Origin of the sequence: Streptomyces argenteolus (assembly GCF_042902585.1) — a bacterium.
GTDB classification, from domain to species: domain Bacteria; phylum Actinomycetota; class Actinomycetes; order Streptomycetales; family Streptomycetaceae; genus Streptomyces; species Streptomyces argenteolus.
Window position 1 is genome coordinate 312271 of the sequence record NZ_JBIBEG010000003.1, and the last position, 113037, is coordinate 425307.

General features: G+C 69.7%; 104 protein-coding genes and 7 pseudogenes (2 of these 111 cut by a window edge). 55 read left to right on the top strand and 56 right to left on the bottom strand.

All coding sequences use genetic code 11. The features are described from left to right. On the top strand, positions 1 to 334 hold the 3' portion of the coding sequence (gndA, locus tag ACFY8O_RS13940; protein WP_387901680.1) for an NADP-dependent phosphogluconate dehydrogenase. It extends 1106 nt beyond the left edge of the window; 334 of the gene's 1440 nt are visible here — the last part of the coding sequence; its start codon lies beyond the left edge, outside the window; the stop codon is at positions 332 to 334. A 357-nt stretch (positions 335 to 691) separates the two neighbouring features. On the opposite strand, the gene ACFY8O_RS13945 is transcribed toward gndA, so the two are convergent. The 3 genes and pseudogenes from ACFY8O_RS13945 to ACFY8O_RS13955 form a co-directional block, all read right to left on the bottom strand. Beyond that, complete coding sequence (locus ACFY8O_RS13945) at positions 692 to 1102, bottom strand: restriction endonuclease (RefSeq protein ID WP_387901682.1); 411 nt, start codon at positions 1100 to 1102, stop codon at positions 692 to 694. Then, complete coding sequence (locus tag ACFY8O_RS13950) at positions 1099 to 1287, bottom strand: hypothetical protein (RefSeq protein ID WP_145805351.1); 189 nt, start codon at positions 1285 to 1287, stop codon at positions 1099 to 1101. The genes ACFY8O_RS13945 and ACFY8O_RS13950 overlap by 4 nt, the downstream gene beginning before the upstream one ends. A 97-nt stretch (positions 1288 to 1384) precedes the next feature. After that, positions 1385 to 1696, bottom strand: a pseudogene (locus ACFY8O_RS13955) (transcriptional regulator); the annotation flags it as partial. 310 nt (positions 1697 to 2006) lie between these two features. Here ACFY8O_RS13955 and ACFY8O_RS13960 point away from each other — a divergent pair. Further along, positions 2007 to 3155: an FUSC family protein gene (locus ACFY8O_RS13960; protein WP_387901685.1), complete on the top strand. Its 1149-nt coding sequence runs from the start codon at positions 2007 to 2009 to the stop codon at positions 3153 to 3155. 96 nt (positions 3156 to 3251) lie between these two features. Here the strand turns inward: ACFY8O_RS13960 and ACFY8O_RS13965 are convergent, their stop codons facing one another. Further along, positions 3252 to 4268, bottom strand: coding sequence for a YihY/virulence factor BrkB family protein (locus ACFY8O_RS13965; protein WP_387901688.1), 1017 nt, complete (start codon positions 4266 to 4268; stop codon positions 3252 to 3254). Between the two features lie 135 nt (positions 4269 to 4403). Next, entirely contained in the window at positions 4404 to 5135 is a 732-nt protein-coding gene (locus tag ACFY8O_RS13970) for a hypothetical protein (RefSeq protein WP_387901690.1), read from the bottom strand. A 250-nt stretch (positions 5136 to 5385) separates the two neighbouring features. Between ACFY8O_RS13970 and ACFY8O_RS13975 the strand changes: the two genes are divergently transcribed. Further along, the gene (locus ACFY8O_RS13975; RefSeq protein ID WP_387901693.1) at positions 5386 to 5949 is read left to right on the top strand and encodes a phosphatase PAP2 family protein; all 564 of its coding nucleotides are present in this window, start codon (positions 5386 to 5388) and stop codon (positions 5947 to 5949) included. Between the two features lie 307 nt (positions 5950 to 6256). Here the strand turns inward: ACFY8O_RS13975 and ACFY8O_RS13980 are convergent, their stop codons facing one another. Continuing rightward, entirely contained in the window at positions 6257 to 7150 is an 894-nt protein-coding gene (locus tag ACFY8O_RS13980; RefSeq protein ID WP_387901695.1) for an AAA family ATPase, read from the bottom strand. A 452-nt stretch (positions 7151 to 7602) separates the two neighbouring features. Further along, positions 7603 to 8817, bottom strand: a complete 1215-nt coding sequence (locus ACFY8O_RS13985) for an amidohydrolase family protein (RefSeq protein WP_387901698.1) — start codon at positions 8815 to 8817, stop codon at positions 7603 to 7605. Positions 8818 to 8920: 103 nt separating this feature from the next. Here ACFY8O_RS13985 and ACFY8O_RS13990 point away from each other — a divergent pair, with 103 nt between their 5' ends. The 10 genes and pseudogenes from ACFY8O_RS13990 (at position 8921) to ACFY8O_RS14035 (ending at position 19753) form a co-directional block, all read left to right on the top strand. Continuing rightward, positions 8921 to 9388 carry a MarR family winged helix-turn-helix transcriptional regulator gene (locus ACFY8O_RS13990; protein WP_387901701.1) on the top strand — a complete coding sequence of 156 codons (468 nt, stop codon included), beginning with the start codon at positions 8921 to 8923 and terminating at the stop codon, positions 9386 to 9388. Positions 9389 to 9434: 46 nt separating this feature from the next. Further along, positions 9435 to 9605, top strand: a pseudogene (locus ACFY8O_RS13995) (NADP-dependent phosphogluconate dehydrogenase); the annotation flags it as partial. Positions 9606 to 10113: 508 nt separating this feature from the next. Next, positions 10114 to 10515 (top strand): effector-associated constant component EACC1, encoded by a 402-nt coding sequence (locus tag ACFY8O_RS14000; RefSeq protein WP_387901703.1) that lies wholly within the window; start codon positions 10114 to 10116, stop codon positions 10513 to 10515. A gap of 15 nt (positions 10516 to 10530) precedes the next feature. Beyond that, complete coding sequence (locus tag ACFY8O_RS14005; protein ID WP_387901706.1) at positions 10531 to 12768, top strand: caspase, EACC1-associated type; 2238 nt, start codon at positions 10531 to 10533, stop codon at positions 12766 to 12768. 144 nt (positions 12769 to 12912) lie between these two features. Then, positions 12913 to 14079 (top strand): HEAT repeat domain-containing protein, encoded by a 1167-nt coding sequence (locus ACFY8O_RS14010; RefSeq protein ID WP_387901708.1) that lies wholly within the window; start codon positions 12913 to 12915, stop codon positions 14077 to 14079. A gap of 118 nt (positions 14080 to 14197) precedes the next feature. Beyond that, the gene (locus ACFY8O_RS14015; RefSeq protein WP_387901711.1) at positions 14198 to 15253 is read left to right on the top strand and encodes a hypothetical protein; all 1056 of its coding nucleotides are present in this window, start codon (positions 14198 to 14200) and stop codon (positions 15251 to 15253) included. Between the two features lie 107 nt (positions 15254 to 15360). Then, on the top strand, positions 15361 to 16221 hold the full coding sequence (locus tag ACFY8O_RS14020; protein WP_387901714.1) for an HAD-IIA family hydrolase: 861 nt from the start codon (positions 15361 to 15363) through the stop codon (positions 16219 to 16221). A 204-nt stretch (positions 16222 to 16425) separates the two neighbouring features. Beyond that, complete coding sequence (locus ACFY8O_RS14025) at positions 16426 to 17487, top strand: Dyp-type peroxidase (protein WP_145805368.1); 1062 nt, start codon at positions 16426 to 16428, stop codon at positions 17485 to 17487. Next, positions 17484 to 18281, top strand: coding sequence for a family 1 encapsulin nanocompartment shell protein (locus ACFY8O_RS14030; RefSeq protein ID WP_145805370.1), 798 nt, complete (start codon positions 17484 to 17486; stop codon positions 18279 to 18281). Before ACFY8O_RS14025 ends, ACFY8O_RS14030 begins: the two co-directional genes overlap by 4 nt. A gap of 86 nt (positions 18282 to 18367) precedes the next feature. Next, positions 18368 to 19753, top strand: a complete 1386-nt coding sequence (locus ACFY8O_RS14035; protein WP_387901717.1) for a diaminopimelate decarboxylase — start codon at positions 18368 to 18370, stop codon at positions 19751 to 19753. 435 nt (positions 19754 to 20188) lie between these two features. Here ACFY8O_RS14035 and ACFY8O_RS14040 read toward each other — a convergent pair whose 3' ends face one another. Both ACFY8O_RS14040 and panD read right to left on the bottom strand, forming a co-directional pair. Then, positions 20189 to 20545 (bottom strand): GNAT family N-acetyltransferase, encoded by a 357-nt coding sequence (locus tag ACFY8O_RS14040; protein ID WP_387901720.1) that lies wholly within the window; start codon positions 20543 to 20545, stop codon positions 20189 to 20191. Between the two features lie 37 nt (positions 20546 to 20582). Then, positions 20583 to 21008 (bottom strand): aspartate 1-decarboxylase, encoded by a 426-nt coding sequence (panD, locus tag ACFY8O_RS14045; RefSeq protein ID WP_387901723.1) that lies wholly within the window; start codon positions 21006 to 21008, stop codon positions 20583 to 20585. A gap of 356 nt (positions 21009 to 21364) precedes the next feature. Here panD and ACFY8O_RS14050 point away from each other — a divergent pair, with 356 nt between their 5' ends. Both ACFY8O_RS14050 and ACFY8O_RS14055 read left to right on the top strand, forming a co-directional pair. Continuing rightward, positions 21365 to 21724: a helix-turn-helix domain-containing protein gene (locus ACFY8O_RS14050; protein WP_387901725.1), complete on the top strand. Its 360-nt coding sequence runs from the start codon at positions 21365 to 21367 to the stop codon at positions 21722 to 21724. A gap of 193 nt (positions 21725 to 21917) precedes the next feature. After that, a pseudogene (locus ACFY8O_RS14055) lies at positions 21918 to 22226 on the top strand (solute carrier family 23 protein); the annotation flags it as partial. A 997-nt stretch (positions 22227 to 23223) separates the two neighbouring features. Here the strand turns inward: ACFY8O_RS14055 and ACFY8O_RS14060 are convergent. Beyond that, positions 23224 to 24735, bottom strand: coding sequence for an alpha/beta hydrolase (locus tag ACFY8O_RS14060; protein ID WP_387901728.1), 1512 nt, complete (start codon positions 24733 to 24735; stop codon positions 23224 to 23226). A gap of 166 nt (positions 24736 to 24901) precedes the next feature. On the opposite strand from ACFY8O_RS14060, the gene ACFY8O_RS14065 reads away from it, so the two are divergent. Continuing rightward, on the top strand, positions 24902 to 25654 hold the full coding sequence (locus ACFY8O_RS14065) for a helix-turn-helix domain-containing protein (protein WP_387901731.1): 753 nt from the start codon (positions 24902 to 24904) through the stop codon (positions 25652 to 25654). Positions 25655 to 25873: 219 nt separating this feature from the next. On the opposite strand, the gene ACFY8O_RS14070 is transcribed toward ACFY8O_RS14065, so the two are convergent. Together ACFY8O_RS14070 and ACFY8O_RS14075 are read right to left on the bottom strand one after the other, a co-directional pair. Next, the gene (locus tag ACFY8O_RS14070; RefSeq protein ID WP_387901734.1) at positions 25874 to 26614 is read right to left on the bottom strand and encodes a MerR family transcriptional regulator; all 741 of its coding nucleotides are present in this window, start codon (positions 26612 to 26614) and stop codon (positions 25874 to 25876) included. Between the two features lie 180 nt (positions 26615 to 26794). Beyond that, positions 26795 to 27406 (bottom strand): TetR/AcrR family transcriptional regulator, encoded by a 612-nt coding sequence (locus ACFY8O_RS14075; protein WP_387901736.1) that lies wholly within the window; start codon positions 27404 to 27406, stop codon positions 26795 to 26797. A gap of 153 nt (positions 27407 to 27559) precedes the next feature. On the opposite strand from ACFY8O_RS14075, the pseudogene ACFY8O_RS14080 reads away from it, so the two are divergent. Next, positions 27560 to 28173 (top strand): annotated as a pseudogene (locus ACFY8O_RS14080) (transposase); the annotation flags it as partial. 103 nt (positions 28174 to 28276) lie between these two features. On the opposite strand, the gene ACFY8O_RS14085 reads toward ACFY8O_RS14080, so the two are convergent. Further along, complete coding sequence (locus tag ACFY8O_RS14085) at positions 28277 to 28690, bottom strand: MarR family winged helix-turn-helix transcriptional regulator (RefSeq protein WP_387901739.1); 414 nt, start codon at positions 28688 to 28690, stop codon at positions 28277 to 28279. Positions 28691 to 28798: 108 nt separating this feature from the next. On the opposite strand from ACFY8O_RS14085, the gene ACFY8O_RS14090 reads away from it, so the two are divergent. Beyond that, positions 28799 to 29713, top strand: coding sequence for an alpha/beta hydrolase (locus ACFY8O_RS14090; RefSeq protein ID WP_387901741.1), 915 nt, complete (start codon positions 28799 to 28801; stop codon positions 29711 to 29713). Between the two features lie 244 nt (positions 29714 to 29957). On the opposite strand, the gene ACFY8O_RS14095 is transcribed toward ACFY8O_RS14090, so the two are convergent. Then, on the bottom strand, positions 29958 to 30536 hold the full coding sequence (locus tag ACFY8O_RS14095) for an SbtR family transcriptional regulator (protein WP_164296086.1): 579 nt from the start codon (positions 30534 to 30536) through the stop codon (positions 29958 to 29960). Positions 30537 to 30617: 81 nt separating this feature from the next. On the opposite strand from ACFY8O_RS14095, the gene ACFY8O_RS14100 reads away from it, so the two are divergent. Both ACFY8O_RS14100 and ACFY8O_RS14105 read left to right on the top strand, forming a co-directional pair. Continuing rightward, positions 30618 to 31391, top strand: a complete 774-nt coding sequence (locus ACFY8O_RS14100; protein ID WP_387901743.1) for an SDR family oxidoreductase — start codon at positions 30618 to 30620, stop codon at positions 31389 to 31391. 32 nt (positions 31392 to 31423) lie between these two features. Beyond that, positions 31424 to 31792 (top strand): VOC family protein, encoded by a 369-nt coding sequence (locus tag ACFY8O_RS14105; RefSeq protein WP_387901746.1) that lies wholly within the window; start codon positions 31424 to 31426, stop codon positions 31790 to 31792. Positions 31793 to 31873: 81 nt separating this feature from the next. Here ACFY8O_RS14105 and ACFY8O_RS14110 read toward each other — a convergent pair whose 3' ends face one another. Beyond that, a complete protein-coding gene (locus ACFY8O_RS14110) occupies positions 31874 to 32548 on the bottom strand; it encodes a TetR/AcrR family transcriptional regulator (protein ID WP_387901748.1) in 675 nt (224 codons plus the stop codon). A gap of 146 nt (positions 32549 to 32694) precedes the next feature. Between ACFY8O_RS14110 and ACFY8O_RS14115 the strand changes: the two genes are divergently transcribed. From ACFY8O_RS14115 to ACFY8O_RS14145, 7 genes are all read left to right on the top strand, one after another. After that, a complete protein-coding gene (locus ACFY8O_RS14115; protein ID WP_117349790.1) occupies positions 32695 to 33453 on the top strand; it encodes an SDR family NAD(P)-dependent oxidoreductase in 759 nt (252 codons plus the stop codon). A 493-nt stretch (positions 33454 to 33946) separates the two neighbouring features. Further along, positions 33947 to 34594 carry a hypothetical protein gene (locus tag ACFY8O_RS14120; protein ID WP_387901752.1) on the top strand — a complete coding sequence of 216 codons (648 nt, stop codon included), beginning with the start codon at positions 33947 to 33949 and terminating at the stop codon, positions 34592 to 34594. Between the two features lie 109 nt (positions 34595 to 34703). Continuing rightward, positions 34704 to 36317 (top strand): alpha/beta hydrolase, encoded by a 1614-nt coding sequence (locus tag ACFY8O_RS14125; protein WP_387901754.1) that lies wholly within the window; start codon positions 34704 to 34706, stop codon positions 36315 to 36317. Positions 36318 to 37384: 1067 nt separating this feature from the next. After that, entirely contained in the window at positions 37385 to 38035 is a 651-nt protein-coding gene (locus tag ACFY8O_RS14130; RefSeq protein WP_387901757.1) for a GOLPH3/VPS74 family protein, read from the top strand. 169 nt (positions 38036 to 38204) lie between these two features. Continuing rightward, on the top strand, positions 38205 to 38840 hold the full coding sequence (locus ACFY8O_RS14135) for a DUF3159 domain-containing protein (protein ID WP_387901760.1): 636 nt from the start codon (positions 38205 to 38207) through the stop codon (positions 38838 to 38840). 31 nt (positions 38841 to 38871) lie between these two features. Continuing rightward, a complete protein-coding gene (locus tag ACFY8O_RS14140) occupies positions 38872 to 40122 on the top strand; it encodes a phthiocerol/phthiodiolone dimycocerosyl transferase family protein (RefSeq protein WP_387901762.1) in 1251 nt (416 codons plus the stop codon). Positions 40123 to 40292: 170 nt separating this feature from the next. Beyond that, a complete protein-coding gene (locus ACFY8O_RS14145) occupies positions 40293 to 41714 on the top strand; it encodes an FAD-binding oxidoreductase (RefSeq protein WP_387901765.1) in 1422 nt (473 codons plus the stop codon). 1164 nt (positions 41715 to 42878) lie between these two features. Here ACFY8O_RS14145 and ACFY8O_RS14150 read toward each other — a convergent pair. Further along, positions 42879 to 43289, bottom strand: a complete 411-nt coding sequence (locus ACFY8O_RS14150; RefSeq protein WP_387901767.1) for a transposase — start codon at positions 43287 to 43289, stop codon at positions 42879 to 42881. A gap of 338 nt (positions 43290 to 43627) precedes the next feature. Next, positions 43628 to 43828: a hypothetical protein gene (locus ACFY8O_RS14155; RefSeq protein WP_387901769.1), complete on the bottom strand. Its 201-nt coding sequence runs from the start codon at positions 43826 to 43828 to the stop codon at positions 43628 to 43630. 274 nt (positions 43829 to 44102) lie between these two features. On the opposite strand from ACFY8O_RS14155, the gene ACFY8O_RS14160 reads away from it, so the two are divergent. Further along, complete coding sequence (locus ACFY8O_RS14160) at positions 44103 to 45329, top strand: cysteine desulfurase-like protein (protein WP_387901772.1); 1227 nt, start codon at positions 44103 to 44105, stop codon at positions 45327 to 45329. A gap of 239 nt (positions 45330 to 45568) precedes the next feature. On the opposite strand, the gene ACFY8O_RS14165 is transcribed toward ACFY8O_RS14160, so the two are convergent. After that, positions 45569 to 46036, bottom strand: coding sequence for an ArsI/CadI family heavy metal resistance metalloenzyme (locus tag ACFY8O_RS14165; RefSeq protein ID WP_387901775.1), 468 nt, complete (start codon positions 46034 to 46036; stop codon positions 45569 to 45571). 45 nt (positions 46037 to 46081) lie between these two features. Then, positions 46082 to 47449, bottom strand: a complete 1368-nt coding sequence (locus ACFY8O_RS14170; RefSeq protein ID WP_387901777.1) for an NAD(P)-binding domain-containing protein — start codon at positions 47447 to 47449, stop codon at positions 46082 to 46084. 141 nt (positions 47450 to 47590) lie between these two features. On the opposite strand from ACFY8O_RS14170, the gene ACFY8O_RS14175 reads away from it, so the two are divergent. Continuing rightward, positions 47591 to 47953 (top strand): ArsR/SmtB family transcription factor, encoded by a 363-nt coding sequence (locus tag ACFY8O_RS14175; protein WP_145805383.1) that lies wholly within the window; start codon positions 47591 to 47593, stop codon positions 47951 to 47953. 560 nt (positions 47954 to 48513) lie between these two features. Here the strand turns inward: ACFY8O_RS14175 and ACFY8O_RS14180 are convergent. After that, positions 48514 to 48909, bottom strand: a pseudogene (locus tag ACFY8O_RS14180) (ArsR/SmtB family transcription factor). 11 nt (positions 48910 to 48920) lie between these two features. Beyond that, a complete protein-coding gene (locus tag ACFY8O_RS14185) occupies positions 48921 to 49250 on the bottom strand; it encodes an ArsR/SmtB family transcription factor (RefSeq protein WP_387901780.1) in 330 nt (109 codons plus the stop codon). 396 nt (positions 49251 to 49646) lie between these two features. On the opposite strand from ACFY8O_RS14185, the gene ACFY8O_RS14190 reads away from it, so the two are divergent. Next, complete coding sequence (locus ACFY8O_RS14190) at positions 49647 to 50756, top strand: permease (RefSeq protein ID WP_387901783.1); 1110 nt, start codon at positions 49647 to 49649, stop codon at positions 50754 to 50756. 274 nt (positions 50757 to 51030) lie between these two features. Here the strand turns inward: ACFY8O_RS14190 and ACFY8O_RS14195 are convergent. The 3 genes and pseudogenes from ACFY8O_RS14195 to ACFY8O_RS14205 all read right to left on the bottom strand — a co-directional run. Further along, positions 51031 to 51666 (bottom strand): annotated as a pseudogene (locus ACFY8O_RS14195) (FAD-dependent oxidoreductase); the annotation flags it as partial. Between the two features lie 68 nt (positions 51667 to 51734). After that, positions 51735 to 52817, bottom strand: coding sequence for an ACR3 family arsenite efflux transporter (arsB, locus tag ACFY8O_RS14200; protein WP_387901785.1), 1083 nt, complete (start codon positions 52815 to 52817; stop codon positions 51735 to 51737). Further along, complete coding sequence (locus ACFY8O_RS14205; protein WP_145805405.1) at positions 52814 to 53122, bottom strand: ArsR/SmtB family transcription factor; 309 nt, start codon at positions 53120 to 53122, stop codon at positions 52814 to 52816. The genes arsB and ACFY8O_RS14205 overlap by 4 nt, the downstream gene beginning before the upstream one ends. Positions 53123 to 53193: 71 nt before the next feature. Here ACFY8O_RS14205 and ACFY8O_RS14210 point away from each other — a divergent pair, with 71 nt between their 5' ends. Then, positions 53194 to 53622: an arsenate reductase ArsC gene (locus tag ACFY8O_RS14210; protein WP_145805407.1), complete on the top strand. Its 429-nt coding sequence runs from the start codon at positions 53194 to 53196 to the stop codon at positions 53620 to 53622. Positions 53623 to 54349: 727 nt separating this feature from the next. Here ACFY8O_RS14210 and ACFY8O_RS14215 read toward each other — a convergent pair. Beyond that, positions 54350 to 54808 carry a methyltransferase domain-containing protein gene (locus ACFY8O_RS14215; RefSeq protein WP_387901788.1) on the bottom strand — a complete coding sequence of 153 codons (459 nt, stop codon included), beginning with the start codon at positions 54806 to 54808 and terminating at the stop codon, positions 54350 to 54352. 179 nt (positions 54809 to 54987) lie between these two features. Between ACFY8O_RS14215 and ACFY8O_RS14220 the strand changes: the two genes are divergently transcribed. Further along, the gene (locus ACFY8O_RS14220; RefSeq protein ID WP_387901791.1) at positions 54988 to 56178 is read left to right on the top strand and encodes a DUF2235 domain-containing protein; all 1191 of its coding nucleotides are present in this window, start codon (positions 54988 to 54990) and stop codon (positions 56176 to 56178) included. Between the two features lie 216 nt (positions 56179 to 56394). On the opposite strand, the gene ACFY8O_RS14225 is transcribed toward ACFY8O_RS14220, so the two are convergent. Beyond that, positions 56395 to 57255 carry a nuclease gene (locus tag ACFY8O_RS14225; protein WP_387901794.1) on the bottom strand — a complete coding sequence of 287 codons (861 nt, stop codon included), beginning with the start codon at positions 57253 to 57255 and terminating at the stop codon, positions 56395 to 56397. A 377-nt stretch (positions 57256 to 57632) separates the two neighbouring features. Here ACFY8O_RS14225 and ACFY8O_RS14230 point away from each other — a divergent pair, with 377 nt between their 5' ends. The 3 genes from ACFY8O_RS14230 to ACFY8O_RS14240 all read left to right on the top strand — a co-directional run bounded on the left by ACFY8O_RS14230 (position 57633) and on the right by ACFY8O_RS14240 (position 60366). After that, positions 57633 to 58166 (top strand): SMI1/KNR4 family protein, encoded by a 534-nt coding sequence (locus ACFY8O_RS14230; RefSeq protein ID WP_145805425.1) that lies wholly within the window; start codon positions 57633 to 57635, stop codon positions 58164 to 58166. A gap of 43 nt (positions 58167 to 58209) precedes the next feature. Then, a complete protein-coding gene (locus ACFY8O_RS14235) occupies positions 58210 to 58827 on the top strand; it encodes an SUKH-4 family immunity protein (RefSeq protein WP_387901797.1) in 618 nt (205 codons plus the stop codon). A 306-nt stretch (positions 58828 to 59133) separates the two neighbouring features. Further along, positions 59134 to 60366 (top strand): GAF domain-containing protein, encoded by a 1233-nt coding sequence (locus tag ACFY8O_RS14240; RefSeq protein WP_387901800.1) that lies wholly within the window; start codon positions 59134 to 59136, stop codon positions 60364 to 60366. Positions 60367 to 60378: 12 nt separating this feature from the next. Here the strand turns inward: ACFY8O_RS14240 and ACFY8O_RS14245 are convergent, their stop codons facing one another. Both ACFY8O_RS14245 and ACFY8O_RS14250 read right to left on the bottom strand, forming a co-directional pair. Further along, on the bottom strand, positions 60379 to 61098 hold the full coding sequence (locus ACFY8O_RS14245; RefSeq protein WP_387901803.1) for an ABC transporter permease: 720 nt from the start codon (positions 61096 to 61098) through the stop codon (positions 60379 to 60381). A 40-nt stretch (positions 61099 to 61138) separates the two neighbouring features. Beyond that, positions 61139 to 62023, bottom strand: coding sequence for an ABC transporter ATP-binding protein (locus ACFY8O_RS14250; RefSeq protein ID WP_387901806.1), 885 nt, complete (start codon positions 62021 to 62023; stop codon positions 61139 to 61141). 213 nt (positions 62024 to 62236) lie between these two features. Here ACFY8O_RS14250 and ACFY8O_RS14255 point away from each other — a divergent pair, with 213 nt between their 5' ends. From ACFY8O_RS14255 to adh, 3 genes are all read left to right on the top strand, one after another. Beyond that, positions 62237 to 63370 carry a sensor histidine kinase gene (locus tag ACFY8O_RS14255; protein ID WP_387901809.1) on the top strand — a complete coding sequence of 378 codons (1134 nt, stop codon included), beginning with the start codon at positions 62237 to 62239 and terminating at the stop codon, positions 63368 to 63370. A 19-nt stretch (positions 63371 to 63389) separates the two neighbouring features. Further along, the gene (locus tag ACFY8O_RS14260) at positions 63390 to 63992 is read left to right on the top strand and encodes a response regulator transcription factor (protein ID WP_145805435.1); all 603 of its coding nucleotides are present in this window, start codon (positions 63390 to 63392) and stop codon (positions 63990 to 63992) included. Positions 63993 to 64151: 159 nt separating this feature from the next. Beyond that, the gene (adh, locus tag ACFY8O_RS14265; RefSeq protein WP_145805437.1) at positions 64152 to 65669 is read left to right on the top strand and encodes an aldehyde dehydrogenase; all 1518 of its coding nucleotides are present in this window, start codon (positions 64152 to 64154) and stop codon (positions 65667 to 65669) included. A gap of 520 nt (positions 65670 to 66189) precedes the next feature. Here the strand turns inward: adh and ACFY8O_RS14270 are convergent. After that, positions 66190 to 66828, bottom strand: coding sequence for an NUDIX domain-containing protein (locus ACFY8O_RS14270; RefSeq protein WP_387901813.1), 639 nt, complete (start codon positions 66826 to 66828; stop codon positions 66190 to 66192). Between the two features lie 924 nt (positions 66829 to 67752). Here ACFY8O_RS14270 and ACFY8O_RS14275 point away from each other — a divergent pair. From ACFY8O_RS14275 to ACFY8O_RS14295, 5 genes are all read left to right on the top strand, one after another. Then, complete coding sequence (locus ACFY8O_RS14275) at positions 67753 to 68223, top strand: NUDIX domain-containing protein (protein ID WP_387901816.1); 471 nt, start codon at positions 67753 to 67755, stop codon at positions 68221 to 68223. Beyond that, on the top strand, positions 68220 to 70208 hold the full coding sequence (locus ACFY8O_RS14280) for an ABC transporter ATP-binding protein (RefSeq protein ID WP_387901819.1): 1989 nt from the start codon (positions 68220 to 68222) through the stop codon (positions 70206 to 70208). The genes ACFY8O_RS14275 and ACFY8O_RS14280 overlap by 4 nt, the downstream gene beginning before the upstream one ends. 24 nt (positions 70209 to 70232) lie before the next feature. Further along, the gene (locus tag ACFY8O_RS14285) at positions 70233 to 71357 is read left to right on the top strand and encodes an NUDIX hydrolase (RefSeq protein ID WP_387901821.1); all 1125 of its coding nucleotides are present in this window, start codon (positions 70233 to 70235) and stop codon (positions 71355 to 71357) included. A 58-nt stretch (positions 71358 to 71415) separates the two neighbouring features. Beyond that, complete coding sequence (locus tag ACFY8O_RS14290) at positions 71416 to 72891, top strand: NUDIX domain-containing protein (RefSeq protein ID WP_387901824.1); 1476 nt, start codon at positions 71416 to 71418, stop codon at positions 72889 to 72891. A 397-nt stretch (positions 72892 to 73288) separates the two neighbouring features. Then, positions 73289 to 74188: an NUDIX domain-containing protein gene (locus ACFY8O_RS14295; RefSeq protein WP_387901827.1), complete on the top strand. Its 900-nt coding sequence runs from the start codon at positions 73289 to 73291 to the stop codon at positions 74186 to 74188. Positions 74189 to 74487: 299 nt separating this feature from the next. Here the strand turns inward: ACFY8O_RS14295 and ACFY8O_RS14300 are convergent, their stop codons facing one another. Both ACFY8O_RS14300 and ACFY8O_RS14305 read right to left on the bottom strand, forming a co-directional pair. Further along, complete coding sequence (locus ACFY8O_RS14300) at positions 74488 to 74919, bottom strand: RNHCP domain-containing protein (protein ID WP_387901830.1); 432 nt, start codon at positions 74917 to 74919, stop codon at positions 74488 to 74490. A 19-nt stretch (positions 74920 to 74938) separates the two neighbouring features. After that, the gene (locus ACFY8O_RS14305) at positions 74939 to 75319 is read right to left on the bottom strand and encodes an RNHCP domain-containing protein (RefSeq protein WP_387901831.1); all 381 of its coding nucleotides are present in this window, start codon (positions 75317 to 75319) and stop codon (positions 74939 to 74941) included. 851 nt (positions 75320 to 76170) lie between these two features. On the opposite strand from ACFY8O_RS14305, the gene rsgA (ACFY8O_RS14310) reads away from it, so the two are divergent. The 5 genes from rsgA (ACFY8O_RS14310) to ACFY8O_RS14330 all read left to right on the top strand — a co-directional run bounded on the left by rsgA (ACFY8O_RS14310) (position 76171) and on the right by ACFY8O_RS14330 (position 80632). Next, positions 76171 to 77226 (top strand): ribosome small subunit-dependent GTPase A, encoded by a 1056-nt coding sequence (gene rsgA / locus ACFY8O_RS14310; protein ID WP_387901833.1) that lies wholly within the window; start codon positions 76171 to 76173, stop codon positions 77224 to 77226. 17 nt (positions 77227 to 77243) lie between these two features. Next, positions 77244 to 77990, top strand: coding sequence for an SAM-dependent methyltransferase (locus ACFY8O_RS14315; RefSeq protein ID WP_387901835.1), 747 nt, complete (start codon positions 77244 to 77246; stop codon positions 77988 to 77990). A gap of 263 nt (positions 77991 to 78253) precedes the next feature. Next, on the top strand, positions 78254 to 79144 hold the full coding sequence (locus ACFY8O_RS14320; protein ID WP_387901838.1) for an ABC transporter ATP-binding protein: 891 nt from the start codon (positions 78254 to 78256) through the stop codon (positions 79142 to 79144). A gap of 70 nt (positions 79145 to 79214) precedes the next feature. After that, complete coding sequence (locus tag ACFY8O_RS14325) at positions 79215 to 80036, top strand: ABC transporter permease (protein ID WP_387901841.1); 822 nt, start codon at positions 79215 to 79217, stop codon at positions 80034 to 80036. 5 nt (positions 80037 to 80041) lie between these two features. After that, entirely contained in the window at positions 80042 to 80632 is a 591-nt protein-coding gene (locus ACFY8O_RS14330; protein ID WP_387901843.1) for a TetR/AcrR family transcriptional regulator, read from the top strand. A 325-nt stretch (positions 80633 to 80957) separates the two neighbouring features. Here ACFY8O_RS14330 and ACFY8O_RS14335 read toward each other — a convergent pair whose 3' ends face one another. Next, a complete protein-coding gene (locus tag ACFY8O_RS14335; RefSeq protein ID WP_387901845.1) occupies positions 80958 to 82040 on the bottom strand; it encodes a hypothetical protein in 1083 nt (360 codons plus the stop codon). A 526-nt stretch (positions 82041 to 82566) separates the two neighbouring features. On the opposite strand from ACFY8O_RS14335, the gene ACFY8O_RS14340 reads away from it, so the two are divergent. Then, entirely contained in the window at positions 82567 to 83136 is a 570-nt protein-coding gene (locus ACFY8O_RS14340; RefSeq protein ID WP_387901847.1) for a GNAT family N-acetyltransferase, read from the top strand. A 551-nt stretch (positions 83137 to 83687) separates the two neighbouring features. Here the strand turns inward: ACFY8O_RS14340 and ACFY8O_RS14345 are convergent. Together ACFY8O_RS14345 and ACFY8O_RS14350 are read right to left on the bottom strand one after the other, a co-directional pair. Beyond that, positions 83688 to 84092 carry an alpha/beta hydrolase fold domain-containing protein gene (locus tag ACFY8O_RS14345; RefSeq protein WP_387901850.1) on the bottom strand — a complete coding sequence of 135 codons (405 nt, stop codon included), beginning with the start codon at positions 84090 to 84092 and terminating at the stop codon, positions 83688 to 83690. Continuing rightward, entirely contained in the window at positions 84082 to 84678 is a 597-nt protein-coding gene (locus ACFY8O_RS14350; protein WP_387901852.1) for an alpha/beta hydrolase, read from the bottom strand. Before ACFY8O_RS14350 ends, ACFY8O_RS14345 begins: the two co-directional genes overlap by 11 nt. A gap of 39 nt (positions 84679 to 84717) precedes the next feature. On the opposite strand from ACFY8O_RS14350, the pseudogene ACFY8O_RS14355 reads away from it, so the two are divergent. After that, positions 84718 to 85147: pseudogene (locus ACFY8O_RS14355) on the top strand (hypothetical protein); the annotation flags it as partial. A 108-nt stretch (positions 85148 to 85255) separates the two neighbouring features. On the opposite strand, the gene ACFY8O_RS14360 reads toward ACFY8O_RS14355, so the two are convergent. Further along, complete coding sequence (locus tag ACFY8O_RS14360; RefSeq protein WP_387901855.1) at positions 85256 to 85807, bottom strand: metallophosphoesterase family protein; 552 nt, start codon at positions 85805 to 85807, stop codon at positions 85256 to 85258. 371 nt (positions 85808 to 86178) lie between these two features. Between ACFY8O_RS14360 and ACFY8O_RS14365 the strand changes: the two genes are divergently transcribed. Then, a complete protein-coding gene (locus tag ACFY8O_RS14365) occupies positions 86179 to 87051 on the top strand; it encodes an MEDS domain-containing protein (protein WP_387901857.1) in 873 nt (290 codons plus the stop codon). Continuing rightward, entirely contained in the window at positions 87048 to 88007 is a 960-nt protein-coding gene (locus tag ACFY8O_RS14370) for an anti-sigma factor RsbA family regulatory protein (RefSeq protein WP_387901860.1), read from the top strand. The genes ACFY8O_RS14365 and ACFY8O_RS14370 overlap by 4 nt, the downstream gene beginning before the upstream one ends. Positions 88008 to 88051: 44 nt before the next feature. Here ACFY8O_RS14370 and ACFY8O_RS14375 read toward each other — a convergent pair whose 3' ends face one another. From ACFY8O_RS14375 to ACFY8O_RS14410, 8 genes are all read right to left on the bottom strand, one after another. Beyond that, the gene (locus ACFY8O_RS14375) at positions 88052 to 88453 is read right to left on the bottom strand and encodes a response regulator (RefSeq protein ID WP_387901862.1); all 402 of its coding nucleotides are present in this window, start codon (positions 88451 to 88453) and stop codon (positions 88052 to 88054) included. After that, complete coding sequence (locus tag ACFY8O_RS14380; protein ID WP_387901865.1) at positions 88450 to 89508, bottom strand: PAS domain-containing sensor histidine kinase; 1059 nt, start codon at positions 89506 to 89508, stop codon at positions 88450 to 88452. Before ACFY8O_RS14380 ends, ACFY8O_RS14375 begins: the two co-directional genes overlap by 4 nt. A gap of 47 nt (positions 89509 to 89555) precedes the next feature. Next, positions 89556 to 90212 carry a response regulator gene (locus ACFY8O_RS14385; protein WP_145805465.1) on the bottom strand — a complete coding sequence of 219 codons (657 nt, stop codon included), beginning with the start codon at positions 90210 to 90212 and terminating at the stop codon, positions 89556 to 89558. 30 nt (positions 90213 to 90242) lie between these two features. Then, the gene (locus tag ACFY8O_RS14390) at positions 90243 to 90722 is read right to left on the bottom strand and encodes an STAS domain-containing protein (protein ID WP_387901867.1); all 480 of its coding nucleotides are present in this window, start codon (positions 90720 to 90722) and stop codon (positions 90243 to 90245) included. 390 nt (positions 90723 to 91112) lie between these two features. Then, positions 91113 to 91607 carry a hemerythrin domain-containing protein gene (locus ACFY8O_RS14395; RefSeq protein WP_145805467.1) on the bottom strand — a complete coding sequence of 165 codons (495 nt, stop codon included), beginning with the start codon at positions 91605 to 91607 and terminating at the stop codon, positions 91113 to 91115. A gap of 762 nt (positions 91608 to 92369) precedes the next feature. Continuing rightward, entirely contained in the window at positions 92370 to 92576 is a 207-nt protein-coding gene (locus ACFY8O_RS14400) for a hypothetical protein (RefSeq protein ID WP_387901870.1), read from the bottom strand. A 701-nt stretch (positions 92577 to 93277) separates the two neighbouring features. After that, positions 93278 to 94144 (bottom strand): DUF3592 domain-containing protein, encoded by an 867-nt coding sequence (locus tag ACFY8O_RS14405; RefSeq protein WP_387901871.1) that lies wholly within the window; start codon positions 94142 to 94144, stop codon positions 93278 to 93280. A 75-nt stretch (positions 94145 to 94219) separates the two neighbouring features. After that, positions 94220 to 95329 carry a hypothetical protein gene (locus ACFY8O_RS14410; RefSeq protein ID WP_387901874.1) on the bottom strand — a complete coding sequence of 370 codons (1110 nt, stop codon included), beginning with the start codon at positions 95327 to 95329 and terminating at the stop codon, positions 94220 to 94222. Positions 95330 to 96313: 984 nt separating this feature from the next. Here ACFY8O_RS14410 and rsgA (ACFY8O_RS14415) point away from each other — a divergent pair. The 3 genes from rsgA (ACFY8O_RS14415) to ACFY8O_RS14425 all read left to right on the top strand — a co-directional run bounded on the left by rsgA (ACFY8O_RS14415) (position 96314) and on the right by ACFY8O_RS14425 (position 99019). Next, positions 96314 to 97402 carry a ribosome small subunit-dependent GTPase A gene (rsgA, locus tag ACFY8O_RS14415; protein ID WP_387901876.1) on the top strand — a complete coding sequence of 363 codons (1089 nt, stop codon included), beginning with the start codon at positions 96314 to 96316 and terminating at the stop codon, positions 97400 to 97402. Between the two features lie 59 nt (positions 97403 to 97461). Further along, the gene (locus tag ACFY8O_RS14420) at positions 97462 to 97971 is read left to right on the top strand and encodes a GNAT family N-acetyltransferase (RefSeq protein WP_387901879.1); all 510 of its coding nucleotides are present in this window, start codon (positions 97462 to 97464) and stop codon (positions 97969 to 97971) included. Between the two features lie 151 nt (positions 97972 to 98122). Next, entirely contained in the window at positions 98123 to 99019 is an 897-nt protein-coding gene (locus ACFY8O_RS14425; protein WP_387901882.1) for an aminoglycoside phosphotransferase family protein, read from the top strand. Between the two features lie 276 nt (positions 99020 to 99295). On the opposite strand, the gene ACFY8O_RS14430 is transcribed toward ACFY8O_RS14425, so the two are convergent. From ACFY8O_RS14430 to ACFY8O_RS14490, 13 genes are all read right to left on the bottom strand, one after another. After that, positions 99296 to 100165, bottom strand: coding sequence for an alpha/beta fold hydrolase (locus ACFY8O_RS14430; RefSeq protein ID WP_387901885.1), 870 nt, complete (start codon positions 100163 to 100165; stop codon positions 99296 to 99298). 100 nt (positions 100166 to 100265) lie between these two features. Then, positions 100266 to 100730: a hypothetical protein gene (locus tag ACFY8O_RS14435; protein ID WP_387901888.1), complete on the bottom strand. Its 465-nt coding sequence runs from the start codon at positions 100728 to 100730 to the stop codon at positions 100266 to 100268. 189 nt (positions 100731 to 100919) lie between these two features. Next, a complete protein-coding gene (locus ACFY8O_RS14440; RefSeq protein WP_145805486.1) occupies positions 100920 to 102101 on the bottom strand; it encodes an MFS transporter in 1182 nt (393 codons plus the stop codon). 2 nt (positions 102102 to 102103) lie between these two features. After that, on the bottom strand, positions 102104 to 103297 hold the full coding sequence (locus ACFY8O_RS14445; protein WP_387901891.1) for an argininosuccinate synthase: 1194 nt from the start codon (positions 103295 to 103297) through the stop codon (positions 102104 to 102106). Next, a complete protein-coding gene (gene argH, locus ACFY8O_RS14450; RefSeq protein ID WP_387901894.1) occupies positions 103294 to 104709 on the bottom strand; it encodes an argininosuccinate lyase in 1416 nt (471 codons plus the stop codon). The genes ACFY8O_RS14445 and argH overlap by 4 nt, the downstream gene beginning before the upstream one ends. Positions 104710 to 104711: 2 nt before the next feature. Further along, positions 104712 to 105359, bottom strand: a complete 648-nt coding sequence (locus ACFY8O_RS14455) for a GNAT family N-acetyltransferase (RefSeq protein WP_145805492.1) — start codon at positions 105357 to 105359, stop codon at positions 104712 to 104714. Between the two features lie 118 nt (positions 105360 to 105477). After that, the gene (locus ACFY8O_RS14460; protein ID WP_387901897.1) at positions 105478 to 106893 is read right to left on the bottom strand and encodes an asparagine synthase-related protein; all 1416 of its coding nucleotides are present in this window, start codon (positions 106891 to 106893) and stop codon (positions 105478 to 105480) included. A 2-nt stretch (positions 106894 to 106895) separates the two neighbouring features. Next, positions 106896 to 107675 carry an enoyl-CoA hydratase/isomerase family protein gene (locus ACFY8O_RS14465; protein WP_387901899.1) on the bottom strand — a complete coding sequence of 260 codons (780 nt, stop codon included), beginning with the start codon at positions 107673 to 107675 and terminating at the stop codon, positions 106896 to 106898. Positions 107676 to 107846: 171 nt separating this feature from the next. After that, positions 107847 to 108173, bottom strand: a complete 327-nt coding sequence (locus ACFY8O_RS14470) for a rhodanese-like domain-containing protein (RefSeq protein WP_387901902.1) — start codon at positions 108171 to 108173, stop codon at positions 107847 to 107849. Continuing rightward, positions 108170 to 108682: a peroxiredoxin-like family protein gene (locus tag ACFY8O_RS14475; RefSeq protein WP_167526168.1), complete on the bottom strand. Its 513-nt coding sequence runs from the start codon at positions 108680 to 108682 to the stop codon at positions 108170 to 108172. Before ACFY8O_RS14475 ends, ACFY8O_RS14470 begins: the two co-directional genes overlap by 4 nt. Before the next feature lie 70 nt (positions 108683 to 108752). After that, a complete protein-coding gene (locus ACFY8O_RS14480) occupies positions 108753 to 109580 on the bottom strand; it encodes a TauD/TfdA dioxygenase family protein (RefSeq protein WP_145805499.1) in 828 nt (275 codons plus the stop codon). Between the two features lie 122 nt (positions 109581 to 109702). Continuing rightward, a complete protein-coding gene (locus ACFY8O_RS14485; RefSeq protein ID WP_145805501.1) occupies positions 109703 to 109966 on the bottom strand; it encodes an acyl carrier protein in 264 nt (87 codons plus the stop codon). Further along, positions 109963 to 113037, bottom strand: partial view of a non-ribosomal peptide synthetase gene (locus ACFY8O_RS14490; protein WP_387901905.1) — the 3' portion only. Its footprint extends 759 nt past the window's final position; 3075 of the gene's 3834 nt are visible here — the last part of the coding sequence; its start codon lies off the right edge, out of view; it ends in the stop codon at positions 109963 to 109965. Before ACFY8O_RS14490 ends, ACFY8O_RS14485 begins: the two co-directional genes overlap by 4 nt.

The window sequence follows — 113037 nt, forward strand, 5'->3', positions numbered from 1 at the left end:
CATCCGGGCTGCGTTCCTCGACAGGATCACCAGCGCCTACGAGGCACAGCCCCAGCTGGCCAGCCTTCTCTCCGACAAGAGCTTCGCCGACGAGATCGCCGCCGCGCAGGACGACTGGCGCGCGGTGATCGCCACCGCCGTCACCCAGGGCGTCCCCACCCCGGCCTTCGCCGCGACCCTCGCCTACTACGACTCCCTGCGCGCCGAACGCCTCCCGGCCGCCCTCACCCAGGGCCAGCGCGACTACTTCGGAGCCCACACCTACCACCGCGTCGGCCGCGACGGCACCTTCCACACCCTCTGGGGCGGTGACAAGACCGAGGTCGAAGGCTGACCAGCACGCGCGGAAACCGAGGCCGGAGCGGATTGGCCCCAAGGACGCCCGATACATAAGCGATCGGAGAGGAAAGGCGGCCGCGCTCCCGGCCATCGCGCTGCGGCGCTCAGGGACGCAGGCAAAGGAGCGTCCTGGTCGAGCTCAGTAGCCCTCTCGGGGGCGCGAGGCTTCCCGGTCGACCCGGCGGGAGGTGCGGGCACCCAGCTCATGGCGCGCCGGAGCACTGCTCGGGCAGTCGGCTCCAGCGGGCGCCAGGGGCTCGACCCTGATCCGGTCCCCCCTCGCATCGCGCTCTGGTCGGACGGACGTGTCCGATCAACTCACCAGGTGAGCGGGCCGCCAGCGGCCCCGAGATCATGGGTCGGTCTTCCGGCCGCCCACGGGGGGCCGGGAGACGGATTCGGTGAGGCGATCCAGCCGGGTGTAGAGGGCCCGTACGAGGCGGGCGCGGTTCTGGGCGCAGCGGGCCGTCCCCTCCAGGGGGGTGGAGAGGTGGCCGTCGGCTTCACGGAGGACCACTTCGGCGAGGGCGCCGCGGCCGTCGCTCTTGGGCAGGGCGGCGGCGTGGTGTCGGACGTCGGCCGCCACGGCGCGGGCGTGCCCGGTGAGTTGGAGGGCGATCTGCTGGTAGTCGCTGGCGGCGAGGTCTGGGTCCTTCCACGCGAGGACGGCCGTCACGAGAGCTTCGTACGGCGCGCGGTCCGGGGGCAGGCCGGCCTCGATGAGCCCGTGGGGATCGTGGAGCACGATGGGGGTGTCGCTCATCGGGTGCCCGCCGTCTCGTCGGCTTCGCCGTGGTCGCCGGTGTGGACGTTCGAGCCCTGGACGGCGAGGAAGCGGGCGTAGCCGCGGTCGGCGCGTTCCAGCAGGGTCGGGGAAGGCCGCCCGAAGTCGGGCTGCTGCATGCCGCGGCCTTCCGGCTGGGGGCCGGCCGGGGTGGGTGCGCTCATGGGGCGCTGCCTCCGTTGTCGGGGGGTGTCGGTGTCATTCGACGCCGCGGAGGGAGCGGATTGGTCCTCGACATGATTGCCCTTGATTGCGCGAGATTCAGCCCGGAGTCTCGATCGCGGCAGGGATGAGGGCGGGCCGTGCGGCCGTAGGCGGCCATTCCCTCGATGCCGGCGAACGCCCTCCTGTGGTCGGCGAGTTCACCGGGCCGGGCCACCTTGATCTCAGCTGGCAGCGTCTCCACGACGGCCGTGGTGTCGTCATGACCGTAGAAGGCCCCCAGCGGCCAGACGGTGCGCTGCGCGGTGAACGGAATGCCTCTCAGGGAGCGAGGCGGGCAGCAGCACGGCCGGGAGGTGGTGCCGCCGGCCGCGCGTCGCGTCGGGGTCCGGCGGTCCGCACGGGCAGAACCGGCTTCGAGGCATACACAACCTTGTCGAACACGGTCGGCGTCGGCAGCGGGTCGCCGTACCGCCGTACACACCGGACGCCGAGATCGTGCCGCCCCTGCGCACCGCGTCGACCCGCCGCCCCGGACGCGGTCGGCCAGGTCGATCCCAGCTGTCCGCACGAGCCGCCCAACTCACCGGCCTGCGCCCTCGGTACGCACCCCACGCCACCAGCACGGTGCTGTCACCGCGGCACCGCAGACATGAAGATCATGTGCGGGGTAACGAGGTCGTATGGGGGCGAGGACACCGAGAATGTGGAGGAGCGCCGGATGCAAGCAACCAGGGCCGCCCGGCGGCAGTCGCGGTACGAATTCGCAGCCGTGGGAAGAAGTGCACGCCTGGCTCTGCGCTACTCCGGGCCGGAGCGTGCCACTGCGGTTCAGGCTTTGAAGGCGGCCGGTGCCGCCATGCTCGCCTGGGCGCTGGCAGCGTTCTGGATCGAGAGCCCCATGGCCCTGATGGCTCCCTGGACAGCGCTCGTTCTCGTGGATTCGACGGTCTACCGGTCGTTACGTGCTGGTGTACGGCAACTGGGCGTCATCTCGGTCGGCGCGATCTGGGCTTCGCTGGCCATGTACGTCACGAACGGGAGCACGCTGCCGGCTATGGCCATCTCGTTGCCTTGGCTCATGCTCATAGCGGGGTACCGAAGGCTTGGCGCGCACGGCATCTACGGGGCGACCACCGCCCTGTTCGTGATCGCCTACGGCGCCTACCAACCATGGCAGGTCGGTCATCGTCTGCTGGAGACGCTGATCGGCGCAGTGATCGGGCTGTCCGTCAACGCGTTCGTCCTCCCGCCTGTGCGCATCGACGGCGTACGCGCGAATCTTCATGCCCTGGCGGTTGAGTGCGGCAACCTTCTGCAAGCGATGGGCGACGGCCTCGAGCACTCGTGGGGGGCGGCCAGGGCGGAGGTGTGGGAGGACCAGGCTCGCAGACTTCACCGGGGCGTCCAGGCCGTTGCCCGGGCGCGCAACCGGGCCGCCGAGAGCTCGCGCCTCAACCCGGGCCGCCGCATGCGCCGCGGTGACCGCACTGCCCGTATTCCGCCGCAGACGGACCGAAAGTGGGAGGCCGTCGTGCACCACATAACCGCCTTGTCCCACACCCTGGCCGACGTCGCCGCCCGGTCGCACGCTCTCTCCTCACCGACCGACACGTTCAGGTGCGACTACGCGGCCCTGACCCGCGCCGTTGCGCGCCTCTGCGCAGAACAGGCCGAGATGCTGGCGCAGCATCACACGGACGGCGCAGCCCGGCAGGAGCAGGTGGGCGCGGTCTGGAGGCGCTACGAGCAGGTGCTGGGCGAGGTTCCCAACCAGAAGGAGGTTTCGGCAACCGCCGTCAGCGGTGGCCTGCTCATCCAGATTCGCCAACTGCTCCGCACGCTGACGCCGGGGCCGGAGGCGGCCTGAAGGCCCGGGCCGCTCACGGCACACACCTCGGTGAGAGCCGGCCTGGCAGGATGGGCGTCCTTGCCTGCGGAGCACACCGCTCTCGGGGTGCCCCCTTCAGTCGTCGTGCGGTCGTTCTCCCCGTGTGTCAGGTTCTGCGTCGCGGTCGGTGGGCCTTGCGGAGCGGCGGTCTTCATCGGTCCATGTGTGGGTGTCGCGTGGCTCCACGTAGGGCTCCTTGTCGCTCGGGTGACCGCTGATGATGGCTCGTTCGCGTGCCATCTCCGCGTCGAACTCAAGGCCCAGAAGAGCCGCCAGGTTCGTGATCCACAACCAGACGAGGAAGATGATGATCCCGGCCAGGGCTCCGTATGTCTTGTTGTAGGAGCCGAAGTTCGCCACGTAGATCGCGAAGCCGGCCGAGGCGATCATCCAGATCAGCAAGGCCAGCAGACTGCCGAGTGAGATGAACTTGAACCTGCGGCCTTTCGCGTTCGGTGCGGCCCAGTAGAGGAGGGCCAGCATGATGGCCACGAGCACCACGAGTACGGGCCATTTGGCGATGGACCAGACAGTCATGGCGGTGTCCCCCACGCCCAGCGCCGTGCCGATCTGACGTGCCAGGCCTCCTGAGAGCACGACGATCAGCGCGCTGACGCAGGCCAGGACCATCAGGAGGAGCGTGAGCCCGACGCGGACGGGGAGGATCTTCCAGACGGGACGCCCCTCCGGTACGTCGTAGACGACGTTGGACGCACGGATGAACGCGGCGATGTATCCCGAGGCCGACCACAGGGCGCCGAGCAGGCCGACGATGGCCAGCACCGTGCTGGTCCCCCCGCTGGCCTGCAACTGCGTGACCGCGTTGGTGATCACGTCGCGTGCCGAGCCCGGCGCCAGTTTCTGGATGTTCTCCAGCACTGTTCTGGTGGCGGAGTCGCCGGCGATACCGAGCAGGGCGACCAGCACCAGCAGGGCGGGGAACAGAGCCAGGATGCCGTAATACGTCAGACCCGCCGCCCGGTCAGCGAGCTCGTCCTGCTTGAACTCCTTGAGCGTACGTTTCAGCACGTTCGCCCACGACGTCTTGCTGACCTGCGTCGGCGAGTCGGGAGGCTTACCGGACTGATGCATGACTGTGTACCTCTACCTGTCCGAGGAAGTACTGCCGGGGCCCGCCGCACCCGAATCTCCGCCCTGGAGCGAGGGTGCCGGCCCCACCTGGTTGACCAGGGTCAACCCTGTCCCTGTTCTGCCTGGTCGCGGGCCTCATGGGCGGCGTCCCTGCCCACATCGCGTAGTCCCGTCGCCGCCTCGGATGCCGAAGCCCGAGCCTGCCCTTTGGCAGCTTCGGTGGCGTCCTGCGCCGTGCTCTTGACGGATTCCACGGCGTCCGTAGAGGGCTGGCGTATCCCTTGTTTTGAGGTCCTGTGCGACCTCCTGCGCTGTCTCCTTGACGGGCTGGAGCAGTTCGCCGGAATGCTCACGGAGCTGGGACCCGATCCGTTCCTCGGCCTCCGTAGCCGGGAGCAGAGCTGCGGCGAGCATGCCGGCGCCGAACGCGATGACCCCGGCAGCAGGAGGGCTCGCCTGGGTCTGCTTGGTCATCCGGTCCGGAGCTTCCTTCACCGACCGGCCGACCTGATCCGCCGTGTTCCGCACGGCGTCCTGGGCCTGACCAGCGAGATCACCGGTGCTATGGGCCACGTCCTGCGCCTTCGACATGGGTGCGCCCTGAGGGTCGTCCGCAGAGCCCATCACACGCTCCTTCCAATTGTTCAGCCGGCGCTGCGCGGCGCCCGCCTTGCGTCGAGCCACCTTTTTCGGTGCCACCCGGTCCGCGAGGCGGTCCACGTCGTGTGCCTGCACCACCGCAGTCGTGTCACCAGCCGCACCGTTGACCTCACTCGACGCTTCTCCGCGAATTACATGCACCTGACATGTGCATCGGCGGTTTCGATCACCACTTCCCATCATGACGAGCGATTCGGAATGCGCCACCGGCCGGGCGTCCTGACGGCACGCCCTCAGTACCGGTCGCGCACTGAACTGGACCGGTTGACCGCCCAGGAACTCTCCCCTCGGCTGTCCCCGCCCACCCCTGCGGCAGCGCCGGGATCACCGCAACGGGAGGTGGCACCACGTCCTGCCGCACGCAGCACGCAGAGGTACAGGTAGGTGAGGGGAGCGAAGCTGCCATCAAAAGAAGTGATCACCGCCTGAACCGGTGCTGAGAGGGAAGCTGGCCAGCATGGACATTCTGACTTCCCTGCGTGCGGGCGAGAATCGGCTGACCCAGCGCGTGGCCACCTGGGATTCGGTGTGGGCGCGCAGTGTGCTGCCGTCGGTGGAGGACGCTGCCGAGCACACGAAGCTGTGGTGGGCGGCCGCAGTCCTGATGGCGTCGCAGGGTGGAGGGCGGGGCCGCCGGGCCGCGGCAGCGGGTATCGCCGGCATGGTAGTGGGGCAAGCGCTTGCCAACGGGGTCGCCAAGCGGCTCGTCGAGCGCCGCCGGCCCCCGAAAGAATGGTTTCCTCACGATGAGGTGGAGGAGCGGCCTGAAAGCTCCTCCTTCCCCTCCGGGCACACTGCTGCGGCCGTCGCGTTCACCGGGGCCGTGACCCCGATCTGGCCGTGGGCGGGCGCCGCCTGCGCCGTGCCGACGCTCTTGGTGGCGGTTGAGCGTGTCCACGACGGCGCTCACTATCCCTCCGATGTCATCGCGGGCGCCTCTGTGGGGCTGGCCGCGGCCGCACTGGTACGGGCACTGCCCCACGTGATTGCGAAGCGTGCAGCAGGATTCCGTAGGCCGTGAGCGATCCGACGCCCAGGCCGGTCGTGCGGCCGGTCGCCGAACCGGCGCTCACCGGTGGACGAGGGCATGAGGTGGGGGTGGATCACGGCGACAAGTAGCCCGGTCACTCACCGCCGGAGACGGAGAAGCTCACGTACCTGGCCCTATGCGGAATGGACAGCCAGATGCCCGGGCCGGTACCGGACAGCGGTCGTCGGGGAGCGAGCAGCCGGCGAAGTCCTCCACCAGGGCGGAGAGGGACATCGTCACCCCGCCCTCCGCAGAGATTCGAGGGCCCGCGAGTGGGCAAGTCCGGATACGTCGGGTGTCAGATGAACGAGAAGTGGGCTGCCGCCTCGGCGGGCGTGGCCCCTTGGGGGCGTCCGGGGACGTCGTGGACGGCGTCCGCGCCCTCGGCGCGCAGTTGGTCGGCCCCTGCGTGGCGGGCCATGAGCGCGGCGTAGGCGCGGACGTCTGCTGCGGTGATGTCAGCGCGGCCTCGGGCTGCTTGCTGGTGGAGGAGAACGCCGAGGTCCGGCGTGAATCGCAGCATGGTCACCGGGGCGTTGAAGCGCCGGGCGAGGGCGATGAGCCGGGCACGCGCCTGGGGGGTGACGTTCGTGGACTCGGCGACCGTTGTGTGTCCGGCGGCGAGCCGGGCGACGATCCTGCGGTCGCGTTCCTCGAAGATTCGACCGTCCGCCGCGTCGGGGTCCGCGTCGGTGGTGGGTGAGGTGCCGAAGAGTTCCGCGCGGATCTCGTCGCTGGAGACCACGGCGTCCTCGTCGATCTGGCCGTGCGCGATCAGCGCACGCACGAAGCTGGTCTTTCCGGAAGCCGGTGGGCCGACGAGGAGCACGAGCCCCGCGGGCACGGGGGTCGGCCCGGAGCCGCTCGGCGGGTGCGGATTGAGGTAGCGGTCGACCGCGCAGTCCAGTGCCTCTTCCGCCGAGCCTGCGGGCAGGCCGCTGGGGAGGATGTTCTCCCGGTAGCTGCCGCTGCTGCCCTCGTAGAGGGCGAAGCCCCAGGTGTGCGGGTCGCCGGTGAAGTGCAGGCGGCACAGCGGCAGCCGCTCGCCGTCCTTCAACTCACCTTCTACGTAGGCGAATCCAGCTCGGAATCGTACGTGGACCCGGATGAGTTGCGGCCAGTGCTCGGCAGTGTGGGCGTCGAGCCGCCGACGCAGATGGTGCTGCATCGACTCGGGCGGGTTCTTCGGCACGGCCCCATCCTGCCGCTCCGACCGGCCCTCGTCCATGATCATTGCTCATGGACGAGGGCCCTGGGCGATGGCCAGCAGTGCCGGTGGTGCTGGACGCAGAGGCGCGCGGTCCACCGCGGTGGATCGCCTCATCGGCGGAGGCACAGGTGAGGCAGGTCCTGCGGCCGGATCGTGGCCGGAACGCGTCCCGTCACTCGTCGGCCTGCTCGCCGACGTCCGCCGGGAAACCCCTGCCCGACGCCGCGCCCAGCTCTGCTCGTCGGCATCATGACCAAGGACGCGCTGCGGGGCGGCGTCGAGACCGGGGGGGGGGTGAGTCGGCGGACTCGTGTGGAGCGGCAGACCGCTCCCACCCGGACCTCCACCGACTCTTTGACCAGGCACCTCTCGAGTTCGTCCGGTTCTGCGCGCTGCGCCCTGATCCGTTCCGATGGCTCGGGCACGTGCTGCGGTCATGCCGCCAGGCGGGTGCCGCGTCGCCAGACGGCGCGGGTGTTGAGGGTGTCGCTGACGTTGCGGGTGGGGTCTCCGTCGACCAGCAGGAGGTCGGCGCGCAGCCCCTCGGCGATGCGGCCCCGGTCGCTGAGACGGAAACGGCGGGCTGTGGTGGCGGTGGCTGCACGCAGGGCCCGTTCGGGAGTGAGGCCGGCGGCGACCAGGTATTGCAGTTCGTGGTGCAGGCTCGCTCCGTGTGCCAGGCCCCCGAAGAACGTCTCGGCCATGGAGGCGTCGGTACCCGCCAGCACGTCGACGCCGGCAGCGTCCAGGGCGTGCACGGTGGCGTACACCTCGTCGAGCTTGCCCTGCGGGTAGCGGTTGTAGCTGGAGCGCAGGGTCCTGTCCCACTCGCTGTCCAGGCGTGCGGCGACACGGGGGTCGTCGGCGAGCTCGCTGCCGGTGATCCCCATCATCGACGCATTGAGGGTGATGCAGGGAATGACGAACATGCCTGCGTCCTTGACGATGCCGATGATCTCGGCGGTGTGCGGCTGGTCCATGAACACGTGGGTGACGCCGTCGATGCCGGCTTCGGCGGCCATCCTGGTGGCCTCCGCGGTCAGCGCGTGGGCCACGGTGAGGGCGCCGTACTTCTTGGCTTCGGCGACGCCGGCGTTCACGGTGGCCTGGTCGAGCGAGGGCAGCCCGGGATGCCCCTCCACGCTGCCGTCGTCGATCATGAACTTGATGAAGTCCGAGCCGCGGGCAAGGAGCTGGGGTACGAATGCGGCCGCTTCCGCGGGGGTGCTGGAGAACGGCATCAGGGGCATCACCGGGGGGAGATCCCACTTCGGCCGGAAGCCTTCCGGCATCAGCTCACTCGGGTGGCCACCGGGCGGCGTGATGGCGAATCCCGAGGAGCGCACGTCAGCCAGGGAGTCGTCGCCCGCGATGGCTCCCCGGTTCTCCCGGGTGTTCATCCCCTGCATCTCCAGTTCGGTGGTCACGCCGAACCTCAGGGCGAGCGCGAGGGAGCCCGGGGCGGAGTGAACATGGGCGTCGATGAGCCCCGGCAGCAGCGTGGCGCCGCTGCCGTCGACGATCTCGCTGTCCTGAGGAGCGTCGCCACCGACACGGGCGATCCGCCCGCCGTCGATGACCACGGTGTGCACGCCTGTGATCTTCTCCCCGTCGAAGATCTGCGCGCCTGTGATCGCGGTGAGCGCCATAGCGGTCGGCCTCGTTTCCTCGCTCGTCCATGATTTACATACCTAACGCTATGCAATTACCTAGCGGTATGCAAATGTGCGGACCGGGCCTAGACTCGGTCACATGAGTAGCGCGTCCTTCTCCGAACAGCGTTCCGACGACCTGGCGCTGGACCAGATCGGCCCGGCGCTGTCGCGGTTGCGCCGCCGCGCACCGGCCTCGAGCAAGGACCTGTCCCGCAACCTCGTACTCAATGTGATCGCCGATGCGCCCGGCGAGACGACCGTCGGGGGCCTTGCTGCCGAGATGGGTGTCGCCCAGCCCGTGGCAAGCCGGACCGTGGCCGCCTGCATCGCGGACGGTCTGCTACGCCGGGCGGCGTCCCAGTCCGACGGACGCCGCACCGTGCTCGAACTCACCGAACACGGCGAGGCCGAACGCAACCGCTTCGCCGCCGAACAGCGCAAAGCGTTCGAGGAGATCACCGCCACCTGGTCACCTGAAGAGCGGATCCAGTTCGCACACCTCTTGGCTCGGTACGGAGCGGACGCCACTGCGTGGTCCAAGAAACAGGTGGCCGACCGCGACTGAAGGAGCGGGGCCGTCCCGACCTGCCGAGTCCGCTCTGCGACACGGAGAGATCGGTGCGGCTCAGGACGACTGGCGCGCGGTAATTGCCGAGGGCGTGCCGACTCAGGGGTTCGCCGCCGCGCTCTCGCACTACGCCGGGCTGCGGGCCGAGCGGCTGCCCGCGACACTCCCCGGGGGCGGAGCGCGGCTGCCCCCGGCGAACACGGCGCAGCCGACCACCCCCCTTGCCGGTCCACGCCGAACGAACTGCCCACGACGTCCGAAGGTCACCCCGCCAGCCGCAACACCGCCGCCCCGGAGACGCTCGCGGGCTCCCCATCCGCCTCGCCCCGGCCCGGCCCCCCGCACGAGGCAGCGGCATCACGATCGACGCCCACACCGCCCGCGCCTTCACCGATGCCACCGAGGGCCGCAATCGAGGCGACTCCTCTCCTGGACGCCAGGACATAGGGCGGCATCCACTTGCCCCCTCGGCCCCGTATCACCGAACCTCCCTCAGGGGGAGTAAACGGGTCATCATCGGATGATCTTCCCGGCCTGCCTATATATCCTCCGAAAGGCAGACAGCGCGGGAACGGACGAGTACCGTATGGCACGCCTTCTGCTGTGCGTTCCTGCATCGTCCACTTGTCGGCGCCATACTCCTGCGGCTCGGAGAAGAACGCGGGACCGAGGCATGCTATGTGTGCAGCTGCCCTCACCGGCAGACCTGCGGGGGAGCTTTCATGACCACATTCACCATCACTGTCGATGGCAGTGACGACGACAACCGCTCCCTGTGGGACTGGCTCAGACAGGAACCGGGCCTCCGGGGCCGGGTGCGTCGCCACACCACGCCCCCGGCTCCAGGCTCGATGGGTTCCATGGTGGAGCTGGTGATCGAGGCTGTGGTCGGTGGCACCGTCGGTACGATCGCCGGCCAGTTGGGGCCGGCCCTGTCGTCCTGGCTGGCGCGCTCGCGCGCCGGGGGGCCCAGGGACACGACACTCACCATCACCCTCCCGGAGGGTGGAACCGTCGTCCTCACCGCGGACAACGCCGCGCTCGCCGTACGCTTGCTGCAGAGCACTCCGGCCGTACCGTTGCCCGGCGAGACAGGCACCGCCGACAGCGCTCCCCGTAGTTAGCGGCCGGTCGTCTCCGTGCGGTTACCGGATCCGCATACGTCGGTAGCGGTCCTGATCGGCACCGCCGACTACAACGTCCCGGCACTGCCAGGGCTCCCGGCCGTCAGGAACAACCTCAGCGCTCTGGCCGCGGTCCTCACCGATCCGGAGATCGGAGGATTCACCGCCGACCGATGCATCGTCCTGCCCGATCCGCACACGGTGCGAGGGGTGTACCGCTCCCTACGCGGCCTCGCTTCCACCGCGGACGACACGCTGTTCCTCTACTACGCCGGGCATGGTCTGACCGGCCCTCAGAACGAGCTCTACCTGAGCCTGGCGGACACGGACCCCGACGAGCTCGTGGTCAGCGCTCTGCCGTACACCCTGATCAGGGAAATCGTCGAGGAGAGCCCGGCCGCCAACCGGGTCGTCGTGCTGGACTGCTGCTTCAGCGGCCGGGCCATTCCCGGAATGACTACCCCGGAGGAGAGCTTTGCCGGCCAGGTCTCCATCGAAGGCACCTACACCCTGACGTCCACCGCGGCCAACGCGGTGGCCCTCGCGCCCGAAGGCGCCTCCTTCACCGCTTTCACAGGAGAACTGCTCCGCCTCTTACGCAACGGCCTCCCGCACGGTCACGAATTCCTCACCTTCGGGACCGTCTATCGGGAGTTGTTGCGCACCATGGTCAAGCGCAACCTTCCACGGCCCATGAACCGCGGGACCGGTACGGTCGACCAGTTGGCCATCGCCCGAAATCGCCGGTTCGAGGGGCTGGCCCGGGGAGAGAGCACCCCGGCCCGGGCACTCGGCCTCGATGTCGACCCGGGCGGCACACACTCCACTGGCGTCGTTGTGCCCGCAGGTGACTTCCCGACGCGGTCCACAGGTCTCGTGGCCCTGGCCCGGCGTCAGTGCCGACGCGAGATGGAACTCCTCATCGGTACTACGAGCGCGGGCGGCGACGTACTCGACCACCAGCATCTGCCCGCTCTCTACGTCGACAGACCCGCGATGCGGGAGGCCTGGTCCCGATTCCTTCTCTCCGGTGACGTTGTCTTCTCGGCGGTCGGCGAGGCCGGCCGAGGCAAGACAAGCTTTCTGTGCATGCTCGCGACGGAACTGGCGGCAGTTTCTCCGGTGCTCTTCTATCACGGCTCCCAACTCGACGGCCCGCTCACCGATGCGTTGGCCCACGACCTGGAACTCCCTGTCGCCCGCCCGGGAACGATCCAGGAGATCGCTCGCCAGGCGGCTGACCGGCGCAGCACGCTCTTCGTCGTCATCGACGCTCTCAACGAGCGGGCAGCAGACCGGGATTCCCTGCGCCGAGAGCTGAACGACCTGGCACGCGACATCCGTACGAACGAGTGGCCGATCCGCATCGTCGTCAGCTGCCGTGCCGGGGACTGGCTCTTCTGGGTCCGCAACGCCCGGCACATGCTGGGTCACTTCGGACGCGCGGTGTACCGGGACGAGATCCTCATGAACAGCAGCATGCCGGGCACGCCCGTGGCAGCTTTCCGCCAGGACGAGATGAGGGACGCCTGGCGGGCGTACAAGAAGGGTTTTGCGCTGGGCGGCGAGCTGCCCCACCGGCTCCGCCCGCTCATCCGGGAACCGATCTTCCTTCGGTTGATCGCCGAGATGTATCGCGGCACCACCCCTGCTCTCGAACGCACCACCAGCCGAGGTGCCTTGATCGACCGGTTCTTCTCCGAGCGCTTCCCTGACGGGTCGGACAGCATCGAGGTCATGGCCTTCCTCTACCGGGTTTCCGAACTCGTCCTGGAGCGCCAGCGGCCTTCCGTACCGGTGAGCGCCCTTCATCCGGCCGATCTCCCCGCGTGCAGGCGCCTGCTCGTCGAGGGCGTGCTGACGGAGAAGAACGGAACTCTGGCATTCCGCTTCGAGATGATCCTGGAACATGTCGTCGCGCAGTACCTCCGCCAGCAACTTCCGGACCGGCCCGAGGCGGACGAGGTGGCCGCCCTCGTCGCCGAACTGTCCAGGAGCCGTCTCGTCAACTCGCCGGGCATCGTCGAGAACCTGCTTCTGGCCCTGCGGGACCGGCCCGAAGCCATGCTGCGGACCCTGCGGTCACTGGCTTCCCATGAGGACCGGTGGCGCGCCGTGGCGTGCAGTGTCGCAGCCGAGCTGGATCTACCGCCGCGTCGGCTGCTGCCGGCGGTCAAGATTCTCGCCGCATCGGACAACTACCTGATCCGTACCCTGTCCGCGGACACCCTGGTCGGCTGGATCGACCGTTAAGCGGACACGGAGGTGCTGGCCTGCACCGAGGGAGGCGACTGGGAGTCACGGGAGACGGTTGCCCAGGCGCTCGGCAACGCCCGGAAGCGTTCATCACGTTCCCTGAGTCTTCTGTGGGCCCTTGCCGACGACTACCACTGGAGAGTGAGACGTGCCAGCGGCTACTCGTTGCTGCGGGTCTGGAACCAGCCCGAGACGCTGGCACAGAGACGCCGTTACCTCAGCCGCGTCGAGGAGATGTCCTGGCGGAGCAGACACGCCCTGTGTATCGGTCTCCTCGGCTGCGATCTGTCCGAACCGTCCCCGGAGAGCGACGCAGTCCTGGTGATGAGCCGCGATGCCAACCCTCAGGTGCGGTGGTGCATCGCCAACTATTTGTCCCGCTACCGGAACGGCTCGCGGACCGGCATCTGCCTCACACTGGCCGCAGATCCATCCCCATGGGTGCGGGCCCGCCTGGTGACTTCACTCGTAGGGATGGCGAAGGACGATCCGCAATCCGTCCTTCCGCTCCTCGAACGCCTGGCCTCGGACAGCAGCTCGACAGTTCGGCTGAAGATGGCCAGAGACCTGTCAGGGCTCTCGCACGCCCCGGTCAGGGACGCACTGCTCGGCCGACTCGCGGAGGATGTCGGTGAGGTCGGATTCGCGGCCAGGTACAGCCTCGGGCTCATCTCCGACGTGCACACAAGCCTCAGTCTGCCGTCGGGACGGGAGGTGGTGCTCAAGGTGTTCCGCGAGAGAGTCGCCCGCCGCGATCTCGACGTGGAGAACGCGCGGTTCTCCACCGTCCAGACGTTCGTCTCGGAACGCATGGACATGCCGCTGGGCGAGGATCCGTACATGCACCTCGTCGACACGATGTGCAGCCTGACCGCCGCTGCGATGACCGCCCTCAGAGAAACACCCTCGGCGGTGGAAGAGCTCATGGAACTGCTCGGACAGGACGCTGACGAGGCCATCCGCTGGGCCTTGGTCCTCTTCCTCATCCGGTACAGCCACCCCGTCCCCCTTTCGCCCACCGTCCGCCTCGGCGGTCTGGAACGGCTCTCGCGTGATCCGCACTGGTGGATCAGACGCGAGGTCGCCAACGGTCTCGCCGAGTTCCAGGGCGGGCCCCAAGCGGCGCAAGCGGCCCAACTGCTCGGCCGGTTGCACAGCAGCGAGACACGGCGAGCAGAGCCCTGTGGTGACGAGGTCTTCTACTTCACCGGCCGCTCGGCAGGCATCCTGCGCCTCCCTGCGCTGCTGCCGCCGCCACCCGTGCACCATCTGGTCCTCAAGGAACCGGGAGAACCCCATGAGCCGTGAGAACACACCTGCACTCACCACTGTCGGCCCGGATGTACCTCAGGAGGCGCCGTTACCGCGCATCGACCTGATCTGGTCCCTGACCCTCGTATGCCCGTGGGACTGTCCCATGTGCAGCGTGGACGCCGTGCACGTCCGCCGGCACGGAGGAAACACGGAGACGAGATCCGACGCGCTCTCGCTGACCGAGACCGTCCCGGTGCAGCCGGGGCCCGCCGGCATCTACGTCCAGGCGGGGCGGTGGCGGCAGAGCCGGGGTCTCGAGCTCGACCTCGCCGGAAAGATGCGCGTCCTGGACCACCTCTCGGGCTATGACTCGAAGATCGACATCTCCGGAGGGGATCCGATGGTCCTCGCCGAGAACGTGGAGGTGATGTCCGAGGCCAGCGCCCGCTTCGGACGTGACAACGTCACACTGACCGCGACCGGAGCGGGCCTGATCACCTGGAACCCGGACAGCATCGGTCCACTCATCGGGGAGCTCAACTTCACGTTCGACTCGGCCGGGCCCGGCGATCCCCAATTCCGTCCGCGCCACTACGCGAGCCGGAATCTTGCGCATGCGGCAAGGTTCGCACGGGCGGGAGTGAAGGTACGTGCGGAGTGCCCGCTCACCACCGCCAACTGCGGACCGGACAAGCTGGAGCTTCTCTACCGCCAGCTCTCGGAGAGCGGTATAGACACCTTGCTGCTCATGCGGCTGTTCCCCGTCGGCCGCGGAACGTTCCGGAGAGAAACGGTGCCGAGCAGGCAACAGTACCTCGATGCCATACAGACGTTGCAGCGACTGGAGAAGGAGTACGGAAGACCTCGCATCAGGCTGCAGTGCGCCATGCGGCACCTGACGGGGAGCGCAGACGGAATCAATCCGTGCGACCTGGTGCGGGAGTCGTTCGGGCTCCTCACCGACGGAACCCTCCTCGCCTCACCATGGGCGTTGAACACACACGGCAAACCTCTGGACGACGCATGGGTGCTGGGCGATCTGGGCAGTACCAGTCTCACGAAAATCCTCGCATCGGAGAAAGCCAGGTCCTACCGGGAGAGAATTGACCATAATTTCGGCCACTGCAAGGTCTTCTCCTTCCTGCACAGCCGGAAGGAGAAAGCCGCCGACAGAATATTCGACACCAGCGACCCTCTGTACGCCGACGACGCCCCCCTCGGCACCTGAAAACTGCCCCACGGCACGAACTCACGGACGAGCGTGCGTACCCCCCACCGTCCGCGTTCACCTGTCGTGCCGGGCGGCGTCAGCAGGTGCACCGAAGAAGGAGCCCCATGACACACGCTGCCTCCAGCGAACTGCAAGCCTCACGAGGAGTTCGGGCCACGATGCGGGACCGGATCGATGCCGTCGCCTTCGACCTGGACGGCGTCGTGTGGCGCAATTTCGTCCCGGTGCCGCACATCAGCGACGTGATCAAAAAACTCCGGAAGAGCGGCCTTAAAGTCTGCTTCCTGAGCAATTACGCAAACCGTGATCGAGAATTTTTGTGCAATCGGCTGGCCGACATCGACATCAAGGCCACCCGGGAAGAAATGTTCACCAGCTCTTTCCTGGCCGCCCTCCACATCCGGTCGGCCCAGGACCGGCCCCACCACTGTGTCACCGTCGAGGACGGCTCCGCCTTGGCTGAGGAGTTCCGCTCATTCGGCATGCCCGCATACGAGTTGCGTTCCTCCGACGTCCTGCCCGAGACTCCGTGCACCGTGGTCATCGGCTACAGCGAGAGCTTCGGATACGCGGACGTCACCCGTCTGCTGCATATTTCCGGCACAGTGGACGGGCTCTATGCCACAGCACGCGATCGATGGTACGGAGCACTTCACGGTCCCCTGCCGGCATCAGGATGGGTCGTCGCCGCAGCCGAAGAAGTTCTGGCACGACGTGCCGTGACCCTGGGAAAGCCGAATGCCCTGGCCTTGCGAACCGTTGCCCGATCCCTCGACGTACCGGTAGGCCGGATTCTCATGGTGGGAGACTCCGTCGAATCGGACGTGACCGCGGCTCGCAACTCAGGAGCGGTGTCCTGCCTCTTTCGCGACGCGGCACTGCCGACGCCGATGCTCACCGCCGACGCGCCCCTGCCCGATTGCGAAGTGGCTGATCTGCGGGAGCTCACGCTCCTCCTGTCCTGAACAGCTGCACCACATGGGTTCGCCTCCACGGCCCCAGCACGGCCGAGCACCCCTGCGCGCGGGCGACGCGACGGTGCGCCGCTCACCCCTTTCGCTGCTCGGGCGTGCGGGAGCCGTCGCCCGGCCGGACCGGGCGAGGGTGCGGCCGGGTGCGTGGTGTGGATAAGTGGCAGGAAGCCCTGTCCACCGACCACGGAGCCGCGCATGTCGGACGCCGTACCGGAACCTGTCGTGGTCCAGCCGGTCGTAGCCCCTCTGACCAGCGCCGCGGTGGTCCTGGTCGCCACGATCGAGCCTGGCGGTGAATCCGCCGTACGCGCGGTGCTGCCCGATCTCGCGGCGTTCGCCCGCTCGATCGGCTTCCGGGTTCCCAGCGCCGGTCTCGCGTGCGTGACGGGCTTCGGCTCGGAGGCCTGGGACCGGCTCTTCGCCGGCCCCCGGCCTGCGGATCTCCGCCCCTTCCAGGAGCTGCGGGGGCCCCTGCACCACGCCCCGGCCACTCCGGGGGACCTGCTGTTCCACGTCCGGGCCGAGCAGATGGACGTCTGCTTCGAATGGGTCTCCCAGCTGCTCGGCAGACTCGGGAACGCGGTGAAGGTCGTCGACGAGGTCCACGGCTTCCGCTACTTCGACCACCGGGACCTGCTCGGATTCGTCGACGGGACGGAGAACCCCGTGGGCGACGACGCCAGGTCCGCCGCCCTCGTCGGCGCAGAGGACCCGCCGTTCGAAGGCGGGAGCTACGTCGTCGTGCAGAAGTACCTGCACGACCTGGCCGGCTGGAACGCGCTCAGCACCGAGCAGCAGGAACGGATCATCGGCCGTACGAAGTTCACCGACATGGAACTCGCCGACGACGTCAAGCCGGCCGACTCCCATGTCGCCCTCAACACCGTCACCGGGGCCGACGGCACCGAACGCGACATCCTGCGGGCCAACATGCCCTTCGGCAGCTTCGAACGGGGCGAGTTCGGCACGTACTTCATCGGGTACGCGGCCGATCCCGGGGTCACCGAACAGATGCTCCGCAACATGTTCCTGGGAAACCCTCCCGGCACCCACGACCGCATTCTCGACTTCTCCACCGCGGTCACCGGCACCCTCTTCCACGCCCCACGCGCCGACTTCCTCGACGCTCCCCCGCCGCCGCCCTCCCCCGCCCGGACGACCGCCGTCCCCGAGCCGCAGGCCTCGGCGCCCGCGGCACCGGCGGTGCGCGACGGTTCGCTGCGCATCGGCAGCCTGCAAGAAAGCGCCCCGCGATGAACAACCTCCACCGTGAACTCGCCCCCGTCACCGACGCCGCCTGGGACCAGATCGAGGAGGAGGCCAGACGCACCTTCAGCCGGCATGTGGCCGCCCGCCGGGTGGTGGACGTCAGCGATCCGCAGGGACCGGCGCTGGCGGCGATCGGTGACGGGCACCTGCGGGACATCGACCCGCCCACCCCTGATGTGATCGCCCGTGCCCGCACGGCGACGCCCGTCATCGAGTGGCGGGTGCCGTTCACCGTCACCCGGGCCGCCGTGGACGACGTGGAACGCGGCTCCGAGGACAGCGACTGGCAACCCGTGAAGGACGCCGCCCGCACCTGCGCCTTCGCCGAGGACATGGCCCTCATCGACGGCTACGCCGCTGCCGGCATCACCGGTCTGCGGGACGGCTCCTCGCACTCCCCGCTCCCGCTGCCCGCGGACGCGCGCGACTATCCGGCCGCGGTCAGCCAGGCGCTGACCCGGCTGCGGCTGGCCGGCGTCGACGGGCCGTACCGGCTGCTGCTCGGCGCCGACGCCTTCACCGAGGCCACCGAGACCTCCGACCACGGTTACCCGGTGGCCACCCACCTGGCCAGGCTCCTGGACGATCCCATCCTGTGGGCCCCCGCCGTCGCCGGCGGGGTGCTGCTGTCCACCAGAGGCGGCGACTTCGAGCTGTGTCTGGGCCAGGACCTGTCCATCGGCTATCTGGACCACGACGCCACGAGCATCCGGCTCTACTTCCATCAGGCTTTCACCTTCCGGATGCTCACCCCCGAAGCCGTGGTCCCGCTCATCGCCTGAAGGCTCCGACCTGCGAGGCTCCCATCGACGACAACCGCCGTACGCCGACGCCGACCGGGGGCTCCCCCAGCTCTCCGCCCGCCCCGGTGTTCGCCGAGGCGCAGCGCTCCGCGAGGTTCGCGGAGGCGCTACGTCTCGCGGTCGCACAAGGGCTGCTGGGCGAGCAGCGCCCGGTCGCGGGCTTTCTGGACGCGGACGGGGTGCGCGCCTCCGTCGACGCGCTGCGGGACGCCTTCGCGGTCGAGCCGGGGGTGCGGGTGCTGCACACCTTCGCCGCGAAGGCCGCCTCCCTGGTTCCGGTGCTGCGGCTGCTCGCCGACTGCGGCATGGGCTGCGAGGTGGCGAGCCCGGGCGAGCTGCGCCTCGCGGTCGAGGCCGGCTTCACCCCGCAACGGATCGTGCTGGACTCACCCGCCAAGACCCGCGACGAGCTGCGGCTGGCGCTGGCGCTGGGTGTCACGGTGAACGCGGACAGTTTCGGCGAGATCGCCCGCATCGAGAAGCTGCGCTCGCCGGACTCGGCCTCGGTCCTCGGCCTCCGGGTGAATCCCCAGGTGGGCGGAGGTTCCATCGAACCGATGAGCACGGCCACGACCACGTCGAAGTTCGGGGTGGCCCTGCGCGACCCGGGCGCCAGAGAGCAGGTCGTAGGGACCTTCGCCGAGCGTCCCTGGCTGACGCGACTGCACGCGCACGTGGGTTCGCAGGGCTGCTCGCTGGAGCTCATCGCCGCCGGCATCGCCGAGACGTACCAGCTGGCCGAGGAGATCAACGAAACCCTGGGTGACCAGCGGATCACGGGGATCGACATCGGCGGCGGGCTGCCGGTGAACTTCGCCGGCGACGAGGCCCGGCCCGCTTTCGCGGACTACGTGACCGCGCTCAGGAAGGCCGCCCCGAAGATCTTCGACGGGCGGTACGACCTGGTCACCGAGTTCGGCCGGTCGCTGCTGGCGAAGAACGGCTTCATCGGCGCCCGTGTGGAGTACACGAAGGACGCGGGCGGGCGCAGGATCGCCCTCACCCACGCGGGCGCTCAGATCGCCACACGTACCGTCTTCATGCCCGAGGCCTGGCCGCTCCGGGTCGGCGCCTTCGACGGGGAGGGCCGTCCCCGCAGCGGGCGCCCGGTCGTCCAGGACATCGCGGGGCCCTGCTGCTTCGCCGGGGACATCGTGGCCCACGCCCGGGAACTGCCCGAACTGCGTGAGGGCGACTTCGTGGCGCTGTACGACACGGGGGCGTACTACTTCTCCACCCCGTGGGCCTACAACAGTCTGCCCCGGCCCGCGGTGTACGGCTTCGCCGGGGATCCGGGCGGCGCCGGACTGCGCTTCGCCCCTGTGCGCGACGCCCAGTCACTGGACTCGGTGGCGGCGGAGAGCGGGCTGGGCCACGTCGACGCGCTGACCGAGCTCTGCGGGGCCGCCCACCCACAGGCCACGCAGCCCGGTGGAAACGCCCACCCGTAGGCTCGTGGCCCGGTGGAACCGCCTACTCGCACGCCGCCCGTGCCGGGAGGGACCAGCGGCCCGCAGGCCACGTGGGCGGTGGGACCGTCCGCCGGCAGGCCCCTCCGCTCACCCTGCCGGCTGGGGTGACGGCTCGGGCTCGGGAACCGGCTCCGGATTCGGGTTGGGCGGCTGCGGGATCGGATCCGGCGCGGGGCCGGGCGGTACGGGCCCCGGCGGAACGGGCGGCGGGGAGGGCACCGGCGTCGGCGGCCCCGGCACGGGCGGGGGCGTCGGCGCGGGCGGCACGGGGTCGGGATACGGATGTGTCATCACAGGCCTCCAACGACGGCTGGCGAGGACGAGTGGATCTCATCTCCACCGTCTCCCCGTGCGGCTGCCCGCGCCTGCCGAGTCCATACGTGCACACTGCGCCGACTGCGGCCCGGCCGCGGGTCAGAACAGCTCCGGATGCGAGGCGAGCTGCCTCTCGGCCCCTCCCACCAGCTCCTGGGGGACTTCCGGCGCCTGGTCGGGATGGCGCCGGGCCCACCGGGCGACGTACGGGCAGAGGGGCACGGCGAGAACCCCCTCGCGGGCCGCCATGGCGTAGAACTCACGCGCGAGGGCGCCCGCCATGCCCTTGCCCCGGTGCTCGGGGTCGACGACGGTGTGGACGGCCACGAGGGCCCCCGGCTCGGGGTACATCACGAAGTACGCGATGACGCCCGCGACCGATCCGTCCTCGTAGGCCACCAGCTCGCAGCGCTCCCGGTCGTCCCGGATCTCGGCCGCGGTGTTCTCTCCGGCCATGGCGGGTGCTCCCTCGCTCGGGGGCCGCGCGGGCGGGTCAGCTCCGCGCGGGAACGGCGTGCGGGCTGCGCTCGGTGGGGGTGCCCGGCACGGGGGCGGACGCGTCGGTGCCCAGCTCGACGATGCGGTTCCCGGCGTCGACGTGCACCACGCGGGGCACGAGCGCACGCGCCTCGGCGTCGTCCACCTGGGCGTAGCTGATGAGAATGACCAGGTCACCGGGGTGGACGAGGTGAGCGGCAGCCCCGTTGATGCCAATGACGCCGGAGCCACGCTCCCCCTCGATGACGTACGTCTCGAGCCGGGCACCGTTGTCGATGTCCACGATGTGCACGAGTTCACCGGGCAGCAGATCGGCGGCGTCCATCAGATCGGCGTCGACGGTGACCGATCCCACGTAGTGCAGGTCGGCCTGGGTGACGGTGGCGCGGTGAATCTTGGACTTGAACATTGTACGCATCATGAGGGCACTCCGTCTACTAGGCTCCCTGCCTGCGTATTTGCAGGTCAAGGGCGGTGCGTCCAGATTACAACCAGTCGCAGGTTCGGGCAGGGGTCAGCAGGTTTTTCAGTACCAATGCTGACCCAATGCTGACTTTCCTGACGCGCCGTCAGCCGCTTCGTGAGGCTTGAGCCGGCCGCCTCCCGTGCTTCGCGGGAGCACACGGTGCAGGCACTCAGCCTCCCGGCCGAGTACGAGCCCCGGGTCCGCTGCAGCAACGTCCGGTGCCGTCATGCGCGCCCGCACGACCTAGCTTCACGCCCGGTCGGCACCCAGGCCAGACAACAAACCGCGCAACGCTAGTCGCCGATGTCGGCATGACCAAGCCCAAGGTTGCCGGAATCCTGGCGCTCACAGTCAGGCGCGATCCGACCGGAACCGTGCTTGTACTGCGACTCATACTTCTTCCATTTAATGCAGGAGCGACCTTGCCCACAGAAACACAGCCGCACGCCGACAACGCCTTCGCCTCGTCCCGTCGGCGCCACAGCGTCGAGCCTCTCCTCTTGAACACCTCGGAGGTAGCCACCATGCTCGGCATGTCCACCAGCTGGGTCTACCGAGAGGCCTCAAAACTAGGGCTCAACGGCTACAAGCTCGGCCGAGGCAGGAACGCAAAAGTCCTTTACAAAAAGGCCGAGGTGATCAAGTGGGTGGAGCAGCAGAAGATCCACTGACGTCGAATGCGGTATGGGATTGACCGTTACTGATCCAACCGAATTCAGCCGGCGCCGGGGATGAGCGCTACAGACACATTGATCCCGGCACGGTGCGGGTTCTGGGTTGTTGTTGGTGGGTGTGAGTGATCGGGTGGAGGACGCGCGGCGTCTGTCGCAGTCGAGGCAGGAGGCCCTGCGGTCTGCGGGCAGCGCCGGAGGCACCGAATCAGTCGACCACTGGCGCCTCGATCGCTCAGGCGTGGCCAAGGCCGACTCGATCGGCTTTCCCGCCTCCCATGCCCCAGGCTTCCCCTCTCCGCGGTTCTCGTCACCCTGCCAGTCGTCATCGCACTCATCGCGGAGAACGCCGGACATATCAACGCCGTGGGCGAGACGACGGGTGCACGGCTGGACGACGAGCTCGGCACGGCGATTCACGGCGGCGGTGCGGCCACGGTGCTGTCGACGTCGGACGCGGTCCTGCCCCGACGCGTACGCCGAGAGCATCGGCGTTTTCGCCTTGTGATCGCAAGCACCGTCAGTGAGCCGCAGAGAACAAACTGCGTAAAGTTGTCGCCTACATGAACGCGGAGTACAAGTAGACCGCGCGGGGCGGGCTCGCGGTGAACATCATCGAGTGCTAGACAGACGGGCCCTGACCAGCGCGTTCGTGTCTTTCAGCACTGTCAGGGCCTTCCCTGCTTACGCGGCGGAATGTCCCTGGAACCTCCCTGGGACAGACGTGAAAGTCCCTGAAAAGTCCCTGGGATATCCCTGCTTTGCCGCGTTCTTGAGGGGGTGCACGGCCGCCTTCCAGGACGACCATGCGCCCTAACCGTTGCCGAGTACGGAGTGCAATCGGTACACGCGTCGGGTAGCGAGACCTACGCATTACGAGACCGCGAGCGATCATGCCGGGGAATGCCCTGCCGTACCGTCTCGTGACATTCTTCCTGTTCAGAGCATCCGCAGCAGCTTGGCCCGTGCCACCTCGTGCCGCACCGTCCAAAGGCGTCTGTCCACCGTACGTCCACCGGCGAAGTCGATCGGCCGCTCGTCCCCGTCCGACCTCTCGGCTCTCACCGAGGACCGCGCACACCGGCCGGAGGCACTACGGCAACTGTGCCTTTCCCACAACGCACGGCCACCTGGCACCTCCATAGGACCCGCCATTCGAAACGCACCGGAGCCCTGGCACCAGTGGCGCCACGCCTCCGGTGCGCTGCTACACCATTCACCGGCCCTGATCCCGCGTCGGCAGGGCGTACTGCTGACACTGCGAACCAATGGCGAGCTCTCACAGCTTCACTACGGCAGTCAGCCCCCGTGTCCCGTCCTGCGTCTGCTCCAGCTTGCGGACCCCACTGCCGCATCTCTCGGTCAGGCGCGCCGCAACTGGCGCCGTTCACCGAGGGAGGACTGGTACTGCGGACTGCCCCACTACTCGCAAGCCGGCATCGACGGGTACGCCGGAAGATGTCAACAGCGGACGGGTGCCGGCGGCGCGGGTCCGGTGGTCAGTCCGCGCGGCAGGACGTGTCCTTCGTGGGCATCTCGCCCACGACGAGGTAGCGCGTGGTGGTGTTCAACGCGCAGGAGTTCCGGCCCAGGACGTAGACACCGTGCCCGCTGTCGTCGACGCTGATCAGCCGGGCACGGTCACCGAACTTCTCCCGCAGCATCTTCCCGCCCAAGTGCGGGGTCGACGCGTCCCGCCGGTTCTGTAGGAGCAGCACGTTGCGCGGGCCTTCGGCGTCGACCTCCACGGGCGGTTCAGCGGGGGTGTACGGCCAGAAGGCGCAAGGGTTGATGTTGGCGGTGGCGGCGCCAAACAGCGGGTAGCGTTCGCGGTCCTCGGCGACACCTCGCCGGTAGGTGGTGATGTCCGCGGGCCACTCGGCGTCGTTACAGGTGACGGCGAGGAACACGGTCAGTGCGTTGTCGGTCGGCGACAGCGCGCCGTCCGCCGTTTCCCCGGCGGCGGCCGTCAGACCGCGGGCCGCGGCCTCGTCGCCTTCGCGCAGCGTCTGCCAGGTCTGCGCCAGCGTGGGGTACTGCGCCTGCTTGAACAGGTGGCCGAACGTCACGAGCCGGAAGAGGCTGCCGTCGATCCCCGCGACCGGAGCCTTGTCGAGGCTGCCGGCGATGGCGAGGTAGGACGCCCGTACCTGCCCAGGTGTGCGGCCCAGGCCGTAGCTGTCGTGCCGGCGGGCGGCCCACTTCGCGAAGTCCGGCAGGGTCTGCTCCATGCCCAGCGCGTAGCGGCGCATGCCGTCGCGGTCGAGGTGAGCGTCTCCGATGTTGCTGTCGAGCACGATCCGGTCGGAACGCTCGGGGAACATCGACGCGTAGGCGGCGCCGAGGACCGTGCCGTACGAGTAGCCCAGGTAGCTGGTTTTCTCCTCGCCGAGCGCGGCCCGGATCCGGTCCAGGTCGCGGGCGGTGTTCGCGGTGGTCAGGTGGCGCAGCCTGCCATCGTCGTCGTTGTCCGCGCACTGCTCGGCCGCCTTCTCAGCGACCTTCGCCTGCGCGGTGACCGCAGCGTCATCGACCGCGTAGGGCGGGATGTTGGAGTAGTAGGGGCTGTCTGTGGTGAACCCGCAGCTGACCGGTGCCGAATGACCGATCCCGCGGGTGTCCATGCCTATCAAGTCGTAGCGGTCGGTGACGCTGCTGGGCAGGCCCTGGGCCACCAGCAGCGCGGACAGCGCCAGCCCGGATCCACCGGGGCCGCCCGGGTTGAGCATCAGGACGCCGCGCCTCTTGTCCGGGTCGGCGGCGGCCAGCCGCGAAACGGTGAGGTCGATCTGGTCGCCTTCCGGCTCGGCATAGTCCAACGGCACGCGCACGGTGGCGCACTGCAGCACGGTCGGAGCGGCTTCCGCCCCGACGTCGTCGGGGCACTGGCCCCACTCCACCTGAGGCGGTTTCGTCTCCTCGGCGGCGGCGGGCACAGTGATCAGTGACGCGCCCAGGCCGATGACCGCCAGGAGGGCCAGGTTTCGGCCGACACCGCTTTGTCGTTTCATGTCCAGTCTCCGCATATCGGTGCGTGGGGCGTGGTCGCGTCCATCACACTCCCTGCCCCTGGGGCACGGTCAACCGCTGGCGAGCCGGAACCGAAGGGAGTTGACCGTGCCCCAGGGGCAGGGTTTTCAATGGCCACCGGGCACGATCCTGGAGAGAGGGCTCCTGATGGCGTGGAGTACCCGTCGGCTGGCGGAACTCGCGGGGACGACCGCCAAGGCCGTCCGGCACTACCACGAGATCGGCCTCCTGGACGAGCCGGAACGGGCGGCCAACGGCTACAAGCGCTATGGCGTCAACCATCTGGTGCGCCTGCTGCGTATCCGCAGACTGACCGACCTCGGTGTGGCTCTCGCAGATGTCCTCGCGGTCGAGAGCGGTGATGAGAGGGCACGGCAGATCCTTCGGGACCTCGACGCCGAACTCGCGGCGGACATCGAACGCCGACAGCGGATGCGGCGGGACCTGGCGGCCATCATGGACAATCGGGCCGCGCTCGACATGCCCCCGGACTTCAAGACGCTTGCCGACGACCTGCCCGAAACCCAGCGATCCCTGCTGGTGGCCTACTCCAGCATCCTCACACCCGAAGCGATTGCCGCCCTCAAGGAACAGCTTTCGGGACCCCGTGGCGACCTCGAAGCGGAGTTCGCGGCGCTCGAGGAGGACGCACCCGAGGACGTACGGCAGCGGCTGGCCGAGCAGATGGCGCCCGAAGCCCGCGAGCAGCACCGGGCCCACCCTGCTCTGGCCGACCTCGGGCGGGCCTCACACCGGGAAAGGGCGCTTGCGGACTCGGTCACCGTGCACGCCTTGACCGAGTTCTACAACCGCGCGCACCTCGACGTGCTGCGACGCGTTCACAGCATCCTCGTCGAGAACGGCACCGCAGGGAGCGAGAGCGACGACGCCCAGCAGTGAGGGCAGCGCCGGGTAGGCGCACACCGCATCTGTGCCGCCCGCGCAGCGTCGGACCGGCCTATCGCAACGAGGCACGTGCGTCAGCGGACCACACCGACCACGGTTCGCTGATGTCCAGGTGGTGGTGGCAGTGACGACCACTCCTGCATGCACTCGTCACACCATCAGGCGCGCACTGGGCCACACTCACCGAGTCACGAAGCGGCGCTCTGAGTACGGTCACCGAGGGGCATCGTCATCGGACAGGAGCCCGTCGAGCCGCTTCATGACGTCCACCTGGGCTGGATTGTAGAGATCACTGATGGCTTCGCCGATGGTGCGGGCGGTGTGCTGTCGGCCGCGCGGGGCGCCTGAAGCGAGATCGCTGAGCCCGGGGTGGCGGACCCGGAGGCCTCGAACGTATGGCACGAGACGCTCGGCGAGACTCTGGCGGGTCACCTCGTCGGCATCGGCCGGAAGCTCGTTGAGTTCCAGTGCCACCGGCTGCGGCTCCTGATGGAGCAAGTCGGCATAGGCGTCCATCCCACTGGGTCCGAGGACCGTACCGAGGACGGTGACGAAAGAGCGGTCCGGGGCAGGAAGTTCGGCGGTCTTGTCCACGGAGACGAAGCGGAGGGGAAGATCGCTCGCAGCGCGCCCGCGCAGGAGGGCGCCCACCTCCGCGCGGGCGTGTTGCAGGCGTTCGATGGTGGCGGCCAGCTCCGTGTCGAGAGCCCGCAGATCACGCGGGTCGGGGCTCGAATCCGGGTCGTCGTCCATGCCCGCAATCTGGGACAGGGAGAAGCCCAGAGCGGTGAGGCGCTTTATCCGGAGGAGCCGGACGAGGTGGCTGACGCCGTACTGCTTGTATCCGTTGGACCGACGCTCCGGCTCTTCAAGCAATCCGATGTCGTGGTAATGCCGTACGGCCCTGAGACTGACGCCGGCCAGCTCCGCCATCTCCCGAGTGCTCCACGCCATGATCGAGATCTCCCTCGCCGTCTGCTTCCGTGCCTTTGCGCTTCTTTGCGGTCGCCCTCGAGAATTCGAGTCCGGCAACTGCCCGGCGGGCGGATAGCCGCCGACCATGCCGGTCTGTCCACGCCGGTGCCCGTCGCGCCGTGGTCTCGCGCCTCGACGCGAAGGGGTGGCTGGTCCGGTTCACGGCCGGGGGGGTCCGGCGGATGGTGCGGGGCCGGTGGAGAGGACGTGGTCGACGGCGGCGTTGAGGGTCTCGGTCTCGGCGATGAGGACGGATTCGCGGGTGGGCAGGGCGCGTTCGACCGAGAGTCCGTTGAGGACGGTGAGAAGGAACCTGACGTTGCGGGTGTGGTCTCCCGGGGGCAGTGCGCCCTCCTCGGCGAGCACGGCCAGCCAGTGCTCGACCAGACGCTCCGCCTCCCGCTCGTGGGCGAGGTAGGCGGTGCGTACCGGTTCGGTCGGTTCGGGTTCGATGAAGCTCCGATAGACCGTGCCCCATGCGGTTCGCGCGTCCTCGTTGGTGCCGAGCGGTGCGAGAACCTGCCGCAGGCAGTTCAGCAGCCGTTCGCGGGGCGACAGTGTCCGGTCCCGGATCGGGTCGCCGGGCAGCAGGTGTTCGTAGATCCGCTTGAGCAAGCTGTCCTGCAGCGCGCGCTGGGTGGGGAAGTGGAACCTCAGCGAGCCGATGCTCACCCCCGCACGCGCGGCGACCGCGCGCACGCTCAGCTTCGCCGCTGCGTCCTCGGCGATCATTTCCGCGGCGGCCTTGAGGATCTTCTCGCGTGTTTCCATCCCGCTCTCCTTTGCTTCTCCCAACACCCTTCACACTGTACTAGCACGCCGTACTAGTACACGATGCCAGTACTCCGATCGGGAAGGTTCGCCGAGGCGGTCGTCCGGGCGGTTGGATGCACGGTGACGGCCGCTCTGACTGCTGGGGGTGTAGTGGCTGAGCTTGTCCATGTGCGCAGGTTGACCGACCAGGAGGGGCAGAAGCTGCAGCAGATCGTGCGCCGGGGCAGCACCATTTCGGTGCGCTACCGGCGCGCGATGATGCTGCTGGCCTCGGCCGGTGGGAACCGGGTGCCGGTGATCACGAAGCTGGTGCAGGCTGACGAGGACACCGTGTTATCCGGATCGGCCGCGAGGCGCTACGTGTCTGCTCGCCCGCCGCGGTGTCACCTTCCAGCGGAGCAAGACGTGGAAGGAGTCGCCTGACCCCGAGCGCGACGCCAAGCTGGACCGCATCGAGAAGGTGCTGGAACGTTTCCCGGATCGTGCATTTGCTCGATCCGGACCGCCCGCCCGGACGGCGCACCGATCTACGTGATCATGGACAGCCGGTCCGCCCACAAGGGCGTCGACATCACCCGCTGGGCGCAGAAGAACAAGGCTGCGCCGTGTTTCACCCGACCTACGCCTCGTCGGCCAACCCCATCGAGGCACACTTCGGACCGCTGCGGCAGTTCACCATCGCCAACTCGCACCACCCCAACCACACTGCGCAGAAACGGGCCCTGCACGCCCACCTCCGCCGGCGCAACGCCGCCACCCGCCACCCGCCACCCGCCACCGCAGCCTGAACGATCCAACGAATCTACGCGATCACAGCACTGGCGAGCAGGGGTTCACCGGGCAGGCGAACCGCTCGTGACCACGGACTCATGCAGGCGAGAGCATCTCCTGAAGCATGCGCTGCAACTCGGTGCGGTCCTGCGGAGTGATCCTCGCCAGCCTGCGGTCGTACTCCGCCGCGAGGGCTGCGAGGGCACGATCCCGCGCCTCTGTGCCCTCAGCAGTCAGTACGAGCCGGTGACGCCGCAGGTCCGCGTCGTCGATCTCGCGCCGGATGAACCCCTTGGCGACGAGGTTGCGGACGTAGACCGTCACGCTCGCTCTGGGGAGCAGCAGTGCCGTCGCGATCACGGCCGGGTACGGCGACGCCTCCACCTCGGCCAGGACGAAAAACTCCTTCGTCTCCAACCCGAGCTCGGCCAGCTCCCCCGTGCAAGCATCCATCACAACGCCCAGCAGCCGCTGGTTCAGCGTCCACAGCTGCGCCCCGTCGACTGACATGCCACCCCTCCATCCGTGTAGTACAGTTTCGTATTAGTTTAATATCGTACAATAGTTTGCCTTGTATTGGACTCCTATGGAACAACAATCTCACGAAAGAAGTCAGGCATGCTTAGGCACCTCACGGTCCCGCGCGGTCCCATCAACCTCGCCGCGGACCTCCACCTGCCCGACAACGCCGACAGCAGCGCACCGCTGCGCGCCGTGGTGCTCTCCACCCCGGGCAGCAGCGTGAAGGAGCAGATCGGCGCCAATTACGCCTCCCGTCTCGCCGCCTGCGGCATCGCGGCGCTCGTCCTCGACCCCGCCCATCAGGGTCAGAGCGAGGGCGAGCCCCGCGACCTCGAAGACCCCTACCGCCGAGGCGAGGACATCTCCTACGCCATCGACGCGCTCACCACGACCCCCGGCATCGACCCGCAGCGCATCGGCGTCCTCGGCATCTGCGCCGGTGGCGGCTACGCCGTGCACACCGCTCGCACGGACCACCGCATCAAGGCGGTCGGCACGGTAGTCCCCGTCAACATCGGCGCCGCGTTCCGCAGCTTCTCCCCCGACGGTCCGGCCGCAGCACTCGACGCCCTCGCGGACGCACGCACCGAAGAGGCCCGCTCCGGCGAGACGACCCGCGTGAACTGGCTGCCCGACACCCTCGAGGACGCCACAACAGCGGGCCTGACCGACACCGACACCACTCAGGCCGTCACCTACTACCGCACCGAGCGCGGCGGTAACGAACATTCCACGAACCGGCGCCTCTTGCGCAGCGACTCCCTCCTGCTGGGCTACGACGCGTTCCACCTGGCCGATCGGCTCATGACCCAGCCACTTCAGGTCATCCTCGCCGGACACATCGGCAACACCGGCTCCTACGACACCGGCATGCAGCTGTGGAAGCTGGCCCCCAACCCCGTCGACCTCATGGTGATCGACGGCGCCGGCCACTACGAGATGTACGACGAACCCGAATACGTCGACGCTGCCGTCGAACGACTCACCAGCTTCTATGCGAACAACCTGTAAGGCATCCGAACCGGCGAACCTATGCGGTCCCAGCACTAGCGCCCTTCCTGACACGCCGCACTAGTGGCGGTGCCGGCCGATGCACACAGGAAGGGCGGAGCACGACGTTGAAGCAGCGGGCGGCATCAAGGCGCCTGGAGCCGGGCGACGGCAGGAACTGCAGCGGTTCCGCGCTGTACGAGGACGACGACGGGAGCGGTCAGGAGTGACGGGCAGGGCCTGGCCGGTGGCGCGCGCCCCCGGCTCAGGGTGACTGCGGGGCCCCGTGTCGCAGGCCGTCGAAGAGGAGGGCGGTGATCTGCCGGGCCTCGACCAGCCAGCCCTCCGTGGCGCGCATTCCGCAGATGCCGCCCAGGGCACGCAACAGAGTTGGCCCTGTGATGTCGTCGCGGACAGTGCCGGCCGCACTGCCTGCTTCAAGCAGCAGGGAGAGGGCACCGGCCATACGCGTACGGGCGTCGCCGAAGACCGGTGAGTCCGTCGCCATGATGCTTTCCAGCACACCGGACATCCCCTTGCCCACCGCCGCGTGGTCCACGAGCAGCAGCAGGAAGCGCCGCAGCGCCTCCTCCGGGGCGTGCTGGTCCAGCAGGACACCGGGCGTGGCGCACAGGTCGTCGACCTCTTTGCGGTAGACCTCCTCGATCAGCGCGTCGCGGGTTTCGAAGTGGCGGTAGAGCGTTCCGACGGCGACGCCGGCGCTGCGGGCGATGTCCTCGACGTGCGCGTCGGCGTCGCCACCGAGGAACGCCTGGCGGGCCGCGGACAGCAAGGCCTCGCGGTTGCGTCGCGCGTCGGCACGCAGCGGACGTGGTTGCGGCAAGAGAACCTCCATAAGGTGAGTCCGGTTCCGTTTGCGTGTACCTTTTCCGGAGTCAGGTTCATCTTACGGAGGAGAGATCCCATGCCCGTCACGGACAACAGCCTCGACGGCCTTCGGGTACTGGTCACCGGCGGCAGCCGGGGCCTGGGCGCGGCGACCGTGCGCCGCTTCGTCGCCGCGGGCGCGACCGTGCTGACGGCCTCCCGCAGCCGGCCCGAGGAGGACAGCGGCGCCACATTCCTCGCGGCGGACCTCTCCACGCAGCAGGGAGTGGCCGAGCTCGGCCGCCGCGTCGTCGAGCAGGTGGGCGGCGTGGACGTGCTCGTGAACAACGCGGGCGCGGCCAGCCCCCCGGCGCCGACCCTGAGCCGGTCGGACGAATCCTGGCAGGCGGACCTGGAGATGAATCTCCTCAGCGCCGTGCGCCTGGACCGGGCGCTCGTGCCGGGAATGGTCGAGCGGGGCTCCGGCGTCGTCGTGCACGTCTCCTCGATCGCCAGCCAACTGCCCCAGCGCACCGAGGCGTCCTACGCCGCCGCCAAAGCCGCGCTCAACACCTACAGCCGCGAACTGGCCACCGAGGTCGGCGAACACGGCGTTCGCGTGGTCTGTGTCCTTCCCGGCTTCGTCGTCACCGACGGCGCCACCGCCCACCTGAAGCACATGGCAGACAAGCAAGGCATCACCACCGAAGAGGTCACCCAGCAGATCGTGGACCACCTGAACGTTCCCATGGGCCGCCCCGGCGACCCCGAAGACGTCGCCGAGATGATCGCCTTCCTCGCCTCCGGCCGCGCGAAATGGCTCACCGGAGCGCAGTTCCGCGTCGACGGCGGCATCATCCCGACCGTCTGAGCAACCACCGACAGCATGAACAGGACCACCCCATGCCCATCACCCTGGCCTCCGTGATCATCGACGCCGCCGACATCGAGAAGGAAAGCTCGTTCTGGCACCGACTGCTCGGGGGTACCCTCACCCCCACGCCGACCCACCACTTCGTCCAGGCTCCCGGCCTCCCGGTGATCGTGGTCCAGTCCGCCCCCGGACACACCGCCCCGAACTGGCCGGACGGCACCTCCCAGCAGATGCACCTCGACTTCGGCGTCGACGACCTCGCAACCGCCGACCGCACGGCCACCGACGCCGGCGCCACCCGACTGCGCCCCACCGACGAGATCACCCCGGAAACTCCCACCGGTAGCCGGATCTACGCCAGCCCGGCCGGACACCCCTTCTGCCTGCGCTCAACCTGAGCCGGCCGGCCGTCCACCAGGCCGCGCCTGTCGTCAAACGATCGTTTGCCTACAGGTATCGCGGGTGAAAGCGCCGCGGTCTCAGGCATTGCGCGGCCGTGTGGACATTCCGGCTCCGGGCCAGGTCGGCGGGCCGGGGGTGTATCTGGCGAGCATGGTCTGGACGGCCTCTTCGACGGCGCTATCGATGTCGGAGGCGGCGGGGTTCCAGCCGGTCAGCAGCATGCGGGGCCACAGGACGTAGTTAGCGATCATGCCGAGGAACTGGTTCGCGGCGCTTTCAGCGTTGGGCACATCAGCGTTGCCCGCCTCATGCTCGGATTCCAAGTAGTGCTGGACGGAGGCGAAGTAGGGCAGTTTGCCGAGCTGGAACTGCATCCGTCCCAGCTCGGGGAAACGAGGCAGTTCGGCGATGACGATCCGGAACAAGCCTGTCATGCGGGGCTGGCCGATCAGGTCGGCGTACCGGTGGCCGATGGCTCTCAGCCCGGAGCGCAGATCTCCCGCCTGTGGCCGCGCGGCGGTATTGCCGACGTCGCGCTGCCAGGACTCGGTGACGATGGCCTCGAAGAGGGCCGCCTTGGTGGGGAACTGCTTGAACAGGGTGGACTTCGAGACCCCGGCCGCTTCGGCGATCCGCGCGAGGGAGGTGCCGTCGTAGCCGCGGTCCAAGAACAGTTCCGTGGCCGCGGAGGTGATCGCCTCACGCTTCTGCTGGGCGAGCCTGCGGTGATGCGCGGTGAGTTCTGCTGCCATGCGGAGAGTATGCCGCAGCCCCGAGGCGAGTCACTTGACTCGCCTCGGGGGTCCACTTACGGTGCAGCAGTAAGGCGAGTCGAGTGACTCGCATCTGAGGTGTGGCACCTGGGCGCATCCTCGTTGTCGCACGATGGAGGAAGTTCATGACAGTCGACAAGATCGCTTTGGTGACCGGTGCGAATCGCGGCCTCGGGCGCAGCGCGGCCATCGCCCTGGCCACACGCGGGGTGCGGGTCGTGGTCACCCACCGCGGTGACGCGGCCGGGGCTGAGAAAACGGTGGAAGAGGTGCAGGCCGCGGGTGGGACGGCCGCCGCTCTCCGGCTCGACATCAGCGACGTCCCCTCCTTCGCGTCCTTCACCACCGAACTGGGCGCGCAGCTGGAGCGCTGGGGTACTTCGCGGCTCGACATCCTCGTCAACAACGCGGGACTGGGAGTCTTCGGGCCGCTGGAGACCGTCACGATCGACGACTTCGACACGGTGATGGGCACCAACGTCCGGGGCACGTTCTTCCTCATCCAGTCGCTCGTGCCGCTGCTGGCCCAGGGCGGCCAGGTCATCAACGTCTCGACGTCACTGACCCGCCACACCAGCCCCGCCACCTCGGTCTACTCCGCCTCGAAGGCCGCCATCGAAGCTCTGAGCCGCACCCTCGCCGCAGAACTCGGACCTCGCGGCATCCGGGTCAACTCCATCGCCCCGGGGCCGACCGCCACCGACTTCAACGGCGGAGCGATGCGGGACGACGCCGGAATGCGCCAGGCTTTGGCCGGACAGACCGCGCTCGGCCGCGTCGGCGAACCTGAGGAGATCGGTGACGCCATCGCCACACTGGCCTCCGAGGGACTGCGCTGGGTCACCGCCCAGCGCATCGAGGTCTCCGGCGGCGCCCTCCTGTGACGCCGGGCGGCGGCGAGACGTCAGCACCGCCTGGTGCCGCTCGTGCCACAACGGGGCGACCTCGGTGACAAGTTCTGCGATCACGTCGGGCGTCAGCCCGGTGATCCGCGGGCTACGCATGGTTGCCGCACGCGTCCGATTCCCCACCACACGGGTCGTGCTCAACGATCGAGGTCTCGCCAAAGGACTGTCCCGTAAGTACCGCTTGCCACCGGCGCTGCGCCTTCGTCGGCGAGCACGGCCGGCCAGCGTTCGACCAGACGCTCCGCCTCCCGCTCGTGGGCGAGGCAGGCGGCGCGTACCGGTTCGGTCGGCTCGGGTTCGATGAAGCTCCGATAGACCTGGCCCCATGCGGTTCGCGCGTCCTCGTCTCCTTCACTTCTCCCCGCTTTCCCCACCCGACTAGCACGCCGTACTAGTACGGCGTGCTAGCGTCTTCCTAGCACGCCGTACTAGTAAGGGTGCGGCCGAGGCGCGAAGGGGTGCGCGGAGCATGGCGTTGAAGCAGTGGGCGGCATCAAGGCGCCTCAAGCCGGGCGACGGCAGGGAACTGCAGCGGTTCCGCTGGTGGCAGCTCCCCGTGCGCTCCCTGTTCTGGCTACGGCTTGCCGGTGACGGCGGACAGGAACGCCTGTACGCCGTCGACGTACGGCACTGGGCGCGATTGGACAACAGCAGGATCCGGGCGCATCTGTTCCTGGACGGCAGGCACGTGGCCGAGTCGAAACTGCCCGCGCTCCTCCCTGTCGACGGGGGCGTCATCGAGGTGGCGATGAGCATCTACGGCATCAAGCGCTGCCACTATCGCCCCTTGGACGGACAGCCGTCTCAGCTCACGCCCGACCCTGCCTCTGCTGAGGGACGGAGGGCGCGCTTCGGCACCCGCCACCCGGGGCTGAGCCGGGCGATCACCATCGGATCGGTGCTGCTGCTGGTCATCGGTGTGGGCCTGAACCTGCTGCAGCTCGCTGAACCCGTCTCTCACATCCCCCCCGTCACACAGCGGGTCGGAACCTTCGTATCGCCGATACACCTGCCGATCTGGCTGAACCTCGCACTGGGAGGCGGAGCCGTTCTGGCAAGCATGGAGCGCGCTCTCCGCCTGCGGTACTCCTCCCTGCTCGACGCGGCCGGTCACTGACTCATCGAAGCGAGGAAGGCACGACCACGCCCTCTTCGGCCGGCCTCTCGCGCGACCGGCGCGGCCGGGCTACAGGGCATGGCACACGTAGGACGAAAGGAAGACGATCATGATCCAGTTGAGGCCACGGACCGCCGCCAAGTACGGGGCTGCGTTCGCCGCGGCCCTCGTGGTCCTGGCGGGGTGCTCGTCCGGCGTCTCGGGGCTGCGCAGCACGTCCGCAACGGGCGCGTCGGCCCCGGCTCCCTCCCCGGACCCGCTCACCTGGAGCACGTGTGGGAAGGACCTGGAATGCGCCACGATCAAGGTACCGGAGGAATACACCGACCCCGAGGGCGCACAGATCCCGCTCGCGGTCATGCGGCACCGGGCCACCGATCCCGCTCAGCGCATCGGCAGTCTCATCTTCAACCCGGGCGGACCCGGGGTCGCCGCCACCGAGACACTGCGCAATCTGCCCAAGACAGCCGGTACTCCGGGCGCTTTCTCGCCCGCTGTGCTCGCCAGATTCGACGTCATCGCGATGGACCCGCGCGGCGTCGGCCAATCGCAGGCCGTTCGCTGCCTGACCGACCAGCAGCGCGCCGACGCCGCCGGCACCTCCTTCGACCCGGCGGTCCCCGGGGGCAAGCCTCTGCCGCGACTGCTGGCCGATGCCGCCGCGTTCACCGACGGCTGCGCCAAGCACCAGAGCAAGAAGTTCCTGGCCAGCCTTTCCACCGACAACGTGGCTCGCGACATCGACCGAGTCCGCGCCGCGCTCGGCGAGAAGAAGATCACGTACTACGGCTTGTCCTACGGCACCGTGGTCGGCCCCATGTACGCCACACTCTTCCCTCACCGAGTCCGCCAGATGGTGCTCGACGCGCCCGTCGACACCAACCAGTGGTTCGGCAACTCCCTTCCCTTCCAGAACGACGTCGCTGTGGCGAGCGAACGAACCCTCAACGCCTGGTTCAAGACCTGTCGCGCCGAAGGGGCCGCAGTATGCCCGTTCGGGGCAGGTGACCCGGAGGCGGCGTTCGACACACTCATCGACACGTTGGAAGCGAAGCCGCTGAAGATCGCACCCGCCCAGGAGGGCGCCACGCCGGGCGGCGAGCTCGACGGTGCCATGGCCCTGGAGACCACCCGAGCCCTGGCCGGAGACCAGAACACCTGGCCCTTGCTGACCTCGGCACTGCTGGCCGCACAGAAGGGCAACGGCGCACCCCTCCACACTCTGTGGAACAGCGTCACGGTATCCCCCTTCCCCGTCCCCACCGCGATGTTCGAAACCCACACCGCGGTACGCTGCGCCGACTGGCAGACTCCGGCCGGCATCGCCGCGCACAAGGCCGCAGCCACCAAGGCTGTTGCTGAGGCGAAGCGGATCGGAACCCGGGCCGCCTACTCCGCCCTCAACTGCGCACGGTGGCCCGCGCCGAACAAGGACCGCGTCACCAAGCCGCTCACAGGCGCCGGTGCGCCCCCGGCACTGGTGGTCGCAGGCCGACTGGACCCCGTCACCCCCCACCACTGGGCCGAGAACATGACCCGGACCCTGGACTCCGCGGTCCTGCTCACACGCGAAGGAGTCGGACACGGCTCCTACGGCATCAACTCGTGTGTCAACAAGGCAGCTGACGCCACGCTTCTCCGCGGCACCCACCCCGCCGACGGCACCGTGTGCAAGACGGACACACCCGCAACCACCCGCCCCCTTGTCCCTGCGAGGCGTTGAGTCACAGCCAGCCGTCACCCGCCCACACATACGCACGGCACGACCTCAGAACAGCGGAAGGACTTACGCACGGGCTGACTGATGTTCAGGCCACAGCTAAGCGCCGACCCGCATTTCCTGCCGGATTCCCGACGACAGCCAAGGCACCTCGTCACGTGGTCGGAGCGTCCCCATACATCCACTATGCGGACGCTCCTTCGCTTTGCGGTGCGCCGCGTCTGAGCGCCACGCGCTTGATCCACCCCGGAATTGCGGGATAGTCCTCACGCACCTCACTTCAGAATCCCGCCCGTGCGTGATTCTGCGCCGGCTTGGTGAACTGACGCACCGCAAAAGCGGACAGAGAATAGGTCCTGCGTCCTCAACCGAGGTGGTCTCGACGACCCAATTCGCGGTTTCTGACGGCGCAGGTCAGACAAGGCAGAGGGAAAACCCGCGCCTTGCCCTCGTCGCCACCCCGCTCACAGCACACCGCCTGGCCAGTTCAAGGGGAGACCGCCCCGTCATCGGCGACTCCGATTGCACCAGCGGCCTCTCCCACTGCTGCTACCGCACGTCCAGCACACCTTTCACCGACGTCGACTCCAGCCTCCGCATCACCGCGATCGCCCGGCCCACCCCGGTTCGAGGGACTGGCCCAGCGGCACGGCTAGGGCCCGCCGAGAGCCCGGCACGAGAGGTCCTGTGCATCCCGCACGGCCTGTCGGGACGCCCCCTGGCGCGAGGCGGACCCCGGTTACGCCTCTGTCACGACGGCGGACTCGGTGCGCACCATGCAATAGATCCAGAAATTTCCATCCTCCAGGTCGTACAGAACTATGCCGTAACGTCACCAGTTTCATGGCTCGGACCGGAGGTAGGAGAACCACTGAAAGGCAAATCAGGGGCGATGGCCTAGCGGCTACTCCCTGATGGGTGGGCGAACACCCAATTCGTTCCTCCTGCCCTTTGACAGGAATTAGAGGAAGGGAGGGCGCGACCGATGAGCCTCTCCCCTGCGCGCATTTCACTCTCTTATCGGGGATAGATACTCTTGCCCACTTCGGCTACCACAAAGGGGAGTTCTGATGCCCACGACTCTCGCTCAGAAGCTGTATCTGCTCTGCTACACCGTCAAGAAGGAAAAGTTCCAGCTCGACAACATTCAGGGGCGCGGCCAGCTACTGCGGGCCGGGGCGATGACTGAGCTGGCCCGTAACGGTCTGCTGGACGCGACCGGGGGGAAGGTTCGGCGGCTCTCCGGAAATCCGCCTGAGGATCCGTTCGCGGCATCGGTCTGGTACGACCTGCCCGAGGACAAGCCCAAGGGCTGGCTGAAGTTCCTGCACAACAAGGCGCACACAGCCGAAACCCCGGTCCGCGACCAGTTGCTCGCCTCCGGGGATGTCGCCATCGAACGCCAGAAAAAGCTGGCGGTCGTGTCCACCAACAGGGTCACCGTGGTGCACCCGGACCTGGTGCACGCCCTGCAGGACCGGGTGCGCGCGATCGTGCGCGACAGCGCTCCCGCCGATGACCTGACGGACGAGCTGGCCATGGCCGTCCTGGCGGTCGAGCTGGAGCTCACCTCGGTGTGGAGCAAAGAGGACCGCCGCACCCACAAGTCCGCCCTGAAGGCGCAAGCGGCGCGGTTCGACGCGTTCGTCCCCGGACTGCGCAAGGCACTGCGCGATTCCTATCTCGCGAGCCGGGCCGTGGGGGGCGGCTGGAGCGCCTGAACCGCACCACGACCGCAACGAGAAATCCCCGAGAGACGCTGCAACCGCAGCCCGTGACCAGGAGTGACCGATGACCCAACTCGAAGGCGAGCACGCCCCCTCCCCAACTCACGACCGCGGCAACACAAGCGCGCCGCCCCCCGCCCCGGGTTCACCCATGCTCGAGTCCATGGGCGGAATCGTGGGCTTCGTCTACTCGACCGTCCCGGTCGTGGTGTTCGTGATCGCACTCGCCTTGCTGTCGACGAAGGCAGCCGTGATCGCGGCGGTAGCAACCGGTGCGGTGCTCACCGTGGCCCGGCTGGTGCGTGGGGAACGTCTTCTCGCCGCTTCGGGCAGCCTGACCGGTGTTCTGGTCGCGGCAGGCATCGTCGCACTCACCGGATCCGCCAAGGACTTCTTCCTGCTGGGCATCTGGGTGGCCTTCGCAGGATTCCTCGCCACCTTCGGTTCGGTCCTCCTTCGCCGCCCCCTGACCGGTGTGGCGTGGAACCTCCTGCACGGTCGCGCGCACGCCTGGCGCGCGGACCGTCAGGTTCTGCGGGCACACGACATAGCCACGCTCGCAGCGGCAAGCGTCCTCGGCGCCCGGTTCGTGGTCAAGCAATGGCTCTACCTGCACGACGCCACGGGCTGGCTGGCATTCGCGAAGATCGCCATGGGCACCCCCCTCACCGTGGTCGCCGCACTGGTCGTCGCCTGGGCTTTCCGTGCAACGTCCAAACGTCTGGTGGACAGCCGACCGGTCCCGACCATCGCTCAGCACGAGGCCGAACTCCCCCCTCGTCAGGATGCGTCCAGGTAGCAAGCAATCACATCAGCGAGGAAGGAGCCTCATGTCGATCAGCCACACGCAAACAGAGACGGTGCGGGAACTCGGAGCCTTCGAGCGGACCATCGATCTCTACATGCACCGAAACCCTGTCCAGTTCTCCCTGGTCGCCGAGATCGACCGTACGGTCTGTGAGCGGACGCTGGCACGGGCGCTGAAGAAGGTGCAGGCACGACACCCGCTGCTCCGCGTCTCGGTCGACCGCCGAGCCCCCCAGGCCCGGTACCGCTGGGCAGAGGGCCCGATCAGGATCGAGACAGCCACCGAGGGAACGCCCTGGCAGGCGGTCGTCGCTGGTGAGCAGACGCGCCCCATCGCGCCGGAGCCCGGCCCGCTCATGCGGACCATCCTTATTCCCGCGGAGACCGGCAGCATCATCGTGCTGACCTTCGCCCACCAGATCACCGACGGCACCGGCGGCACGCGGGTGGTGGCGGATCTCGTCGCCGCCCTCGACGGCGACGAGGAGGGCGGCCGGCCGACCCCGGGGCGGGATGTGCCGCCCTCCCAAGAGGCCCTCCTGCAGGCCCTCGACGCGGCGACGCCTCCCGTAGGGCCGCCCCAGGACGAGCTGATGAACCCACCCGGCGAGCTGACCCCATTCTCGGGACGGGCACCGCACGTCTCCGCCTTGGCCCTGCAACGCGGTCTGACCACACGCCTCGTGGCCCGCTCCCGCGCGGAGGGCGTGTCCGTGCACGCCGCACTGTGCGCTGCCGCCGGCACGGTCTTCCACCGCGCGGGCCGCACCCGGGTGAGGGTGCTGAGCCCGGTCGACCTGCGCCGTGCCACGGGTCTGCCCGACGCCGTCGCCAACCGCTTCGCCGGAGCGCGGACAGTCAGCGAGGCATCCCAGGCCGACGATTTCTGGAAGCTGGCCCAGCATCATCACCAGGCTCTGCAACACGAGCGGACACCCGGGTTGCTCAAAGCCGGTTCGCAGGCGCTGGCCCATCAGCCGCCGACCACCCCCGAGGAGGCCGAGGCGATGATGACCGCGGTCACCGCCGCCGACATCCAGATCACCAATCTCGGAGTGGTCGAGGCGCCTGCACACGGCCACGCCCGTCTCACCGCTCTGTGGGGACCGGCGCAGACCACCCAACTGGCCGGTGAACACGTCCTGGGTGTCGCCACCTGCGGAGGGCGCCTACGCATGACGGAGCTGACCCACGACCCCATGGCCGTTCTGCTGCCCGACATGGTCGCCGTCCTCGCCCAGCAGTGCACCGAACCCGGCGCGCCCTCCTCCTGACGCGTGCAGGGCACCGAGCACCGTCCCAGACACACCGTCGGCCATCCGGCGGTTCGAAACGCCCGGGACGCCCTCGCCGAACGGGCAGAGCGCCACCGAACCGACCCGGCCACCACATCCACACCACGCCCTCGACAGCCGCACCCGATGAGCGACACACAGGAGTGACCATGCAGTCCCGTACCGACGCCCACGAAACAGCCGATACCTCCTTCCTGGCCGAGCTGCGGTCCCGTATTCCTGCGGACCGTGTGCTCACTGGCGGACCGGAGTACACGCGAGCCGTGGCGCTGTTCAACGCAGCGGTCGATGTCCGCCCTTCGGTCGTCGTGCGGTGCGCGAGCAGCGCTGACGTGCAGGCGGCAGTACGCGCTTCCCGCAACCATGGAGTGCCACTCTCCGTGCGTGGCGGGGGTCACGACTTCTGGGGCCGGGCGTTCCGTCCTGGTGGGCTGGTCCTCGATCTGACCGAGATGACTGACGTGCAGGTCGACGTCACCCACGGTTACGCGACGGTCGGCGGCGGGGCTCTCTCTTCGGACGTGGTCTCAGCCGCCGAGCGGGCGGGCCTGACCGCCGTCACCGGAACGGCGGGCTCCGTCGGCATGGTCGGCCTCACGCTCGGCGGCGGCTACGGTCCCCTCCTGGGCCAATTCGGGCTCGCAGCCGACAACCTGCTCAGCGCCGAGGTCGTCCTGGCCGACGGCTCACGAGTGAACACCGACGCCGAACACCACCCGGACCTCTTCTGGGCGTTGCGCGGCGGCGGCGGCAACTTCGGCGTCGTGACCTCGGCACGGATCCGCCTGCACCCCGTACCGACCGTCATCTCGGGAACCATCCTGTACCCGATCGACCAGAGCGCCGGCATACTGGCCGACCTCGGCGGGATCCTTCAGGACAGTCCCGACGAGCTGACGGTAGACGTGGGGTTCCTTCCCGGCCCGGATGGCAAGCCGACGGTCTACGTCGCGCCGACCTGGTCGGGGAACCTTGAGGCGGGCAACGCCCAGAACGGGCCGGTACGCACGCTGGCCGGACTCGGTACACCCGTGCTCGCCGAGATCGGACCGGTCGCCCGTTCCGCAACGCTGGCAGCGACGGACGCCATGTTCCCCCCGGGACGCACGGGCGCGATCCGCACACGGACCGTCCAGAGCGTAACGGGCTCCATCGCAACCGTCCTGGACCGGGCCGCCCGGGAGTTCACCTCACCGTTCTCCGCAATCGTGTGGCACCAGTTCCACGGCGCAGCCACCCGCCCAACTCTCGGTTCAACGGCTTTCGGCCGACGCGAACCACACCTCATGGTCGAGCTGATCTCCATGTGGGAGAACGGCGAGAACAAGAACCACACAGGCGGTGGCGAAGACAGGTCCTCGCACCTGCGCTGGCTGGAAGAGACTCACGCAGCCCTGGAAACGTTCTCACTGCCGGGTGGCTACGTGAACTTCCTGGGGCCGGAGACCCCCGACCAGGTAGCGAACTCCTACGGGCCGAACACCGAACGCCTGCTCGCCGTGAAGTCCGCAGTCGACCCGGACTCAGTCTTCTCCGCCACACCGCTCCCTACATCCACCGCCGACGCCTGATCCCCGCGCGGGTGAGGTGAAGGAGAGATCGCCGGCCTGTCAGCGGCAGCGACTCCTCATCCCTGCCTTGGCGATTGAACAGCGACGGAAACTGTTACTCGGGGGGTTCTTCCAAATGTCGGGCCAGCGCGAGAAGGACTCCGGCCAGCTGCCCCACCGCAGGCCCCCGGAGCCTCCCATCCCCTCGGAAAGCGTTCCCCGAACGCAGCGTCAAGCACGCTTGTCCACCGGCTGTCCACCGGAGCAAGTGACTTCGCGGCGACCGAAGGGCTGAACTGCACCAGGCAGCAGGTCAGAACCTTGCCGGAGCTAGGCGCCAGCGAGAACACAACTGAGACCTGCGCATTACATGCACAGACGAGCGGTACCCGATTTGGCAGGATCCCAAGGTCATCCCCAACAGGAAACCCCAGGTCAGAAGCCTGACCTGGGGTTCACCGTTGAGCCGCCTTCGGGATTCGAACGCGAGACCTACGCATTACGAGACCGAGAGCGATCGTGCCGGGTGGTGCCACCCGGTCCCGCATGGTGACGTTTTCCCTGATCAGACCATGTGCGACAGGTTTCCTCGTGCAGCCTCGTGCTGACTCGTCCAAAGGCGTCTGTCCACCGGCTGTCCACCGGAGGGCGTCTCCGTTGGGCTATCAGTGACCATCTGCTTGCGCTGGTGAAGCGGTCGATGCGGGTCACCGTGCACCGTCCGATGCACTTGTCAGGACCATACAACCGCCGCACGCACTCCAGGCAAGTCGATCGCGCATCTGGCGTGCACGCCAGCAGGTCATTCCGAATCCATGCCCTGGACACTACTGGGATGGCACCGCGGGCACGGCTTGGCAGACCCATCTCGTGCACGGTTACTCCAAAACGAAGCCACCATCGATGTACCAGGAGCTGCTGGCCAGCGCCTGATACATCGCAGCTCGCCACAGGTTCGGGTCTTCCTCGGCCAATCCTGCGGCTTCGTCCCGGAGGTGATCGCCGACCATTGACGGGGCCTTGCGTTTGAGGATGTACCGGAGACTGCTCATTTCCCGAGCTGCCTGCGAACCATAGAGGGACGCGAGCCCGAACATACGGAAGTGCCCGTGCACTCGCGTTGTGAGGACGGCGTCCCACGCCGACGGCGGCTGCACATAAAATTCGACGGCTGCGGGGGCTACCTCATGCACGCGAGCAAAGAGCCACTGTTCTTTGCCGAGCCGAACTGGTGAGGAGCCGCTTCCAGTTCGTCTCCCCGGCGAAATACTTGGCCGCCTTGCGCAGGATGTCCCGTTCGGTCGCGAACTTGCGCTCACTTGCCTCGAGCTCGGCGACCCTGGCCTCCAGCTGCCGGATCCTCTCGTCCGGTTCCGAGGACGGGGTCGTCTGAGGGGCCCGGGTCGCCGGCCTGGTGTCCCGGACCGCGGCCGGGCCGGCGCTGCGGCGTTCACGGCCCCGCAGCACCCAGTTCCGCAGGGTGTTCCTGTTGATGCCCAGGTCAGTGGCGATGCTTTTGTAGGTCGCCCCGGGTGTGGACTCGAACAGGGCCACGGCATCGGCCTTGAACTCGTCCGAGTAGTCCTTCATCGCCATCGGCGGTCTTCTCGCTTCCTCCGGATCAAGCAGATCCAGTATCAGCGTGTCCACCACTCAGGGGGAGGCCCCTTGAACATCGTCCGTATCATTGAGGCACTCCTGAACATAGGCTCCCTGCCTGCGTTTTTGCAGGTCAAGTGCTGTTTTCGCAGTCTACAACGAGTCGCAGGTCCAAGCAGTTGGCCCGAGGTTTCTCAGGACTCATGATGACCACGTGCTGACTTCACTGTCGCATCATCAGGCAGCGACGGACGGCTCCCGCCCGCTTCCCGACCTCCGCCCCACGACCCTCAAAGCCTACGCAGCACTCCTCTCGAGAGAGCTCGTGATCATCGTCACCCCGTCACCCCGACAATCGGGTCGACGATGTTCTTGACGTGGGTTCCGGGCACGTCGTTCAGTCGGGGGTCGGCATCGAGCAGGAGGATGTGGGCGGTGGGGTGGTGGTCGAGGACCTCACGTTGCGCAGCAGGGGAAGAAGACGGCCGCCGCCCCGCCTCCACGAGCCGGCCGGCCTCAGGCTTGATGCGGAGCAAGGCCGACCCGTCGGCCACCGCGGGGGAAGGCGAGCACCTCGCATCTCGTACGATTCAGCGCACATGCCTCACCCCTGCCACTTCCCAGCCACCGCTGTCCGCACGACATAGTCCTCGAAAGGCGTGGCTTTCCGGCCGAGAATGAGCCTGGAGTCCCTGGTGCGGCTCGGGGTACGCCCGAGCCGTGTCAGCTGCCTGCCGCCCAGGGCGAAGGAGCGCGTCAGCTGATCGCCGCCGCTCCGCCCGCCCGCCCCGTCCTTCTTCGGAGTGCCCCTTGAGCAGTGAGACCAACGAGACCGGCGCCACCCTCGATGTGCAGGCGATCCGTTCCTGCTTCCCCGCGCTGAAGGCGGGCACTGCCCGTTTCGACGCCCCCGGTGGCACGCAGACGCCTCAGCAGGTGATCGACGCCATCAGCGAGTCCCTCACCCGTCCGCTCGCCAACCGGGGGGCGCTCACGGAGGGCGCCCGGAACGCCGAGGCGATCGTCGTCGGCGCGCGGCAGGCTCTGGCCGATCTGCTCGGTTCGGAGCCGGAGTCCGTGGTGTTCGGCCGCAGCGCCACGCAGCTCGTCTACGACCTGGCGCGCACCATGGCCAAGGACTGGGGCCCGGGTGACGAGGTCGTGGTCTGCCGGCTCGACCACGACTCGAACATCCGGCCCTGGGTGCAGGCGGCGGAAGCGGTGGGCGCCACCGTCCGCATGGCCGACTTCGACCCCGCCACGGGCGAGCTGGGCACCGAGCACATCGAGGCCGTGCTGTCCGCGCGCACCCGGCTGGTCGCCGTCACGGCCGCCTCCAACCTCATCGGCACCTGCCCGGACATACCCGCCGTCGCGGACCTGGTGCACCAGGCCGGCGCGCTCCTCCACGTCGACGCGGTGCACTACGCCTCGCACGCCACCGTCGACGTGGCCGGTCTCGGCGCGGACACCCTGGTCTGCTCGCCGTACAAATTCCTCGGACCGCATCTCGGTGTGCTGACGGGCCGCCGGGAACTGCTCCTCAGCCTGCGGCCGGACAAGCTCCTGCCCTCCAGCGACGCCGTGCCCGAGCGTTTCGAACTGGGCACGCTGCCCTACGAACTGCTGGCCGGGGCGACGGCGGCCGTGGACTTCCTCGCCGGTCTCACCCCCGGCGCCGGGAGCCGCCGGCAGGCTCTGATCCGCGCGTTCACGGCGCTCACCGCACACGAGGACCGGCTGAGCGCCCGCATCGAGAAGGGCCTTGCGTCGCTGGACGGCGTCACGGTGTACTCCCGGGCGGCGCGGCGCACCCCGACCACCCTGTTCACGGTGGCCGGGAAGCAGCCGGGCGAGGTCTCCCGGCTCCTCGCCGAGCGCGGAGTGGACGCCCCCGCCGGGTCGTTCTACGCACTGGAGGCGTCCCGGCGGCTCGGCCTCGGTGACGAGGGCGGCGTACGCGTCGGTCTCGCGCCGTACACGAGCGACGAGGACATCGACCGGCTCCTCGACGCGCTCGACGTGGCGCGCGTCTGACGTGGCGCGCGTCTGACGTGCTGGCAAGTACCGGAGCGGGGCTGCCTTCACGGGCCACGCTCCGGTACGGCCGGCCTCGGTCCCGCCGGGCCCCAGAGGTCCCGGTGCAGTCGCGTTCCGGACGGTGCCCCAGCCGGTGATCCGGGTCGCGCGAAGCGCGGGCAGGACGGCACGAGGCCGCGACCGGTCCCCAGCTCCGGTCGCGGCCCCGCGGGCGTGAAGGTTCGGTCGTCGAGAGGTCAGCAGCATCCTCCGGCGGTGGCCGGTTCCCGCGCCTCGCTGTCGGTGGTGAGGGTCGGGCCGGCGCAGCAGGTGCTGCCCTGCTGCTTGGTCAGGGTGTCGGCATCGGCCTTGACGACGTAGACCTCCCACGGTTCGCGGCCGGGGCCGTGAACCCACACTTTGTCCTGGAGGGCGTGACAACAGACGGTGTCGTTCTCCTCCGTCGGCGCCAGGCCCTCCGCGCCCAGGCGGGCGGTGGCCGCGTGGACCGCCTCGGTGCTGGCGACCTCCACACCGAGGTGGTCCAGACGGGTGTCCTCGTTCTCAGTGCCTTCGATGAGGACGAGCTTGAGCGGCGGTTCCGCGAGGGCGAAGTTGGCGTAGCCCTCACGGAGCTTGGCCGGTTCGGTGCCGAAGAGCTTCGTGTAGAAGGCGACGGATGCCGCCAGGTCGGGAACGCGCAGGGCGAGCTGTATGCGGGGCATCGTTCCTCCAGCTGCGGGTGGGTGGATGGGTCGGATGGGACAGGGTCAGCAGCCACCCGAGGGGGCCGGGGCTCCTACGCCGATCAGGAGCGCCGCCGGCGTCGCGCAGCAGCCGTCGCCGTCGGTCGTGGTCTCGGCGGGCTGGTCGAAGAGGCCGGCGCCGCCGCAGACCCCGGTCTCGGGGAGCACGAGCTCGACGCGCTCGGCGGACTCGCGGTCCCCGGCGACGGCGGCGACGACCGACCGGACCTGTTCATGGCCGGTGAGGGCCAGGAAGGACGGAGCGCGGCCGTAGGACTTCATCCCGACCAGGTACACGCCCTCCTCCGGGTGTGCCAGCTCCTTCACTCCGTGCGGGTGGACGGTGCCGCAGGAGTGCTGGTTCGGGTCGATGAGCGGGGCCAGCCCGACGGGCGCCTGGAGTCGCTCGTCGAGGCCCAGACGCACTTCGCCGAGGAAGGTCAGATCGGGGCGGAAACCGGTCAGGACGATGAGCTCGTCGACGGGTTCGAGCCGCCGGCCGTCCTCGGCGACCAGGGCCAGGCGCTCGCCGTCCCGCTCGATCCGGTCCGTACGGAAACCGGTGACGGCATCCGCGTGTCCCTCGTCGACCGCGGCCTTGGCCGCGAGGCCGAGGGCTCCGCGGGCGGGGAGCTGGTCGGCGCCGCCCCCTCCGAAGGTGGTGCCCGAGATACCGCGCCGCAGGATCCATGTGGCGTGGGTGCCCGCGCCGTCCGTGGACTTCGCGAGGGTAGCGAGCGAGGCGAGCGCCGTGAAGGCCGAGGCGCCGGAGCCGATGACGGCGGTGCGTCTGCCTGCGTGACGGGCGCGCACCACGGGGTCGTTGAGGTCGGGTACCCGGTAGGAGATCCGCTCCCGCGCCGCGTGCTCGCCGAGGGCCGGGAGCCCGTCGCCGCCCGCCGGGCTCGGAGTGGACCACGTCCCGGAGGCATCGAGGACCGCTCGGGCGAGGACGCGCTCCTCGCGCCCGTCGCCCCTCCGGATGTGCACGGTGAAGGGCTGCTTCTCGCGGTCGCCGTCGACGACACGGTCGCGTCCCACGCGGGAGACGCCGGTGACCCGGGCGTCGAACCGGATCCTGTCGCCGAGGACCTCCGCGAGCGGCTGTAGGTAGGCGGTCGCCCAGTCCCCTCCGGTCGGACAGGTGTCCGCGTCGGGCTTCACCCAGCCGGTCGGGGCCAGGAGCTTCTCGGCGACCGGGTCGACGAGCTCGCCCCAGGCGGAGAAGAGCCGCACGTGCGACCACTCCCGGACCGCTGCTCCCGCCTGCGTGCCGGCTTCGAGCACCAAGGCTTCCAGGCCTCGGTCGGCGAGGTGCGCGGCAGCGGCCAGGCCGGCGGGTCCGGCGCCGATGACCACGACGGGCAGCTGGTCGGTGGCGGTGAGGTTCACGACTCTTCCCCTTTTGATTCGACGTTTGTCGATCTCTTGCATCTCCAGGATGGCACTTGATTTGATGAGCGTCAACATAGACATTCATCGAATCCATCGGGCGCACGGAAGAGTTGGTTCGACGTGTGTCAACATAGATACATGTCGAACGTGAAGGTGCTGCCGGTACTCGAGCCCGAGACGGCGCCCTGCTGCCCGCCACTGAACGAGCGGCCTCTCACCGCCGAGGAGGCCGAACGGACCGCTGTGATGTTCAAGGCCCTGGGCGATCCGGTCCGTCTGCGGCTCTTCTCCTCCGTCGCCTCGCACGAAGGGGGTGAGGCATGCGTCTGCGACATCTCCGACGTCGGCGTCTCCCAGCCCACGGTCTCCCACCACCTGAAGAAGCTGAAGGAAGCCGGGCTCCTCTCCTCGGAACGGCGCGGCACCTGGGTGTACTACCGCGTCGAGCCCAGCGTCCTCGCGGCCATGGGAGCCCTGCTCACCAAGGCCGCCTCGGCCTGACGGCGCAGGAGCACCCGCGCGCAGTGCGTCCGCCTGGAGCTTCGCCCAGCCTCGGACCACTGCCCGAACGCGGGACTCCCACCCGCGTCCGGAAGACTCCACCCGAGGGCCGGATCAGCCGCCCGAGCACGAATGCGCCGCGCTCGACGAGGCCGGCCGGGTGCCGGCAGCAGCGAAGGTCTCCGGCCGGTGCGCGCACGTCGGTGCCATTGACCACTCCGCCTCCGCGCGCCCCGACGCGCGAGGACAGGGCGTCGTTCGGCACGATCGAAGGCGCTCGTCGACTCCACCGTGGCGGCCGGGGTCCGGACCGTACGGTCCGGTACCTCCCCGGAGAACTCCGCCAGCCTCCACCTCCGTACGGGCGTCCAGGTCATCGGCACCGGAGAGCGGCGTCGACGGTCACCACGGCGTCCGGCGCGACACCGTTCTCGTGGAGCGTCGCAGCCCGCACCTCGGCTGACGCAGCCGAGCATGGGCGACCGGATGCATGCAGACGGTCGCGCCACAAGAGAAACGGCGCCGCCGCTCCCTGTGGGCAGGGGCGGCGGCGCCGGACGTCAGGAGGCCCGGGTCGCCAGAGAGAGGCCTTCCTTGCCGGCCCCCTCGGTGTCGGCGAGAAACGCGCCCAGCGAGGCCAGGACACCGGGCGCCGGGCGGTAGTACACCCAGGTGCCGCGCCGCTCGGAGGTGAGGAGGCCCGCCTCCCGGAGCTTCTTCAGGTGGTGGCTGACCGTGGGCTGGGAGACGCCGACATCGGCTATGTCTCAGACGCACGCCTCGCCGTTGGGGTGCGATGCCACTCTGGACAGGAGACGGAGCCGGACCGGATCGGCCAGCGCCTTGAACATCGCCGCCATGATCTCGGCGTCACCTTCGGACAGCGCGGCGGTCACGAGGGGTGGGCAGCAGGCGGCGACGGTCACACGCGACAGGTGCGGGGTCGGCTCGGTCAAGGGGCCGGCCCTCACGCCGAGGCCGCGGGGCGGCCCATGACGGCGTCGGCAGCACTGGGAAAGCAGGCCACACAGGCGACGTTGATGGAGTAGAGCATGGAGGTCCCCTGACGCTCGCGCAGGACGAACCGTACGTCGGCGAGCAGCTTCAGGTGGTGGGACACCGTCGACTGTCCGACGCCCATCCGGTCCACGATCTCTCCGACACTCATCGGCGCGGTCGCCAGGGCGAGGAGGTTGAGGATCTGCACGCGGGTGGGATCGGAGAGGGCCTTGAACCAGGTCGCGTAGGACTCGGCCGTGGTTCGGTCGATCAGCTGGGCATTCATCGTACCGCTCATGATCCATCGATGTTATTCGATAACCAGCCGTGACGGCAAGGTTCGCCCCAACTGGGGACGGGCCTCGGAGGACCCGGCCGGACCGATCGACGCCTCACGTAAGAGCGGGACCGTCGGCATGAGTGACCGCCTGCATGCCACACGAGGCCCCTCCGCACAGGTACGACCTGGAAACAAGCCCCGTTTCGGGCAATCGTCGTCGACGAAGCGGGACGGATCCCTTCGGGGCGACGAGCCGCTTCCGGTCCCATTTCCGCCGCCCTCTTTAATCGTCTATCATCGATCTTCGATAGAAGGGGATGGCGCTCGAGCCTCCCCACGCGGGTCGCCGCGTCTCCCGTCCGTGGGTTCACGGCGCCGCTCCCCTATGTGTCACCGTCTCAGAGAGGTTCACCTGTGGACGAATTGCTGGCCCTCGGCCGGTTCATCGTGTTCGAGGTGCTGCACTATCTCCCGTGGTTCCTGGTCGCCATCGTTCTGGGGATCGCCGTACAGCGTCTGTCGATCGACGTGGTCGCGCGCCGCAGCTTCGCCCACGGGCGCAGGGGCGTCCTCGGCATCGCCATCGTGACGGCCGTCGGAGCGTTCAGCCCTTTCTGCTCCTTCACCGTGATCCCGCTGATCCGCCGCTTCCTGATCGCCGGCGTCCCCCTCTCGGCGGTCATGTCGTTCTGGATCGCCTCTCCGTCCATGGACCCGGAGATCTACGCGCTCTCCGCCGCACAGCTCGGCATCCCCCTCGCCACCGCACGCCTCATCGGCGCCCTGGTACTGAGCTTCGGCGCGGGTCTCGTCGTCCTCGCGCTCGAACGGCGTGGACGGTTCGCCGATCCGCTGCTCGACTCGACGGAGGAGAAGGCACCCGCGAAGAGCTGCGGGCAGGAGACGGTGGCCGTGCCGGAGCCGGCCTGCTCCGCCGCGAAGGCGCCCGCACCCGAGACCGTGGCCGTCGGAGGCGGTAGTGGCTCCGCGGGTGGCTGTGGTGGTTCCTCCCAGGAGCCCGAGTCCGCGGCCGGTGACTGCTCCACCGCCGCGCGGAACGACGCGGAGGACGACGGCACCCCCTGGCGCGTCCTCGTGCGGCGCGACATCAAGAACCTCCGCGCCGGCGAGATCCTCAAGGAGATCGTCAGCGACTCGCTGATCCTCGGTAAGTGGCTGCTCCTGGCCATCGTCCTGGAGGCCCTGATCGTCCGCTACGTGCCCACCGACGTCGTCTCGGGCATCCTCGGCACGGACGGCGCCCTCTCCGTCCTGGTCGCCGGGCTCATCAGCGTCCCGCTCTACCTCAACGGCGTCGGCGCCATCCCGGTCGTCGAGGGCCTCCTGGACCAGGGCATGGTCGCGGCGGCGGGCGTCACCTTCCTCCTCGGCGGGGCCATCACGACGATTCCCGCCATGGTGGCCGTCAAGAGCGTCGTGAAGACCAAGGTCTTCGCCTTCTACCTCGGCGTGGGCCTTCTCGGCAGCGTGGGCATCGGTCTCGTCACGCTGTCCCTGCTCTGACCCGGTACTTCTCCCCACTCCCCCACCCACGCTCCTGCGGCGACCTCCGACGCCGCAGGAGCGTCGCCGTACCCGCTGACGTACACCGTGCGCACCCCTTCCGCGGGAGCGCTCCGAGGCAAGGACGACGCATGACCGCATCGCCGCGCCCGGCCATCCCGGGGTGGAGGAACCTGATGGCTGCCGTCCTCCGCGCCTTCGCCGCGGTGTCGGGGGTGAGCCCCGCCGCCACGTGGGCGGCCGCGACCGCCAAACCGGCGCCGGTGGCGCCGTGGTCGAAGAGTGCACGGCCGTCGATGTCGTCGGCCAGGAACCGCGCGGGTCGCCGGGTGACCCAGGTGAGTTCGGTGTCGTACGCGAGATCGGCGGCGACCTGCGCTCCGGAGTTCCCACCCCCGACGACGATGACCCGCATCCCGGCGAACTCACCGGGAGTGCGGTAGTGGACGGTGTGGAGCTGCCGCCCCCGAAAGGAGGCGCGCCCCGGCACAGCGGGGAGGAACGGCCGTGACCACGTTCCGGTGGCGCTGATGACGGCGCGGGCGCTCCGAACACCGGAGGCCGTCTCGACGCGCAGGTACGCGCCGTCGCGGCGGACCGCCTCGACGCGCACGGGCCGGTGCACGGGGAGCTCGTACCGTCACTCGTAGTCGGTCAGGTAGTCGACGACGTGCGGGGCGTCGGGGTACGTCTCCTCCTGCTGCGGCGGCATGAGGCGACCGGGCAGGGACGAGTACGCGGCCGGGGAGAAGAGGCGCAGCGAGTCCCACGCGTGTTGCCAGGCCCCGCCCGGCGCGGGCTCGGCGTCCAGGACGGCGAAGTCGAGGCCACCGAGACGGCGCAGGTGGTATCCGGCGGCGAGTCCCGACTGGCCGGCGCCGATCACGACGACGTCGAGCGCCCGGCTCATTTCCTCGGCTTCCCTTCTTCCGGCTGCGCCTCGCCCCGGTGGAGGGCGAGGCGCGCAGTGCGGAGTGGCTACCGCTGGGCGGCGGCGAACTTCTTGCGCCAGGCCAGCGACACGTGGACGAGCGCGACCAGGACCGGGACCTCGATGAGAGGCCCGACGACTCCGGAGAGTGCCTGGCCGGAGGTGACACCGAAGGTGGCGATGGCGACGGCGATGGCGAGTTCGAAATTGTTCCCGGCAGCGGTGAAGGCGAGCGTCGCCGTGCGGTCGTAGGCGAGGCCGATGGCCTTGCCGAGCGCGAAGGTGCCGAACCACGTGACCGCGAAGTAGACGAGGAGCGGGAGGGCGATCCTGGCGACGTCCGAGGGCTGCGAGGTGATGGTCTTCCCCTGGAGGGCGAAGAGGATGACGATCGTGAAGAGCAGACCGTAGAGCGCCCACGGTCCGATCCTCGGCAGGAACGCCGTCTCGTACGACTCCCGGCCCATCCGCCGCTCACCGATCCTGCGGGTGAGGAAGCCGGCGATCAGCGGGACACCGAGGAAGACGACGACGTTCAGGGCGATCTTCCCCATGGAGACGTCGAGCTTCTCGCCCTCGCCCAGGCCGAGCCATCCGGGTAGCAGGTCAAGGTAGAACCAGCCCAGAACGCCGAAGGCGGCGACCTGGAAGACCGAGTTCAGTGCGACGAGGACCGCGGCGGCCTCTCGGTCGCCGCAGGCGAGGTCGTTCCAGATGATCACCATGGCGATGCAGCGTGCCAGGCCGACGATGATCAGGCCGGTGCGGTACTCGGGCAGGTCCGGCAGGAAGATCCAGGCGAGGGCGAACATGAGCGCCGGACCGAGGATCCAGTTGACGACGAGCGACGAGACCATGAGCTTCTTGTCGCCGGTGACGGCGTCGAACCTGTCGTACCGGACCTTCGCGAGGACCGGGTACATCATGACCAGCAGGCCGACGGCGATGGGCAGCGAGATGCCACCGATCTCGACCGCGGCCAGCGCGTCGTCCAGGCCGGGGACCAGCCGCCCGAGCCCGAGACCGAGGCCCATGGCGAGGAGGATCCAGACGGCGAGGAAGCGGTCGAGCGTCGACAGCTTCGCGGCGACGACGGAGTCCGCCGGAGCGAGGACACGAGTGGGAGTCACGGACAGGCCCTCTTGTTCTGAGCAGCGGTACGGGCGCACTCCGCCAGGTCTGCGAACTGGCCGGCGAGCTGGGCGATGACGTCCGGCTTCAGGCGGTAGTACGTGAAGCGGCCACAGGGCTCGGTCTCCACCACGCCGGCCTCGCGCAGCACGCGCAGGTGGTTGGAGAGGTTCGTCTGCCTGGCGCCCGTCTCCTCGACGAGGTGGGTGGTGCAGAGGGTCTCGTGGGCGAGCAGGGTCACGATCCGGAGCCTGAGCGGATCGGCCAGAACCCGGATCAGATCAGTATCGACTGACGTCATCATGGACTGATACTGTCACATCACTCGCTGCTGATACCAGCCGGGGCTGACCTCTTGCCGCCAAGGAAGATCCCATGACCACCGCTCCGCTCGCCTCCGTGCTCTTCGTCTGCGTCCACAACGCGGGCCGCTCCCAGATGGCCGCCGGATTCCTGCGCCACCTGGCCGGCGACCGCGTCGAGGTCCGCTCCGCCGGTTCGATTCCCGGCGACCGGGTCAACCCGGCCGCCGTCGAGGCCATGGCCGAGGTCGGCGTCGACATCTCCGGCCGGCAGCCGAAGGTGCTGACCACCGAGGCCGTGCAGGCGTCCGACTACGTCATCACCATGGGCTGCGGCGACACCTGCCCGGTCTTCCCCGGCAAGCGGTATCTCGACTGGGCCCTGGAGGATCCGGCCGGCCAGGGTGTCGAGGCCGTCCGTCCGATCCGCGACGAGATCAGGGGCCTGATCGAGGGGCTGGTCGCCGAGATCGACGCGAAGCAGGAGGCGCGACCCCGCTGACCGGGGCGATCGCTGCGACCGGACGCTCGACCTCGCGGTGGTTCTTCTGCGGCCGGCTTCCCCATGAACACCAGCTTCTGCCCGTCGCGTTGGCGGACCTGACGGGCGGGAGCTGGCACTTCCCTCCACTGCCACGAGCGAACGCGGTTCAGCCGGCAACGAGACTCGTTGCCGGCTGAACCGCGCTCCTCACCGCATGAACCGGCGATCCCACGAGCTGCCTGAGGCCGTGCCGGGGAGGGCTTTCGCTGGAACCCGCTGTCCGGCAGGAGCGGGTCATGGCGCCGATGAGGGAGCTCGGCTGCGTCCGGGTGCCCGCGTGATCCGGCGGGGGCGCTGACGTACTGGATGCCACCGCCTCGTCAGGGAGTGGACGTCATGAAGGATCGTCAGGCGCTTGGGGGCGTCGGCCGGCTGAGCCGAGGGGCGACGGTCTCCCCCACCGGCGTGGGCCCGGCCGACAGCTCAGGAGCCGCATCACGCGGATGCGTGTGGGGTCTGCCCAGGATCGGAAACCAGCGGGCGTACTCCTCGGCGGCCTCCCCTTCGAGTGACGTTCGGGACCCCGCGATCCTGGGCGGCCACAGGGATCGCTCCGCCCCGGCGAAGCGCGGACCGGTCGTGTCGTCGGCAGCGTGACCGGCCGGCCGCGACCGCGAGGGGACGCGGGCGGGTACCACGGCGCGGGCCGGGGCCGGAGCGTGCGGCTCCGGCCCCGGCTAGATGATCACGTCGACGGTGTCGGCGGGCAGCGGGATGGACTCGATCGTTCCCTTGAGGAGGACGACGTTGTCGATCTCCGCGTCGGCGACGTTGGGGCGGCAAGGGCGAGCATCTCCTCCAGGAAGTCCAGGCCGAAGACGCGGCCGTCGGGGCCGACGCGCCGGGCGCTGAGGATGACGTCCAGGCCGCCGCCGGAGCCGAGGTCGAGGACCGTCTCGCCCTCGCGCAGTTCGGCGACGGCGCTCGGGTTGCCGCAGCCGAGGCTGGCGAGGAGGGCGGCGTCCGGGGCGGCACCGGGGCCGATCTCGTCGTACGCGGCGGGGCCGAAGGTCTGCGGGTCCGGCGAGCAGGAACGCCCGTCCACCCCGCCTGACCCGATGGACCTGGGCCCGCCCTCGCGACGAAAGCGCGACGGCGGGCCCAGGAGCACGACCGGGATCTCGGCGGCTCCACCGGCCGGCACCCGCACGGGGTGGGCAGGGACCGCCCGGATCCCGCACACGGACGGCCCGTCGCAGAGCGCCTCAGCCCCGCCGCCGAGGTCGCGCCCGCACGGATGGCGGGGCCCTGCGGGTGGTGGAACCATGGAAGTGGTGCTTTACGCCTCAATGCCACTCCACGCTCTCGCGAGGAGGGATGGTCATGGCCAAGCGTCTGGTCGTCTGTTGTGACGGCACATGGAACTTCGCCGACCAGCCGAGCAAGACGAACGTCGCCAAAACGGCTCTGACTGTGCGTCAGGGAACTGCCGGCGGGAAGGACCAACGGGTCTACTACCACAGCGGAGTCGGTACCCAGCACGGGGAGCGACTCCGGGGCGGCGCCTTCGGTGCGGGGCTTTCGCGCAATGTCACCGACGCCTACCGCTTCCTCGTCGAGACGTACGAGCCCGACGACGAACTGTTCCTCCTCGGCTTCAGCCGGGGCGCGTTCACCGCCCGCAGCCTGGCGGGGCTGGTGCGTAACAGTGGCATCCTCCGGCGGGAACACGCCGATCGGACGCAGGCGGCGTGGTCGCTCTACCGCGACCGGACCGAGCATCCCAACGGCGCGGCGTCCACGTTGTTCCGCCGTTCGTACGCCCACGAGACGGGGATTCGCTTCATCGGGGTGTGGGACACCGTGGGTGCGCTGGGCATACCCCTGCCGGACGCGGCACCGCTCCAGGCGGCGGTGAAGGGGTTCAACCGTCGTTGGGCGTTCCATGACACCGAGCTGAGCGGCTGGGTCGAGGGGGCGTTCCACGCGCTGGCGATCGACGAGAAGCGTTCGGCGTTCCGGCCGGCGCTCTGGCATCAGCGGCCCGACGCCGCCCGGCAGGGACAGGAGCTGAAGCAGGCCTGGTTCGCCGGGGTGCACTGCGATGTCGGTGGCGGGTACAAGGAGGCGGGGCTGTCCGACATCGCGCTGCTGTGGATGGTCGACCAGGCCCGGCGCTACGGACTGGAGTTCGACGAGGAGGCGCTCAGCGCGGCCGGGCCGGAGGAGATGGCGCCGCGCAGGAGCGTCGACTTCCGGGTCGAACCGGTCGGCGCGGGTGAGCTGCACGAGTCCCGGACGCGCATGTACCGGCTGGCCAAGGCCTACCACCGGCCGCTGGGCAGCGCGGTGAACGACAGGAACGAGCCCGACGGGAACGAGTTTCTGACGGTACCGGCGAAGGAGCGCTACGAGCGTGACACCGGATACCAGCCGCCGGAGCTCAGGCGGTATCTCACCCGCCGGGAGCGAGTCAGGCTGGAGCCCGTCCTGCTGCCGGATCTCGCGGCAGGCCTGCCGCCCATGCCATCCGCCACGTCCGTGCCGGGGACCGGTCGCACCGACCGCCGCTGAGGCGGCCGCACCCTTGGTGCCGCAGGCCTTCGCCGGCGAGGAGTCCGCTCGCGGCCCGACGAGGAGTCCGTCCGCTTGCGGCCCGCGCGCCTGGACCGCGTTGTGGCCCGCGCGCCTGGACCGCGACGACGCCTCGCTGCTCGCAGGCCCGCCGGGACGGCCTCTCAGCGGGCCTTGTGCCAGCCGGTTGAGCGAGGCCTTCCCGTCTCAGGAGTCTCAGGAGTCCTCGAACAGCAGATCCTCGGGCGGGCGGATCATCCGCACGGCAGCGTCGTTCGTGGTTTCCACGGCCCGGTGCAGTCCCACACAGCGTTCGCCCGTGGACAGGATGGAGAAGCGGTCCCCCACGCCCGCCAGGAAGGCAGGGAAACAGGCGAGCGGCGGCGTGCCGAGGTTCAGGTAGTCCACCAGGCGGCGGAAGAGCTTCGGCAGGAGCACGGCCTCGTCCGTCAGGGTGGACAAGCCGGCCACCTTCACTCCGGTCAGGGTGTCATCGCTGGCCCACAGGCCCCGGCCCTCTGTCCGCGCCTGCGCGGACGTGGTGGTCATCTCGGCGCGCAGGCTGGTGAACAGGCTGCGATAGAACGTCGGGTAGGCCAGCCCCACCGCGAGCATGTGGTGGTTGAGCGTCGTCCTCAGCACCGCGGGGTCGACGTCGATCTCCCGGCCACTGTCGCCAGGGGGTGCGCCCCGACCAGCCAGGGCGATGCACCGGCCGTGGACGTCGGTGCCTCGGGTGAGGACGAAGCCGGGGACCGTGTCCGGGGTGGTGGCCCTCACGCTCTCGCCCTCACGCCGGACCTCGGTGAAACCGATCCAGCTCAGCAACTCCTCACGTGCGGCGTGGGCGAACTGCAGGGGCTGGTGGACACGGTTGGCACCGTAGTGCGTCTCCAGTGCGTCGATCGCGTCCAGCCGCAGCTTCGCGCGGCCGGTGGCGCTGTGGTCGACGGCGCGGCCGAGCCCACCGCCCACGAGGTCCCACTCGGCGGGGTCGCCGGCGGTGAAAGCCACCGTGTCCCCGTCCGGCTGGGAGCCCTTGACGTCGTAGAAGCCTCGGATCAGAAGCATCGGCATGGCGACTCCTCGGGGTGGTCCCCCTGCCTCCAATTATGGTTCTGACCAGGGCATTTCGCACTCCGTGGAGGGTGACGTACCCGCGCTGCGCGTCCAGTTGACGAGACGCGAAGGCCCTTGGACCCTGGGCGCCCGGGCGTTACCGGCGGCGGAACGGGTGCGCGCCACGGCAGGGCGTCACGAGCGCACGTGCCAGTAGGTCCGGCCGGCCGGTCCGGCGCGAGGAGGACGGTACGCCGAAGGGCCCGACGGCCTGGTTCACCATCGCTCCGGTCGGCACCGGGGGGCACCGGTGGCGGGCGCCACCTCGGCTGATCGCTACCGGCCGCGCCCTGGCAGCCCCGGGGGCGTCGTGGTGTAGTCCGTAGAATGCGCTCATGGCCGTGTTCGATGAGGTGAAGGCGACGTTCTGGGGCGAGGGGACGTACGGGGTGCAGCCGCCGTTGACCGACGCGGCTGTCCTGGACGCCGAGGGTCAGCTCGGTGTCCGCCTGCCGGCTTCGTTGCTCGAGATCCTGCGGGTCCAGAACGGCGGTCCGGTGGCGGATGCGTGGAACGCGTTCCCGACGGATGAGCCGACGTCGTGGAGCGAGAACCACGTTCCGCTCGACGCCCTGATGGGGATCGGACGTCACGAGGGCCGGTTGTCGTTGCTGGACTCGGCGTACCTGATCGAGGAGTGGGGCCTGCCACCGGCTCTGGTCCTGCTCTCCGGAGACGGGCACTCCTGGGTCGCTCTCGACTACCGGAGGTGCGGGGCCCGCGGCGAGCCGTCCGTGACGTGGTTCGACGCAGACGACCGCACGGAACTGCCCCTGGCAACGGATTTCGCCACGTTCGTCGGGCGACTCACCTCGGATTCGTCGTTCGGTCTGCAGCAGCGGACAGACACCGATCAGAGGGTTCTGTGACTGCCGACCGGCCTGTACCGCCCCCGAGTTCGGAGTCCCGGTAGTGCTTTTCGACATCTCCCGCAGTGCACTCGCCGCCGTCTTCGACGAGGACCGGCTCACGACCCTGCCCGCCGGCGCCTTCGCGCCCCGCGTCGCGGACACCGAGGGCGCACGCCTCCTGCAGACGGTCGGCGTCCCCTCCGGGACGCTCCGGCTGCGTGTGCCCGGAGACGACTGCGGTCGCCTGCCGCTCGTCAAGGACCTCGTCCACGCCGAGACCCTTGAGGACGCCCCTGCGGGCGCGGGCGACTGGCCTGTCATCGGGTGGCTCCTCGACGCGCACCTCGCTCTCGCTCCGGGTTCAGGCGCGGTGTACGCCTTCGGCCTCGAGGAGGAGCGCGCACGGAGACTCCACACGGACGTCTCGTCCCTCGTCCAGGTCACCTTCCGGTTCCAGCGCCTGCTGGAGGAGTTCACCTTCAGCGGCGACGACGACGACGAGGAAGCCGGCTTCGAACGCCTGGAGCGGGAGGTCGAGTGCATCCGCGAGGAGACGACCAGCATCGACCCGTTCCCGTTCCAGGACGACGAGACCATCTGGTCCGTGGTCGGCGAGGAGATCGCAGCAGGCCAACGCTTCAGGGCCGGCAGCCCGGGAGCACGCTCACGCTTCGGATGACTCTCGGACCTCGGATGACCCGCGCTGCGGGCACGGCGCCTGGACGGTCGCGCGGCGACAACAGACGCTCGTCGGTACTGACGACGCGACACGACCGATCCCGAAGCCGCCTTCCGGGCCCGGGTAGTGCCCTCCACGGGCGCACGCGGAGCGCCGTATACGCGAGCCCGTACCCGGGTACGTACGCCACCATGGCATACGGCGGGGCCCACCGGCACACTGGCGGCACGTCGAAGGCCGGGCCGGGCTGGTCCGTGCCTTCCCTCGGACCACGGCGGTGGTGCCCGTTAGACGATGGGGGACGAGATGTCACGGAGTGGTGACCTCGCGCAGCGCAGGGCCACGCTGGAGGGCGAGTGGTCCCGCCTGATTCCGCACCTGAAGGCCCCGGGCCCGCTTCCCCGGGCCGGCCGCGTCCTCAGCCATGAGGTGACCGCGTCCTGGGCCCGTTCGCTGGCCAGCGTGGACCCGGCGCGGGCGAGCGCCCCCGAGACCGCCGACGGCGCGGTGGACCATCGGTGGAGCGGTTCCCCCCTGCGAGGGCCGGTCGACGCGCTCGCGGACGAGCTGCGCAGTGTCGCGGACGATGCCGGTTTCGTCACCGCGGTCACCGACGCCTCCGGGACGATTCTGTGGACGTGCGGCGGGCGGACGATGCGGCGGCGGGCGGAACGGGTCAACTTCGCTCCCGGCGGGCGGTGGGACGAGCAGGCCATGGGCACCAACGCCCTGTCGCTGGCCTTGCGCACCGGCCGCCCCAGTACCGTGTTCTCCGCCGAGCACCTGGTGACGGCGCTGCACGGCTGGGTCTGCTACTGCGCCCCCGTCCACGGCCCCGACGGACGTGTCCTGGGTGTCCTGGACCTGTCCACGACATGGGACCGCTCGCATCCGCTCGCCATGGCCACCGTGCGCGGCCTCGTGTCCGCCGTGGAGGCCGGTCTGCGCACCGGGGCGCCCGCCGCTCTCCCGCAGGACGCTCCCCCGCTTCGCCTGACGTGTCTGGGCACCGGGACCGCCGTACGCGCGGGCGACGGGCTGAGGCTGCGCCCCCGGCAGCTGGAGATCCTGACCCTGCTGGCGCTGGAACCAGCGGGGTACACGCCGGAGCGGTTGCGCGACGCCCTGTACGGCGACCGGCCCGTGACGGCCTCCACCTTCAAGGCGGAGATCTCCCACCTGCGCCGAGCACTCGGCGGCGGTGTGGCGACCCGCCGTTACGCGCTCACCGCGCCGGTCTCCTGCGACGCCGTCGACGTCCTGCGTGCGCTGCGCGGCGGAGACGCGGACACCGCGCTGCGCCTGTACCGCGGCCCGCTGCTCCCCCGGTCCCAGGCCCCGGGCATCGAGGAGTGGCGCACCCATCTGGAGGTCGCCGTGCGCGAGGCGGTCCTGACGAGCGACCGCCCCGAACACGCCCTGCTCCACGGCGAACGGGCTCCGTACGACGCCGAGGTCCACCAGCACGCGCTGCGCCTGCTCGGCCCGGACGACGCGCGTCGGGCGATCGCGGCGGGCCGGCTGGCCTGCGCGCGGTAGACCCGCGAGAGCTCAGCGGCGCGGTTCCCAGCGGAAGAACCGTGCGGCCAGCGCGACGGCGACGACGATCCAGCCGGCCATGGGCGCCAGCAGGACCAAGGAGTCCGCGACGGGGACGCCGCCGTGCCAGGCGTTGCCGACGAGTTCGGTGGCCGCTCCCCCGGGGAGCAGACGCTTGAGCAGGGTGAGATCGTCGGTGCCGGCGATTCCCACCCAGCTGACGACGGCGACGACTCCGAGACTGACCGGCAGCGTCGTGATCTGCGCCTGTTCGGGCGAGTTCGTCAGTCCGGCGGTGGCCAGTCCCAGGCCGAGCATCATGACCAGCGTGAGGAGCACCGCGGCCGAGAGCAGCAGGACGTCGGCAGGCAGACCGGTGACCATGGCCAGAACGCCCAGGATCGCGACGATCTGGACCAGCACGATGAGGCTGATCGGCAGCAGCAGCCCGCAGAGGATGCCCACGTCGTCGGCCGCGGTGGACCGCAGCCGCTTCAGGAAGAGGTTCTGCCGGCGGGCGGCCAGCGTGGTCACCGTGCCGGTGTAGAGGCCGAACGCCCCGACGGTGAAGACCACCACCGCCGCGATGTAGCCGAGGCTCCCCAGTGCCGCGAACTGTTCGTGCTGTCTGATGAAGAACGCGCAGACGGCCACGGGCATGATGAAGCTGGTGACCAGCGCAAGCCGGTTCCGGAAGATCTGGATCACTTCGCTGAGCGCGATCGCAAGCATGGTGCAGTTCCTTTTGCGGGGTCCGTGGGCGAGGAGCGGGTCAGTGGCTGCCGATGGCGCGGAAGACGTCGTCGAGCCGGGTCGGCCCCGATGCGAGGTCACCCAGTCGCACCGCCTCGGTCCGCGCCCAGTGGAGCAGGCGGTACAGGTCGTCCTGGAGATCGGCGGTCTCGATGCGGAACGTCCCCTCGCCCTCGGAAACGGCGGGCAGCGGCAGCGCCGGCGCGGTGGCCGGGAGGGAGAAGCGGATCACGGCGGGGAGCGTCCGCGTCAGCTCGGAGACGGTCCCTTCCAGGTGGAGGGCTCCCTCGTGCATGAGCCCGATGCGGTCGGCGCGCTGCTGCGCCTCCTCCAGGTAGTGCGTCGTGAGGACGACGGTGGTTCCGTCGTCGCGCAGCTTGTCCACGACGTCCCACAGACCGTCCCGGGACTGGATGTCGAGTCCGGTCGTCGGCTCGTCGAGGAAGATCAGCTCCGGTGACCCGTACACGGCGGTGGCGAAGTCCAGGCGCCGCTTCTCCCCTCCGGAGAGCTGGGAGACCTTCGTGCCCGCCTTGCGTGTGAGGTCCATGAGGCCGAGCACACGGTCGGCCCGGTCCGTGCGCCGGGTGAGCTTTCCGATCAGCCGGACCGTCTCCCGCACGGTCAGGTCCGGCGAGAACCCGCTCTCCTGGAGCATGGTGCCCATCCGGGGCCGTACGGCGCGCCGGTCACGCGGGCTGTGCCCGAAGACCCGCACCGTGCCCGACGTGGCCGTGCGGTGCCCCTCGATGATCTCCAGGGTCGAGGTCTTGCCCGCCCCGTTCGTGCCGAGCAGTGCGTAGAGCTCCCCGCGTCCCACCTGGAAGGAGAGGTCCTTCACGGCGTGGAAGTCACCGTAGGTGACATGCAGGCGGTCGACGTCGATGACAGGTCCAGTGGTCATGGCGCCGATCCTCGGCCGGGACGACGCACGTCGGCAGTGCCACCGCGTCATCACCACGCGTGACACGATTCGCCCCGACCGCATGACACGGTGTCACTGGTGGCGGCGGGGTGGCGGCTCGATACTGGACATCATTCCGTTCGATCCGGGAGAGCTGATCATGCACACCAGTCCCCCGCCCGTCCTGCCGTCCCGGCAGTCGGGAGCCGGCCGGTGACGCCGGCACGGGCGGTGTCCGCTCCCCCCGAGCAGGCGCGAGGGCGGCTGCACCGGCTCAATCTCGTCATGCTGTTCCCGCTGATCGCCGCCACGGGCGTGCTGCTGGTGGCGATGGACTCGCGGACCTGGTGGCACGCCGTCGTCCTGGGTCTGGGCGTGGCGGCGGCCCTGGTGGCCTTCGCGCGGTGGGCGGCGGGCGGCCTCTCGCGTGTGGCCCTCCCCTGCCTGGCCGTGGCCGCGCCGGTGTGGCCGGTCGGCGCACTGCTGATCGACAGCGGTACGGCGTTCTACGGCATCTCCTTCGTGGGCGCCCACGTGATTCCACAGCTGCCACGCCGCCGGGGTGCGGCCGCGGTGCTGCTGTCGGCCTTCGTCGCCGCGACGGGCGTGGCGAAGCTGCTGACCGAGGGCTACACCACCGGCTATCTGATCACGTACCTCATCGTCCCCGTGGGCGTCACCGCGGCGCTGACCGGGCTGATGTTCCCCAACAAGCGGTTCTACGACGTCGTGGCGGACCTGGAGGAGTCCCGTGAGCGGGAGGCGGAGCTGGCGGTCGCCCGGGAACGCATACGGTTCGCCAGCGACCTGCACGACATCCAGGGCCACACCCTGCACGTGGTGAAGCTGAAGATCGCACTCGCGCAGAGGCTGCTGCACACCGACGTCGGGCGTGTGGAGGAGGAGCTGCGGGAGGTGCACGCCTTGGTCGCCGACACCATCACCCAGACCAAGGAACTCGCCTACGCACAGCGCAGGCTCAATCTCTCGGCGGAACTGGAGAACGCCAAGAACCTCTTCGAGGCCGCGAGCATCCGCGTGCACCTCGACCGAGCGGCCGGGTTCGACGGCCACCCGGGCGACCTGCTCGGCCAGGTGCTCCGCGAGACGACGACCAACATCCTCCGGCACGCACAGGCCGACGAGGTGTGGATCACTCTCTCGGACTCGGGCATCGCCGTCGTCAACGACGGCGTGCCGGACACGCCGCTCCCCGAACTGCGAGGCCTCGCCGCTCTCCGGGAACGTGTGGCGGACAGCGGTGGAGAACTGACGGTGGAGCAGCGGAACGGCCGCTTCCTGACGGCCGCCGCGTTCCCGCACCTGCGCTCCGGCACCCCTTCCTGACAACGCGTAAGGACGCCCCATGACGACCGTGGTACTCGCCGACGACGAGGCACTGCTCCGCAAGGCCCTCGCGTCGCTGCTCCCGCTGGAGGGAGAGATCACCGTGCTCGCCGAGGCCGACGACGGTGAGGCCGCGGTGCGGGCCACCTTGCGGCACCGCCCGGACGTACTCGTCATCGATCTGGAGATGCCCCGCGTGGACGGGCTCGGTGCGGTCACGCGGATCCGTGACGTACTGCCGGAGCAGGTGATCCTGATGCTGACCCGCCACGCCAGACCCGGGGTGCTCCGCAAGGCCCTGAAGCTGGGGGTGCAGGGCTTCGTCAGCAAGTCGGCGGACCCGGACCACATCACGTCGGTCATCAAGGCCCTGCACGCGGGCCGGCGGTGGATCGACCCGGACGTCTCCGCGCTGGCCCTCGTCGACGACTGCCCTCTCACCGACCGCGAGGTGGACGTGCTGCGGGCCACCGGCCACGGGTACTCGGTCGCCGACATCGCCGGCCAGCTCCACCTCGCGGAGGGCACCGTGCGCAACTACCTCTCCCACGCGATGCAGAAGACCCAGACCCGTACGCGGCACGAAGCGGCCCGCTACGCCCGCGAACACGACTGGCTGTAGCCGCAGGGGAGGCCGCCGGGTCCGGTGACGGCCGACCACGCCTCCCCGGCCGCGGACGCCAACCTCGCGCCAACCTTCGGGGGCCAGGGTGGGGCGCACTGCGGCGGCGCGGCCGTCGCGGCACCGTACTCACCCTTCACGTCACCGAGGAGAGCCGCCATGGTGTACGCGCAGCCCGGAACGGACGGCAGCATCGTCGCCTTCGCCCCGCGATACGACAACTTCATCGGCGGGGACTGGGTCGCCCCGGTCGAGGGCCGGTACTTCGGCAATCCGTCCCCCGTGAACGGCAAGGTCTTCTGCGACGTCGCCCGCTCGTCCGCCGCCGACGTCGAACTCGCCCTGGACGCGGCCCATGCGGCGGCCGACCGCTGGGGCCGCACCTCTGCCACGGAACGCGCCAACATCCTCAACAAGATCGCGAACCGGCTCGAGGAGAACCTGGAGAGGATCGCGGTCGCCGAGACCTGGGAGAACGGCAAGCCGGTCCGCGAGACGCTGGCCGCCGACATCCCCCTGGCGATCGACCACTTCCGCTACTTCGCCGGGGTGGTGCGCGCGCAGGAGGGCAGCGTCGCCGAGATCGACGCGGACACGGTGGCGTACCACTTCCACGAACCGCTGGGCGTGGTGGGCCAGATCATCCCGTGGAACTTCCCCATCCTGATGGCCACGTGGAAACTGGCCCCGGCCCTGGCCGCGGGCAACTGCGTGGTCATCAAGCCGGCCGAACAGACCCCTGTCAGCCTGCTGCTGGTCGTCGAGCTGATCGCGGACCTGCTGCCGCCCGGTGTGGTCAACGTCGTCAACGGATTCGGTGTGGAGGCGGGCAAGCCCCTCGCGTCCAGCTCCCGCGTCGCCAAGGTCGCCTTCACCGGGGAGACCACGACCGGACGCCTGATCATGCAGTACGCGAGCGAGAACATCATCCCGGTCACACTGGAACTCGGCGGCAAGAGCCCGAACATCTTCCTGCCGGACGTGATGGCCGCCGACGACGACTTCCTGGACAAGGCGGTCGAGGGCTTCGTGATGTTCGCCCTCAACTCGGGCGAGGTCTGCACGTCTCCGTCCCGCGCTCTGGTCCACTCCTCGATGTACGAGGAGTTCATGGCTCGCTGCATCGATCGGACCCGGGCCATCGTCAGCGGCGACCCGCTGGACCCGGCGACCATGATCGGCGCACAGGCGAGCAACGAGCAGTACGAGAAGATCCTCTCCTACATCGACATCGGCAAGAAGGAGGGCGCCGAACTTCTCACCGGTGGCAGCGCCCGCACGGTGAGCGGTCTGGAGGACGGCTTCTACATCGAGCCGACCGTGTTCCGCGGCACCAACGACATGCGGATCTTCCAGGAGGAGATCTTCGGTCCGGTGCTCGCGGTCACCACGTACGACTCCGTCGACGAGGCCCTGAAGATCGCCAACGACACGCTGTACGGGCTCGGCGCGGGCGTCTGGTCCCGTGACGGCAACACCGCCTACCGTCTCGGCCGCGAGATCAAGGCGGGCCGGGTGTGGACCAACTGCTACCACGCCTACCCCGCGCACGCGGCGTTCGGCGGCTACAAGAAGTCCGGCATCGGCCGCGAGACCCACAAGATGATGCTCGACCACTACCAGCAGACGAAGAACCTCCTCGTGTCGTACTCGCCGAAGAAACTGGGCTTCTTCTAGACACCAAAGAAGGGCGTCTGACCAGGCTTTTCACCTGACAGGCGCCCTTCCCGGCGTCCATCTGAGCCACGGGGTGAGGTGCAGACCGACTCCTGACAGGTCCCACTGCTGTCCCACCTCTGACCAGCTGTTCCGGGGCATTTCCGGGCCAAGGCCCGGTTCCTGCGTCTTCTGCACTGCCGCCCTGCCCCTTCCACCTTCGCAACGGCTCCTCGATCAGGCTGTCGGCATGGTTCCGTGCCTCGGCCAGGAACTCGGCGTAGTAGCGGAAGGTTTCCCGCTGCATTGCGGAACAGCCTCCGAAGAGGTCGGTCTGACCGTCACCCACCTGCACCTGCTGCTGGAGCACGCGGTGCCGACCGCCGCGTACGCCAACGGGTGCCTGAGCTCTGAAGAGTTCGAGTCCGGCCTGGAGCCGGTGTGGTGCTGCTTCCTGCACGACCTTGAGCTTGTCACCCCTGCCCTCGGCCGACCTCGATCGGATCGAGGCCGTCCTGTGAACGGCGGCCGGCGGCCTTCCTCAGCGGGAGCCGACCGCCCGGCCGGCTGCCAGGCGGCGAGCGTGCGCACGGATCCGCTCGCGATCCTCGGGGAAGACGCTGTCCCAGTCGGCGTCCAGACGGAACCATGCCGCCGGCTGGTTCTGCTCCCCGGCGAGCGGTACGTCACGTTCGGCGACCGCGGCATAGGACAGGCCCAGCGTCGGAGACCAGTCGGCCCGGTAGGAACGCACCATGACGGCTGCGGGCTCGGGCAGCAGCTCGCTGCACAGGCCGGTCTCCTCCAGCAGCTCTCGTGCCGCCGCCGCACGCGGCGCCTCGCCCTGTTCAACCTTGCCGCCGGGCGGCACCCAGCCGCGCACACGGCGCTTGACCAGCAGAACGTGCTCGAAAGCAGGTTCGGTGACCCACACTTCGGCCGCCAGGGGCTCCATCGGGTGCCGGCGGGCTTCCTCCAGCCAGGCCCGTGCACCGTCGAACTCCCATGCGGCGAGGCGGGCATCCGCAACAGCCTCGTCCAAGATCACCTGACCGACTTCACCATGAGTCACCCGCCCACCCCAGGCCGACGAACTGGCCGGACGTCGCAGCGACGAGCAGGCAGCCACCCGGGGATGTCCGGCCGACCCGGTGGCCCCTTCGGGCAGCAGGGCGATCACCTGTGGCGCCCACTTCACACGAAGGAGTCCAGCGTGCACGATGATCAGCCCTCGGCCTGTGAGCTTGGGTCGTCCTGGGCGGCGTCCACATCCTCCACCCCGCCGCGCCACGGCGACCGGACGAACCGATCGTCCTCGTACGGGTGCCACCGCAAGAGGTATGCCGACCGGCAACCACCGTAATCATCCGTTGGAACGCCTGGGGCCCTGTTTGGCCGAAGCACTGCACCCCGGCGGCACCCGACTCGGGGCGGCCAGGATCGACGGCGGCGAACTGTTCCCTGATGCTATCGCCGGCCCCGCCTTCTGGCTCTGCGAGTACCTCGCCAGTCACGGCTGGGCGGCTGAGCACACTTCTACTCGAAACGCAGTTTCCTTCGCGATGCCGTCGCCCGGACCTACCAGGCAGCCCCAGGCAATCCCCCGCAGGAGGGACCGCAACCCACACGAGTGATCGAACACAGCGTCACGCCCCGCCCCACCCGACCACAGAAGGAAGGGGCCCGCTATTCGAAATCAGGTTCCAGATTTCGCCCGCCCCCACCCGTTACGGCGACAGCAGACCCGCCGTTACCCGATCACCTGTCCGCATCCCGCCCCGAGGAGCCCACATGCATCCCGTACGCCGCCCTGCGCTCGTTCACCCTGCGTTCGAAAGCACCGCTGCCTCCTCGGGCGTCAGCCTTCACCTCGCCTCCGACCGCGCCGCCGTGCTCTCCAACGGAGCACGACCGGATGCGAGGTACCTCGCATGACGGACTCCACTGGTCGTCCCTCCCCCTCCGCGCCTGAGTGGAGAGCGTGCTGGGCCCCTCGCAGCATCGACGCCGCCAGCTCTCGGCTTCGGTCTCCCCGGCGCGGAGACCCGCTCGTGACGGCACGCGGCTGGCGCACCCTCGAACGCCTGCTGCAGGAGGGCCGCCTGTGAGCCACCCTCACCTGCTGATCGCTGATGTGACCCCAGTCCTGCTCCGCGCAAGCGGCGCAGGACTGTGTGTACGTCGCAAACCGGGGGTAGCACTCGCACCGGGACAACTCACCTTTGTCGGTGGCCATCTGGAAGCCGGCGAACCGCTCGACCACGCCGCGCGGCACGAAGCGGAAGAAGAGACGGGGGTCTGCCTCAGCGCCGAGCAACAGGAGTTCTGCGGCCACATTCACCACCATGAATCCGCGGACTGCCCGGACCGGATCACCGCAGTCCTCGTCGCCCGATCGTGGACGGGCGAGCCGCACAATGCCGGGCCGGACAAGCACGAGGGCTTGTCCGGTGTGTCGATGGAGAAGCCCTCGCCGGGCCGGCACCCGCACACCACCGCCATCTTCCACATGATCACCCATGGCCCGCCGTCCTACCGGGCTCTGAACCGGCCGACGCAGAGAGGCAGCGAGTGAAGCGATTCTTCGGCAAGGTCCGCATGGCGGAGCCCCAGGTTTCCGAGGCAGAGCGCGAACTCTTCGGCGGGCCGTTGCGCTACGACATGGGCTGGTCCCAACATGAGCACGCGGGCCTGGACTTGACCATGCGGTCAGCGCTGCGCCAGATGCCCAGACTCGTCGGCGCTGCCCTGCGGATGGCCTGGAGCGCGGATCGCCGCGCGCTCGTGGCAGTGGCGATCAGCGAACTCGGCCAGGGGATCGCCGCCGCGGTCGGCCTGCTTGCCATCAACTCGGTCATGCACGCGCTGTTAGGGGGCGGAGACGCTGTCGAGCGGCTGCACGCCTTGCTGCCGGGACTGCTCGCCGCGGCAGGCGTCGCCGTCGTCAACTCCGCTCTGGCCGGCTGGTCGACCTCTCGGGCCGGCCGTCTGGAGCCAAAGGTCGAGCGGATCGCCACCACCCAGTACCTGGCCGCAGCCACCTCCGTCGAACTCGAAGCCATCGACGACCCGGACTTCCGTCGTCTGATCGACGTCGCCCAGTACGGGCCCGCCTCGGCGCGCCGCATGATCGGCGCCTGTGTCTCCGCGTTGAACAGCGGTATCTCGCTGATCGCCACGGCCGGCGTTCTCACCATCCTGCATCCAGCGCTGCTGCCCATGCTGCTGGTCATCGCCGCACCCCGCGGGTGGGGCGCCATGCGGGTGGCACAGGAACGCTACGTGTCGGTGATGAGCTGGATCGAGCACCTGCGGGCCAGTCGCCTCATCGGCAACCTCCTCACCGAACGCACCGCCTCACAAGAAGTGCGCATCCACGGCGTCGGTCCCTTCCTCCTCGATCGATACCGGCGCATGGCCGACAGCGCAGAGGCGGAGCAGGAACGTCTGGCCTCCAGCAAGGCCGTCACCGAATGGGTCGCCTCCGCACTGTCCGGACTGGCAATGGCCGCCACCTACGGAACGATGATCTGGCTGATCATGGCCGGGCACATGAGCCTCGCCGTCGCCGGCACCGCCGTAATCGCGGTACGGACCGGGTCAGCGAGCCTGGGTGCCCTGGTGATGAACATCAACCAGCTGCACGAAGAGTCCCTCTACGTCCGGGACCACGGACAGTTCCTGGTCGAAGCTGTGCAACGCGCCATCCCCCAGACCGGCAGTCCCGTCCCCGCCCAGGTCGAGCAGGTCTCCCTCGAACACGTCACCTACCGGTACCCCGACCGCGACGCACCGGCCCTGGACGACGTGACACTCACCTTCCCCATGGGGTCGGTCATCGCCGTGGTAGGTGAGAACGGCTCCGGCAAAAGCACCTTGATGAAGATCCTGTCCGGTCTGCTCCTCCCTCACGCCGGGTCGGTGAGGTGGGGCGAGTTCGACGTCTCCGGGCTGAAGCGCTCCCAGGTCTTCGACCGCGTCTCGCTTCTCACGCAGGACTTCCAGCGCTGGCCCGTGACCGCCGCGATGAACATCCGCATCGGCCGACCCGGCCACGACGCCTCTATGCATGACCTGCAGATGTCCGTCGACTACGCCGGAGCCGGATCCGTCACCGCCAAACTCCCCAATGGCCTGGAAAGCATGCTCGGCCGCATGTTCCGCGGAGCCATCGAACTCTCCGGCGGGGAATGGCAGAAGGTGGGCCTGGCCCGCACCCACTGGCGCAGCTCGACATCGCAGGAGGACAGCGTCCTCATCGTCGACGAGCCGACCTCCGCGCTCGACCCCGAAGCCGAGATCGCTGCCTTCGACCGCATCCGCCGCCTCGCCGCCCCGCACCGGGCCGTTGTCCTGGTCACCCACCGCATGTCCGGCGTCCGCCATGCCGACCACATCTACGTTCTCGACCAAGGGCGTCTCGCCGAGCACGGCACGCACGACGACCTCATCGCCGCACGTGGGCGATATGCCGCCATGTTCGACACACAGGCCGCCCAGTACGCCCCGGCCCCGAGCGTCCCGAAGCCTGCTTCGCCGAGCGTCGTCGACACGGCATGACCCGCCCCACCGAAAGGCAGAGCCATGTCCTCCTCTCTCCCCCCGTCAGCACGAGTTGCCTCGCAGTCCGTCCTGTCGGCAACGCGGTACGCCGCCGCCCGGCACGCTGCGTGGCTCGGCGCAGCCGCGATCATCACCGACGAGGCCGGCCGGGTCCTGCTTGTGCGCCCCACCTACCGCAAGGACCACTCGTGGCTGCTGCCCGGGGGCGTCGTCGAAGCCGACGAACACCCGCACGTCACCTGCCGGCGTGAGATCACCGAGGAACTGGGGCTGGTTCTCCCCCTGTCGGCCGTGCTCGCCGTTCATTCCTCCTCCCCGCACCACCCCGATCTTGAGCCTGGCTCGTCCTGCCCCGGCGAGGTGCGGTTCGTCTTCGACGCAGGGACCCTGACGCCCGATCAGGTGGAAGCCATCCGTCTGCCGCGCGAGGAGCTGTCCGAGTACGCCTTCCTGGAGACCCGGGACGCGGTGCAGCGACTAAGTCCCGTCGACGGTCGGATCATGCTCGCCGCCTACCGTGCCCGGCTGGGGAACACCGCCACCGCGCACCTCGCCGACGGCCGGCACATCCTCGACGTCCCCGCCCTGGACCGGCACGACGTCCACGTCCGCTACCGGCCTTTGTGGGACAGCCCGCTCCACCGCGGCCCCGTCCCCGAGCGACTGCCCGTGCGGCAAGCCTGGGCGTGGTGCTTCGTCCCCGACGGCCGGATCGTCCTGGTCGCCGACCCCGGGGCGCGGGGCGCGCTGCCGATGCTGCCCGGCGGCACCGTGGAGAGCACCGACGCGACGCCCGAGGACACCCTGCACCGCGAAGCAGCCGAGGAAGCCCAGCTCACCCTGACCGACCCGGTCCGACTGGGCTGGGTGCTGGATGAGACCGGCAAGGTCTACGGCGGCGTGGGGCCCAACGCCCGGCTCCGCCTGGTCGCTCGGGTCACCGCCGTCGGACCGGCGGCCGTCGATCCCGCCATCCCTTCGCCCGCCTGCTCGCCACCCCCGCCCAGGCAGCCGCTCTGCTGGGCTGGGGCCCGCCCGGAGCACGGCAAGCCCAACGCGCCGTGGACACGGCACGCGCGCGGTGGGGTCTGCCCACCGCTTCCCCCGCCGCCATCGAGGAGATCCCTGCGGAGGGCATGCACCTGAGCTGACCCGAACCCGCCCTGTCGCCTCCTCTCGCTCCACACTCCTCCGAGGTAGCCCCATGCCCTTGTCGCACCACCACATCCGCACCACCGTCGATGCCTACCTCGCACGCCACCCCCACGAGCGTGAGCAGCTCGGCGTCCTCCTGGACGCCCTCGACCGGACCGGCGAGGACGTCGCCAGCCGCTCGACCTTCACCGGACACGTCACCTGCAGCGCGATCGTCGTCGATCAGCTCGGCCGCGTCCTGCACGTGCCGCACCTGGCCGGCGGGAAGGTCCTCGCCCCCGGCGGACACACCGAGCCCACCGACGATTCCCTGGCCGCTGTGGCACTGCGGGAGCTGCACGAGGAGACCGGGCTCCCACCCGAGGCCGTCACGGCGTGGCCCGGTTACGAGACCGTGCCGCTGGACATCGACATCCACGGCATCGACGCCCACCCGGGCAAGGGCGAACCCGGCCACCAGCACTTCGACCTCCGGTTCCCCTTCCGGCTGCACACCTCGACCGGGGTGCCGGTGGTACTTCAGGAGGACGAAGTCGGCGGCATCGAGTGGCGACCCGCGGACCGGTTGAGCTCACCGGCCCTGCGCGAGAAGCTGCTCAAGCTCCCGCTGCAGGTCGAACCGGAGACGGCCAACGCCTCGGCCCTGATCCACAACGACCGCGGCGAGTACCTGCTGCACTTGCGCGACTACTTCCCAGGCCAGATCTGGGAGCCCGGCATGTGGTCCCTTCCGGGCGGCGGCCGAGAGCCTCAGGACGCCACCCTGGAACACACCGTCCGGCGCGAACTGGTCGAGGAAGCCGGCCTCGACCTCACCGACCTGACCCCGTTCGGCACCGAGTACGCCGCCGCCGACGACGGCGCGACCGTTCCCATCGCCATCTTCGCGGGCCGCTGGAATGGTGATCCGCGCGAACTCCATCTGACCGAGGGGGTAATGCTCGCATGGTTCGCCCCCTCGGACCTGCACCGCCTGCGCATCGCGGACACCACCAGCGACCTCGTACGGCGCCACGCAGCCCGCAATCCGGCGATGCAGAGCGGACCAGAACCCGAGGAGGAGCGTTTGGCTTCGCCGCACGGCACGGTCCCCAACATCATCGGTGTCCACCTCTATCTGGAGCGGGCCGACGGGACGGTGCTGCTCGGACTGCGCCACCCCAACTCCGCGTTCGCTCCGTCCACCTGGCACGTCTTGGCCGGCCATTGCGAGCAGGAGAGCGCCATCGCCTGCCTGATCAGGGAGGCCCAGGAGGAGGCCGGCCTGCACATCGAGCGCCAGGACGTCGAACTCGTCCACGTCGTTCACCACATCGGCAAGCCCAGGAACCCCCCGCGGATGGGCCTGTTCTTCCGCGCCCGTACGTGGCGCGGGGAACCGAAGCTGCGCGAGCCGGACAAGTGCCTGCAGTGGAGATTCTGGGACCCAGCTGCCCTCCCCGATGACCTCGTCCCCTATACCCGACTGGCTATCGCGAAGATCCAGAGCGGTGAGCTCTACAGCGAGACGGGCTGGCCCGCATGACCGGCACACCGACCAGCGCACGCAGTCGCGTGCCCGCTGCGACAGCGGCCGGACGATCGGACACCCGCCTCGTGGTGCTTCGCGGGGACTCGGCGTCGGACAAGTCGAGCGTGGCCCGGGGCCTGCGAGATCACTACGGCCGCGGTGTCGCGATCGTGGGCCAGGACGTGATCCGCCGGAACGTGCTGCGCGAGCACGCCACCACGGGCGGCGCCAACATCACTGATGCGCAAGGAGCCGCACGCGCGCTACGGACCGATCGCACTGCCCTGGCACGCCGGCGGACTCGTCCACTTCCCGCCACCCGCTCCGATCGGCAGACACAGGAGTGCGCAGCCACCGTTCCATGACCGGTCCGGAGACCGCGACGGACGGACAGGACCAAACGGAGGCACGTATGTCCGACGACCCCCAGCAGATCCCGGCCGTCCCGAGCCCGTCGGCCGGAGACGCACCACCCGAGCACCACATGCACCTGCTCGGGAGGTACTACCGCCACGTGGAAGCCGGTCGTAAGACGATCGAAGTGAGGGTAGCCGCCCCGAACAAGCGCGACATCGGCGTCGGTGACACGGTCGTCTTCCATGACCGGGACACCGGGCGGGAACTCGACGTCATCGTGCATCGGATCACCCCGTACTCCTCCTTCGAGGACCTGCTCCGCTCGGAGGACACCGCACGCATCGACCCGGACGGGCTGCCCGGAGAGCTGCTCGCCAACCTCCGCAGCATCTACCCACCGGATGAGGAAGCCCTCGGCGTGCTCGCACTTGCCTTCGACCACCGCCCCGCCCGACCCGGCCGACCCATGCCGATGACAGCCGAGCAATACGCGCAGACCGTCCCCCACCACACGGTGTACGGCTGCCTGTACATCCGCGACGCGCACGACCGGCCCATCCAGCTCCGCTCGGTCTACGGCTCGAGACTCTGGCAGTTCCCCGGCGGCAACTTGGACGCCCCGAACGAGGACCCTCTGCAGACCGCTCAGCGCGAGGCGGTCGAGGAGACGGGCCTCGAACTCGGTCTGGACACGCCGAAGCTGCTTCTCACGCACTTCACGCACGCCGGTTCGAGCCTGCCGTTCAACAAGATCGGGCTCATCTTCGACGGAGGTCGGCTGACCGCCGAACAGCTCGGCCGGATCCGCCTCGACCCCGCGGAGCACGACATGTGGTCCGTCCACGACCTCGCGACCTGGCATGAACTGATGGCACCGCGCGCCTTCACCCGTCTCGACGCCATCGAACGAGCAAGGCGCGGCGACGGCCCCACGTTCCTCATCACGCACACCTGACCTACACCAGCCTTATCAGGAGGCACCCATGCCTGTCGGGAGGTTGGGTGTCTGTCCCGGTTGGCGGGCGTCGATGTTGACCGCGCATTTCGTCCCTGTGGGTGACGGTGCCCCGACGCACAAGAGGTGCTCCGTGACCTGGAGAAGGGGCGGAGCGTGCGAGCGCGGACGTGCTCGTACGCTCCGCCCCTTCGTGCAGCCTCGATGCCACACCGGTGCGAGGAAGGTTCAGAACGCCGCACGAAAAGAGCGGCGCTCGCCCCGGTTCTTGCGGCTCCACGCCGCGAGCACGGCTCAGGTCACAGCTGGAGCAGCGTTCGGTGGGCGATGCTGCTGTCCCGCAGCGGTTTCAGCGCGAGGCGCACCAGAGACAGCGCGTTGTCGTCGCCGGCGATCCGGTTGGCGCTGAGCTCACCGCAGGACTGGCACTGGTGAATGATCATCCACTCGCCGTCGGGTCGCACGGACATACTCAGTGCTTCCATCCGTCCACGGCAAGCCGCGGCCCGGTCACCCGGGATCCGACGGTCGACGTGCAGGCTGACCAGGCAGTTCGGACAGTGATTGCGGTGGGTGGTGCCCGGCGCGTCAAGGGACACAACCAGTCGGCAGCCCACGCACCTGAAATCGTGTCGCCGATGCCCTCCCTGGCGGTGCAGGACGTCCTTGCGTCGCTGAGGCCGCCGCGTTCCCTGCGTACGTCTGCCGGAGTTGTTCGCTCGTCTCGGCACGGAATCTTCTCCTTCCTGTCTACAGGTCGCCGAATGCCTCGAGCGGGAACGGTGGTTGTGCCAGCGGACGCACGGCCATGCGCATCAAGATGAGCTGGTTGTCGTCGGCGCAGATGGGGCTGGAGGTCAGCTCGTCGCAGCGCACGCAACGATGGATGACCATCCAGTCACCGGTACGCAGCACGGCGACGGAGATCGCCGACATCCGGCCCTGGCATGCGCTGAGGCCGCCCTCGACATGGTCGAGGACGTGCTGCGAGTGCAGGCACGACGGGCAGTGGTTTCGCCGTGTGCCGTCGCCGGCGGCGTTGGATACCGTCAGGCCACACCAGGCACAGGTGAAAGTGCCGGCCAGAGCGGTGTTCGGGATGTTGGAGCGAGTTCTGTTGGTACTGGACACCCGGAGGGCTCCTTGCTGAGAAGTCGGTCATGACAGCAAGAGCAGGCCGAGCGGCCTCGCCAAAGACGCCCTGTATGCCGCAGCGCGCGGGGGACTACGGGGTACGTGGGCAGGTCAGAGCACCGGAAAGCCGCGTCCGGTAGCCGTCCGCGTGGGACGGGTCAGGAGGACGGGACGGCAGGAGCCGTGCAGCGAGGCGCGCGCGGCAAGGGCCGGGGGCACAAAACTCACTCCTTTCGGGGGCACAGTAGGGCCGAGTAGTTCCGATGGAACGGCCGACAGTAGCAATGACCCATGAGGGGGCGTCAACGGATTATCGGCCCCGCCATCGCGGTGAACAGCGACGACGTCGGTGGACCCCCGAGCTGGCGACCTCTGCCCCAGTTCTCGTCCCTGCGTCGGATCGTCTCAGTCGTCCAGGGGCGTCGCTCGTGCGCATGCGACCGGTGCGGGTGGTTCGGCCTTCCGGAGAGGAATCCTGCCCCGGATCGACATGCGCAAGGTCCGTGATGACTGGAGCGCTGTTTATGAGACAGCCCCCGCGTTGCCCGGGGCCGACGCAGAGGTACACAGAAAATGCTACGGTTTCCGTGGAAGTGGCGACCAGGCCACTCTTGGAGATCGGAGGAGATGCGCGATGACGGTCGTGGTGACCACCGCTGTGTGCGGTGCCCGACTCGTTCGCATCTCTCGGGTCTCGGCCTGACCTTTCCTCTGCCAACCTCCCCTGTGCGGGAGTGGTTCCGGCACGTCTGACGTCCGGCGAGACCCCCTCTCAAGGGTCTCTTCAATTGTTTCACCCACATGCTTCACACCCATCTGCTCTCTCCCGTCCTCCGCGCGTTCCGACCTTGGTCGACTACGGCTGGGACACGGAGCGTGAGCGGTCCTTCCGTCCGTCGAGGGACGAGGGACTGGTCCCGGGCCGTGTCGTGCGGGCCGAGCGCGGTCTGTGCGACGTCGTCGCCGAGACCGGCTCCGTCCGCGCGATGGTCCTCCCCTCCTCAGGCACCGGTGAGCGGCTGACGCCCTGCACCGGCGACTGGGTGGCCGTCCGGCCGGCCGGCCCGGCAACCTCCGCCACTGTGGTGGAGGTGCTGGAGCGCCGGAGTGCCGTGGTTCGCTCCACCTCCTCGCGCACCTCCCACGCCCAGGTACTGGCCTCGAACGTCGACACCGTGGCGGTGATCGTCTCCCTCGCCGACCCGCTCAAGCTCGGGCGGATCGAGCGGATGCTCGCCCTGGCCTGGGAGAGCGGCGCCACGCCCGTGGTGGTGCTCACCAAAGCCGACCAGTCCACCGACCCCGCCTCGGCGGCGTCCGAGGTGGCCGAGGCGGCCCCGGGCGTGGAGGTGCTGGTCACCAGCGCCACCACCGGCGAGGGCCTGGACGTTCTGACCGCCGTCCTGTCGGGCACGGTCGTGCTGCTCGGACCCTCGGGCGCGGGCAAGTCCACACTCGGCAACCGCCTGCTCGGCGAGGACCACCTGGCCACCGGCGCGGTACGCGGCAGCGACGGCAAGGGCCGGCACACCACCGCATGGCGCGAGCTGCTGCCGCTGCCTCACGGCGGGGTCCTGCTGGACACCCCCGGACTGCGCGGGGTCGGCCTGCACGACGCCGACGACGGCCTGGACCACGTCTTCGCCGAGATCGGCGAGCTGGCCCGCGACTGCCGCTTCGCGGACTGCGCCCACACCACCGAGCCGGGCTGCGCGGTGCTGGCCGCCGTCGAGGACGGCCGTCTCACCCAGCGGCGTCTCGACAGCTACCACCGGCTGCAGCGCGAGAACACCTATGCCGCCGCCCGCACCGACGCCCGCCTGCGCGCCGAGCTGGAGCGGCCGATGAAGCAGCTCTCGCGACAGGTGCGCGCCCTCAAGCAGTCCTCCCACTTCAAGGCATGACGGAAAGGAACACGGTCATGGACCTTCCCCGCATCTTCACCATCCGCGAGAGCAACCACCGCATCCACAACCCGCTGACCGCGGACAAGTTCGCCACCCTGGGCGCATCCCTCCGCCTCCCCGCCGGGACCCGGGTGCTCGACCTGGCCAGCGGCTCGGGCGAAATGCTCTGCACCTGGGCCCGCGACCTGGGCTTCAGGGGCACCGGGGTCGACATCAGCACACTCTTCACCGCACAGGCCCGGGCCCGCGCCGCCGAACTCGGCGTCGCCGACCAGGTCGAGTTCGTCCACGGCGACGCCGCCGGCCACGTCGCCGACCAGCCCGTCGATCTGGCCGCCTGCGTCGGCGCCACCTGGATCGGCAATGGCGTCCCCGGAACGATCGAGCTGCTCCAGCGCAGCCTGCGCCCCGGAGGAATGATGCTGATCGGTGAACCCTTCTGGCGACGGACCCCGCCGGGCGAGGAGACCGCCAAGGCATGCCACGCCACTTCCATCGCCGACTTCCTGCTCCTCCCCGCTCTGATCGAGCAGTTCCAGGAACTCGGGTACGACGTCGTGGAAATGATGCTGGCCGATCAGCACAGCTGGGACCGCTACGCCGCGGCCCAATGGCTCAGCATGCGGCGCTGGCTCGACGAGCACCCGGACGACGAACTCGCCCCCGAAGTACGGGAGGAACTCACCGCCGAGCCCGCCCACTACGCCCGTTACGGGCGTGAGTACCTCAGCTGGGGCGTCTTCGCTCTCATGAAGCGCTGACACTCCCGTCCCGAGCGGGGTCCGTACGTCAAACCGTCCGGACCCCACTCGGGACACTTCATCACCACGACGATCGAGCCGGCGGCACGAGCGAGCCGACACCCTCCGCCTCCGTGCAGGCCCTGGCCTTCCTGCGGACCGGGGCAGCTCGGGGTATGACCTCAGAACGACTCGGCACACCGCTGGGGTCCCTCTGATGACCGGAGACTCGTAACAGAGGGACTCAGCTTGCAAACCTACCTATCGATAGGTAGGTTTTGGGCATGGACACCGTCGCCACCCCATCCATCCGTGCCATCGGGCTCGGCCGGGACTTCGCCGAACACCCCGCGGTGCAGCGGCTCGACCTGGAGGTGAACCCCGGAGAGGTCTACGGCTTGCTCGGCCCCAACGGCTCAGGCAAGAGCACCACCGTCCGCATGCTCACCACCATGCTCCGCCCCTCCCGGGGCACCGCCCAGGTCGCCGGAGCCGACATCTCCCGTGACCCTGGAACGGTCCGCCGCCGCACCGGAGTCGTTCTCCAAGGCACTGCCCTCGACCCTCTGATGTCCGCCCGCGAACTGCTGCCCCTGCAAGGACGGCTCCAGTCCCTCACCGCCCGGCAGGCACGCGCACGCTGCGCCGAGCTCCTCACGGCTTTCGACGCGCAGGACTTCGCGGACACCCCGGTCGGCAAGCTCAGCGGGGGCCAGCGCCGCCGTGTCGACCTCGCAGTCGCTCTGGTCCAGCGCCCGGACGTCCTCTTCCTCGACGAACCCACCACAGGGCTCGACCCTGCCAGCCGCCGGGACCTGTGGGACGAGATCCGCGCACTCGCCGCCAACCACGGCGTCACCGTCCTGCTGACCACCCAGTACCTGGAAGAGGCCGACCAGCTCTGCGACCGCGTCGGTATTCTCCGCGCCGGACGCCTCATCGCCTCCGCCGACCCGCACGCCCTCAAGGACCAGGTCGGCGACCGTGTCCTCACCCTGCGATTCCGTGATGCCTCCGCCGCCGGCCGGGCCCGGGAACTGCTCGCCACCAAGGGAGAGCAACTCCACACGGACGAAACCGCCCCGCACGCGGTGAGCATCAGGCTCGCCCGGCCTGGAGCCGACGGAGAGACGCTGCTCACCTGGCCTCCGCCGGCCTGCACGCCGAATCCCTGACCGTCGACGAACCCAGCCTGGAGGACGTGTTCCTCCGCCTGGCCCTCACCCCGGAAGGCGCCACTGCCGCATGAACACGCTCGCCACCACCGTCGTCGGCCCCGCAGGACCACCCGCAGCAGCGAAGTCGTGGGCGGCCCTGGGACCACTGACCGCCCGCTCGCTCAAGTCCTGCCTCCGTACGCCCTCCCTGCTTCTCTCGCCGCTGCTCACGAGCGCGTTCTTCATGATCATCTACGAGGGGCAGCTGTCCTCGGTGACTGCTGCGGCCACTCCCGGCGGTCGCTACATCGACGTGGTTCTGCCGCTGTGTCTGCTCACTACCGCCTTCACCGGCGGCGCCACCGCGGGGCAGCTGCTCGTGAGCGACATCGGCTCGGGCTATCACGCACGGCTCTGGCTCACCCCGGTCGGCCGCTGGGCCCTCATCACCGCCCCTGTCCTGGCAGGCGTCGTCGTCCTGACCGCTCAGGGCGCCGCGCTCACCGGACTCGGCCTGCTTCTCGGCCTGAACCCCGTCACCGGGGCCCCCGCCGTCCTGGCGCTCATCGGCGCCACCGTCCTGCTGGGGACGGGGTTCCTGCTGCTGGCCGCCGCGGTCGGCCTCCACACCGGCAACAGCTCGGCAGTCGGCTCCGTGACCCTCGTCTTCTTCCCGCTCTCCTTCTTCACCGCCACCTTCGTCCCGCGTGACCAACTCGGCGGCTGGATGGCCCGCGCTGCCGACATCAACCCGCTCACCCCGCCGCTGGAAGCCATGCGCAGCCTGCTCACCGCGCCCTACAACGAGCAGAAACTGCTGCCGGGCACCCTCGTCGCTCTCGCCCTCTTGGTGGCGGGCGCCGCCGCGGCCCACCTCACCCTGACCCGTCGTACCCGTACAGGAGTCTGACCACCATGCCCCGCCAGAGCGACACCCGCATCCGTGCCCGCGACGAATTCGCCCGCCGCCTCACCGACTACGGCTACCTCGGCGTCTCCCTCGACGACATCGCCAAAGCCGTCGACGTCAAGAAGGCCAGCCTCTACCACCACTTCCCCGGCGGAAAGCCCGCCCTGTTCATGGAGGTGGCCGACCACTACACCAAGGAAGCCTCCGCGCTCCTCCAGAGCGCACTCGCCACCCCCGGCACCTTGCGCGACAAGCTCCTCGCCCTCGCCGCCTCCTACGCCACAGGCACCTACAACTCAGCGCTCAGCAACCAGATCTACTACGCCTTCCGCCACCTCGAAGACGACCAGCGCGCCAAGGTCTCCCACGACTACACGCGCGGCCTCATCCAGCCCGTCACCGACCTCATGGCCCAGGCAGTAACCACGGGCGAACTACGGCAAGCCGACCCCGGATTCCTCGCCACCGCCTTCATGGAACTCGCAGCCACCGTCCACCCCCCACAGGACGACTGCACTCCGGCCTCCGCCGACCGCCTGGCCCAGGACGTCGTCGACCTCTTCCTGCGCGGAGCCGGTCCAGACCCCCTGACCTGAACCTCAGCCCTCAAGCATCCGGCCAGGCCGCGTGCGTGAAGAGCTGAGGGCACCCAGGGCAAGTACGGCCTTCGCCTGATCGGTTACGCCGCGACGGCCGACGGCCCGGTGATCGGGTCGACCAGCCGACCCAGGCCGGGCCCAAACTCGGAGCTGGCACTCGCCCCTGGTCCGTCCACCAGCGGCCCCCGAGACGGCTGTCGGGCCGCTACGTCCACGACACGACCCTCACGGTGAATCCAGAAGCCCTCTCAGCCCTCGAGGGGAGGCCGGCAAGCTCGCCCACCCCCCAGGGGCTGAGGGCCCTCGCCCGGACGCGTCGCTGTCAGGACTGGGCCAAACGCTGGAACATGGCTTCGACCTGAGCCTGATTGGCGATCAGGGGCAGAGTGTCAAAGTACAGCTCCCATTCGCCCGCCGGACCGAAGCGCTCCACGATCCCGAAGGGGACGTTCGTGCCCTTCGGGCTGGTGACGGTGCCGTGCCACTCCACGAATGTGTGTGTGCGGCCGAACGCGACCTGACCCGGCTTCAGCAGGACGTCGGCGTGGTCGAAGAGCCGGCGGAGATAGGCCGCCTTGCCGTCGACGGTCTCGAGGGGCGCGGCAAGGCCGGGCGCGGTCAGGCGGCCGTGTCCGGCGCCGCCGACGAGAGCGTCGATGTCCTCGGTGTTCCAGGCCGCGAGCCGCGCCGTGATGTCCCCGACGCGGAAGGAGCGCGGCGCGGGGCCCCGGCCGGCGTCGGCCGCCGGGCCTGTGTCCGCGTCCGGGCCCGTGTCCGCGACACCCTCGAACAGGTTGCGCAGCTCCGGGGCGGCCGAGCGGAACACGGTGTACCGGTCGTAGTAGCGCCGGGCCTGGATCGTCTTGCCGTCGTCGGAGAGGACATTGCGGGCAACCTGCGGGTAGCCGACCTTGTGGCCCTTGACGGTGGCCTCATTCCACTGGCCGAACATCACCACCGCACCGTTCGCCACGACTTCGGTGCCCCGATAGCGCAGGTCCGGTACGAGACCGAGCGAACCGACAATCGAGTTCCCGATGACGGCGTGCCCGCGCTGCGGATTGCCGCCGGCCTCCCAGAGTGTGGCCTCCGGGTCGAAGATGTCGAGATAGGCGGTGACCCGCGGGTGTCCGACCTCGCCCGGCTGCGGCGGGGTCCCGGTGGGGGTCTCGCCGAACGCGATCTGCCGCTTCATGAACGCGCAGGCGTTGGGGGTGATGGTCCCCTCCAGCGTGCCGACCTTTTCACGGACCCCCGCGCACGCGACCGAGGCCGGTGCGGCGCCGGCCGTCGCGTGCAGCGCGCCTCCCGCGTCCGTGTTCGTGTGTACCGTGCCGAACGCTATCCCGGACACCATCGCGACCGTGACGGCTCCCGCACGCCCAAGCACCTGCGTACTGCGCATCTTTGACCTCTCGCCCGTCGTAGGGGAAAAACCTTGACCTCAGGACCCTGGTGGAGGGCGCGTCCCGCGCTCCCCCGGCCTGTGACGGCAACCTTGCCCGCGTCCGCTCCGAAGATCGATTACCTGCCAGGTAATGGGCCCCCGGGGGCGGGAGGGATGACGCACGACAGGCGGTAGTGACGGCTGGTCCCGCTGGCACCGTCCGTGACCTGCACTTCCTCGCCCCGGACCGACGAGAGAAACCGCCTGGTCTGGATCTCCACCACGCGGCCCGGCCGCACCCCGCACAGGCCCCCCTCACCAACGACGGCTCCAACAGCTCCATCGGGCCCTGGCTGGCCGCTGGCCGCAGCCGCCCGTAGGGCCGCAGTCTCCACAGGGCCGCAGAACCAGCACGGTGACGACTTGGGGAGCGATGGAGGCGGGTCCTCAGCATGACGTGAAGGCAACCGTGTCATGCCCGTCGGTGACAGACGCGGTCCGAAAACGCCTGGACCGTCAGACCCGCCTCGGCCATGATCCTCACGTGACCACCTACCTCGAGTCCGAGCGCCTGACCCTGCGCCCCTTCGCCGCCACCGAAGCGGACCTGCTGATCGAGCTGGACAGCGACCCGGCGGTGATGCGCTACCTGACCGGCGGCGCTCCGACTCCGCCGGAGGAGGTCCGCGACCTCGCCGTCCCCAGCATCCTCGCCGGCTACGAGCGCTGGGATCACGACCTCGGCCTGTTCGCCGCGCACGAGAAGGACGGCGGCATGTTCGTCGGCTGGTTCTGCCTGCGTCCGCTCCGCAGCGGCCCACGTGAGGAGGCCGAACTCGGCTACCGCCTGCACCAGGCGGCCTGGGGCCGGGGCTACGCCACGGAGGTCTCGCAGGCGCTGCTGGCGAAGGGGTTCACCGAGCTTGGGATGCGCATGGTCTGGGCCGAGACGATGATCGTGAACCTCCCTTCGCGCAACGTCATGGAGAAGCTCGGGATGACGCTCGCGGAGAGCATCCCCACTCCGGACGACATGATGAAGGTTGAGGGTTCCGAGCACGGGGGTGTGCGGTACGAGATCACGAAGGAGCAGTGGGAGCGGCGGCAGGCGTAGGCGTAGGCGCGGCGCCCGTGGATGTGAAGTCTTAGAGCCCCTCACACGATCACGATCCGGGCTCTTGAGGCATGTCCACGGCGCACACTCGGGTCGTTGGGGGTGCGCGCCCCGAAGACGGGAGCCCCCGTGGGCGTCCAGCACCGCCCTGGGAGTCCGGCCAGGATGAGTGGTGCTTGACCACACCGTGCCACCTGGCCGCGCCAGAGCAGCAAGAAGATAGGCGCGTGGCTATCGACCTGCAGGTTTTCGCGGACAACTGCCAGATCCAGGCCTTGGACAAGGACTCGATCGGTGAGGGAACCTGTCCAGCCAAGAGTCTCCTGGCCCCCGCCTCGATTACAAACTCGTGTCCGAGCCCAGTCAGCTGCTCGGCGCTCGCCGGTGTCGCGGCGAACCCGCGTCTCCCCTGCGGGCCGGCAAGGGACTCCCATGCGCAACGGGGGTTGCTTCAATTCATTCCGTACGCGCCTGCGAGCCGGGCGGGGTGGTGATCGGCTCGCAGGCGCGTGTGGGGTTCAGTACCGGCGGCTCGCCGTCGGAGCTGCCTGTTACGAAGCAGCTGGCGTTGCCGGGGCCTTCGTGAAGTGCCGGACGAGGTAGTCGTGCAGGGTGTGGCGGAAACTTTCCGCGAGGTGGGACTGCGGGGCGAACAGGTCGAAGGCATGGTATTCGCCGGGGTACAGGTGCAGCTGAACGTCGACGCCGTGGGCGCGCAGGCGCGAGGCGTAGTCGAGGTTCTCGTCGCGGAAGACGTCGAGTTCGCCGACGCCGACGAAGGTCGGGGGCAGTCCGGCGAGGTCGCTGGCCCGGGCTGGGGCGGCGTAGGGGGTGACGTCCTCGGTGCCGGGGTGGCCGAGGATCGCCTGCCAGGCCAGGAGGTTGGTCGCGCGGTCCCAGATGTCGATGTCGGTGATCTCCCGGCTGGAGTCGGTCGTGTTGCGGTCATCGAGCATCGGGTACTGCAGCAGCTGGAACAGGGGGGGTCGCCGCGCCGCGGTCGCGGATCAGAAGGGCGGTGGCGGCGGCGATGCCTCCGCCACCGCTCTGGCCGGCCAGGCCGATGCGGGTGGGGTCGAGGCCGAGATCGGCGGCGTTGTGAGTGATCCACTGGTAGGCGGTGTATCCGTCCTCGGCGGCGCCGGGCGCGGGGGTCTCCGGGGCCAGTCGGTAGTCGACGGCAGCGACGGCGCAGCCCAGTGCCGCGGCCAGCGGCTTGAGCCAGGGTGCGTCCTGGGCGGCAAAGCCGAGCACCTGCCCGCCGCCGTGGAACCACACGAGGACCGGCAGCGGTCCGGGCGCGTTCTGCGGACGTAGCAGAAAGACCGGGACGTCGGGGCCTTCGGCGCGTGGCACCTGGATTTCGTCGGCGGTAACGGTGGGCTCGTCGGGGAGGGTGGCGGCGATGGAGTCGGCCAGTGCGCGGACGGCCTCGCGGGTGGCGGGGATGTCGGTCAGGTCGAAGACGCCGTTCGGGCCGATCGGCATGGCCTCAAGGGCTGCGGCGAGTTCGCTGTCGATCGCGGGGCGGGAGCGGGGCATGGTTCTTCTCTTCCTGGGGTGGGGTCCGGGGTCAGGCACGTCCTGCCCGGTTTCCTGACGAAGGTACTGACCCGTCGGCGCACCCTCTGGGCCGCGATCGCCGCAACCACCGGCCTCGCGCTGCTCCTGGCGCTGACCGGGGATGCTCCACCCTGGTCCTGCTCCTCCTCGTGGTCTTCCTCGTCAACACCGCACTCCTCGTACTGCGTCGGGATGCCGCCCCTCGCGAGCACTTCCGGGCGCCGAGGCAGTACCTGTTCTCGGAGCTGTGTCCTGTGTCGCGCTGGCCACGCGCATCGAGCAGGAGGTGTGGCTGAGAGGGCTCCTCGTACTGGCTGTCGGCGTGGCGCTCGGCGTCATCGGGCGCTCGGCGTCATCGCCGCGGCACGGTCACGGCGCGGCCAGGGTTGAACCCGGTCCGGTCTGCGGCGGCCCCTGCGGGCTGCCTGCACGGCCGGCAGAGGCATGAGGCGGGCGCCGTGACATCGTCGGCGGATCGCCCGGGGCAGGTCCGGTTCACCGGCGGCTGCAAGGCCCGGGCTTCCGCCGCAGAGCAGTGAGACCTCAGCGGGCCGATTCAGCGCCTCGGCAGGCGGTGCAGGGCGACCTCGCCGAGGACCCCGTCCGCCGGCGTGCACGTCATGTACGTGCAGTACGGCTGCCGCCTGCGGTCCGTCGGCGACCCCGGGTTCAGCAGGCGCAGCCCACCCGGGGCCTCCGTGTCCCAGGGGATGTGGCTGTGGCCGAAGACAAGGACGTCCAGGTCCGGGTACAGCTCGGCGCAGCGCGCCTCCCGGCCGCGGGCCGGCCCTGTCTCGTGGAGGACGCCCCACCGCAGGCCCCCGAGCCGGACGCGGGCCACCTCCGGCAGCCGGGCCCGCAGATCCGGGCCGTCGTTGTTGCCGTACACCCCGATCAGGCGTCGCGCCCGTCCCTCCAGCAGGTCCAGGGTGGCCGCGTCGACCCAGTCCCCGGCGTGGACCACGACGTCTGCCCGTTCCGCCTCGCGCAGCACTTCGTCCGGGAGCCGCCTGGCGCGCAGGGGCACATGGGTGTCCGAGAGCAACAGCAGCCGTACAGGAGCCCCCCTCGCGGCCGTCTCCTCGTCCATCGGCTCGTCCTCGTCCATCGGCTCCTCTTCTCCTCGTCCTCGCCCGGTCCCCCGGCTGTGAGGGCCTTGCCCGGCAAGGGGCCCACACCAGCGTGGCGGCGGGGCAATGGCAGCCTGTGGCCCCGCGTCTCCGGCGAAAGCACCACGGCTTTCGGCGGCGGGATCTCTCCGGGGCTCCTGCCGAGGAGCGGCCCCGGCAAGAGGTGGGTGAGGCGTCCTGAGAGACTGTCCTTCCACGACCAGGCCCTCCGCGACGCGCCGGTTCGTGCGACACTCCACGCTCACAGCGCGCTTCTCCAGCGGACCCGCCGACCCGGTGTAGAGATTTCGCGGAGGAAAGCGTGCTTCCATGGTCGGGAGGGCACATCGGACGGCAAGGGGGGCACAGCGTGCCGGTGGCGGGAAGGGGCGCGGCGCACCCTGGGCCGGAGTCGCAGGAGGGGCGTCACTCCAGCGTGGTCTACTCCGACGACCAGCAGTGGGCGGAGCACCTTGGCGTCTTCGTCCGGGACGGGCTGGAAAAGGGCGAGCAGATCCACTACTTCGCGGACACCACCGCCCCGGAACGGGTGCTGCGCGCGCTTGCCGACGCGGGCATCGACGGGGCGGGCGCCACGGCGCGAGGACAGCTGTCCGTGTCGGTCGCCGCGCGGACGTATCTCGCCGGTTCCACCTTCGACCCGGACGCGATGATCGGGCTGTGGTTCGACACAGTGGAAGCGGCCCGTGCCTCGGGTTACCGAGGAGCGCGGGTCGTCGGGGAGATGTCGTGGGCAGCGAGGGACATCGCCGGCGCCGACAGGCTGCTGGAGTACGAGCTGCGCATACACGAGGAGGTCTTCGCACATCTTCCGCTGACGGCGTGGTGCTTCTACGACCGCCGCCTGATGTCCCCCGCGTACGCGGATGTCCTGGCCGGTGCCCACCTGACGCACAGAGGTGAACCGTACGGCGTACCAGCTCTGCGGGTGGCGCCACTGACAGACCGGCCCGGGCTGCTGATGTCCGGGTCGGCCGGATACGACACACGGGAAGCGGTCGCCGCCGCGGCGGCCGTCCTCTCGGGCGCGGCCCCCCGGATGGAGCTGGACCTCGCGGCGCTGCGTCACCTCGACGCCGCTTCGCTGGCCACGCTCGCCTACGCCGCGGCCGGGCGGCAGGGTGGCGCGCCACTCAAGGTCCGGCAGGCACCTTCGCCCCTGAGGCGACTACTGCAACTGTTCCCGGAGCTCGACTCCGTGGTGGAGGTCGTGGACCGATGACAACGCACGAGCCGACCTCGGCCGTCCCCGGCCGGCAGGCCGCCTTCTACCACCCGGCTCTCTTCTACGGCACCGAGGACGAGTACCTCGACGGTGTCGGGACGTTCGTCCGGGACGCCTTGGAGCAAGAGCATTCCGTGCTGGTGGCCGTGCCCGGCCCGACCCTTCCGCTGCTCCAGGACTTCGTCGAGGACGACCGCGGTCACGTCACGTGGGTGGACATGCGTCAGGCGGGGCGCAACCCGGGCCGCATCCTCTCGATGCTCCAGGAGTTCGCCGACCGTGCCGCTGCCTCGGGCACACAGGCCTCGATAGTCGGAGAGCCGATCTGGGTCGGGCGTACGGCCGCGGAGGCGTGGGAGGCGACGCGCCACGAAGCGCTCATCAACCTGGCCTTCACCGGACGCCCGGTCAGCATCCTCTGTCCCTACGACACGGCGTTGCCCGAGGACCTGCTGGCACAGGCGCACCGCACCCACCCGGTGGTCGGAGCTCCGGGGGCGTATCGTGCCAGCTCCCGCTACACAGACCCCCATGAGGTGTCCCGCGACTGCGACACCCCGCTGCCCGAGCCCTCGGACGCGGTCGTCATCCCGTTCGGCGAGCAGGCTCTGGCCCTCGTACGTGACGAGGCCGACCGCTGGGCGGCCGCCGCCGGTCTGCCGCCTGTCCGCCGCACGGACTGGCTCCTCGCCATCGGCGAGGCGACCAGCAACTCGGTGCGTCATGGAGGAGGCCGCGGGACTCTCCGCCTGTGGTGTGCCGACGGTGAGCTGGTCGCGGAGATCCGCGACCAAGGGCTTCTGGCCGATCCCCTCACGGGCCGCCGCCGCCCCGACCCTCAGGCGGCCACCGGCGGCCGAGGTGTGTGGATCATGCATCAGGTGTGCGATCTGGTCGAGTTCCGCACGGTGGCGCAGGGGCTCGTCCTGCGTCTCCACATGGGACTGGAGTGAGCCGGGGGCGTTCTCCGCGGCGGAGCCCACCCGCCCTGTCGCTGTCACGGGCATTCCGCCAACCGGCGCAGGGCCGCGAGGAGTTCCCGATTACTCGCACCTTTGAGTACGTACTCGGAGACCCCTGCGCTCGTCATACGTTCGACCGATCCTTTGTCGTCGTACGCGGAGAACGCCACGATGCGGCTGGCCGGTGAGAACCGCGCCATGTCCCTGGCGACGGAGGGGCCGCCCCCCGGGAAGCGGGCGTCCAGGACGACGAGGTCCGGCCGATGACGTCCGGCGAGTCGGAGCGCCTCCTCGCCGTCGCACGCGGTGGCCACGACCTCCATGTCGGGCTGAGCCCGGATGACCTCGCTCAGGGTCTCCAGGAGCATCACGTTGTCGTCACAGAGCAGCACGCTGAACGGTGCGCCGCGAGAGCTGTCCGATGGCGCTGCGGTCACGGGGCACCGTCCCTCGGCTCCGAGTTCGGAAGCGGTAGCGGGTTGGGCACCCAGAACTCGACGCTCGTCCCCGTTCCGGGGCGGCTGTGCATGGACCACCACCCGCCTGCCGTCTCGGCTCTCTCCCGCATCTCGATGACCCCGAAGTGCTCGCCGGTGCCGTCCATGGACATCGGTTCGCCGGTTCCGTCGTCGACGACGTGCGTCATGATGCCGCCGTCGCCGGACTTGACGCGGACGTCGACCCTGCTCGCACGCGCGTGTTTGTGCACGTTGAGCAGTGCTTCCTGAACGATTCGGAAGATGGTGATGGCCGTCTCGGGCGTGGGCGTACGGTCCAGCTGGTGATCGAACGTATAGGTCATCCCCCAGGAGGAGCGCACGACGTCGTCCAGGTGGCTGGTGAGCCCTTCGACCAGGCCATGCCTGTCGATCCCGGGCGGGTGCAGCCGGAAGGTCAGACTCCGGAGGCGCCCGATCGCTTCACGCACCGTCGTGTCGAGACGCTGAAGTTCCGCGGCGTGGGCCTCCGGCACCCGCTCCGCCAGTAGTTCCAGCCGCATCGCCACGGCGACCATGGCCTGGATGGAGTCGTCGTGGACGTCCCACGCGATACGGCGTCGCTCCGTCTCCTGCGCCTGGACCAGGTGATCGAACAGCCGCCGCCGCTCGCTGAGGGCCTGCTGCGCCGCTCGTCGCTCGGACATGTCGCGGGTGACCTTGCCGAACCCCTGCAGTACGCCTTTCTCGTCCCACAGAGCGGTGATGACCACGTTCGCCCAGAACCGGGAGCCGTCCTGGCGGACGCGCCAGCCCTCGTCCTCCAGCCTCCCTTCGGCCACTGCGGTTTCCAGCTCCCACTGCGGCTTGCCCGACAACTGGTCCTCGGGCGGATAGAAGACCGAGAAGTGCTGGCCGAGGATGTCCGCGGCCCCGTAGCCCTTGATCCGTTCGGCCCCCGCGTTCCAGCTGATGATGTAGCCCTGCGGGTCGAGCATGAAGATGCCGTAGTCCAGCACGCCCTGAACCAGCAGCGTGAAGGCCGTTTCCGACAAGGGAGCAGCCTGCTTGCGCGCCCACTTCGGCGGGCGTGGATCCCGGGTCACTCGAGGAGCCCTTCACGTCGCGCGATCGTCACGGCTTCCAGTTGGGAGCGCGCCCCCAGCTTCTCCAGTACGCGCTGGACGTGGTTGCGCCCGGTGTTCAGGGCGACCCCCAGCTCCTCACTGATCTCCGCGGTGGTGCGCCCCTCCCCCAGGAGCCCCAGGGCTTCCCGCTCGCGCGGAGTCAGGTTCGCACCGACCCCCGGCGCCCGGCCGGTCAGCCGCCCGAGCACGTCACCGAGCACGTCCTGGCTGAACACCGTCTCGCCCGCCGCCACCCTGCGTACGGAATCCTCGAGTTCCTTCAGACCGCGCGCCTTCAGGAGCAGTCCGGCTCCGCCGGTCTCCGCGACGCGGGCGGCCACCGACCCGCTGCCCTCCGCAGCGAGGATCAGCACCCGCACGTCCGGCACGAGGGCGCGCAGGCCTGCGATGGCGTTCACCCCGTCACCGTCCGGCAGGCGCCGGTCCATGAGTACGACATCCGGCTCGCAGCGCCGCGCGTCGGCCAGCGCCGATGCCACCGAAGCCGCACGCGCCACGACCTGAAGGTCGGGCGAGCGCTCAAGGGCGAGACAGATCGCCTCGGCCACCATGTCATGGTCCTCTACCAAGAGGATCCTGACCGGTCGGCGGTGCGGAGACGGCGAGGGCATTGGTGCATCCTTAGCTGGCGGACCGCATGATCATGCCAGAAGGTCCCGGAAGGACGCCTGCTCGGCGGCCTTCCTGGCGGCGGCGACCTTCCTGGCGGCGGTGGCCTCGTCAGCGGCGGTGGCCGCGAGTTCCGCGTCACGCTGGACCGCGGCCGTCCCCGAAGCGCGAGTCGGCTCCGTGTTCGTGGCCGCGTTCCCTCCGGTGAAGACGTTGTCGGCCCCGATGAGGGAGAGCAGTCGTGCCAACTGGCTGCCGACCCCTTCCACGACGAGATCCACACCTGCCCGGAGCACGGCCGCCCGCGCCCTGAGCAATGCGCTCAGTCCGGCGCAGTCGCAGAAGGAGACACCGGTCAGGTCCAGGCAAAGGCTCACCGGCTGCTCCACCAGACCGGCCGTCACCGCTTCCCTGACATGAGGGGCGGTGTCCAGGTCGAGTTCCCCGGCGAGAGTCACTCGCGCGACACCCGAGAGGACCAGGACATGCGACGTGAACGGATGCGCGGTCACAGCGTCCCGCACCTTTCCGCGCTCACGCGCTGCGCGTCCCTGCACCGCGGGTTCCCATGAACCCTGCCGGCGAAGGGGCCGCCTGTCGTCAGCCCTCTCATCACTACCCCATAGCGCGAGGACACCAGTGCCGACTAGTGAATCTGCACTAGGAGAGGAAGTCAACACGTGCCGCCGGGAGGGGCGGCGGCCTTTGCGCGGACGCGCTTTCGGGTCGCCGGTATCTCCGAACGGGCCGAGCCGCCTTCCGTCGACAGGCGGTGACTCATGGCCCGTTCGGCGCTGCGAACGGCCTTCCCGCACCACTGGGAGGCGGTCATGAACCGGCGCGGCACCCGTCCGGGATGTCGGACGGGTGCCATGGGGCTGGGCGGTCAGCGAGCCCGGCGGTCACTGAGCCCGGACGACTGCGCGGACGCTGTCGATGGACCCGCAGTCGGCTTTCAGGTGCTTCCTTCGGTCGCGGAGAAAGACCTCGCCGAGTTCGGCCCGGCGCTCCTCCGGCACGTTCTCCCGGGCCCCGTTGAGGATCGTGCGCTCCTCCTCGTCGAGGTGGTGCGTGACGGCGGTCGCGAGCTCCTCCAGCTTCTCGTCCCACTCGTCCGAGCCGACCTCGTCCACCTCCATCAGGGCGAGCAACGCCTCGTTGCCCTCGTGGTGCTCCTCTTCTCCGTGCTCGACCGCTTCGCTGTCCACGTTCCGGAAGCGCTTCAGGGCGGGGTAGATCTCGGTCTCCTCCGCCTCCCCGTGGGCGATCAGGAGTGCGGCGAAGTCCTTCAGGGCCGCCTCGCGGTCCTCCTCGACGCTCCGCATCCGTCGCAGCAGGTCCTCCATGGTGCGATGGTCCTCAAGAATCGCGGCCACCACGTCACGTGCTTCGGACATCACGAGTTCCTCTCCTCGAACAGTGCTCCGCTGGTACCCCCGCGAGGGGCAGGTAAGCGGAGCCGACGACGAGGGCGCCGACGGCACTGCGGGAGGGTCGGTAAGGGCGCCGATGAGGGCCTGGGAGTGGTTGCGCGCCTGCCTCGACCGTCGCGTCGAGCGAGCGCAAGACGAAGAGAACGACGCGGGTGCCGCCGCTGTCGGAACGACTCACCGTCGAAACAGTACGGCCGTGGGCAAGATGGGGGCCAGGGACGGGAGGCGGCCGTTGAGTACCCACCCGTCAGCTGCGCGCCCCCCGAGATCCCTGTCATCATGTGCCCTGACACATCGCCCCGCCCCCGAGGAGCCCACCGATCATGCGCATGCCCCGGGCGAGAGCGGGCCGCACCGGGGCGGTGAACACGGGCGGCGGTCGCGTCTTCAGGTCACGCCGGCTCTCCCCGCCCGCCACCGCGATCAGCTCACTCTCACGGCCTGATCGACACCACCCTCAGCGGAGGCTATCGATAGCCGTGCGCCCCTTCCCTTCTGCCGGGTGGGCGCGACGGGGACCGTCGCGCCCACCAGAACCATCACAGTGGTGCGCCTCTCATGACCAACTGGTCACGAAGCCCACTTGGTACAGCTGCCCTCGCTCACCCACTGGTGAGAGCTGATGGTGTTGTTCGCGCTGGCGCCGTTGCTCATAGTGATCCTCATACTGCACCAGCGTATGCTCCGCGACCATGAGCACCACCCCTCGTCATCCGCCTCCCGCGCCTACTGGGCGATGACCCGCGTCATGATCCGTCGCCTCACGGTCGCGAACACTCCCACCTGGCGCGACCGGCAGACGGTGAACGCGTGAGCATCCAGCCCCTGCTCGAAGCGCTCGACATCCAGGAGGACGCCGCCCGGGCCTTGCCCGATGACCTCCGCACGCAGATCGAGGAACTGCGGAACCAGCTGCAGGAGGCCGAGACTCACCTCGAACACCTCCCGATCACACGGAAGACCGTCAACGCTCTCGCTGACCGGCTCTCTGCCCAGGCCTCCACGGCCGACCGGCCCGAGCACTCCGGACTACCCCCGCATCCTCACCGTCTTCAACGAGACCACCCGCCCCCTCCGGGCTCCTCACCGAAGCGGACGCCGACAGCTTCACCAGGAACCCGTAGTCGGTCAGTAGAGGATGATTCGCCAACGCTCGGCCCAAAGCAGCCGCTGACCAACCGAAACGCGCACCTGGACACGGTCTTCTTTCACCTGCCAGACGGTGCCGTAGAGCGTGGCGCCGGGGAGATCCACCCTGACGATGTCGTAGACCTCCAGATCGCCCTCGACCGGCCGACTCCACACATTCGCGCACTGCTCGCAGTGGTAGGTGAACCGCCGGGACTCAAACCATCGCCCCCGACGAACGTTCGAGGGCGAATCACTTCGGGAGTTACGCCACCACCTATTCCAGTGTGCTCCAGATCGAAACGGCGGAGAAACGCCTGCCGGAAGCGGTCCACGTCATCCGCGGTGGCGCCGGTATTGGAGGACCACGACCAGACCGGCGCGAACTGGCCGAGCGATGCGCGGAAGCCGCGGGCCGCACGACGAGGAAGTGACCGGCGACTCGGCGGCGGATGTCGCCTGACGTCGCGCCGGTCGCGGGGCCTGCTCGTCAGGGGCGGTGGGCGTCAGCCCGCGATCAAGATCCCTCCCGCCACGGCCGCAGCGACCCCCACAAGAAGGGCCCCGACAGCGAACGTGATCTCGCCGACGTGAGAGCGGTGTTCGGCGGCGAGGTCCGTGGTGAAGACGGCCGGGTTGTCGGGGCGGTAGTGGATCGTGAGGTCCCGGCCGCGGGAGCGGGCGGGACCGCTCAGCCCTACGGTGCGGTAGGCGGTGACGGCGGTGCCGTCGAGGGTGGTGAAGGCGACGACCGGGGTGTGGCTGGTGGCGGTTTCGCCGTCCTCTTGGACGGTGACGTCCTTCAGTACGGCGATGACGCGGCCCGGGACCGGGCCGCCGGAGGCGAGGCCCTCGATGCGTAGGCGTGAGTCGCGTATGGCCCCGGGCAGGTAGGTCGCGGCCAGCAGCGTCCAGGGCACGCCGAAGCCGACGAGGGCCCACGGCCAGCCCCAGTCGATCGAGGCGACGACGACCAGCCCGACGTAGATGAGGAAGACAGCGAAGTTGGGCCAGCCGAGGCCGCTCCGTCCGGCGTCCGGGTCGGTGGTGAAGCGGTAGGCGTGCGGGCGGCCGGGAGGGTAGCGGATGCCGATCTCCCGGCCCGTCCAGGCCGTGCTGATCCGGTCACCGCACTCGCCGTCGTTGGTGACGGTGAACCCCTGCCCCGTGGCGGGATCACGGAAGGTGACGACCACGGCGATCCCCTCGCGTCCCGAGCTCCCGTGCCGGGGCTCCGTGACCCGTTCGATCCGGCCCATGACGCGAACCGCCCGCTGGCCGCGGGTCACCCCGGCCAGCGACCGTCCGTATCCGACGAGCGCGACGGCGCCAAGGACGACGCACCACGAGGCCAGATATCCGTGCCAGCCCATCCGTGCTCCTCCTGGTGCTGGTAGCCTGCCCCGTCCGGCTCACCCGTTCCGTCGGGCGCCGGTTCCGTCCGTCTGTCAGTGCGCCGAGACGCGCCGGACGATCTCACCGTGGCCGTTCGCCTCCAACGAGGCGGCGCCGTCGGCGCCGGCCACCCCGACTCTGAGGGTGAGGGTGCCGGACAGGCTCTCGGCGGTGAGCTGCCAGGTCCGCGGGGAGCGGACGCCGAGAGTAGCTCTGGCCTCCCGGACGAGGGCGGGGATGCGCGGGTAGGGCAGCGCGTCCAGGTCGAAGCCGGGTGCCTGCGAGCCCGCAGGGGTGAAGACGACGGTGAGCAGGCGGTCCTGCACGACGACGGTGAGAGCCTCGCGCTTTCTGCCGTCGCCCTTGGTGAGCGAATCAACCGCCAAACGGAGCCGGCCTTCGTCGAACAGGGACTGTCCGGGGCCGAGGGCGACGGTGCCGGACGCCGCCGAGACGATCGTGGTGGACGAGGTGCCGGGGTCGGCGGGCCCAGCGGCCGAGGGGGGCCGGTCGGAAGGGTCGTCCGGGCCGAAGAGGTCGGCCCGGAAGACGAAGATCACGCCGGCCGCGCCGAGCAGTAGGGCGAGGAGGGTGAGGTAGCCGCCGACGGTGCCGTCCGGGGGCGGATCGTCGGTCAGGGCCGGGCCGGACGCTGACTCGATGCGGGCCGCGGTCGCGCGGTCCTCCCAATCCGGTGTCGGGCGCTTCACCAGCTTCACCGCCCATGGCTGGTGCGGGGGGTACTGGACGACGACGATGCCGCCTGGTTTGTAGTCGGGCAGGTCGACGAGATTGACGGACTGGGTGGACTCGACGCGGTACGCCGGTCCGCCGTCCGGGGCGACGGTGAGGTCGAAGCGGACGGGCACGTCGCTGGTCTCCCCGCCGGTGGCGCGCAGGCTCTCGATCTTGGCGAGCGTGGTACGGGGGACAATGTTCGCCTCGCGTGCGCGCTCGGGCGCCCCAGCGGCGAGGACCAGCAGTCCGTAGGCAAGGGGGACGGCCAAGCCGCCGACCAGCAGGGGAGCGCGTTCGAGGACAATGCCGACGACGAGTGCGGCGAGCGAGCTCCCGGTCACCGCGCCCGTGAGGATCCCACGGGTGAGATCGAGGGGGGTGCGGCTCGTCGGCGGTGCGCTCGGAGGGGCCGGCGTGATCGTCATACCGAGATTGTGGCGGCCCGGGCCGCGGCCCGGTAGGCGTCCGGGCACCTTTCTCTCTGCCCCCAACGACGTTTCTAGGGAAGGATGTTGTCACCTCCCAGGCAACACAGGCAGGTGGCCGATCACGATGACCGTTCACGGCGCCGGGAAACCGCGACTACTCGGCCACGCCGATGAGCACGTCCCCGAGTCGGCCCCGGGTCGGCCGCAGCCGCGCGACACCCCGTTCGACGAGTTGATCGAAACGATCATCGCCCCCATCAGGGCAGTACGCCCCGCCGACCCTGATCACCCATGACGCTTACGTCAACTGACCGGACATCCCGGTCACGTACGCACCCACCAGGCCACCTTCCTCGCTTCGAGGTGGAGAAGGAGCGGCTGGCGGGTGACAGTGCTCCAGCTGCGCTCGCCCCGGCCAACAGGGCTGAACTGATCTCCCGTCTGCAGTCGGCATCAGGGACGATCACGGTTGCTGGTCCTGCGCCTCGGACCCGAGGGCGGTGAAGGCTGGTGCGGAGCGCCTGAGTTACGGCATTCCTCCCGTAGGGGCGAGGTGTTGGGGGTTGAGATCTGGCTGATGCTGCCTGTCTCGCATCCAGCTGGACGAGGGCGCGGCGGGCGGGAGCAATTGGGACGCGTCGGTGGGCTCGACACATGTACGAGTCCGCCGACACGCCGTCGGCGCGCGAAACGTGCCGTCAATGCACGAAGATCCTCCACGCTTCCCCCATCCGCTACGAGAAAGCGCACCGCGAGCCGGGTCCGCGAGCGCGAGGGGGCACCGGCCTCTCACTGAGTCGTGTAGCGTTGCTGAAGCAGAGACAACTGGGTCGATGCGGGACGAGCTGGGAGGTGAGATTGATGACTGCCGTAGAGACCGCTGCCGTATGCAGCGCCCTCCGGACCATCCTCACGTCCCGGGCCCCGGTCTGAACTGAGCTTCGCGCTCCACCACGGGGCCCTTGTTCAAGGGTCTTCACGTTGTCTCAATCGAAGCACCACCACCATGCTCAGCCGTACTCCCTCGCGGATTACGGCTGGGACGAGGCGTGCGATCACGCCTTCGCTCCCTACCGCGACGCCGGACTCGTCCCGGCCCGCATCGTGCGCGCCGAACGCAGCTCCTGCGAAGCGGTCACCGACGCGGGAATCTCCCATGCGGAGATCCCCGGCGGCGCCGATCAGGCACCGCCGACCACGGGCGACTGGGCTGTCCTGTCTCCTGCCACCACCAGTCGCGGACCGGTGCTGCATGCGGTACTGGAGCGGCGCACCGCGCTCGTGCGGTCCACCGCTTCGCGTACCTCCCAGGGCCAGGTCCTGGCCGCGAACGTCGACACCGTTGCGGTGACGGTGTCACTGACCGCCCCGCTGAAGCACGGCAGGACGGAACGCATGCTCGCCCTGGCCTGGGAGAGCGGCGCCCGGCCGGTCGTCGTACTCACCAAGGCCGACCGGTGCGCCGACCCCCAGCAGGCCGCGGCTGAGGTGTCCGAGGTGGCGCCCGGCGCGGATGTGCTGGTCACCAGCGCGGTGACCGGGGAAGGACTGGACACCCTGACGGCTGTCCTGGACGGCACCATCGTGCTGCTCGGCCCTTCCGGGGCGGGAAAGTCCACTCTGGGTAACCAGTTGCTGGGCGAGGATCGCCTGACGACCGGCGCCGTGCGCGACGTGGACGGCAAGGGGCGGCACACCACCGCATGGCGGGAGCTCGTCCCGCTGCCCGGCGGCGGGGTCCTGCTGGACACCCCCGGCCTGCGGGCGATCGGTCTGCACGATGCTCAGGACGGGCTTGAGCAGACCTTCGCGGAGATCGAACTCCTCGCTCGGGACTGCCGGTTCGCCGATTGCGGGCATCTCGGCGAGCCGGGTTGCGCGGTGCTGGCCGCCATCGAAGCCGGGGAGGTTCCCCAGCGCCGACTGGACAGCTACCACCGGCTGCTGAGGGAGAACGCCTACGCGGCCTCACGCACCGACGCCCGCCTGCGGGCCGGCCGCGAGGCCACCAAGAAGGACATCACGCAGCATCTGCGGGCGACCTACCGGTTCCGGGACCGCCAGCGGTGAACGACGACCGCGGCTCCGCCGTCAGCACCACTCCACTCGCCTCTGAGAAGGGAACGCCCATGACCACCTGGACCACCCGCCCCGAGACCCCCGACGACATCCCCGCCATCCGCGACATCAACCTCGCGGCCTTCCCGACCTCCCAGGAAGCCGACATCGTCGAGGCCCTGCGCGCCGACCCCACGGCATGGATGGACGGCCTCTCCATGGTCGCTGTGGGCCCCGACGGCGCCCCGGTGGCACTGGCGCTGCTCACCCGCTGCCACGTGGACGGTGAACCCGCCCTCGCCCTGGCTCCCTGCGCGGTACTGCCCTCGGCGCAGCGCACCGGCGCCGGCTCGGCAGCCATCCGTGCCGTACTGGCCGCCGCCCGGACCAGGGGAGAAAACCTCGTCCTGGTCCTGGGGCATGCCGACTACTACCCCCGGTTCGGCTTCACCCCCGCGTCCGGATTCGGCGTCCGGGCCCCCTTCGACGTCCCGGACGAGGCCATGATGGCAATGGCCCTGGACGACACCCGCCCGGTTCCCACGGGCACCATCCAGTACCCCGCCGCGTTCGGCGTCTGACCTCTCCTGTGGCGCCCCGGAACCTCTCCGGGGCGCCACAGCCCTTTCGCCGGGCCGGCGCTCTCGTTCGGCCTCCGGAGTCCGGGATCACAGCGAGCTGTCCCGGAGCGCGAGAGCTCGTTCCGTCTGTCCCCCGGTACGGTGACGTCGCATGACCGACACCGAGATCGAGATCACCCCGGACCTGGTCCGCGACCTGCTGCGGGAGCAGCATCCAGACCTTGCCGGGCTGGCCATCCGCGAGGTGGCCGGCGGCTGGGGCAACCAGATGTGGCGTCTCGGAAACGAGTTGGCCGTGCGCATGCAGCGCATGGACCCGACCCCGGAGCTGCAGCTCAAGGAACGACGGTGGCTCCCCGTGCTGGCACCCCGTCTGCCGCTCCCGGTGCCGACCCCCGTACGGTTCGGTGAACCGTCCGAGCGCTTCCCCAAGCACTGGACCGTGATGACGTGGGTTCCCGGCGAGCCGCTGGACCACGGCTCGATCAGCCGCGGCAACCACGCGGCCGACACGCTGGCGGGCTTCCTCCAGGCACTCCATGTGGAGGCGCCCGCCGAGGCGCCGGTCGCCACGGACCGCGGTGGCCATCCCGAGAACTGCACGGAGGGCTTCGAGCTCCTCTTCGAGGCCGTGGCCCCCGACGACATCGCTGCCGACATCCGGGCCGTCTGGGACGACGCCGTCGCGGCCGGAGCGTGGGAGGGCCCGCGGGTGTGGGTGCACGGCGACCTCCATCCCGCGAACGTCGTCGTCTCGGACGGAACACTCTCCGGCATCGTCGACTTCGGCGACATGTTCGCCGGCGATCCGGCGTGGGACCTCGCCGCCGCATGGGTGCTGCTGCCCGCGGGTGCGGCCTCGCGGTTCTTCGGCAGGTACGCGCGTGCGGACGCGGCAGCGCTCCGGCGCGCCCGCGGGCTGGCTGCTCTGAAGAGCCTGTTCCTGATGCTCATGGGGCAGAACGGGGATCGGGGCCTCCCCGGCGGCAAGCGGCACTGGGGACCTGTGGGCCGGGCAGCCCTTGATCGTGTGCTGAAAGGCGCTTGACGCGCTTCTTCGAACGGTTTCCCGATCGTGGTCGAAGGTCGTGCGGCACCCCGCCTTCGCGGGGTCATCGTTCACCGACCATGGTGGGGATGCCTGGATGCACGGCCGTATGCCGGTTGTGGCCCCGTGCGAGCCGCCTGAGCTTCTCCCCGGCACCGGCCAGGCTGGCCTGGAGACCTCGACCTCGACCTCGCCGACCCGGCACAGAGCCTCACGTTCGGCGTCGGTCAGCTCGGCCGGCGCAATCCGAGCGACCGCCTGCCGATGCCCTCGACGTCAGGCGACCGCCGCGCCGTGCCGGGTAAGCCAGAAATCGATCAGGGCGGAGGCTACTTCAGCGGGTTTGTGCACATTGGGGGAATGTCCGCCGCCCTCGATCCGGACGAACCCAGCTCCCAGTTGACGGGCCATCCGCTCCACTCCGTCCGGGTCCCACGTCTCGTCGGGGGTGCCGGAGATCACCGACACGGGAATGGCCAAGCGGGCCAGGTCAGCCGTAGTGTCCGTCTCGCCCAGCATGTGCTGGGCGACGGCCGCCAACTGGCTCGGCCTGTTGCTCATCCACCGACGTTCCAGGAAGCGTTCGACGTCCTCGGGTACGTCCTGGCCCTGGCTTCGCACAAACTGCCAGATCTCGGCCAGGGGCATCGAGTCCACGACGGAGAGCAGCAGGTGCAGGCGTTCCCGCTGCCAAGAAGAGACCGCGCCGGGACCGAAGTTCATCAAAGTGACCGACGCCCAGAGAGCGGGATCTGCCTGAGTCGCGATCACCGCCGTGCGGACGAGGCTTCCCCCGTACGAATGACCCAGCAGATGCACCGGGCCGGCGCCCAGGGAACGGGTGACGGCTACCAGATCGCCGGCCAGGTCCTCCTGGGAGTATGAGGGCGTCGGCGAGGCGTCGCCGGTTTCGTACTGACCTCGGCAGTCCAAGGCGATTACACGTACGCCGTCGGCGCTCAGGGCGGGCAGCATGGGGAGGAAGTCCTCTTTGCTGCCCATGAAGCCAGGTACGAGCAGGGCCGTCCCCCGGGCGGGGGCGTGCCCGGCAGGTGGGACGTCCAGCGCGGCGAAGACGCCCCGCTCCGTCCGGAGACGCACAGAGCGCGCGTGCTCCGGGATGTCTAGGCTCAGCAACTGGCTCATGAACAGCATGATAGGCACGGCCGCCGAACAGGCAGGGCACTGTTGCGACCGACGTGGAACGCCCAACCTCCCTGCTTCGAGGCGTAGTTCGACGGTCGTTCTACCCTTCGGATCCTCCGCGTGGTCCAGGTACCCTCGCGCGCGGTTCATTGCGGTGCCAGCCTCCGAAACGCCCGAGGGCCTTCCAGAACCTCTTCTCACCCTGCCGCTCGGACTGCCTGCTGGATTCCCAGGTGAGGATCTCCCGTCCGTACACGCTGCGAGCCAAGTCGTTCACATCGTTCTCGATGAGCCGCAGGTGTTGCCCCAGCCGCTGGATGCCGTCGTTGCTGTCCCGCAGGTACAGGTAGGCGACCAGGATCACGAGCCCGACCACGATGATGCGCCAGAGGCCGAGACCACTGCCGAGCGTTGCCGCGATGGCGGTGGCCGCACCGGCGTATCCGGCCAGTTGTTGCCGGGCCCCGATCCTCTGGACGACCTCGGACCGCAGGGATTCGTACTCCTTCATCCGAAGGCCGATGATCTCGACAATCGTCTCGTGCTCGCTTGTGTTCCCGCTCACGGCACCCCCTTGTCGCTTTGCAGGATGCCCACTCTGAAAGACAGTCACCCCTCCTCAGGCGACGGCGTCCTCTCTCGCAGTCGCAGTCGACAGCACTGTGCGGGGCGCCTTCCGATGTCTCCCCCAGCCGTCGGCGCCCCCGCCGTGCCACCCGCCCGGTGGGGCGGGGGCACGGCGGGGGCGGGCGGATCAGCGGCGGCGGGCGCCGGCCGCGAGTGCCGCCGCAGCGGTGACCAGGGCCAGGATCCACAGCAGCGCCAGCGACCAGGGCATGCCGTCCGCACCCCAGATGTCCATCGCCGCGCCCGCGTAGGGCGGTCCGACGACTCCGCCCACGCCCCAGACGACGGCGAAGGCGGTGTTGGCCATGAGCAGGTCCTCGCCGTCGAGATTGGCGCCGAGGATGCTCAGCACGAGCGCGTAGCCGGAGAAGGCCACGCCGCCCCACACCGCGACCACTGCCCAGAGCCACGGGCCGGAGTCGATGACGGTGGGGAGGAGAAGCGCGCCGCCCGCCCCCACCGTCAGCGAGAGCATCAGGGCCGCCCGGCCGCCGATGCGGTCGGCCAGCCAGCCCAGCGGGAACTGCAGGACCATCTGGCCGACCAGCAGCATCGTCAGGGCGAGTTCGCCCTGACCGGAGCCGAGTCCCGAGCGGTCCCCGTACAGCGGCAGGAACTGGAGGGTGACCGCGTCGAAGACGGACACGGCCAGGACCGCCACGAGCAGCACCGACAGCTGCCGCGCCAGCGCCACCACCGGCACCCGCCCCGAGGCACGCATGGACGGTACGCGTGCGCGCTCCGTCCACAGCGGCCACAGGGCGAGCACGGGGCTGACGACCGCGAGGGTGAGGGCGAGCGGCTTGGAGTTGCCCGACACGCTCAGGACGGCCGGGCCGATGCAGAAACCCAGGGCGAGTACGGAGGTGTACGCGGTCAGCAGGCGTCCCCGGTGGGTGGCGCCGGCGTTCTCGCTGATCCACGTCTCGCTGAGGATGAACATCGCCACGGCGCAACTGCCGAGCACACCGCGCAGCAGGAACCACAGGGCGAGGTTGTCGGTCACCGCGAACAGCGCCATGATCACGGACGTGCCCGCGGAGGCCGCGGTCATCAGCCGCCAGGCGCCGAACCGTCTCACCAGGGCCGGGACGGCCACGGCGGTGAGCACCATGCCCAGCGGGGTCATCGCACCGTTGAGGCCGATCACCGTCCCGGAGACGCCGCGCTCCTCCAGCATGCGGGAGAGCAGCGGATAGGTGATGCCGAGGGTCATGCCGAAGACACCGATGACGGCGATCGGCCCCACGGCGGTACGGAAGACGCCCGGCCCCCCGGGGCGTGCCACGGTCGATGATGCTTCGAGCATGATCAGCCGTTCACTTTGTTCCACACCCTGCCGGGCAGGCTGAAGATGTCGATGAAGCCTTCGGCGCTGCTCTGGTCGAAGGTGCAGTCGCTGCCGTAGGTGACCAGTTCGTGACGGTACAGGGAGCGTTCCGCGGTACGGGCGGCCACGCTCACGCCGCCCTTGTACAGCTTGAGGGTGATCTCCCCGGTGACGGTCGTCTGGGTGGCGCCGACGAACGCGTTCAGAGCCGCGAGCAGAGGGCCGTGCCACAGTCCGTCGTAGACGGCCTTGCTGTAGACGGCCTCCAGGGGACGCTTCTGGTTGAGTACGTCGGCGGGGAGCGTCAGGTTCTCCAGCTCCTGGTGGGCGCGGATGAGGAGGAGCATGCCCGGAGCCTCGTACAGCTCGCGGGACTTCACACCGACGACCCGGTTCTCGAGCATGTCGATCCGGCCGTAGCCGTGCGCTCCGGCGAGGGTGTTGAGCCGGGCCAGGAGGTCCAAGGGGGCGAGCTGCTCGCCGTCGACGCTGACCGGGGTGCCGGACCGGAAGCCCACGGTGACGTGGACGGGGGCGTCGGGCGCGGCCTCGGGGGCGGTCGTCAGGCTCCAGACCTCTTCGGTGGGCTCCCAGGTCAGGTCCTCGATGAGGCCGGCCTCGACGTTGCGGCCGAGGATGTTGAGGTCGATCGCCCAGGGCTTCTCCTTGGTGACGTGGGGTTCGATGCCGTACTTCTCCGAGTAGGCGATGGTCTCGGAGCGGCTGAAGGACCACTCGCGGGCCGGGGCCATGATCTCCAGCGAGGAGTCCAGCAGGGCGACGGTGAGGTCGAGGCGGACCTGGTCGTTGCCCTTGCCGGTGCAGCCGTGGGCGACCGCGTCGCACTCGTAGGCGTGGGCGGTCTCCACGAGCAGTTCGCCGATCAGGGGCCGGCCGAGTGCGGAGGAGAGGGGGTACTGGCCGTCGTAGAGGGCGTTGGCCCGGACGGCGGGGAAGCCGAATTCGGTGACGAACCGCTCCTTGGCGTCGACGACGACAGACACGTCCGCGCCGGCGTCCAGTGCCTTCTGGCGTATCGGCTCCAGTTCGTCGCCCTGGCCGAGGTCGGCCGCCATGGCGACGATGAAGTCGGCGCCCATCTCGTGGCGCAGGTAGGGGATGCAGGCGGTGGTGTCCACTCCGCCGGAGTACGCAAGGACTACGCGCTTGGTCATCGGTCTTCTCCTCGGTCGAGCGCGGCGTTGCGCCGGCGCAGTTCCACGGCTGCTTCACGGACGAGCGCGGGGGCGGTGCCCCCGGGCGAGTTGCGGCGTGCGACGGCGTGCTCGACGGTGAGCACCTCGGCGGGAAGGTCGGCGAACCGGTCGTCGAAGCCGGCGAGTTCGGCCGGGTCGGCGTCCTTCAGTTCCCTGTCCTGCACCGCCAGCCACTTGACGAGGCCCTTGACGACGCTGTGGGCCTCCCGGAAGGGGACGTCCCTCTCGGCGACCAGCCAGTCGGCGAGGTCGGTGGCGACGGTGTTGCCGAGCGCCGCGTCGTGGCGGGTCTTCTCGGGGCGGAAGTCGATGCCGCGGAGCATGGCGCCGGCGGCCCGCACGCCCAGTTCCAGGTGGTCGGCGGCGTCGAAGAGGGCTTCCTTGTCCTCCTGCATGTCACGGCTGTAGGCCAGCGGCAGCCCCTTCATGACCGTGAGCAGGGCCATCAGGTCGCCGAAGATGCGGCCGGACTTGGCCCGCATCAGTTCGGGCAGGTCGGGGTTGCGCTTCTGGGGCATGATCGACGAGCCGGCGCACAGGTCCTCGGGGAGGGTGATGAACCCGAACTGGGGGGTGCTCCAGATGACCATTTCCTCGCCCAGGCGGGAGATGTGGACGGCGAGGGTGGCACCGGCGGACAGGAAGTCGAGGATGAAGTCGCGGTCGGAGACCGCGTCGAGGGAGTTGCGGGTCACTCCCCCGAAGCCGAGCTGACGGGCGGTGTCATGGGGGTCGATCGGATAGCCGGTGCCCGCGAGGGCGGCGGCGCCGAGGGGGGATTCGTCGAGACGGCGGCGGGCTGAGCGGAGCCGGTCGCGGTCGCGCAGGAACATCTCGCCGTAGGCGAGCAGGTGGTGGCCGATGGTGACGGGCTGGGCGCACTGGAGGTGGGTGAAGCCCGGCATGACGTCGGCGTGGTGGGCCTCGGCGCGCTCCGCGATGACCTCCAGCACCTGGGCGAGCAGGGCGTCGAGGCGGTCGATCGCCGCACGGACCCACATCTTGGCGTCGACGGCGACCTGGTCGTTGCGGGACCGGGCGGTGTGCAGGCGTCCGGCGACGGGGCCGACGAGCTCGCGCAGCCGGGCCTCGATATTCATGTGCACGTCCTCGAGGGCGGGGTCGAAGACGAAGTCCCCTGCCTCGATCTCCTCGCGGATGAGCTCCAGGCCGCGGACGATCTCCTTGGCCTCGGTCTCGGTGACGACCTCGCAGCGGGCGAGCATCCGGGCGTGGGCGATCGAGCCGTCGATGTCCTGGCGGGCGAGCCGGTGGTCGAAGCGTACGGAGGCGTTGACCTCCTCCAGGAGAGAGCTGCCGCCGGTGAGCCAGCCCTGCCAGATCTGGTCGTCGCGGTTGGTGTCGGTCATGGTCAACGGGTTCCTTCGTTCGTCAGAGCGGCCACACGGAAGGTGAAGGAGCACCGGTACGCCCGGCGTTTCCTGCGCAGCTCGCGCAACCGGTAGGTATTGGCGAGCCACTGGATCTTGTAGACGACCTTCAGGTAGAAGGCGCGTGCGAGGGATCCGCGGACGAAGTCGGCCTCGGAGGCCGAGAGGGTGAACCCGGCCTCGGCGCAGATCCGGCCCATCGTGTCGGAGGAGAAGAAGAGCAGGAGGTCTCGGTCCATGGCCCGCAGACCTGCGAGGGCGTCGTGGAGCATCCGGGGTCCCAGCCCTCTTCCCCGGTGCTCCTCCAGGACGAAGACGACCGCGATCTCGCTCCACCGGCCCAGCAGATGGTGCACGAGCAGGGCTCCGGCGAGGCGTCCGGTCACCGTGTGGACCAGGACGAAGGTGTCGCGCCCGCCGGTCCACTCGGCGGCGCTGTAGCCGGTGATGGCGGACGAGCGGCGGATCTGCTCCATGACCTCGTCGGCCTCGGCGCGGGTGAGGGGCCGCCGCCGTACCTCGTATAAGTCCGCGTCCGCTGCCGGGCCTTCCGGTGCGGAGGTGGGGGCGGTCGCGGCATCCGGCGCCGGGGACGCGGTGGTTCCCGGCGAGGTGAACTGCTGGCTCATCTGGTCCTTCTGTGGTGGGTGACGTGGTGACCCGGTCACGACGCTGGAGCGGGAAGGAGCCGGTGCACGGGGCACCGGTGCCCGCGGCGGGGCCGCCGCGGGCCGTGCGGGCTCGCTGTCAGCGGCCCCGCACACGTGCGACGGCGCGGTCGAGGACGGCCACGGGATCGGCGGGCTCCAGCTCACCCCGGCTCGCGAGGGAGACGAGTTCCGCGAAGACGGCGCGGTAGACGGCACCCCGGTCCGTGGTGCCGGTGTCACGCTGGAGCCGGCGGGCCACCCCGTCCTGGAGACCGCCTCCGTGGTGGACGGCGATCTTCTTGCGCCACGCGATCGGTTCGGCCACCCGGCGCCCCATGGCGGTGCGCAGGTGGTACTTCTCGCGCCCCTCGCGCACCTTGCACTCCGGCGCGGTCTCCAGCGCGACGCGCATCACCGGCCAGGACCAGAAGGGGTGGTGGACGACCGTGCCGTAGGCGAGCGGCATCCGGTTGGACAGCTCGTTGCTGCGCCGGGTGCGGTCAACCGCGCCGAGGACCTGGTCGATCAGCTCCTCACGCGCGTCGAAGGGGCGGTAGAGACCGGCGTTGATCAGGTCACTGCCGTATCCCGTGAGCAGGACGCGCTCGGCCGGGACGGCGCCCAGGCGCTGAACGGTGGTCGCGGTCAGGGCCACTTCCACGACCTCGGGGTCGGTGACGCCCAGCCAGCGCACGGCCTCGGGGAGGGAGGCGACGATGTCGTCCTCGGTGAGGTGCACGGCTTCGAGGCCGATGCCCAGCTCCCCGCAGAGTTCCGCGGCGTCGTCGAGCTCGTCACCCCAGGGCGTGGCGACGCTGTAGGGCGTGACGTCGAGTCCCGCGGTGGCGGCGAGGTGGGTGACCGTGCCGGAGTCGATGCCTCCGGAGAGCAGGGTCGCGTAGCCGGTGCCGGCGGGCCGCAGTGCGTCGATCCGGGATATCTCCGCGGTCAGCGCGTCGAGTTGCGCTTCTCCGGCGGCTGCCGGGTCGTTGCGGTGGGGGCTGTGGAAGCCGCCCAGGGGGTCGGGCTCGTCGGCGGTCTCGGTGAGCCAGTGGCCGCGCCGGTACCGGGTCCGGACGACGGTGCCGTGCCGGAGCCGTGCCACGCCGGCGAGCGGAGTGGCGTGGTCGGGGCCGGGCAGGTCGGTGGGGGTGACGGGCAGGCCGAGTGCGGGCAGTACCAGCGGGGCGACCATCAGGTCCGTGAAGTAGGCGAAGCGGCCCTTGATCCGGTTCGTCGCGTAGTAGACCGGGTTCTCGTTGAGCGGGGACGTGCGCGCGGTGACGGCGTCGGGGGCCACGTGCAGGGTGCACGGCGCGGCTGTCGGCGTGCCGGGGGCGAGGAGCCCCAGGGTCGCCACGTCGAACAGGAACGGTGCCTCGGGCGGCAGTTGCGTCTCGGCGGGTCCCCGGTGGTAGACGTGGAGGCCGCCGAGGTCGGCGTGCGAGGCGAGGCCCGCGAGGGCGGGGACGGGAGTGTCGGTGACGACGCACCACTTGCTGACGGGAATCATGCTCAGGCCTTTCCGATGATGCGGCGCATGCGCTGCTGTGCCTCGCCCGCCGAGAAGGCGGTGCGGTGGGATCGCTTGCCCTCCTCGCGGACGCGCCGCAGGCCCTGCACGTAGGGTCCGTTGACGCGTGCCCGGGTGGACTGGACGGCGGCAGCGGTGTATCCGGCGATGCGGCGGCCGTGTTCGAGGGCGCGCTCCAGCAGCAGCCCGGGTTCGACGACCTCGTGCAGCAGACCGTCGGCGAGCGCGCGGTCGGCGGGCCACGGGTCGCAGGTGTAGAGCATGTTCTGCATCACGCTCCGGCCGACCACCGTCTCCAGCATGTAGCCGCCGAAGTTGCAGGCGATGCCGACCTTGAACTCGGGCATGACCAGGGTGGAGGCGCTGCTGCCGATCCGTACGTCGCAGCAGAGCGCGACCTGCAGGCCCACTCCGATGGCGAAGCCGTCGATGGCCGCGACCACGGGCTTGGAGATGCCGGCGAGGGTGCTGTACAGGTCGGTGATGTCGTCGATCCAGGCGTCGACCTCGTCACCGCCGGAGAACTCCGACACCTCGTGGAAGTCACCGCCCGCGCCGAAGGAGCGCCCCGCCCCGCCGTACAGGACGACACAGCGCACCTCGTCGTTCATGTCGAGGTCCAGCACCAGCTGGGTCAGTTCGCGCATGCGGGCGCGGCTGAACGGGTTCTGCTCGTGAGCCTGCGAGAACTCCACCAGGGCGACCGCGCCCGGCAGCACCTCGCACTGCATGCTCTTCTTGGCGGTATCGGTGCTCGTCACGTGATCCTCCGTGGGCAGGGGAATGGGTGGGGAGGGCGGCGCACGGGGCGGGTGCGCGGCCGGTGGGTACGGGGGGCCGTTCCGTGGTGTCCCGCGCCGCCGGATCCGGGGCGGAGGAGGGGTGGCGGCCCGGCCGCCGGGGTACTCGCGCGGGGCCGCCCCGGAGGAGGCCTACGGCGGCCCGGGGTCGACGTCGCGCACCCACGCGTTGACCCCGCCCTCCAGGTGGACGGCTCCGGTGTGTCCGGCCGCCCGGACGGCGGCGAGGACCGCGAGGGTCCGCACCCCGCTGCGGCAGTAGAAGACGGGGCGGTGGCCGGGCCGCAGGGAGGGCAGCGCGGAGCCGTCCAGCCAGGCGGCCATGGGCACCAGCCGCGCGCCGGGGATGCGGACGGCCTCCCACTCGTGGGGTTCGCGCACGTCGACGAGGTCGACCGGGGCGCCCGCGTCCAGGAGTTCCTTCAGCTCACGCGGGGTGAGCGTGTCGGGGGTGGTCACAGTTCCCCACGCGCCGGGTAGTCGTTCTCGTTGATCCAGCGGACGGTCTCGACGACCTCGTCGAGGTGCGGACGCAGGAACGGCATGCTGGTCTGCACGGCCGCGTACAGCGTCGTGTCGGGGCGCACCAGGAACAGCCCGGGCTCGCTGAACTCGTTGGGCTGCCCCTCCTTGATGGCCTTGGAGACCGGCAGGTCCCAGGCGCGCATCGCGTCCCGGCCCAGGTCGTAACCGATCGGTACGCGGGTGATGCCCCACTCCTCCACGGCGCGTTCGGCCCGGCCCCGGTCGTCGCCGCTCACGGCGAGGACGGAGGTCACTCCGAGTTCGGCGAGCTTGTCGGCGTGGGCGTCGAGTTCGGTGACGTGGGCCCGGCACATGGGGCAGTGGACGCCCCGGTAGAAGACCACCAGGCTGAAGGTGGACGGCCGCTGGTCGGCGAGGACCCAGCGCCCGCCGGTGGTCAGGGGGACGTCCAGTGCGGGGGCGGGGCGGCGTGTCTTGAGCATGCGGGTCTCCTGTCGGGAGGCTGTACGGGCTGAGGGCGGCGGGCGGCCGGGGTGTCCGGGTGCCGGCGGGTCAGGCCGCGGGGCCGGACAGGGTGAGCTGGCCACGGAACAGGACGCGGATCCCGCCGTCGCTGATGGCGGTGCGGCCGTGGAGGGTGCGCTGGTTGTCGATGACCAGCAGGTCGCCCACCTGCCACCGGTGGGTGTAGGCGTAGCGGTCACCGCGCAGGAAGGTGTCGAGCTCGGTGAAGAACGCGTCGGAGGCGCTGCGTTCCATGCCCTTGACCCGTACGTCCCACGACCGCGGTTCGGCGTCCGGGGCGAAGGCGGTGGCGAGGTTGAGCGACTTCACCCGGCCGTGGTCGCGGGTGGTGGGGATGGTGTACCAGTCCTCGGGAACGGTCGGGAAGTAGCCGCGTTCGGTGACCAGGTACTCGATCTCGTGCTCGTCGAGGACCCTGCGCAGGTGCGCGGGCATCTCCTCCCCGGCGGTCAGCTGGTCGCTGACGTAGGTCTCGCCGGAGCCCGGGACGTCGGAGAACTCGGCCGCGTACAGGATGATCAGATCGACCCGCTCCCCCACCAGGAGTCCGTCGGTGTGCAGGGGCAGCGCGCCGCGTCCGGTGACCACCTTGTCCTTGTCGCGGGAGGCGTTGAGCTTGAGCAGGTCGGCCTGCCCCTCGCCGAACTTGTGGTCGACGGTGTCGCCGAGCGAGCGCACGAGGAGACGGAAACCGTCCTCGTCGAGGCGTACGCCGCGCATCAGCGCGCAGCCGGTCTCCAGCGCGGCCCGGCGGGCCGACAGGGCGAGGTCCTCGACGGAATCCTGCGGGTCGCAGGCGAGCAGCGAGCCCATCCCGGACGGGGTCAACTGCTGGCGGGCGGTCTGTTCGGACATGAGAGTCCCTTCGGCGGTGGAGGCACCGGCGCGGCGCCGGTGGTGCACGGGCGGTTCACCGGGGAGGCGCCGGTGGTACGGCCACCGGCCTGGGTGCCGGCGGCCGTACGGGCGGATCGTGGTCAGCCGGCCGTGGCGGCGCGGGTGATACCGGCTTCCAGCCGGGCCACCGTCAGCGGCTCGGCGAACAGCTGCTCCATGTCGAGATCGACGTCGAACCGGTCCTCCAGGGCGGACAGGATCTGGATCAGGGTGGCCGAGTTGACACCCAGGCCGATGAGGTCGAGATCGGGCCGGTCCGCCGGGGCGGAGCAGCCGTGGGCGGCGAGTTCCTCGTGGATCGCGCCGCGCACCTCGGAACCTGTCGTCGCACCGGAGCCGGTCATCGCTTCTCTCCTTCGCTCGCGTTTCCGCACGTGATTCCTTCGACGGCGTCCCGGACCAGGCGGAGGTTCTCGCCGTCGAAGACCTGGAAGTGACCGCCGGTCAGGGACGTGCACTCCTCGCGGAGGGCGAGCCGTGCCCAGGCGGCGCCGTCGGGCTCGGCGGGCAGGTCGGCCGCGCGCAGTTCCACGAGGGGCAGCGCCGCGGGCCGGGGCGCCCATGTCCGCAGCAGCGCGGTGTTGCGCCGGTGGACGGCGAACCGGTCGGCGAGCGCGGGGTCGGCGGCGTCCCCGGCGACGACCGGGGCCCCGGTGGTCTGCCGTACGTCGTGCAGGAAGTCCTCCCAGGTGGCCTCACCGCCGGGCCTGGCCCCGGTGGCCACCGGGGTGTCGACGACCACGACCCGGGCCGTGGCGGCCCCGCCGGAGCAGGCTGCCTCGTAGGCGAGGGCGCCGCCGAAGGACCAGCCGGCGAACACGGTCGGCACGCCGTCTCCGCGCGTCACGTCCGGCAGCCTCAGCAGGCACTGACGGGCCAGTTCCGGCAGGGTCGCGGCGCCCGCGTCGCCCACGGGGGCGTCGAGGCCGACGAGGTGCACGTCGACGTCGTCCCCGAGCTCGCGGACGAGACCGGTGTAACAGGACACCCCGCCGCCGACGGGCGGGAACAGGACCAGCCGCAGCCGCGGGGCGGTGCACGTCCTCGGCCGGTGCGTCCACACGCCGGTGGGGTCCGTGGGGCGGCTGCGCAGGCACAGGGCGGCCAGCCCTCGCGCGGTCGGGTCGCCCATGAAGTCCCCGAAGGACACGTCGTGCCCGTAGCCGCTGCGCAGCAGCGAGAGCAGCCTGATCGCGTCGTAGGAGGTGCCTCCGGCGTCGAAGAAGGAGCCGCTGCCCGGCGGGTGGCCGAGCACCTCGCGCCAGCAGGCGGCCACCTCGTGGCCGTGGAGTCCTGAGGGCGGCGCGGCGGCCCGCTCGCCGCTCCCGGCGTCCGGGGCCGGGTCCCCGGCCTCCTGGACGAGCAGGAGCTCCGCGAGCCGGCGGCGATCGATCTTGCCGTTGCCGTTGAGGGGCAGCTCGTCCAGGGCAACGAGGACGTCCGGGAGCATGTAGACGGGCAGGGTGTCCCGCAGGGCCGCCGCCACGCCGTTTCGCCAGTCGGCCGGGGCGCCGGGGGCGAGGGTGACGAAGCCGGCGAGCCGACGGCGGCGTCCCTCGCCGCGCACGCACACGGCGGCGGACCGCACGGAGGGGGTCTGCTCCAAGCGGTGCTCGATCTCGCCGAGTTCGACGCGGTGCCCGTTCAGCTTCACCTGGTTGTCGGTGCGGCCGAGGAACTCGACGGTCCCGCAGGGGTGGCGGCGGCCCCGGTCGCCTGTGCGGTAGGTCCATCCGTGCACCGGGTCGTCGAAGAAGGCGGCAGCGGTGCGCTCGGGGTCGTTCGCGTAGCCGTCGGCCACTCCCGCCCCGGCGATGTGGATCTCGCCGATCTGCCAGTCGGGGCAGACCTCCCCGGCGGGGTCGAGCACGAGGATCTGCTGGCCGGGCAGGGCGCGGCCGTACGGGATGGACCGTCCTGCGCAGTCCTCCTCGCCCACGGGGTGGGCGATGGACCAGATCGCTCCCTCCGTGGCGCCGCCGAGGCTGGTGATCCGGGCCCGGGGCGCCAGCCGGCGCAGCGCGCCGGGCAGGGACAGCGGTATCCAGTCACCGCTGAGCAGGACGGAACGCAGCGACGGCAGGGGGGAACGCTCCTCGGCGAGCAGCGACGCGAGGGCGGGCGCGGAGTTCCACACGGTGACGCCGTGCCGCTCGACGAGGTCCACCCACCGGGCGGGGGACCGCGCGCTGTCCGGCGAGAGCATCACGACCGCGCCGCCGCGCAGCAGGGGGCCGAAGAGGTCGTACACGGACAGGTCGAAGCCGATCGAGGACACGGAGAGCACCCGGTCCGAAGCCGACAGGCCGATCATGTCGTTGACGGCGTCGACGGTGCCGAGGACGGCCGTGTGCGAGACGACGACGCCCTTGGGTTCGCCGGTCGAGCCGGACGTGAAGATGACGTAGGCGGTGGGGTGCCCGGGTGCGCCGTCCGGGACCGGTGCGCTGCGGGCCGGGTGGCAGGGCAGCACCAGGGGCACGGCGCCGCGCTCCGCCCACTGGGCCCCGGCGGCCGGGGTGGTGAGCGCGAACCGCACACCGCCGCGCCGTGCGATGCCGTCGAGGCGGCCGTCGGGGGTGGCGTCGTCGAGCGGGACGTAGACGCAGCCCGCGAGAAGCGCGCCGAGGACGGCGACGACCTGTCCACGGCCGCGCGGCAGGTGGACGGCGACGCGGTCGCCTGGAGACGCCCCGGCGTCCCGCAGGGCTGCGGCGGCGGCGCCTGCCCGGGCGACGAGTCCGGCGTAGGTGAGCGTTCCGCTCTCGTCGTGCACGGCGGTCGCGTCGGGGGTGCGTGCGGCGGTGGCGAGGACGCGTCCGTGCAGTGTCTGACGGGGGGCGGGGGCGGCCGGGCGGCGGCGGGCGGCGGCGGGCCGCCGGGCCGGCACCGCGTCCCACGGCGCGTCGGCTGCGGCCAGGGCGCGGCTCAGCCGCACGCAGCGCTCGACCAGGTCGTCGGCGAAGCCGGGGTCGAAGGCGTCGGTGCGCCAGTCGAAGCCGAGGCGGACGCTGCCGTCCGACTCCCGCACGGCCTGATGGTCGATCAGGACCTGCGGGACACGCAGCTGTACGTCCTCCCAGCGGCGCCGCAGGCCCGCCGCGGACTCGCCGCGGGTGTCGGCGTCGAGTGCCGTGAAGGCGTACGGGTGGGCGAGGCGGCTGAGGTCGGCCGAGGGGTCGGCGAGGCGCAGGATCTCGGCGCCGCCGAGCGAGCCGTGCACGGCCTGTGTCAGACAGCGCCGCTGGACCTCGCGGGCGGTGTCGGCGAATCCGCCGGCCGCCGGTATCTCCAGGGGCATGCTGCTGCCGTGGTTGCCGAGGCCGCCGGGGACGACGGGTCCGCTGCGCCGGGAGTGGAGCACGGTCACCGTGTGGGCCAGGCCGCCGCCGAGGCGGCCGAGAACGGTGCCGTA

Excerpts from the sequence above, each read along its gene's own strand:
- ACFY8O_RS13945 (WP_387901682.1), bottom strand. The coding sequence starts at position 1,102 with ATGAGCGACACCCCCATCGTGCTCCACGATCCCCACGGGCTCATCGAG.
- ACFY8O_RS13950 (WP_145805351.1), bottom strand. The coding sequence starts at position 1,287 with ATGAGCGCACCCACCCCGGCCGGCCCCCAGCCGGAAGGCCGCGGCATG.
- ACFY8O_RS13960 (WP_387901685.1), top strand. The coding sequence starts at position 2,007 with ATGCAAGCAACCAGGGCCGCCCGGCGGCAGTCGCGGTACGAATTCGCA.
- ACFY8O_RS13965 (WP_387901688.1), bottom strand. The coding sequence starts at position 4,268 with ATGCATCAGTCCGGTAAGCCTCCCGACTCGCCGACGCAGGTCAGCAAG.
- ACFY8O_RS13975 (WP_387901693.1), top strand. The coding sequence starts at position 5,386 with ATGGACATTCTGACTTCCCTGCGTGCGGGCGAGAATCGGCTGACCCAG.
- ACFY8O_RS13985 (WP_387901698.1), bottom strand. The coding sequence starts at position 8,817 with ATGGCGCTCACCGCGATCACAGGCGCGCAGATCTTCGACGGGGAGAAG.
- ACFY8O_RS13990 (WP_387901701.1), top strand. The coding sequence starts at position 8,921 with ATGAGTAGCGCGTCCTTCTCCGAACAGCGTTCCGACGACCTGGCGCTG.
- ACFY8O_RS14000 (WP_387901703.1), top strand. The coding sequence starts at position 10,114 with ATGACCACATTCACCATCACTGTCGATGGCAGTGACGACGACAACCGC.
- ACFY8O_RS14020 (WP_387901714.1), top strand. The coding sequence starts at position 15,361 with ATGACACACGCTGCCTCCAGCGAACTGCAAGCCTCACGAGGAGTTCGG.
- ACFY8O_RS14025 (WP_145805368.1), top strand. The coding sequence starts at position 16,426 with ATGTCGGACGCCGTACCGGAACCTGTCGTGGTCCAGCCGGTCGTAGCC.
- ACFY8O_RS14030 (WP_145805370.1), top strand. The coding sequence starts at position 17,484 with ATGAACAACCTCCACCGTGAACTCGCCCCCGTCACCGACGCCGCCTGG.
- ACFY8O_RS14040 (WP_387901720.1), bottom strand. The coding sequence starts at position 20,545 with ATGGCCGGAGAGAACACCGCGGCCGAGATCCGGGACGACCGGGAGCGC.
- panD (WP_387901723.1), bottom strand. The coding sequence starts at position 21,008 with ATGATGCGTACAATGTTCAAGTCCAAGATTCACCGCGCCACCGTCACC.
- ACFY8O_RS14050 (WP_387901725.1), top strand. The coding sequence starts at position 21,365 with ATGACCAAGCCCAAGGTTGCCGGAATCCTGGCGCTCACAGTCAGGCGC.
- ACFY8O_RS14060 (WP_387901728.1), bottom strand. The coding sequence starts at position 24,735 with ATGAAACGACAAAGCGGTGTCGGCCGAAACCTGGCCCTCCTGGCGGTC.
- ACFY8O_RS14065 (WP_387901731.1), top strand. The coding sequence starts at position 24,902 with ATGGCGTGGAGTACCCGTCGGCTGGCGGAACTCGCGGGGACGACCGCC.
- ACFY8O_RS14070 (WP_387901734.1), bottom strand. The coding sequence starts at position 26,614 with ATGGCGTGGAGCACTCGGGAGATGGCGGAGCTGGCCGGCGTCAGTCTC.
- ACFY8O_RS14075 (WP_387901736.1), bottom strand. The coding sequence starts at position 27,406 with ATGGAAACACGCGAGAAGATCCTCAAGGCCGCCGCGGAAATGATCGCC.
- ACFY8O_RS14085 (WP_387901739.1), bottom strand. The coding sequence starts at position 28,690 with ATGTCAGTCGACGGGGCGCAGCTGTGGACGCTGAACCAGCGGCTGCTG.
- ACFY8O_RS14090 (WP_387901741.1), top strand. The coding sequence starts at position 28,799 with ATGCTTAGGCACCTCACGGTCCCGCGCGGTCCCATCAACCTCGCCGCG.
- ACFY8O_RS14100 (WP_387901743.1), top strand. The coding sequence starts at position 30,618 with ATGCCCGTCACGGACAACAGCCTCGACGGCCTTCGGGTACTGGTCACC.
- ACFY8O_RS14105 (WP_387901746.1), top strand. The coding sequence starts at position 31,424 with ATGCCCATCACCCTGGCCTCCGTGATCATCGACGCCGCCGACATCGAG.
- ACFY8O_RS14110 (WP_387901748.1), bottom strand. The coding sequence starts at position 32,548 with ATGGCAGCAGAACTCACCGCGCATCACCGCAGGCTCGCCCAGCAGAAG.
- ACFY8O_RS14115 (WP_117349790.1), top strand. The coding sequence starts at position 32,695 with ATGACAGTCGACAAGATCGCTTTGGTGACCGGTGCGAATCGCGGCCTC.
- ACFY8O_RS14120 (WP_387901752.1), top strand. The coding sequence starts at position 33,947 with ATGGCGTTGAAGCAGTGGGCGGCATCAAGGCGCCTCAAGCCGGGCGAC.
- ACFY8O_RS14125 (WP_387901754.1), top strand. The coding sequence starts at position 34,704 with ATGATCCAGTTGAGGCCACGGACCGCCGCCAAGTACGGGGCTGCGTTC.
- ACFY8O_RS14130 (WP_387901757.1), top strand. The coding sequence starts at position 37,385 with ATGCCCACGACTCTCGCTCAGAAGCTGTATCTGCTCTGCTACACCGTC.
- ACFY8O_RS14135 (WP_387901760.1), top strand. The coding sequence starts at position 38,205 with ATGGGCGGAATCGTGGGCTTCGTCTACTCGACCGTCCCGGTCGTGGTG.
- ACFY8O_RS14140 (WP_387901762.1), top strand. The coding sequence starts at position 38,872 with ATGTCGATCAGCCACACGCAAACAGAGACGGTGCGGGAACTCGGAGCC.
- ACFY8O_RS14145 (WP_387901765.1), top strand. The coding sequence starts at position 40,293 with ATGCAGTCCCGTACCGACGCCCACGAAACAGCCGATACCTCCTTCCTG.
- ACFY8O_RS14150 (WP_387901767.1), bottom strand. The coding sequence starts at position 43,289 with ATGGCGATGAAGGACTACTCGGACGAGTTCAAGGCCGATGCCGTGGCC.
- ACFY8O_RS14165 (WP_387901775.1), bottom strand. The coding sequence starts at position 46,036 with ATGCCCCGCATACAGCTCGCCCTGCGCGTTCCCGACCTGGCGGCATCC.
- ACFY8O_RS14175 (WP_145805383.1), top strand. The coding sequence starts at position 47,591 with ATGTCGAACGTGAAGGTGCTGCCGGTACTCGAGCCCGAGACGGCGCCC.
- ACFY8O_RS14185 (WP_387901780.1), bottom strand. The coding sequence starts at position 49,250 with ATGAGCGGTACGATGAATGCCCAGCTGATCGACCGAACCACGGCCGAG.
- ACFY8O_RS14205 (WP_145805405.1), bottom strand. The coding sequence starts at position 53,122 with ATGATGACGTCAGTCGATACTGATCTGATCCGGGTTCTGGCCGATCCG.
- ACFY8O_RS14210 (WP_145805407.1), top strand. The coding sequence starts at position 53,194 with ATGACCACCGCTCCGCTCGCCTCCGTGCTCTTCGTCTGCGTCCACAAC.
- ACFY8O_RS14220 (WP_387901791.1), top strand. The coding sequence starts at position 54,988 with ATGGCCAAGCGTCTGGTCGTCTGTTGTGACGGCACATGGAACTTCGCC.
- ACFY8O_RS14225 (WP_387901794.1), bottom strand. The coding sequence starts at position 57,255 with ATGCCGATGCTTCTGATCCGAGGCTTCTACGACGTCAAGGGCTCCCAG.
- ACFY8O_RS14230 (WP_145805425.1), top strand. The coding sequence starts at position 57,633 with ATGGCCGTGTTCGATGAGGTGAAGGCGACGTTCTGGGGCGAGGGGACG.
- ACFY8O_RS14240 (WP_387901800.1), top strand. The coding sequence starts at position 59,134 with ATGTCACGGAGTGGTGACCTCGCGCAGCGCAGGGCCACGCTGGAGGGC.
- ACFY8O_RS14245 (WP_387901803.1), bottom strand. The coding sequence starts at position 61,098 with ATGCTTGCGATCGCGCTCAGCGAAGTGATCCAGATCTTCCGGAACCGG.
- ACFY8O_RS14250 (WP_387901806.1), bottom strand. The coding sequence starts at position 62,023 with ATGACCACTGGACCTGTCATCGACGTCGACCGCCTGCATGTCACCTAC.
- ACFY8O_RS14260 (WP_145805435.1), top strand. The coding sequence starts at position 63,390 with ATGACGACCGTGGTACTCGCCGACGACGAGGCACTGCTCCGCAAGGCC.
- adh (WP_145805437.1), top strand. The coding sequence starts at position 64,152 with ATGGTGTACGCGCAGCCCGGAACGGACGGCAGCATCGTCGCCTTCGCC.
- ACFY8O_RS14285 (WP_387901821.1), top strand. The coding sequence starts at position 70,233 with ATGTCCTCCTCTCTCCCCCCGTCAGCACGAGTTGCCTCGCAGTCCGTC.
- ACFY8O_RS14290 (WP_387901824.1), top strand. The coding sequence starts at position 71,416 with ATGCCCTTGTCGCACCACCACATCCGCACCACCGTCGATGCCTACCTC.
- ACFY8O_RS14295 (WP_387901827.1), top strand. The coding sequence starts at position 73,289 with ATGTCCGACGACCCCCAGCAGATCCCGGCCGTCCCGAGCCCGTCGGCC.
- ACFY8O_RS14315 (WP_387901835.1), top strand. The coding sequence starts at position 77,244 with ATGGACCTTCCCCGCATCTTCACCATCCGCGAGAGCAACCACCGCATC.
- ACFY8O_RS14320 (WP_387901838.1), top strand. The coding sequence starts at position 78,254 with ATGGACACCGTCGCCACCCCATCCATCCGTGCCATCGGGCTCGGCCGG.
- ACFY8O_RS14325 (WP_387901841.1), top strand. The coding sequence starts at position 79,215 with ATGAACACGCTCGCCACCACCGTCGTCGGCCCCGCAGGACCACCCGCA.
- ACFY8O_RS14330 (WP_387901843.1), top strand. The coding sequence starts at position 80,042 with ATGCCCCGCCAGAGCGACACCCGCATCCGTGCCCGCGACGAATTCGCC.
- ACFY8O_RS14335 (WP_387901845.1), bottom strand. The coding sequence starts at position 82,040 with ATGCGCAGTACGCAGGTGCTTGGGCGTGCGGGAGCCGTCACGGTCGCG.
- ACFY8O_RS14345 (WP_387901850.1), bottom strand. The coding sequence starts at position 84,092 with ATGCTCGATGACCGCAACACGACCGACTCCAGCCGGGAGATCACCGAC.
- ACFY8O_RS14350 (WP_387901852.1), bottom strand. The coding sequence starts at position 84,678 with ATGCCCCGCTCCCGCCCCGCGATCGACAGCGAACTCGCCGCAGCCCTT.
- ACFY8O_RS14360 (WP_387901855.1), bottom strand. The coding sequence starts at position 85,807 with ATGGACGAGGACGAGCCGATGGACGAGGAGACGGCCGCGAGGGGGGCT.
- ACFY8O_RS14370 (WP_387901860.1), top strand. The coding sequence starts at position 87,048 with ATGACAACGCACGAGCCGACCTCGGCCGTCCCCGGCCGGCAGGCCGCC.
- ACFY8O_RS14385 (WP_145805465.1), bottom strand. The coding sequence starts at position 90,212 with ATGCCCTCGCCGTCTCCGCACCGCCGACCGGTCAGGATCCTCTTGGTA.
- ACFY8O_RS14395 (WP_145805467.1), bottom strand. The coding sequence starts at position 91,607 with ATGTCCGAAGCACGTGACGTGGTGGCCGCGATTCTTGAGGACCATCGC.
- ACFY8O_RS14405 (WP_387901871.1), bottom strand. The coding sequence starts at position 94,144 with ATGGGCTGGCACGGATATCTGGCCTCGTGGTGCGTCGTCCTTGGCGCC.
- ACFY8O_RS14410 (WP_387901874.1), bottom strand. The coding sequence starts at position 95,329 with ATGACGATCACGCCGGCCCCTCCGAGCGCACCGCCGACGAGCCGCACC.
- ACFY8O_RS14420 (WP_387901879.1), top strand. The coding sequence starts at position 97,462 with ATGACCACCTGGACCACCCGCCCCGAGACCCCCGACGACATCCCCGCC.
- ACFY8O_RS14425 (WP_387901882.1), top strand. The coding sequence starts at position 98,123 with ATGACCGACACCGAGATCGAGATCACCCCGGACCTGGTCCGCGACCTG.
- ACFY8O_RS14430 (WP_387901885.1), bottom strand. The coding sequence starts at position 100,165 with ATGAGCCAGTTGCTGAGCCTAGACATCCCGGAGCACGCGCGCTCTGTG.
- ACFY8O_RS14440 (WP_145805486.1), bottom strand. The coding sequence starts at position 102,101 with ATGCTCGAAGCATCATCGACCGTGGCACGCCCCGGGGGGCCGGGCGTC.
- ACFY8O_RS14445 (WP_387901891.1), bottom strand. The coding sequence starts at position 103,297 with ATGACCAAGCGCGTAGTCCTTGCGTACTCCGGCGGAGTGGACACCACC.
- argH (WP_387901894.1), bottom strand. The coding sequence starts at position 104,709 with ATGACCGACACCAACCGCGACGACCAGATCTGGCAGGGCTGGCTCACC.
- ACFY8O_RS14455 (WP_145805492.1), bottom strand. The coding sequence starts at position 105,359 with ATGAGCCAGCAGTTCACCTCGCCGGGAACCACCGCGTCCCCGGCGCCG.
- ACFY8O_RS14460 (WP_387901897.1), bottom strand. The coding sequence starts at position 106,893 with ATGATTCCCGTCAGCAAGTGGTGCGTCGTCACCGACACTCCCGTCCCC.
- ACFY8O_RS14475 (WP_167526168.1), bottom strand. The coding sequence starts at position 108,682 with ATGCTCAAGACACGCCGCCCCGCCCCCGCACTGGACGTCCCCCTGACC.
- ACFY8O_RS14480 (WP_145805499.1), bottom strand. The coding sequence starts at position 109,580 with ATGTCCGAACAGACCGCCCGCCAGCAGTTGACCCCGTCCGGGATGGGC.
- ACFY8O_RS14485 (WP_145805501.1), bottom strand. The coding sequence starts at position 109,966 with ATGACCGGCTCCGGTGCGACGACAGGTTCCGAGGTGCGCGGCGCGATC.